Raw genomic sequence first — 115,343 nt, 5'->3', positions numbered from 1 at the left:
TCCTTGTTTAAGACGTTCTAAAGCTTCTTGAGCTGTTAGCATTCTTGATTTACCACCGATCTTTGAAGTTGCAATATTCTAAAGCCAGTCTTTATGAATGTCACTTGCAAAAAAATATACAGCCGCGCTTTTCTTTATTCATTTTTGTTATAAATTTTTTCACTTTTTATAGAGGTATGTCACATTTTCTACCAATTTCAAAGCTTTGGTCAAAAAGCAATGGATGACTTTCATTTTTAATCGCATACAATAGACAGATTACAGATGTGCAATTAGATCTAAGAGCTAATGCCGATCATTATTGGAGCCTGTTTTTGGTTCGTCAGGGGAAGACGTTTTGATGATGAAATGTATTCGATCACGTTATCTACATACGATTTTTTTGGCTTTGGGACTAAGTACATCTTGCCTTGTGCATAGTGCTGCGCCTAATCAATATACTTTCACAAAAAACAATAATATTAATAGCAACAACGCGACTGAACTTAAATTATTACAACATCACTTACAGCAACAGCGCAAACAGGCAGGACTCACCTCTAAAAGAATTCGTGTTGGAGATGTCGTTTGGAGCTATAATGAAGGTGGCTCACAAAGCAAACCCACAATTTTATTGATTCATGGTTTGGCAGGCACACGTGATAATTGGAACCGTGTCGCAGAATTTTTAACACCGCATTATCATGTGATTATTCCAGATTTACCCAATAGCGGTGACACCAAAACACCAAGCAATTTTGATAATTCAGTACCGAACGTAACTTCACAACTGCGTCAATTTATTGAAGCAATTGACTGTGAAGAAAACTTACATGTGGCAGGACATTCTTTAGGCGGCCCAATTGCAACATTGTATGCCTCGCAATACCCCTTTGATACGCAAAGTTTATTTTTACTCAATAGTGCAGGAATATATAAACTTGCCAATACGCCTTACACCAAAAACCCATTATCTTTAAATGACTTAATTGTGAGCAAACATGGTGATTTAGCCAACATTGCTAAACAAATCATGCAAAACCCGCCTGCTATCACCTCACAAATTCAACATGCGCAAGAAGAAGCCCTAATTTCACGCTCGGAACAAACCCGTAAAGCCATTGAGCAAATTGTCAAACTCAACCGCATTTATACTCCTGACTCATTTGCGCGTTTAGCAGGGTCAATTGAAGCACCAACCCTGATTTTGTGGGGTAAACAAGATCGCATTATAAATGTTGAAGTGGCGAATGAGTTACAGTCTTTACTCAAACGCGCCGAAAAACCCGTGATTCTCAATAATGTTGGACACATGCCTTTATTGGAAGCCGAAAAACAAGTCGCACAATATTATTTGCCGTTTCTGTCTAAAACACAGAACCTAAAAAATCCCCTTGCTGATAAACTGATTCCTCTAAATTAATTATTATATAAAACCTTTATGCAGAAACATCCCATCATTGAGCAACTGATTGACGCTCAGCTTGATTTTTTAGATCAAGAATTTAACCAAAGTGAAACGATACAAACTGAGTTTGTGCAGTTTTACCAATGGTTTCGCAAACAAACTTTACAAGATCTATGGACATCGGAAGCCATTCATCAACTGATTCAACAACAAATTTTAAATACACCTGCCAGTTCTTTTTTAGTGGAACAAATTGCCGAGCATATTCGTTTTGCACTGGTACACCCTGTTAATGACAGCAGTAAAATTGCCGACGTGATACCTGTGCTAACCATCGACAAAATTGCACAATATGTTGCAAGTAAAAGTGGACATCGTCAGCGTTTGATTAAAACCGTGGTGAATAATCCTGCCTTTGCCGCCATGATTACCCAACTCATTCAACATTCCATTCAAGATTATATGGATAATTCGGTGATCGCCAAAAGCGTGCCTGGTGTATCACGCTTTATGAAAATGGGTAAATCGGTTTTGGAAAGCGTTACCGATACCAATTTAGAGCAGGCCATTCAGCATTATTTGCAAAAAAATGTGCAGAAGCTGACTCAAATGAGCGAATCGGTGCTTAATCAACATTTTGATGATGAAAAACTGTATCACTTCCAAGCGAATTTATGGCACAAAATTAAAGACTTACCGCTTTCTGTTTTAAAAAATTATATTGAAGTGCAAGACCTATCTCAAACTGTCAATTTAGGACATGAAATTTGGGATCACTTGCGCCAAAGTGACTATTTGAAACAGCAAGTGCATGATGGGGTGCATGCGTGGTATGTACGCAATCAAGCGCGCCCTTTTGACTTGTTATTGCACGACTTAAATATTGATGAAGCGCTAGTCCAGCAACAATTACAACAATTATTAAATCCCGTCATTCAGAAAATGATTGCTGAAGGCTATTTAAAACAACGTGCACGTCATTATTTAGAGAAATTTTATTATTCTGAAAAAACACAACAAATTTTAAATCTACAAACGAATGAGTAGAGTCTACTGGCGATTTCAGTTAAATAATAACCTCCTAAAATTTAGGAGGTTATTTTTAGCCAGATTAAAACTTATTTAAAATAAGCACCTTCAGATTGGCTGTGGTCAGTCTGATCCACCACACGCATTAATTCAGGTACGTGTTGTTTCAAGGTCGTTTCTACACCTTGCTTTAAAGTCACATCAATCGCTGAACAGCCCTGACAACCGCCACCAAATTTCAATACTGCAGTTAAGCCATGTTCTTCATCTTCCACCACTTCAACCAAAGCACAGTTACCGCCATGCCCTGCTAAACCTGGGTTAATTTCAGACTGTAAAACATAAGTAATGCGTTCTTCTAACGAAGCATCTGGACCTACACGTGGCACTTTTGAGTTAGGTGCACGGAAAGTCAATTGACCACCAAAACGGTCTTTGTTGTAGTCAATTACAGCATCCAATAAATACGGAATTGACGGCGTATCAATAAACGCAGGAAAGTCTGGATATTCCTGTTTGTAGTCTGTAGGTACAACTTCATCGGGCGCACTATAAGCCATGCAACATTCAGCACGCGGTGTACCAGGATTTTCCACAAAAACACGCACACCAATACCTGGTGTATTTTGCTTTGCCAATAAATCCTTCAAATACTCTTGAGCAGTTGGCGTAATCAATAAGTTTGGAATTTCATCTACAACTGCTGTGCTGCTGTTCTCAGTCGACATAACAATAATTTCCTCAAGCTGAAGTGGCTATTTTAACTTAAGATGCGGGGCAATAAAAAAAAATCAACCAAAATTGTCGGATTTATTCCTAAAGTTCGACTCCAACTCAGTTTTGATGCATTATTAACGCAGAATTCAAGTAAAAGAATAGGCGTTTATGCTCGATTTACCTTTTAATCATACCGTGACCATTATCATTATTACGGTCATCGTGTCTATGTTGGCATTTTCTAAACAAGAATTAATGAATCGCCTGATCTTTTGGCCGCCTGCGATGCAACGCGGACAATATGACCGCTTCATTACCCATGGATTTGTGCATGCCGATGGTGCGCATTTGCTGTTCAATATGATTACCTTGTTTTTCTTTGGCAGCATTATTGAAAGCTTTTATCGCCAATACATCTATGATTTAGGTTTTGTTTTATTCTATTTGGGTGGTTTGATCGCTGCGATTATTCCAAGTTATTTAAAGCATAAAAATGACCATCGTTGGGCTAGCTTAGGCGCATCAGGCGCTGTATCTGCAGTGTTGTTTGCCTATATTTTGTTTGAGCCGTGGAAGCTGATTTTTGTGTTCTTTATTCCTGTGCCTGCCATTATTTTTGCGGTGCTGTATGTGGCGTATAGCATTTGGTCGGGTAAACGTGGTAATTCCAATATTAATCATAGTGCGCATTTATGGGGTGCGGCGTATGGTGTGATTGTGACTATTTTAATTGAACCGCGTATCTTACCTCACTTCCTGAATAAACTAGCGCAACTTCCGTTTTAACTTTTCAAACTATAACGACTTAGTAGATATACAACTAAGTCGTTGCTGCTTTTAAGTATCTTTAAATCCTTCAATAGACCGCTTTCATAAATCCTCTTAAAACCATCATTTATAGCTTCTTATCCAAACCTTACCTCATTGGGAAAAGCGACTTTCAATCACCATTTTATGAACTGCTGATACGTATTTTTTGATTGATGAAAGCATCTGAATGATTCAATACATCAACTTTGTGACACACGATAAAACACACAACAAATAAGATGCTGTTACTCAGCAAGCACTTATACTAAAAATATAAAGACTAAAACTATCAAGCAATCAGGAGTCAGCCATGAAAAAATTTGCACTTCTAAGCGCCCTGTTATTTAGTTTAGGATTAAGCGCCTGTGCCGTACATACCCCTGAAGGCAGTGTGGTGATTGATCCTGACCGCACAATTTATCCGAAAGGTTATTATCCACACCAACATCCGCATGGTGATGGTGATTTTTGTCCTCCAGGTCAGGCGAAAAAAGGACGCTGTTAAGCGGTTGATCTGAGTGAATAAAACATTACTGATACAGCATCAGACTCATTTATGATTCAAACATAGACATTAAAACACTGACCTTTAAACCCCTATAACATCTCATTCATATTAAAAACCTTTACGCTGCGTGAAGGTTTTTTTATTCAAATTTCACTCAATTTTGGTAGTTTTTGCTACCCCATATCGTAACTTGGCGTAGATAATGTATACATCTGTATATTAATTTCATTTTATTTTGCGAGTTTTTGCATGTCCACTTCTTACGATGGCTTACAGTTCCCAATTCATCCAAAAAAACATAAACCCAGCACCTCAAACACGGGCAAGCAAATTATTGCCGAAGCCTTAGCCACAGTCGATCATCAAAGCTCCGTTGATGCTTTGGCAGAAAAAAACTGGCGTAAGCACTATCCAAAACATTTTAAAGCCCTTGTGATCAACGGTATTCGTAAACAAGCTAACGCCATTCAAATTGCAGAAGATGGTTTAAGAAAAGCGCATCAAAGTTTTGAATTTTATCGTCATGAGCAAAAATATGTGCTGAAAGATGTCATGCACTTGCCTACTGAAACTTTATATACTTTTAAATTACAAGGCAGCAGCCAAGCAGCACCTGAATGGTATGTGCCGTATCGTGGGCAAAAATTACAAGGTCAAGCCCTACTAGATCAAATTGCAATTTGGCTCGCAGCAGGCATTATTGAACCTAGTCATGCCGAAGCGTTAAATGCAGCGGTGGCGCATCCCGAATGGTTTGATTTGTCTGACCGAAATATGGTGCTATTTGGTGCAGCATCAGAAGCAGGTCCACTCACATGGTTAGCCAAATGGAAAGCCAATATTATTGCAGTCGATTTACCAAACAGCCGTGTGTGGAATAAAATTCTAAACACTGTGCAACAAGGCAATGCTATCTTATACGCACCAAGTACAACACAACTCGCGGCAGATACTCCATTTGACGTTTTAACAGAACAATTGGGTGCAAATCTGCTCACGCAAACCCCAGAAATTGCACATTGGTTAGCCCAAAAATCTGAAACGCTAGATTTAGCAGCCATTGCCTATTTAGATGGTGAAAAACACGTGCGTGTTGCGATGGCGATGGATGCCATTATGCAATATGTCAGCGAACATAAAGCTGACAGCAGCCTTATGTTTATGTGTACCCCAACCGATGTTTATGCTGTTCCTAAAGAAGTGATTAGTGCATCAGCAGAGAAATTTCAGCAGCGTTCGCAAGGGCAAAAGCTACTCACCAAAAGTATTGAAACCCTTTCACGCAGCCATTTTTTTCAAAAGAATCTGCACCATTTGATTGCTTCAGACAATGGTCAACATTATGGTATTGCCGACTGTTTGGTAGTGGAACAAGGACCAAACTATGCTTTGGCAAAACGCATCCAGCAATGGCGTGCAATTTTAGCCCGTCATCAAGGACAGCATGTCAGCATCAATATTGCACCTTCGACCACCACACACTCTGTGACCAAAAATCCATTACTCAAAGCAGCATTTAGTGGCGCAAGTTTGTTTGATGTTGAAGCATTTAGCCCTGAAACCACCAATGCGATTATGGCGGCATTGTGGATTCATGACTTACGCAATCCAAACTCGGCAGCCAATCCTGAAGTGAAACTTGAGCATCCGCTCGAATTGATGATGGAAGGTGCGAACCATGGTGGATTGTGGCGCGTGGCGTATTTGGCACGAACGGCCCTACCTTTCGCTGCGCTCTATGGCTTTGCTGCAGATAAATTACCGCTGGACAAAGTCATCCAAAAATTTAAAAAGTAATGTAAACCGCTAATCTATCTATTCAAAAACTTGCCTGCAAATATTTCTCTAGACTGATCTGCAGGTATAAAAAAAGCGCTGTATCATCACAGCGCTTTTTTCAACCACTCAAAAAAGTTGAGAATGGATTAAAACACTTTTAAGAACAACCAGAACAAGCTACCCGATAAACAAATTGTCGCAGGTAAAGTGAAAATCCAAGCCGAAAGAATTGTACGCACCATTTGGAAATTCAGACCCGATTTATTTGCCACCATGGTACCTGCCACCGCACTGTTCAGTACGTGTGTAGTTGAAACTGGCATCCCCAAACCATCTGCAGCAGCAATCGTTGACATTGCCACAAGCTCGGCAGACATACCTTGACCATAAGTCATGTGCTGCTTACCGATACGTTCACCAACAGTCACCACAATACGTTTCCAGCCGACCATCGTACCCAAGCCTAGTGCTAAGGCAACGGCAACTTTGACCCAAGTTGGAATGTATTGTAAGAACGAATCTAAATGGCTACGGTAGCTTTTAACCACTTTCTTCTGTTCTTCCGACATTTCAGGCAAGGCATTGGCTTTGTCTAAACGCTTGAACGAGGTGGTGCTTAAATACATATCGTTACGCATTTCTGCCACGTCAGCTTCAGGGACGTCTTTTAAGTTGCCATATTGCCCCACACGCTCACCCAAATGGTCGGTTAGACTTGCCAAAGCAGGTACGACTTCAGGAGTAATTTCTTTGGTCTGAATATAACTAGTAATAATCTGACGCGCTTTTTCATCTGGCATATCGGCATGTTGTGGATAAATCACATCAGCCGTTTGCGTTGAAAGCTGCTGGAACGATTGAATGTGGTTTTGACCTAACTCTTTATTTAATGAGTACGCCAACGGCACAATCCCGATCAAAATCAACATGATTAAACCCATGCCTTTTTGACCATCATTTGAACCATGCGCAAAACTTACCCCAGTACAGGTAAAAATGAGAATGGCACGAATCAGGGGTGGTGGTGGTTTATTACCTTCAGGTGGCTGGAATAACTCCATTTGTTTCTTGAAGATTTTTTTCACCAAGAGGAACAAAATCGCAGCAAAGGCAAAACCAATTAATGGCGAGAACAATAAAGCCTTACCGACTTTCATGACTTGTTCCATGTCTACACCACTAGCGCCTGCACCTGAGTTAAGCAAGTAGTTCATAATCCCCACACCTAAAATCGAACCGATTAAAGTGTGTGAACTTGAAGCAGGAATACCAAAGAACCACGTTCCTAAATTCCAGACAATTGCGGCAATCAACATGGCAAACACCATGGCAAAACCTGCACCTGAACCGACATTCATAATCAGTTCGACTGGAAGCAAGGCAATAATACCGTAGGCAACTGCGCCACTGGCGACCATCACCCCAAGGAAGTTACAGAAACCCGCCCACATTACTGCCACAGGTGCAGACAAGGCATTGGTATAAATGACCGTTGCCACAGCGTTGGCTGTGTCATGGAAACCATTCACAAATTCAAAGCCTAAGGCAATGAATAAAGCAGTAGCCAATAAAATCACCGAGTACATGCTCAACGCAGGTACGTGGGATAAGTCCGCAGACAATTGGAAACCAATATAAATAAGGGTAGAAACGATGATCGTTAAAAACACCGGCATAAAAAATTTCGGTGTAGGCACATGAACATTGGTCGATTTAGTGGTCGACTTGTGCGCTGAATCTACAGGAGTTGGTTTAGAATTCATGCAAGCAGAAAAGAGGATTTAAAATCCCCTTATTGTTCAATTAAATTGTGACAATTATATGACAAAGAGCTGCTATATAAAGCAACTTTCATACTTTATTTTCATACTTTAAGCTGTGTTTTAGGTGCATAAAAATAAAATAAATATTTAAATTTAAACACTTAGAATAAATAAACCTACTTTCCTTACGCCATTCTCTCAAATTTAGATTTATTACACGGTTGTCATATTTGTCTAAAAGTTCAGACAAATTTCAGGTTGAGCCAATTTTGCCTGAGCAATATGACAAAGCGATGACGCATCAAAGAAAATTAAAATTAGAATACGTATCATCACTGCTTTTATTTGGGATCAAAACCTACAGTACACTCCCCCTTCAAAATTCTAAAAATACCGCTTTATGCACTATTTTTACGACTTCCACTCGCTCTGGTCGCTTCAAGTGCACGAAAGCCTTGCGAACTCTGCTAAAATAGCGCTCATTTCGGATTCAGTCATAAAGGGTTTTTTATGTCAACGCTTACCACCCTGAAAGCGCTTCTTGCCCAAAGAATTTTAATTATCGATGGTGCCATGGGTACTATGATTCAACGCCATCAATTGGAAGAAGCCGATTATCGTGGTGAACGTTTTGCAGATTGGGCACATGACCTCAAAGGCAACAACGATTTATTGGTACTAACTCAACCGAAAATTATTCAAGACATTCACGAAGCCTATTTAGATGCGGGCGCAGACATTATCGAAACCAATAGCTTTAACGGCACGCGCGTTTCCATGTCTGACTATCACATGGAAGATTTGGTTCCAGAAATTAACCGTGAAGCAGCCCGTTTAGCCAAAGCAGCCTGTGAAAAATATTCAACACCAGACAAACCACGTTTTGTGGCAGGTGTACTTGGGCCTACATCACGTACTTGTTCAATTTCACCCAATGTAAACGACCCTGCATTTCGTAACATTACATTTGATGCACTTAAAGAAAACTATATTGAAGCTGCGCATGCCTTAATTGAAGGTGGCGCAGATATCCTGCTTATTGAAACTGTATTTGACACCTTAAACTGTAAAGCCGCGATTTTTGCAGTGAAAGAGGTGTTTAAACAGCTCGGACGTGAATTGCCGTTAATGATTTCAGGTACCATTACAGATGCTTCGGGACGTACATTAACGGGACAAACTGCAGAAGCATTCTGGAACTCGGTACGTCATGGCGATTTACTTTCTATTGGTTTTAACTGTGCCTTGGGTGCAGATGCCATGCGTCCACATGTCAAAACCGTTTCAGACGTTGCCGATGTATTTGTTTCTGCGCACCCGAACGCAGGCTTACCCAACGCATTTGGTGGCTATGACGAAACGCCTGAAGAAACTGCAGCTTTCCTCAAAGAGTTTGCTGAAAGTGGCTTGATCAATATTACAGGCGGTTGCTGTGGTACAACGCCTGATCACATTCGTGCGATTTACAATGCAGTAAAAGACATTCCACCACGTAAAATTCCAGAGATTAAACCTGCTTGCCGTTTAAGTGGTTTAGAACCATTTAACATTTATGATGATTCTTTATTTGTAAACGTGGGCGAACGTACCAACGTTACAGGTTCTAAAAAATTCCTGCGTTTAATTCGTGAAGAAAACTTTGCCGAAGCCTTAGATGTTGCACGTCAACAGGTAGAAAGCGGTGCGCAAATCATCGACATCAACATGGATGAAGGCATGCTCGATTCAGAAGGTGCAATGGTGCACTTTTTGAACTTGGTAGCATCTGAGCCAGATATTTCTCGCGTACCCATCATGATTGACTCCTCTAAATGGGAAATCATTGAAGCAGGCTTGAAATGTGTACAAGGTAAAGCAGTTGTCAACTCTATTTCCCTAAAAGAAGGCTATGACGAGTTTGTCGAAAAAGCCCGCCTCTGCCGCCAATACGGCGCAGCAGTTATTGTTATGGCCTTTGACGAAGTCGGACAAGCCGACACTGCAGCACGTAAACGCGAAATTTGTAAACGCTCTTATGATGTCTTGGTCAATGATGTTGGCTTCCCTGCCGAAGACATTATTTTTGATCCGAACGTGTTTGCTGTTGCGACAGGTATTGAAGAACATAACAACTACGCCGTCGATTTTATTGAAGCTACGGGCTGGATTAAACAAAACCTGCCACATGCCATGATTTCTGGCGGTATTTCTAACGTGTCGTTCTCCTTCCGTGGTAATGAGCCAGTGCGTGAAGCGATTCATGCCGTGTTCCTGTACTATGCGATTAAACAAGGCCTGACGATGGGCATTGTGAACGCAGGTCAGTTGGCCATTTACGATGACATCCCGAAAGAACTAAAAGATGCGGTTGAAGCAGTTATTCTGAACCAGAACCAAGGCGAAAGCGGTCAGGATGCCACAGAAAAACTACTCGAAGTAGCAGAAAAATACCGTGGTCAGTCAGGTGCACAAAAAGCCGAAGAAAACTTGGAATGGCGAAACGAATCTGTTGAAAAGCGTCTTGAATACGCTTTAGTGAAAGGCATCACCACCTTTATTAATGAAGACACCGAAGAAGCACGCTTAAAAGCCAAACGTCCATTAGATGTGATTGAAGGCCCGTTAATGGATGGCATGAACGTGGTCGGTGATTTGTTTGGTGCAGGTAAAATGTTCCTGCCACAAGTGGTGAAATCTGCGCGTGTAATGAAACAAGCCGTTGCATGGCTCAACCCGTACATCGAAGCTGAAAAAACCGAAGGTCAGTCTAAAGGTAAAGTCTTGATGGCAACGGTGAAAGGTGATGTACACGACATTGGTAAAAACATTGTTGGCGTGGTCTTGGGCTGTAATGGTTATGATATTGTCGATTTAGGCGTGATGGTACCTGCAGAGAAAATCTTGCAAACGGCTATTGATGAAAAAGTCGATATTATTGGCTTGTCTGGCTTAATTACACCATCTTTAGACGAAATGGTTTTTGTTGCTAAAGAAATGCAGCGTAAAGGCTTTAACATTCCATTGTTGATTGGTGGTGCAACTACATCTAAAGCGCATACGGCAGTTAAAATTGATCCGCAGTTCTCAAACGATGCTGTCATTTACGTTGCCGACGCTTCGCGTGCCGTTGGTGTTGCGACGACCTTACTCTCTCCTGAAATGAAACCTGCTTTTGTTGCAGAGCACCGTGCGGAATACGCTAAAATTCGTGAACGTATTGCCAATAAACAACCTAAAGCCGCGAAATTGTCGTATGCGGAAGCCATCGACAATGGTTTGAAAATTGATTGGGACAACTATACGCCCGCAGTACCAAACTTAATTGGGACTCAAGTGCTGACTAATTATCCACTTGAAACCTTGTTGCCATACTTTGATTGGACACCATTCTTTATTTCTTGGAGTTTGGCGGGCAAATTCCCAAAAATTTTGGAAGATGAAGTGGTGGGTGAAGCTGCAACTGACTTATACAACCAAGCGCAAGCCATGCTCAAAGATATTATTGCAAATAATCGCTTTGATGCACGTGCAGTCTTTGGGATTTACCCTGCCAACCGTTCTGCGGCAGATTCAGTACAAGTATATGATGCAGCACGTAATCAAGTAACGCATACCTTCCATCATATTCGTCAACAGTCAGACAAAGTAACAGGTAAAGCAAACTTGTCTTTGGCAGACTTTGTCGCAACTGCAGAGCAAGGGCAAGATTACTTGGGCGGCTTTACCGTGTCGATTTTTGGTGCGGAGGAAATGGCCAATGAGTTTAAAGCCAAAGGGGATGATTATTCTGCCATTTTGGTGCAGTCTTTGGGTGACCGTTTTGCAGAAGCGTTTGCAGAGCATTTGCATGAGCGTATTCGTAAAGAATTCTGGGGCTATCAGCCAAATGAGCAGCTAAGTAATGAAGAGCTAATTAAAGAGAAATATGTGGGGATTCGTCCTGCACCAGGCTACCCTGCTTGCCCTGAACACTCTGAAAAAGCCACACTATTTAACTGGTTAGGTTCAACTGAAAAGATTGGCACACAGCTGACCAGCAGCTTTGCGATGTGGCCGCCTTCATCTGTCAGCGGCTTCTACTATGCTAACCCTGCTTCTGAGTACTTTAACGCAGGTAAAATCTCGTTAGATCAGCTTGAAGATTACGCACAGCGTAAAGGCTGGAGTTTAGATGAAGCGAAGCGTTGGTTAGCTCCAAACTTGGATGATTCGATTAATTAATTGCTTTATGCCGCATGGGTAGTTCATCGGCCCATGCGCTATACATAATGTCATTGCAAAAGCCAGTGAATTGTAAAATTCACTGGCTTTTTGTTTTATAGGGCAATTCGATACTTAGTCGAAATTTGTTGAGTGATTCGTAAGCGTCCGCTGAACACACCTTATGAATTCATCCTATAAGCCTTAATTTAGTCCCCACTTAAAAACAAGTGGGGACTAAAATTTATGACTACAAATCACCAGACATCCATCGCATCTCTTGCGAAAAAACGAAGAACATACAGTGCTGAATTTAAACAGCAGATCGTTCAGGCTTGTAAAGCACCGGACGTTTCAATTGCTTCAGTCGCTTTGCAACATGGATTGAATACAAATCTTGTATCCAAATGGATTCGCTTAATTGATGCTAAGCCAGGGAATGATCGCTCACCACTACCGAATAAACCTGCATTTATTGCCTTATCTTGCTCTGCACCATTAGATCCTACTCCTACTGACATGTTAACGGTTCAAATTACTTTACCCCACTCAAAAGCAGAAATTGGCTTGAAATGGCAAGTATCAGAAATATCTGCTTTAGCAGAATTGTAAGCATCCGGCTAACACAGCCTTACCAAGCGATCCTATAAGCCTTAATTTAGTCCCCACTTAGAAACAAGTGGGGACTTAAATTTATGACTACAAATCATCAGACATCCATCGCATCTCTTGCGAAAAAACGAAGAACATACAGTGCTGAATTTAAACAGCAGATCGTTCAGGCTTGTAAAGCACCGGACGTTTCAATTGCTTCAGTCGCTTTGCAACATGGATTGAATACAAATCTTGTATCCAAATGGATTCGCTTAATTGATGCTAAGCCAGGGAGTGATCGCTCACCACTACCGAATAAACCTGCATTTATTGCCTTATCTTGCTCTGCACCATTAGATCCTACTCCTACTGACATGTTAAAAGTTCAAATTACTTTACCCCACTCAAAAGCAGAAATTGGCTTGAAATGGCAAGTATCAGAAATACCTGCCTTGGCAGAATTACTCAAGGTGCTGGCAACATGATCCGTATCGATGAAATCTGGCTTTCTACCCAACCTCTGGATATGCGAGCAGGGATGGATACTGTCATGGCTCAGGTGGTGAGAGCCTTTGGCTACATTAAACCGCATTGTGCTTACCTGTTCTGTAATAAACGTGGCCATCGCATGAAAGTGCTGGTACATGATGGACTGGGCATCTGGCTGTGTGCCCGGCGGCTGGAACAGGGAAAATTCCACTGGGCTAAAGTTCACCAGGGTGAAAGCGTAGCTCTCAACCCGGAACAGTTACAGGCATTAATCCAGGGTTTGCCTTGGCAGCGCATTGGACGACAGCAGGTGGTCACGATGCTCTAAACCAAGCTCGGCTATTCTGCTATCCTCCAAACGTTCTATTTCATTCTTCTCATGACCTCAGGCATACTGCGGTCATGAATACGCTGCCAGATTTAAGCCAACTGACCCATGAACAACTGCTGGAATTCACCCGGCAGTTGGCGATGCAGCATCAACAACTCGCAGAAGATAAACAACAATTAGATGCTCAAGTTCAACATCTGGAAGTATCAAATCAACAATTAGGTACCAAAGTTCAACATCTTGAAGTCACCAATCAGCAATTAGATTCTAAAGTTCAGCATCTTTCTATTCTCAATCAAAAATACGAGCATGAACTGGCGCTGTTTAAACAGCATAAATTCGGCAGTAAAAACGAACATCTCACCGCAAAACAAATCCATCTGTGGGATGAGGCGGTCGAAGAAGATATCGCAGCCGTTGATCTGGAATTAGAACGATTAAATGCAGATAAAACCCATGCAGCGACACAGAAAGCCACAGTCAACAAACCTAAACGTCGACTGCTGCCAGATCATCTACACACCATCCGTATTGAGCATGAACCTGCATCAACCCAATGCAGTTGTGGCTGCCAGTTACGTCGTATCGGCGAAGATATCAGTGAAAAACTGCATTTCAGACCGGCACAGTTCTATAAGGAACAGCATGTACGTGGCAAATGGGTCTGTGATCAGTGCGACACCCTGACTCAGCAAGCGATGCCCGCCTATGTGATTGATAAAGGTATTGCCAGTCCTGAACTGCTCAGCCATGTGCTGGTATCGAAGTATGCCGATCATTTGCCGCTGTACCGTCAGCGCCTGATCTATCAGCGGGCTGGCATTGATCTGTCCAGATCCACGTTATCTGACTGGATTGGTCGCTGCGGTGTGGAACTGGAACCTCTGGCCAATGCCTTAAAACAGGTGGTGCTGCAACAGCGGGTGATCCATGCCGATGAAACGCCGGTCACCATCATGCGGATGGGTGATGATGAGAAAAAACCGAAGAAAGGTTATGTCTGGGCCTATGCCACCACACAGTATAATCCAGTTCAGGCGGTGATCTATGACTTTCAGGATAGTCGTTCAGGCCAGCATGCTGAAGAGTTCTTGAAAGGCTGGCAGGGCTATCTAGTCTGTGATGATTACAGTGGTTATAAAGCACGTTTTAAATCAGGCCAGGTGATTGAGGTAGGGTGCATGGCCCATGCACGTCGTAAATTCCATGAACTGCATGTAACTGGGAAAAGTCAGGTTGCTGAACAGGCCTTAGTGCTGATTCAGAAACTGTATGCGATAGAAGCAGAACTCAGGAAAAAGACCGATGGTACAGCGGAAGACCGCCGCGAATACCGACAACAGCATAGTCAACCAGTGATGCAACAACTATATGAATGGCTCAACCAACATCATCTGACAGTGCCATCGAGTTCTCCCACCGCCAAGGCTATCAATTACACTCTGAAGCGTTGGCCAGCCTTAAGCCGCTATCTGGATGATGGCAATCTACCGATATGCAACAATTGGGTAGAGAATCAGATGCGTCCCTGGGCGTTGGGACGCAAGAACTGGCTGTTTGCAGGTTCGCTGCGCAGTGGTCAGCGAGCGGCAAACATCATGACTTTAATCCAGTCAGCAAAGCTGAATGGCTTGGATCCGTATGCCTATTTAAGTGATGTGCTGAAAAGGCTGCCGACGCATAAAGCGACCCAAATTGAAGAATTGCTGCCACACTGCTGGAAACCTAAATCGAATTAAAATTGGTATGGGATTCAGCGGACGCTTACGCAGAATTACTCAAGGCACTTGCAACATGATCCGCATTGATGAAATCTGGCTTTCTACCCAACCTCTGGATATGCGAGCAGGGATGGATACGGTCATGGCGCAGATTATGAAAGCCTTTGGCTACATTAAACCGCATTGCGCCTACCTGTTCTGTAATAAACGTGGCCATCGCATGAAAGTGCTGGTACATGATGGACTGGGCATCTGGCTGTGTGCCCGGCGGTTGGAACAGGGCAAATTTCACTGGGCTAAAGTTCACCAGGGTGAAAGCGTAGCCCTCAGCCCGGAACAGTTACAGGCACTGATCCAGGGTTTGCCTTGGCAGCGCATTGGACGACAGCAAGTGGTCACAATGCTCTAAACTAGCTTGGTCCATTCTGCTATTCTCCAAATGTTGTATTTCATTCTTCTCATGACCTCAGGCATACTGCGGTCATGAATACGCTGCCTGATTTAAGCCAACTGACCCATGAACAACTGCTGGAATTTACCAGACAGTTGGCAATGCAGCATCAGTCTCTGGCACAATCAAATCAAGAATTAGAAAAATCAAACCAACAATTAGATACCAAAGTTCAGCATCTTGAAGTATCCAATCAGCAATTAGATGCTCAAGTTCAACATCTTTCCATTCTCAATCAAAAATACGAGCATGAACTTGCGCTGTTTAAAAAGCACAAATTCGGCAGTAAAAACGAACATCTCACTGCAAAACAAATCCACCTGTGGGATGAAGCGGTTGAAGAAGATATTGCCGCGGTTGATCTAGAACTGGAACGGCTGAATGCAGATAAAACCGATGCAGTGACACACAAAGCCAAAACCAATAAACCTAAACGTCGACCACTGCCAGATCATCTACACACCATCCGTATTGAGCATGAACCTGCATCAACCCAATGTGCTTGTGGCTGCCAACTTCGTCGTATCGGCGAAGATGTCAGTGAAAAACTGCATTTCAGACCGGCACAGTTCTATAAGGAACAGCATGTGCGTGGTAAATGGGTCTGTGATCAGTGTGACACCCTGACTCAGCAAGCGATGCCCGCCTATGTGATTGATAAAGGCATTGCTTCACCTGAACTGCTCAGCCATGTTTTGGTATCGAAATATGCCGATCATTTGCCGCTGTACCGTCAACGTCTGATCTATCAGCGGGCGGGAATCGAACTTTCTAGATCAACTTTATCTGACTGGATAGGTCGCTGCGGTGTAGAACTGGAACCTCTGGCCAATGCCTTAAAAGAGGTGGTACTACAACAGCAGGTGCTGCATGCAGATGAAACACCGGTCACCATCATGCGGATGGGTGAGAATGATAAAAAACCGAAGAAAGGTTATGTCTGGGCCTATGCCACTACACAGTACAATCCAGTTCAGGCGGTGATCTATGACTTTCAGGATAGTCGTTCAGGCCAGCATGCTGCAGAGTTCTTGAAAGGCTGGCAGGGCCATCTGGTCTGTGATGATTACAGTGGTTATAAAGCACGCTTTAAATCAGGCCAGGTCATAGAGGTGGGCTGCATGGCCCATGCACGTCGTAAATTCCATGAACTGCATGTGACCGGGAAAAGTCAGGTCGCTGAACAGGCCTTAGTGCTGATTCAGAAACTGTATGCGATAGAAGCAGAACTCAGGAAAAAGACCGATGGTACAGCGGAAGACCGCCGCGAATACCGACAACAGCATAGTCAACCGGTGATGCAACAACTGTATGAATGGCTTAACCAACATCAACTGACTGTGCCATCGAGTTCTCCAACCGCCAAGGCCATCAATTACACTCTGAAGCGTTGGCCAGCTTTAAGCCGCTATCTGGATGATGGCAATCTACCTATAGATAATAATTGGGTGGAAAACCAGATGCGACCTTGGGCGTTGGGACGTAAGAATTGGCTATTTGCAGGTTCGCTGCGCAGCGGTCAGCGAGCAGCCAATATCATGACATTAATCCAGTCAGCAAAGCTGAATGGGCTGGATCCGTATGCCTATTTAAGTGATGTTCTGAAAAGGTTGCCGACACATAAAGTGACCCAAATAGAAGAATTACTGCCACACCGCTGGAAATCCGACCAAAATTAAAAAATAGGTATGGGATTCAGCGGACGCTTACAGTGATTCGACTGTTAGAGGTGTTTTCTTAACTACGCTTGTGTAGCCAAATATCAGCTTCTTTAAACAAAAAAAACCCTTGAAAAATCAAGGGTCTTTTTAAATTTGGCGGAAGCGGTGAGATTCGAACTCACGGAGGACTCACACCCTCGTCGGTTTTCAAGACCGGTGCATTAAACCGCTCTGCCACGCTTCCAATGGCGGCTATCATATAAAGAAAAATTCAGCTTGGCAAATAGTTTCTAAAAATTATGATCCAAATGTTCAAAATAAAATCAAAAATCAGTCATTTTCTGCAATTTCAGGCTTTTCATAGCGTATCGAATTAATAAACCAGCTCTTTTTGCCCAGCGGTGTCTGCACTTCCACCTCATCATCCACCTGTTTAGACAACAAAGCCCGAGCCATTGGTGAATCAATCGAAATATGTTGTGGATGATGATCATAAATTTCATCCACGCCCACAATTCTCAAGGTCCTTTGCTCGCCTTGTTCATTTTCAATTTCGACCCATGCGCCAAAATATACTTTACCCTCTTGTTCAGGTGCAAAATCGACAATGCGCAACTCTTCTAAACGCTTGCCCAAATAACGCACCCGACGGTCAATTTTACGCAAAAGCTGTTTGTTATATTGGTAATCTGCGTTTTCCGAGCGATCGCCGAGACTTGCCGCCCAGTTTACTTTTTTGGTGATTTCAGGGCGTTCTTCATGCCACAAATGCTGTAACTCAGCCACGAGTTTATCGTGTCCAGAACGTGTAATTAAGTTAGATTTCATGGTGTTTTTGCAGCCAGTTTTTTACATTTGGTTAACATCAATCCTATATTTTATTGCATTTTTATACACAATAAAAATTTATAAAATTTATTCCCTAATGAAATTAATATCTTATGTTGTATTTTTTAAAAAACTTATGTACAAAATTTGACATCCAAAATTTTCATCTTTATTATTCGCACATCTTTTTATTTTGATCACTTTTTGACCTGTGTAGAAATTTTACACATTTTCCCTTTAATCCCAAGTCATTTTGAATGACGTCATGACTGCCCAACCCTTATTGAATTTATCAAACTTGAAAAAGTTCAAGGCATGTTGCCTTTGCTTTTTAGGGCATAAATTACTTGTAGCGGAGCCAACATGCACAGTAGTTCAACGTCTGGGTCTAGGCTTAGCCTTCACTCATTTTTTAATCACCTCCCATTCAAAGTCCTCGCTTTCAGTACTGCTCTTCTCCCATTTCACAGTATTAACGCAGGCAAAGCCGTTCATCAATTTGACAGCGTCGTCAATCAGAATAAATTGACCGTTGTGTCAGTGGTAAATCCAACCACAGTGTTTAAAGATGGACAACATTTACACGGCTTTGGTTATGACCTTGTGCGTAACTATGCCGACAGCATGAATGTGAAACTCGAATTTAAAACGGTAAGCGACAATGCGACCGCATTAAAATGGGTGTCTTCTGGTAAAGCGAACTTTGCCATGACCACGTCGAGTATCCAAAGTATTGAAAAGCAGCAACTCACGGCATTTTCAGCCAGTTGCGGTGATTTAAATACTTTAAAGCGCAATGGTTTAAATACTGAGCTGAACTGGGTGTTTAAACACGCAGATGATCCACTGAGTCAAACCGCAAGCAACTTTGTGTGTCGTGGCAAGCAAAACGGCGCCATTAGCCAATTGGCTTCATTTTATAATCGTAATGTGGTCAAACAAGAATCGTGGGATATCATCCAGCGTGATTTGCGTAATCGCTTACCTTTATATAAAGCCAACTTTAAAAAGACGGCCACGCAGTATGATTTAGATTGGCATCTTTTGGCGGCAATTGGTTATCAGGAATCTTACCTTAAGCCAAACTCAGTTTCGCCAACAGGTGTGCGCGGTATTATGATGCTGACCAATAACACAGCCAAAGCAATGGGCGTTAGCAACCGTACCGATCCTGCTCAAAGTATTCAGGGTGGTGCCAAGTATTATGACCAAATGCTGAGCCGTTATGAACATATTCCGTTTCCTGATCGTAACTGGTATGCCCTTGTCGCTTATAACATGGGTCCTGGTGCAGTCAGTCAAATTCAGAAGCGTATTCGCTCACAAGGAAAAAACCCGAACAATTGGGTGAACCTGTATGCGTATTTAGACAGTAACAAAGCCAGCAATGGTCGTTATCGTCAAGCAGTGCAATACGTGACTCGTATTCGCGCTTACCTTGAGCATATTAAGACCACACCGCAGTTGGTGAATATCTAAAACTTGCCTAGCGTAATTGAATTGCAGTGTTTATCAGCTGCAATTCAAACATGAATAATGCGCTGTTAAAGCTGCAGCGCATAAAAAAGCCTAGTTGATACATCAGCTAGGCTTTTTTTGTACTATAGCGGGAAATACGTCTGCTACAGTGCAAATCGCTTGAATTAAGTAGATTGCTCAAGAATCTTCTTAAATAAGTCCTTTTGTTCTTGGCTTGGTTTTGCAGTTTGTAATGCCATTAATTGTGACATATCGCCCTGAACTTTAATTTTACCAGTCATAAATGCTTGCATAGCCGCCGCCATGTCAAACTCTAGGAAAACTTTACGTAAAGTCTCCGCATCCATATTTAAAGTTGTTTTTGCGTTGTCCGCCAAACCTTTTTGGATTTTACCGCCCTCTAAAGACAACTCTGTGTTGCCTGCAGCATCAGTCACCACTAAGTTAATTGCCAGATTTGCAAGTGCTGGAGGTAGGTTTAAATCACCAGCTTGAGCCGTTAAATTTTCTACAGTTGCAAACCAATCATCAGTTAAAAAAGCAGGCATGATTTTTCCTCAATATATTTGTGCATGTGTGTTGTCTATCCAGACACCATCATTATTAAGCTTTTTGCTTGCTGATTGTTATAGCATGAACCTTTCGCGAAAGGCTAAGAAATTTTGTACGGGACGTTCAGTTTTTGTATTTTTAGTCGATATAACGACTTTCTCAAATAAATCAAATTCATAAAAAACACCAAGCACTGGCTTGGTGTTGATTACATTTTGCAGGGATTGACAAGCTGTTATCGCTTAGTCTGCAGCGTAGCCTAAATTGACCATATTGATGCGTTTGTTCTGCTCTGCTGCGTTTTGTTCGGCCTGATCGGCAAAATCAAATACGCGCTGACTGTCTAACGCTTCAAAGTCGAACAATTCACGGTCTGCCAACTGCGATGGCGATACATTCTGTATTGCACCAAAAATACTATGTAAACGCTTAGGATGTGCTTTATCCCACTCACGTAGCATGTCGTTAATAATCGCACGCTGTAAGTTTTCCTGTGAACCACACAAATTACACGGAATAATTGGGAATTTACGCATTTCTGCATATTTAATGATGTCTTTTTCTTCCACATAAGCCAATGGACGAATTAGCATATTTTTCTTGTCTGATGACAGCAACTTCGGTGGCATAGCTTTCAAGCTACCGCCATGGAACAAGTTTAAGAAAAAAGTCGCCAAAATATCATCACGGTGATGCCCAAGCGCCACTTTGGTTGCCCCTATTTCCTGAGCAAAACCATACAAAGAACCACGACGCAAACGCGAACACACTGCACAGTAAGTTTTACCTTCAGGCGTTAAACGCTTGGTGATGCTATAGGTATCTTTTTCTAAAATGTAATAAGGGATGTTATTTTCTTCTAAATAACGCGGCAATACATCTTCAGGGAAGCCCGGTTGTTTTTGGTCTAAGTTCACAGCCACCACATCAAAATTGATGGGTGCGATGCGCTTGAACTGCAACATAATGTCCAACAAGGTATAACTGTCTTTACCACCAGAAATACACACCATGACTTTATCGCCATCTTCAATCATGTTGAAGTCACGAATCGCATGCCCGACTTGGCGACGCAGCTTTTTCAACAAACGATAATACGCAGAGCTAGTTGGAAGTTCTGGTTTGAAATTAAAGCCTTGATCGGACTCAACTGGTGAGAACATAGACGCGATTAACCCATGAAAAAAATTACCGCGCAATTTTAGCCGATTCAGACCCATCCCGCATCAAAAGAATGTAATTTCATCGCAATCTTCCTTTTGGTCGAAAAACTTAATTTCTGACTGCGCGTTTCATTTTTGTCTGAGCAGATCTTTTTATAGCAAGTTTGAACCCGCAAGTTCACTTTTTCACCAAGATGTTTATCTTTTGGACTTTTCCACAGTTTTCCACAAAAGTTGTGGATAACTTTGTGGATTTAAAACAACTTGACAACCCCTCTTCTCGATATTCTAAGGCTTCTCTTTAAGTTGGTTGTTTTTTGATCGATTTTATTTTTATTTAAAAATCATGTATTTAAGCATGTCAAGCTGAACCAATTAAAAAAAAATAAATATTTTTTTTTGATTACTCTGTCAGCAATTGAGCTTGATTTTTTTCAACACTACTGGAAATGAATTTGTACAAAGCCTTTTCATCTGTGAGATTTTTGTTAAACTCCTTATAACTGTTTAGGGACAGCTTTTAATGTATTCACAGCATGAACAATAAAATTAATGCCTTTTTACTGTATATTTTGGGGACTGCCAGCATCATGCCTTTGGCAACCACTACGCACGCAGGTCAAATTTATATGTATAAAGACAGCAATGGGAGTACCTTGCTGACCAACCGTAAAAGTGCAGATCGTTCACTGACTAAAGTAAAAGTCACCTATTATCCAGACAGTAATATTCACAGTTATCGCAACTGGGGCAATTCCGAAGCATCAGTATTGCCAAGTTATAGCCGCAATAAAAATGCCTTTGACCACATTATTCAGCAAGCAGCACAGCAACACGGTGTTTCAGAAGGTCTAATTAAAGCCGTGATGCATACTGAATCAGGTTTTAATGTCAACGCCCGCTCGCCAGTGGGTGCGCAAGGTTTAATGCAGCTCATGCCTGCGACAGCACGGCGTTTTAATGTCAGCAATGCTTATGACCCGCAAGAAAACATTATGGCAGGGGCAAAATATTTATCTTGGTTACTCAAACGCTTTAACGGCAACACCACTTTAGCTTTGGCGGGTTATAATGCAGGCGAAGGGAATGTGGCAAAATATGGCGGCGTACCACCTTTTCGTGAAACACAGGACTATGTACGTCGTGTGACCAGTCGTTATAGCAACCTGTATGCCAGCGGCATTAGTGCAAGTGCTAACAACAATGCGATCACGGCAAATAACACTAGCAATACTCAGAGTCAAAATGCCCAAGTGATTGCGCAGTCAGACAATTACACTGCCAGTAATCATCAAGTCGCAGCAAACAAACGCCCACAACGTCAAATTATTATGGCCGCCGATGGTCGCTTTACCGATGCACCTGCAGGTTCATACGCGACAGGGAATGCCACAGCTTCGGCACGTATTTTTATTTCAGAATAAAAGCTAAAGCGCTTCATTTGTGCTTGCGGCAACGCAAGCTATTTTGAAATGCCAACTGCAATATCAGCCAAAATATTTTTAGTACAGTTTTATTATTTTTTCTTGAATTTTTAATACATACACCGCATATTTACGGCATGGTTTATTAATAAATCAGATTACATTTTTAATATAAGAGGATTTACTCAATGATGCGGATTGGTTTGTTCTTGCTAACCAACCTCGCGGTACTGGTGGTAGCTGGCATAATTTTGTCACTCTTCGGTGTCGGTAGTTACCATGGCGCGGGTGGCTTAAACCTAGGCAACCTGTTGGTCATCTGTTTTGTCTTTGGTATGGTTGGCTCTTTAATTTCACTATTCATGTCTAAATGGATGGCGAAAAAAACAACTGGGACTGAATTAATTGACCCGAATGCCCCTCGTAACCAAGCTGAAGCGTGGTTATTAAATGAAGTTGCACAATTGTCGCAACGTGCTGGTATCAAAATGCCAGAAGTGGGTATTTTCCCTTCTTACCAATCGAATGCTTTTGCAACAGGTTGGAATAAAAACGATGCTTTAGTGGCTGTATCTACAGGGCTACTTGAGCGTATGAACAAAGATGAATTACGTGCAGTTTTAGCACACGAAATTGGTCACGTTGCCAATGGCGACATGGTCACCTTGGCACTAATTCAAGGTGTGGTCAACGCATTCGTCATGTTCTTTGCCCGTGTTGCAGGTGACTTCATTGACCGTAACGTATTTGGTCGTGAAGATGGCGAAGCACCAGGCTTGGCTTATTTTGCAATTACCATTGTACTGGATATCGTATTTGGTATTTTGGCCTCTTCAATCGTGATGTGGTTCTCGCGTCAACGTGAATACCGTGCCGATGAAGCTGGTGCACGTTTGGCAGGTAAACAAGCCATGATTTCTGCATTATTACGTTTACAGGCAGAATCTGAAATGCCAGATGCAATGCCAAAAGAAATGAAAGCTTTTGCGATTTCTGCAGGTAAAGAAGAAGGTTTTAGCTTGGCAGCGTTATTCCAAACTCACCCAAGCATTGAACAACGTGTTGCAGCCTTACAGCAATTAAATTTACCTTAATGCGCATAGCAACATATTAGCAGTTACACAAAAAAGCTTCCTCAGGGAAGCTTTTTTCATGTCTGTAAATGAGATCTGCTGCGTAGTTTTGGACTTTAAACAGGTTCTTTTAAACAGCAAAACTTTGTGACCAGTGCCACAACCAACTTGCACCGAGCCAGACTGCCCAAATAAAGAAAATAAGAAAAATCACGCCAAGCAAATCAGGCAAATGTAACCACAGCCATGCCACCACTGGATTACGCCAAAATGCCGACTGCTGCTGTTTGCGCTCCAATCGCTCATGTAAAAACGGATGCACCACATGATGTTCGCTGTGAATCTGATATTCTTCGCGGATATGCGTATGCACTACATCTAAAGCTTTACGGCTTGGGCGAATAAATACATCAAATACTGTACCGACAATGGGTACAAAACCAACTACTGCATCTACCACAGCAAGTTTAATCACTGGGGTGAGTTTAGTTTGCGGTACACCAATTTGTTTGGCTTTATAAATCGCATAACAGGTCAGTGCAAAACCTGCGACATCCCCCGCGACAGGTACAGTGCCTAATGCGGCATCGGCTCCTACACCCTGCTTGGTAAATGGAATACGCACCACAGAATCCATCATATTGGCAAACTTGGCTAAATCGCGTTCTAGGCGAACCACCTCTTGCTGGCTGAGTTTTTTTGTAGATGCAGACTCTGGCATAGAAAAATTATCATTAGGCAAATGCAATCTCATTGAGAATAAAGCTGTTTTTTGCTCAGGTCTATATTATTTTGATAAATAGAGTTTTGATCATTGGAAAAAGTTTTAAGATAAGCGGGCAATAAGTCACCTCATCACCGACAGCATTTAAAGTAACAACTGAGAGGCGATAAATAAGTACACTACCACGCCAGTTGCATCACAAATCGACGTTACCAAAGGCGCAGAGGCACTAGCAGGGTCTAGTTTCATGCGATACAAAATAAAAGGTAGACTCATGCCAATTAAACAGCCCATCAGCACAATGCCCAACATACTGAGTGCTAAAACCACAGACACCATCATATCGCCACGGTAATAGCCTAAAATTGAGACGGCAAAAGCCATCGTACCACCCAAACACAGCGCTACCAAACTTTCGCGGCAGAGTAAATGCAACCAATCTTTGACTTGCACATCACCTGTAGCCAGTGCCCGCACCATTAAAGTTGCAGACTGAGAGCCCGCATTACCCCCACTCCCGACTAAAAGTGGCAAGAAAAACACCAGCACAATATGTGCTGCAATAATTTCTTCATAATGGGCAATGCCGATTCCTGACAATAAACTACCAAATACCAAAATCACCAACCACGACACACGTTTACGATATAAAAATAAAATTGGCGCAGTTTTTATGCTCATACCTGGTGAAGACGCGACCGCACTAGATTTTAAAAAGTCTTCCGTGGTTTCTGCCTGTACCACGTCCATCGCATCATCATAAGTCACAATGCCAAGTAAATGCTGTGCGTTATCTACAATCGGCAAGGCCAAAAAATCATAATGGCTGAGTTTTTGCGCAATACTTTCCTGATCTTCTGTCACTAAACCAGTAACTAAATCGGTGCGCATCACATTTTTAATTTTCTGTTCAGGTGAGTTTTGAATTATTTCTCTTAAAGAAATCACCCCCAATAGTTTCATCAGTTCATCGACAATATAAATCAGGTATAAAGTTTCCCGATCTGCGGTCATTCTGCGCAATTCATCTATGGCTTGTTGCATGTTCAGTTCTGGTGAGAGCACCACGAAATCCGAACTCATAATCGCGCCCGCAGATTCTTCAGGATAACCCGCCAAAGACTGAATCTGTGCGCGCTTTTCTTCCGTAATATGTAAGCTGACAAAGTGCTGTAAATGCGGTGACAGTAATTTAAATAAGTCGGTGCGGTCATCTGAATGCATGGCTGAAATCAGTTTGACCAATTGCTGAGGTGCAATCGCTTCGGCAATTTGAAGTTGCGAATGCAGTGGTAAAAATTCCATCACCAAGGCAGCACTGTCAATTTGTTCAATTAAACTCAGCTGTGCTTTCAGACTCAAGTGCTGCATTAAGTCGGCTAAATCGGCAGGATTAATACTGTCTATCAAGCTGCGCACTGTACTTGGCTGATGTAATTGCAAGGCATGTTCTAACTGTTCAGCGTGCAGATTGGTCATTAATCTCACCCACTCCATCATTCCAAAACGTAAAATGAAGAATGGGCAAAGTTTCTCAGCCCAAACCAACCCTTTAAAAACCCGAAAATCTGTAGATTTATACAAGATTTTTAGCGTTTCATATCATAGCCTATAATTTTACTAAGTACTTAATAAAAAACATCTTTAGTTTGTGGGTGATGAACGACTCACTTGAAATACATAACGAATCAACACATACATAAACGGAATAAAAATAAGCACTAAAATTGTGCCAAAAACGACACCGCCCAAAACACTTACCCCAATTTCCTGACGGCTTGCTGCGCCTGCACCAAATGCAAATACTAGCGGCAAAATACCTGCACCAAATGCCAATGAGGTCATTAAGATTGGTCTGAGCCGCAAACTTGCACCTTCTAAAGCAGCTTGAATCACCTGTTTGCCTTGTTGCTGCGCAGCCGAAGCAAATTCCACAATTAAGATGGCATTTTTACATGACAAACCAATGGTGGTCAGCAAGGCAATTTGGAAATAAATATCGTTCGGGAAACCTGCCAAATAGCTGAAAATAATATTTCCACCAATTCCTAAAGGAATGGCACTCATGACCGCTGTTGGAATACTCCAACTTTCATACAAGGCCGCAAGGCACAAGAAAATAAACCCGATGGAAACCAAATACAGTAACAAAGCCTGATTGCTAGACTGATTTTCTTCAAAAGACAACCCACTCCATGCCAAGTCAATGCCCTGCTGCTGTGCCACCATCTGTTCTAAATCACGCATCGCTTGCCCCGAGCTATATCCTTCAGCAGTATCGGCTTCCATTTGCAAAGCGCTATAACCCATAAAACGATTGACGACTTCTGGCCCACCACTCCAGCTGAGTTGAGCAAACTGGCTAAAAGGTACCATTTGATTTTGCTGACTGCGTACCGACCATTGGTTCAAATCTTCAGGTTTGCCACGAAACTCGGCATCACCCTGCATAATCACGCGTTTAATTCGACCACGGTCAATAAAATCGTTGATATAACTGCCGCCCCAAGCTGCAGCTAAAGTGCTATTAATCGCCGTTTGATTTAAACCTGCTGCCATCGCCTGTTTCTGATCAATCGTGACGTTTAGCTCTGCTTTTTCAGGATTAGCGCGTTGATCTAAATTTTTAAAGCTTTGATATTGAGTGGCTTGCTGCTGCAAATTTTGAAATTGCTGGGTTAAAAAATCACGTCCTGTACCATTCACATCGCGCATCCAAAACTCTAAGCCATCGGTTTGCCCCAAACCACGGACTGCTGCGGGCATGCCAATGGTAATTTGTGCATTGGGATGCTGTCGAAAATGCTGCATGGCACGTTCACGAATGGCTTGTGCAGTATGTTGCTGCCCTTGACGTTCATTCCAATGTTTTAGCGCAATAAAACCCTGCCCTAAATTCTGCCCTGTTCCTGAAAAATTACGTCCATAACGAATCATCACCAAATCGACATTATGGGCTTCATGCTGCATAAAGTATTCGCGTATGCTTTCGCCCACTTCACGACTTTTAGACAATGGCGCACCTTCCTGTAATTTAAATTGCACCGACAACATACCCTGATCTTCATTAGGAATAAAACTGGTAGGTAAGGCACGGTAAAACAAAGCAAAAACCGTCAATAAGCCTGCAAAAATAACCAGACAAACCGCTTTATGCTGAATCGTCCAGCCTGATAATTTGAGATAGTGTTGTTTTAAGCTTTCCAGTTTTTGATTAAACCAGATCGCCCATTGGGCAGGTTGTGGATTGGGTTTTAAAATCAAGGCACACAAAGCAGGCGTTAAAATTAAGGCCACACCTAAAGACAGCACCATCGCAGTGACCAAGGTGATGGAAAACTGGCGATAAATTACCCCAGTCGAACCACCAAAAAATGCCATAGGGATAAATACTGCGGTCAAAACCAAGGTAATGCCGACCAAAGCACCGCTAATTTCCTGCATCGATGCGATGGATGCCTGTTTAGCCGAGAGCTGCTGTTCGTGCATTAAACGCTCGACGTTTTCGACCACGACAATCGCATCATCCACTAACAAACCAATCGCTAAAACCAAAGCAAATAAGGTCAGCGTGTTAATACTCATGCCAAAGAGTTGCAACACGGCCATGGTGCCTAAAATCACCACAGGCACGGTTACGGTAGGAATGAGCGTCGCGCGCCAGTTTTGTAAAAACATGAACATCACGATGACGACTAAAATCACCGCTTCAATTAAAGTTTTCACCACTTCTTTAATCGATTCCTGCACGAAAGGTGTGTTATCGCGTGGATAGACAATTTGGTAACCTTCGGGTAATTGTTGTTTTAAATGCTCAATTTGTTTTTGAATTAAGGCTGAAGTTTGTAACGCATTGGCACCAGACGATAATGAAATCCCCATCCCTGCCGATGGAAAACCATTAATGGTATTAAAGCTTTGATAATTTTCTGCACCAAGTTCAATACGTGCCACATCTTTTAAATAAACAAAGCCACCTGCCTGATCTGCTTTTAAAATAATATTTTCAAATTCTTCTACCGTTTTTAAGCGTGAACCTGAGGTGACTTTGGCATTGAGATATTGTTCTTGTGCTGTGGGTAATTCACCAATTGCGCCTGCTGCGACTTGGGTATTTTGTGCCAATACTGCAGCACGTACATCACTTGGCATCAGCGCATATTGTTTTAACTTTATCGGATTCAGCCAAATCCGCATTGCATATTGTGCACCAAAAACATCGACCTCACCCACGCCTTCAATGCGTGCCAGCTCTTGCTCTAAATGACTCATCATATAGTCAGACAAGGCTATATTGCTGCTTTTGCCTGTGGCATCGTACAGCCCAATGACCATGTGGGTATCACCCAATGATTTAAAGACATTTACCCCCTGACGCTGCACATCTTCAGGTAAGCGGTTAATTGCGCCATTAATCGCATTTTGTACCTGGACTTGTGCGGTATCGGGGTTGGTACCATTTTCAAAACTAATGCTGATGCGACTTCGTCCTGAAGAATCACTGCTAGAACTGAAATACAGTAAGTGATCTAAGCCTTTAATTTGCTGTTCTAAAACCTGTGTGACGCTTTCTTCAACGGTTTCTGCCGAAGCTCCCGTATAGGTTGCGCTGACAGTGATACGAGGTGGTGCAATGTCTGGATAGCGTTCTACTGGTAAATTTAATACTGAAAAAATCCCGAGTGCCATCACCATAATGGCGAGCACACCTGCAAAAATTGGACGTTCAATAAAAAATTTAGACAGCATAAAACTGGATCACTTATAGATAACAATAATGAGATTTATATGAAATGAATCAAGTGGATGAAGATCATCAAAAAAAACTTGAAACCGTATTTCAAATTAACACAGCTAAATAGAACTTCGATGACTGCACATCAAAAAATCTAGTTTTGTCACAAAAATGTTGATTGGTCTTCATTTTTTCTCACAGATTTTTGTGTACACCCTCCCAATTTTGGGATAGCACCTAAACTCATCTAATTTCTATACTGCAGACATGACAATTTGAATAACAAGGAATTCGTGATGAAAAAAACTTTATTATGCTTAACTTTAGCAGGCTTACTGAGTGCATGTGGCGGTTCAGACAATGATTCTGATAGCAATCCGAATCCACCGCCGAGTTCAACAACACAAATTGGTGTACTAACCGATGGACCTGTAGTTGGGGTTAAATATCTCAGAGCTTCGAATTCAGGTGAAAGTATTGAAGGTACAACCAATGATAAAGGTGAGTTTGAATATAAGGAGGGCGATACTGTTCGCTTCTTGATTGGTGATGTGCAACTGGGCGAAGTCATTGAAGCTAAAGCACGTATTACCCCACTAGATTTAGCTGAAAGTGAAAATGCCCGTACCAACTTAATGGTATTGCTACAATCTTTAGATGCCAATGGCGAGCATAGCGATGGAATTCAGATTAGTGCGGAGACTCAAGCAGCCTTCAAAGCTGTAAATCTAGATTTTGAACAAAGCAGCACAGACTTCGCAACTGAAGTGCTTAGCAAAACACCCCTCACAGAAGATCAACTCGTGACACCAGAAAAAGCTGCAGAAAACTTCCAAGCCACCTTTTATAAAGATATTGCTGGAACTTGGGAAATTGGACGCACCAATACATCTGCTGTTGTATTACATATTTTACCAGACGGACGTTACGTGCTAGGTGAAGCAGATGAAGCTGATGTAACGGGGCAACCTGGTATTGAAATAGGACGACTAAATTGGAATGCTTTAACTTCAGCGCTGAGTCCTGATATCTCAGTCGATACAAACGGTGACTATGGGCTTTCACATCCTGACAATGATGGTCATTACCGCTTAAGTTATAATGGCACAGATCTAGTGCTGACTGATGTAGGAAGTAATAGCACCTATACTTTAACTAAAGTAAAACAATCATCAAGTTTAGTCGGCACATGGAAGTTCTCAGACACTCAACTCTTTGCCTTCTTTGACAATAACTACTACTTCTTCCTTGATGGTATAGGTGGTGACGATTGCGGTTGGGCTGGAATTGAATATGGTAAGTTATCCATTACTGCGAATACACTCACACCTACCGAAGTTTTTTATGACACCAACGAATGTGCTGGATTCCATGATAGCTATGACAATTCTAAATCAATTGTAAACTATACTATTTCAGGCACAAGTCTGACCATAGGCACACAAGGCGAACCCTCTGTTACCCTTCAACGTAGTAACTAAAATACTCAGAAGCAGCTTAAGCCAGATTTAGGCTGCTTTAACCAATATGCTCAAAATGAATGGTACAGCCCATTAATAAATGCATGAGCTCAATTTGCGAGTTGCATTGGGTTTTTTCATAAATATTTTTAAAATAAGTGCGCACCGAACTGAGCGTAACTCCACAATGTTCCGCAATTTCTTCTAAATTACAACCATTCAACAACAACTCACACAGCTCAAACTCACGTTTAGACAATTGATAAGCTTGCTGCAAATAGGCTTTTGACAAGGCATAGTGCTGATGCTTATCGGTCAGAAATACCGCAATTTGATGTTGTCCTGCATCTTGATGCTGTATATTTTTTAATTTAGAAAAAGGTACGATAGTCAGCATTAATTGTTGTCCTTTCGCATCTGACAAAGACAATACACCGCCTACATCTGCGTTTAAAACCGACTGTCCCAACAACGCTGAATGTAATAATTGATCTAAACGACTTTGATCATAAGCATGGGTTTTTAAACGATTACACAAGTCCAAATCTAAACATGAATCGTGTTCCAGCATGCTTTGAGCTAAAGGGTTTGAATAAGTCAAACTCAGCTGATGATCAAGCAAAATCACACCTGTTTTTAAATGATCGAGCACGCTATACAAACTTAAATTTTCTTGTTTAACCAAACTAAACTGACGATGGATTTGTAAAGCACGGCGCAAATGCACACCCAAATGCTTTAAAAAATCCAACTCTTTTTGTTGATACGGCGCTACATCTGGCGCACGGTGTAGTCCCAAAACCGCCCAACGATGTGAACCCTGATCGAGCAAAACAGCCGAGATATAACTAATTCCCGTCGGATTTAAACAGCGTTCATAAAAGATATATTCATCACTTTCAGGGTTTTCCCCATAATGCGATAAATCCGAGCTCGCTACTTGCCCCACACCTAAATTTTCCCACAATACTCGGTGTAACTGCATGTCAATCACGCGAATCCGCTCATCACGATAGGCATGCAAAGCTTCATCTGGAATATTGTGACTAAATAAAAAATCGTAACTTGGACTAAATTGATCTAAGGCAGTAAAAATGGCAGTTTTACTGTCTGTATATTGAACAATTTTTTCAATTACTTGCGGCCATAAACTCACATCTACAGCGGCATCATAAATACTGCCTATAATTTCGTGTTCTCGGTTATCCATTTTTATCCCCTTTATGCCTACTCCAATCTGCATTACATTTATTTAATCATTTGTTTTTATTATTGTTATAAACAAGAATAATGAGTTTTATTCACAAAAAAAAGTAGTTTAGATATATATCACACATTTAATGTGTAAATAAAAAATAGCTAGGTGATTTTGTCTTTTCATGTGCGCAATCTCTACATTACAAAAACCTGCGCCATAAAAAAACCCCGTATCTGACGATACGAGGTTTTTGAAGTTTGGGTACGCTGAGGTTTACATCATACCACCCATGCCACCCATGCCACCCATATCTGGCATTGCTGGCTTGTCTTCTGGAATTTCAGTAATCATACATTCTGTTGTTAACATCAGGCCAGCAACAGACGCTGCATGCTCAAGTGCAGAACGAGTTACTTTTGCAGGGTCAAGAATACCCATTTCCAACATGTCGCCATATTCACCAGTCGCAGCGTTATAACCATAGTTACCTTCACCGTTCTTCACAGCATTGATTACTACAGATGGCTCATCACCAGCATTGGCTACGATTTGACGAAGCGGAGCTTCGATTGCACGACGAAGAATGTTGATACCTACGTTTTGGTCATCGTTAGCACCAGTCAGACCATCAAGTGCAGATGCAGCACGTACCAGTGCAACACCACCACCCGCAACAACACCTTCTTCAACCGCAGCACGAGTTGCGTGAAGCGCATCATCCACACGGTCTTTCTTCTCTTTCATTTCAACTTCAGTTGCAGCACCAATTTTGATGACTGCTACACCGCCTGCTAATTTAGCAACACGTTCTTGAAGTTTTTCTTTGTCATATTCAGAAGTAGATTCTTCGATTTGCGCACGGATTTGCTGAACACGCTCAGAAATCTGATTTGCATCACCAGCACCATCCACAATCACGGTGTTTTCTTTAGAGACTGTAACTTTGTGCGCGCTACCCAAATGCTCTAGTGATGTTTGCTCCAAAGACATACCAATTTCTTCAGAAATAACCGTACCGCCTGTCAAGATTGCAATATCTTGAAGCATTGCTTTACGACGATCACCAAAACCAGGCGCTTTCACCGCACATACTTTGATGATGCCACGCATGTTGTTCACAACAAGCGTTGCCAGCGCTTCGCCCTCAACATCTTCAGCGATGATTAATAATGGCTTGCCTGTTTTTGCAACCGCTTCTAGGACAGTAATCAGTTCACGAATGTTGCTGATTTTTTTATCAACAAGAAGAATGAACGGGTTTTCAAGTTCTGCAGTCAAAGTATCTTGTTTGTTCGCGAAGTATGGCGAGATATAACCGCGGTCAAACTGCATACCTTCTACAACGTCAAGCGCGTCTTCAAAGCCTGAACCTTCTTCAACAGTGATTACGCCTTCTTTACCAACGCGTTCCATTGCTTGTGCAATAAGTTTACCTACTGTTTCATCAGAGTTTGCAGAGATCGAACCCACTTGCTCAATCGCTTTAGTATCAGATGCTGGTTTAGCCGTTGCTTTAATGTCTGCAACGACTGCCTTAACAGCAAGGTCGATACCACGTTTCAAATCCATTGGGTTCATACCCGCAGTTACAGATTTGATGCCTTCATTTAAAATGGCTTGTGCAAGTACTGTTGCAGTGGTCGTACCGTCACCTGCGATATCATTGGTTTTGCTAGACACTTCTCGTACAAGCTGAGCACCCATGTTTTCAAACTTGTCTTTTAACGTGATTTCTTTCGCAACAGATACACCATCTTTAGTGATGTGTGGCGCACCGAAAGAACGGTCAATCACTACGTTACGACCTTTAGGGCCTAAAGTTACTTTAACTGCGTCTGCAAGTACGTTTACACCTGCGATCATTTTTGTGCGAGCTGAATCACCAAATTTTACGTCTTTAGCTGACATGTTTAACTCCAAATATTTTTAAATAATGTTCAAATTTGCTTTGAATATGAGTTCTGAACTTAGCCTTCAAGTACCGCTAAAATATCAGACTCTTTCATAATTAGAAGTTCTTCACCGTCTACTTTAACTGTGGTGCCTGCATAAGTACCAAACAAGACTTTGTCGCCCACTTTTACGTCTAAAGCGCGTACGCCATTGTCTGTGATTTGACCATTCCCTACTGCAATCACTTCACCTTGGGCTGGTTTTTCTGCAGCAGAACCTGGAAGCAAGATACCGCCAGCTGTTTTTGTTTCTTCTTCAACACGACGAATAACTACACGGTCATGTAATGGACGAATGTTGCTCATAAATAACTCCATTAGACTAGGTCAATGTATAGATTCCTGATGACGACTTAATTATTCCTTTGGTCATCATCAAAATAAATTTTAGATGACACTGTTGTGGGGATGGAAATAAACGCTTCAAGGGGGAAAGATAAAAATATTTCAGTTTTTGTTGTTTTTTTAAACAAGCTAGCTAGATTGGTGTTTTATTCTGCACTTTGTTGCCATAATACAAATTGCTTTTGTGCGGCATCAAAAATGTAATGCTGCACATCACCATCGTGACACAATACATTCAAGCTATTCGGCATACCCTGATGCAAACGATACGAAATTGCAGTACCCGCATGAATATCCAGCACAGGATGCGCTGCACCTAATGCATAAATTTGATTTAAATCATACACAGCTGGTTGATGCAAATGCCCATGCAGCAAGGCATATAAACCATTTTTGCTCCACTGTTCTAATGCAATTCGCCCTAACACTGGACAATCTTTAATTCCGTGACGATCATCTGGTGGTGTATAAAATGGTTGATGCGCCACTAGAATTTTTAACTTATTTCTTGGCGCAGTTTGTAGAAAAGCATCTACCGCCTGAATTTGATTCAAAGAAATATGTCCACGGGTATGAAAACGTCGCCTAATACTGTTTATTCCAATCACATAAAAGTGGTCGGTTTCCATAATTGTTTCCATACGCCCAAAAAACAGTTGATACCGTGCAAATGGGCTAAAAAAACGATTCCAAAGATGATATAGCGGTATATCGTGATTACCTGGCACAACCAAATACGGTAAATTCAAACTGTCTAAAAAATGCTTACAGGCATAAAACTGTGTATAGCGTGCACGTTGGGTTAAATCACCACTTACCACTACGGCTTCGGGCTGCAACAAAGCACACAACTGTTGAATCGCCTGCATACAAGCTACATTTTCAGTGCCAAAGTGCAAATCAGACAGATGCAGCAGCATGCGGCACCTTAATGTTTAATGCGTTTTTCAATACAGTAATACGTAGTGGCGGGCGCATTTTAACAATTTCTCCATCTAGCGCCACGGTCAGTTGTGGAGATTCACTATGAATGACCACCTGCTCTGCTGCAAAACTGTAAATATCATTGGCTTGCTCAGCCTTACCCTGAATGAATTGCCACAGAATTTTAAACAAAGTCAATTTATCAGACTTTGCCACTGCGACACCTGCAACTTTGCCCGCTGCAGCCGCTTTGGCAATCCGTAAATTCATTTCAGACAGTTGCAATTGATTATTCCCAAAGAAAATGAGCGGAGTTTTCAGTGGATAGCGCTTTGTATCGATCTCTAGTTCTAGTTTTAGTTCTTTACGGTCACGCAGTAGTACATCTAAAGCCGAGGTGTAAGCATGTAAAGGCAAACGACCTAAATATTGGTTATAACGCTCACGTTTTTGAATAAATAAAGGGTATAAACCCAAACTGGCATTGTTTAAATAAATATGTTGATTGATTTGTGCCACATGCACGGCGCGCGTCGTGCCTGTGGCAATAACCTGTGCAGCTTCAATTAAATCTAGCGGGATATTCAATACACGCGCCACGAAATTAAACGTCCCTAAAGGTAAAATTCCCATCGGAATGTGAGTGCCAATCAGTTTACCCGCCACAGCATTTAAAGTACCATCACCACCTGCCGCAACCACAACACCGCTTAAATGCGCTGCTTGATGCCGTGCTAATACCTGTTGCATGAGCTGATCAAAGTTCCCGATTTCACCCATTTCAAACAATTGGATTTCAAAACCATGCTGTGACAAAACATGCAACAGTTCTTCATATACACCTTCTTGCTGTGTGGCATGAAATCCAGATTGTTGATTATAAATAAGAGATAATGGCTGCAAAGTTGTCGACATTTTCTTCAATCATTTTAAAGCTTTTGCTCTAATTTCAACCAATTGATGCAGAATGAAAAGCAGCTTTATGTAAAAATCGAATGATGACCATTCATTTAATCAATAATCACTCCATACTGAAATACACACATAAACCACTGTTTTAATTTAAAATAACTTAGCTAAATAACGCCCATAATTTTTTTAAATAATAATAAGTAACGCAAAAAAAATGTAAGCCTATGTTTCATATATATTATTCATAATTTATACGGATGATTTCACATTGAGCTAATTCAAGCCTATGTCTTATTTTTTTTAAGTTTTTGTGCTTTAATACAGCCACTTTTTTTCATATTTCATCTGAACCATGTACCCCATTGTTCGGATTGTACTTTGTACATAACTTGTACACATTTAAGATAGGCCTCACCATGACCCAAGTGAACGCACCAGAATTCGTTCGTCACCCAAAGCTTATTGCATGGGTTGAAGAAATTGCAAAGTTAACAAAACCAGCAAAAATTGAATGGTGTGACGGTAGCGCAGAAGAATATCAACGTCTAATCGACTTGATGATCGCTAACGGCACCATGCAAGCATTAAACCAAGAAAAACACCCTGGTTCGTACCTTGCAAATTCTGATCCTTCTGACGTTGCTCGTGTTGAAGACCGTACTTACATCTGCTCTGAAAACAAAGAAGATGCTGGTGCGACGAACAACTGGGAAGCGCCAGCTGAAATGCGCGCTAAATTAAACGGTTTATTCGACGGTTCAATGGCTGGTCGTACCATGTATGTGGTTCCATTCTCTATGGGCCCATTAGGTAGCCACATTGCGCACATCGGTATTGAATTAACTGACTCTCCTTATGTTGCTGTCAGCATGTCTAAAATGGCTCGTATGGGTAAAGCTGTTTATGACGTATTGGGCACAGATGGCGAATTTATTCCTTGCGTACACACTGTGGGCGCACCTTTGGCTGAAGGCGAGAAAGACGTAGCTTGGCCATGTAACAAAGAAAAATATATCGTACATTATCCAGAAACTCGTGAAATTTGGTCGTATGGTTCTGGTTACGGCGGTAACGCATTATTGGGTAAAAAATGCTTAGCGCTTCGTATTGCTTCTGCAATGGGCCGTGAACAAGGCTGGTTAGCAGAACACATGCTTATTTTAGGCGTGACCAACCCACAAGGCGAAAAACACTACATCGCAGCAGCATTCCCGTCTGCATGTGGTAAAACCAACTTTGCAATGTTAATTCCACCTGCAGGTTATGAAGGCTGGAAAATTGAAACTGTAGGTGACGATATTGCTTGGATCAAACCAGGTGAAGACGGTCGCTTATATGCAATCAACCCTGAAGCTGGTTTCTTCGGTGTAGCACCTGGTACCAACACCAAGACCAACCCGAACTGTATGGCAACCATGCACAAAGACGTGATTTATACAAACGTTGCTGTGACTGACAACGGCGAAGTATGGTGGGAAGGTCTATCTAAAGAAGCGCCTGCTAACTTGACTAACTGGAAAGGCCAACCACACACTGGCGCAGAAAAAGCAGCTCATCCAAATGCGCGCTTCACTGTTGCAGCAGGTCAATGTCCTTCTATTGATGCTGACTGGGAAAATCCAGCAGGTGTTCCAATTTCAGCATTCATCTTCGGTGGTCGTCGTGCAGACACTGTGCCTCTAATTTCAGAAGCATTTGACTGGGTCGATGGCGTATATAAAGCAGCAACTATGGGTTCTGAAACCACTGCTGCTGCGGTTGGTCAACAAGGTGTCGTTCGTCGTGACCCATTTGCAATGCTGCCATTTGCGGGCTACAACATGGCAGACTACTTCTCTCACTGGTTAGAAATGGGTGAGAAAGTTGGTGAAAAAGCAAAAGCTGCAGGTAACAAATTACCAGGCATCTACAACGTAAACTGGTTCCGTCGTGACGCAGAAGGCAACTTCGTATGGCCTGGTTTTGGTCAGAACATGCGCGTACTTGAGTGGATCATCGATCGTTGCGAAGGTCGTGCAGAAGCTGTTGAAACTCCAATTGGTTTCGTTCCAACGTATGAGCAATTGAACTGGTCTGGTTTAGATTTCTCTAAAGAGCAATTTGAAACTGTAACAGCGCAAGATAAAGAACAATGGATCAAAGAGTTAGAAAGCCACACTGAGTTATTTAACAAGCTTGGTGAGCGCTTACCTGCTGCATTGAAAGCACGTCAAGCTGCCTTACTTGAAGCGGTTAAATCTGCATAATTCAACGCAGATTGCTAAGAAAAGGTCACTTCGGTGACCTTTTTATTGCCCTGATATTTTAGTGACTAAAAACTCGAAATCCGAGCTTTAATCACACTCTCACACGAAGCGTCAATACTGAATAATGTGAAGATTCATGGTAAAAAAACGACCTCACGAGCACACGCTCATCAGCCCCAAATATAGACAGCCTGCCACACCACCAACAAAGCCCTGCTTTGTCCTCTGAGCTATGGCATACTTAAAACAACAATCAAATGACATCAAAACCAGGGACATGATCATGAATAAATCCATGAAGAATACAATGATTATTTTGGCTATGACGGGACTTGGGTTAGGTTTATCCGCTTGTCAAACTTTGCCAGAGCAAAATGAGAATAGTTTTGTCGGCTATAAAGTTGAAAGTAAAACCGATCACACCGCAGTATTGGCTTATACGCTTGCAGGACGTCAAAACCAACAGCGCGACGAAAGTAAATTACAGCGTGCTTGCCAAAAAGAACTTGGTACGCATAAAACTTATCAATTGCGTATTTTAAATATTAATGAAGTGGTGAATCCTGCAGCGAACCAGCAAGACCCTTATGGTCGCCAACTTGGACAAAGCCGCACCTCTATTGGCTTATCGAACACACCTGAACTACATAGCAGTGAAAACTATGCTACACGTCAGGCCCTAGATGCACGCCCGAGCACATTGCGTATTGTGCGTTATAGCTGTTCTTAATTTTATATAACGACAATATCTAAAATATAAGACGTGATGATTTATCGCGTCTTATAAAAACTCACATTACGAAACTCTTTGGCTTCATCTAAATCAGGCCATGTGGTCGCACTGCGTTCATCTATTTTTATATATTGTGGATGGCTAAAATTTTTCACACGACTGTCTGCCACCCACACTTCGGGTGCAAACTTTAAAAATTCATCTAAAAAGAAACGATTGCATTGGTCATACAACACATCTGCTGCAAACAATACATCCACTTGCTCGGATTGATACAGGTCATCTAAATACTCAAGCGCGACATCATTTAATTCTGCGTTGGCACGACAAGCCGCCAGACTCACTGGGTCAATATCACAGCAAATCACTCGTTTTGCACCTGCCATTTTAGCCGCAATAGCCACCACACCAGAACCTGAGCCAAAGTCCAAAACCACCTTATCTTTGACATGCTGCGGCTCTGCCAGCAACCATTGCGCCATAGCGAGTCCAGAAGCCCAACAGAAAATCCAGTACGGCGTATCATTCCAAATACGACGAATGACTTCATCATCTAGCTTGTCGGTCGGAAATATAGGCGGAATAAGCCACAGGGAAATAGGCGTTTCAGGCAATTGCTGTGCCAGTAATTCACAATTTGGAATCACATCATGCAAAGCATCTAGGAGATGTTCAGGGGCTTGAGGAAATTGAAAGGTACAGCTCATTGGATTTTTATTCGTTTTAATTTAAAAAAGTACCCTCTGCTTTTTTAAAGAAGAGAGATAGTGGGAGGATTTTACTCCCTCATACCAAGCTTCTCTTAAAGCGAGAAGGAGCATCCATTAATTTCGCAATGAATTCTCCCTCTTTTGCGCTTCATTTTAAAAGCAGTGCTTTAAATTTTGCTCAGGAGAGGGAGAATAAGCTTAACCTAACGCTTTCTCAGCCGCTTCAACCGTTTGACGAATCAACGTTGTAATCGTCATGGGACCAACCCCACCTGGTACAGGCGTATATGCAGAAGCAATCTCTTCAATGCCTTGCAATTGAATATCACCAACACCACCGCCATCACGTGGATGGAAGCCTGCGTCAATAACTACAGCACCTTGTTTAATCCAATCTTTTTGAATTAATTCTGCTTTACCTACCGCTCCTACAATAATGTCTGCTTGTTTCACAAAACTTGCAAGATCTTGGGTACGTGAATGGCAAATGGTTACTGTTGCATTTGCTTCAAGAAGCATCGCAGCCATTGGTTTACCTAAAATTGCAGAACGCCCCACAACAACAGCATGTTTGCCTGCAATTTCAATGTTGTTTTCTTTTAAAATGGTCATAATGCCTGCTGGCGTTGCAGAACCATAAGCAGCCTCACCCATCGCCATGCGCCCATAACCAAGGCAAGTCACACCGTCTACATCTTTTTCAAGCGAAATTGCATCAAAGCAAGCACGCTCATCAATTTGCGCAGGAACTGGATGTTGCAACAAAATACCGTGCACATCCGGATTCGCATTCAATTTTTCAATTTCTGCCAAAAGTTGTTCTGTGGTGGTTTCTGTAGGTAATTCCACCTTTAAAGAATCCATGCCCACACGGCGGCAAGCATTGCCTTTCATGCGCACATAAGTTGCAGATGCACCGTCATCACCGACCAAAATAGTCGCTAGAATTGGGGTACGACCTGATTTTGCTTTTAACGCTTCTACACGTGTTAACAGATCAGCTTCAATTTGTTTTGCCAATGCACGACCGTCTAAAATTAATGCCACGGCACATCTCCAAATGTTGATATGAATCAATTTTGCAAATAATACATGATTATTTAGACTATTTTATTCTATATGCCGAATTAATGTGCATCTGCTCATTTAATAGTATTGTTTTTTTTTCAGAGCTTGCTAATATACGCATCAACAAGACGTGGCGGGGTGGCAGAGTGGTCATGCAGCGGACTGCAACTCCGTGGACGCCGGTTCGATTCCGACCTCCGCCTCCAATCTTGTAAAACTATGCCCGAGTGGTGAAATCGGTAGACACAGGGGATTTAAAATCCCCCGCCCACAAAGCGTGCCAGTTCGAGTCTGGCCTCGGGCACCATTTTAAACACATTAAAATGGTGCAAGTAAAGAACCCAGCATTTAGCTGGTTTTTTTATGCCTGCGATTTAGCCCTCTCCTATCCATATTCATTTCTCTGTATGACCTGCCTATGAAGCCCCAACAAGCACTGCTTTATGTGCAGCAATTACAGCAACAATACCCTGCTGCCTTTAAACGAAATATTTTGTTTTACGGTTTTATTCAGAGCAAAGGCATGCTGGATGAATGGAAAGAGTTTATTCCATGGCTCTTGGCCTGTATGATTTTTATTCCTATTTCTATCAGTTTAGCTTTGGGGATTCAAAACACCACAGCACAGTATGATGCTTTTCAAGCCAATGCCTTGTCTATTTTAGCGATTATGCTCGGCTTTATGCTGCTATTACCTTATGTGTTGTATCAGATCAAACACAGCTCTGCATCGTGGTATCAGTTTCAGCAACACGCCCCACTCAAAATTGCAGTCCTGATTATTTTACAAGCGCTAAATTTTGCCTATTTTCAAAGTACGATTCTGCAAGGAGTCCTTTTCTTTTTTTGCATAAGTTTTAGCTTTGTTCGCTTGTATAAAGAAAATATGTTTCGTGACCACGCCAGTCTGGAACAAAAATATTGTTTAACCCAGATTCGTCGTGCTGCTTACTGGTCGTATCGTCAGGCTGCTAAAATTCAATTCCGCTTATATTTCACTAATAAAAATAGCCCCCGCTTTACACAACTCACTCAGCAATATCAGCACGCACTTGAGTTACATCAACAGATTATGCAGGCTGAGCAAGCCTTATGTAAAAGCATTAAACACATAGATTTAGACAGTTATATTCAAGAGAAACTCGAATAAAAATTTCACGCCTTACATTAAAAAAAACCGAGCAACTTAAGCTCGGTTTTCTGTAAGCATCACACCAATTTTTAGGCGGTTTTAGCAACTTCAATGATTGGTTTTAAGTGTACATCGTAGGTCATTTGATGACTACGTGTTGAATCTATTTTGTATTCACGTGCCTTCACCGTATCCACAAACTTCCAATCGGCAACCACTTGATCATGATTAAAAGTCACTGTTAAATAACCGCGCTGATTGAGGTTGCAATAATCCAGCTCATCAATCAGTTCTTGAAAGGCATATTCCAACGCTGCCATTTCGTCTGCAGGCACATTTAAGTAATACTCAATTCCTGGCGATGATACCGAACTGGTCGCGAACTCCACCCCAACCTCATGATTGGTTTCATGGGTATGCAAGCTTGCAGCCCAAGCATTATGAGTATCACCTGCTAACACCACTGCTTTTTTCCCAAGCTGTTGCAATGTCCCATACACAACTTCACGATCGTAAGCATAACCATCCCAAGCATCGAGATTATAAGGTGCAACCGCCCTCAAACGCGCTTTATCCATTGCTGTCAAAGTTGGATCATTCGCTTTTAAGCGCATTTTTAGCGTGAGCAACTCAGTAATTTTTTGCTTCATTTGTGCAAGGGTTTCAGGTCGCTGATCACCATTGGTAATTTGCCCTAAAAGCAATAACAATTCTTGTGGAATCAGCATTTTTGCCATCAAGACTTGTTGACCCAAAACATTCCAAGGGGCTGTAGACTGGATCAACTGCCCTTGCAACCACTGACGTTGCGCCACACCCATCAATGTACGTTGTGGATTTAATAAATCTGTCTGGAATTTAACCGCATCAATACCTGTTGCAGTCATATAGTCGTTATAATTTAATTGCTTATGACGCGCTAAAATACGGGTATCTAGCATCATCAAATTGACTAGACCACCAAAGTCAAATTGGCGATAAATATTCAAATGATCATTTTCAGCGACTGGACGAATTGGCATCCATTCAAAATAAGCCTGTAATGCCGCAAGCTTACGTTCTATAAAACTGCCTTCATCTTCTTGATGATTATCTGCGCCCGCTTCCCAAGTATCATTACTGAGCTCATGGTCATCCCAAATCACAATAAATGGATGGCGTTGATGTGCGGCTTGCAAATCGGCATCGGTACGATATAAAGCATAGCGTTTACGATAATCATCCAAATTGATTATTTCTTTATCATTGTCTGTTGCAAAGGTACGTCCTAACTGTTGTGCATCATCAGTTGCGTATCCACCTTGTCCATATTCATAAATATAATCCCCCAAGTGAATAATCACATCCAGATTGCTTTCCTGTGCCATTTCTTTATAGACATGGAAATATCCTGCAGGGTAGTTTGAGCAAGAGCAAACTGCAAATTTTACCTGATCGCTGCGTTGTGACAAGGTTTTGGTCTGTCCTACAGCTGAAACTATATTGCCAAAACGGAAACGGTAATAATATTCAGTCCCTGCCCGCAAACGATCTGCGTCCACTTTCACTGTAAAATCTTGCGCTGCATTGGTTTGTACTTTGCCAGTATTCACCAATTGCTTAAACGCCTCATCACTCGCAATTTCCCACACCACCTCAAGACGCGCTGCATTGTCATTAGGTGTTAAGCGTGTCCATAAAATCACACGATCATGCAGCGGATCACCACTGGCGACACCATGCAAAAACTGCACTTTTAATGCATTTCCTGCTGTAGATTCATTATCATCTCCACATGCAGTTAATGCGACTGGCAATGACAATACCCCAAAACCAGCCAAACTTTTTTGAATCAACTCGCGGCGAGTTAAGCGAATGTTCATGAATATTCCTTTTATTTTTCTTGAGCGCTCAACATAGAAATTTATGATTTCGCTTTGATCTCAAATTCATGAAATATTGATGACAAACAACAGAAATATGCTTCAAACCGAACTTTTTTCAAGCTAATAATTTGAATTGATTGAAAAGAACGCAATTGTAAATAAATTTACTTGCCAAGTTTTATTTCGTCCTCTATTATTGCGCACATGCCCGAGTGGTGAAATCGGTAGACACAGGGGATTTAAAATCCCCCGCCCTCAAAGCGTGCCAGTTCGAGTCTGGCCTCGGGCACCATTTTAAATGGATTTAAATCATTGAAATAGTGCAAATAAAGAACTCCAGCATTACGCTGGTTTTTTTATGCCTAAAAAATATAATATTGAAAACAATAACATTTATGTATTGATGATTTGAAATGTTTCTACAACGCTTTATCTTCTCTTTCAAGTGGATGACCTGTTTATGCTGCTTGCTCAGTTTTGCAAGCCATGTACAAAGTTCCAGCCTTGAGTCCGCAACCGAGTCCGTAAGCCCAATTGAAACTGATGCAGAATTTTATGATATTTTTGCGGGAACAGTGCAATATAAAAACCAAGAGTTACAACTACGTCGTTGCAGCTTAGGCAACGATTTATATTTATTAGATTTCCAAAATCCTGAAGAAGCAAACCAACTCAAAACTTTGCTGCAACAAAATACAAAGTTTTGGGTGAATTTAATTGCACAGCCAAGTGAACATAATGGTCAATACACGCTAAATGTTCGGGAAATTGCAGAACTACATACACAACAAAGTTGCCATTTGAATGATGTTTTGAATGATTTGTTAAATCATCTATAAGTGAAAGCTGAAAGAGAGTGTCTATCACCACTCTCGTGTTGCAATCAACTCTTCCATTTCAATCTCAAAATAGCCTTGCTCTTGCAGCACCATCATCATCGCCTCAGCAATATAATCTGCTGCGGTATCATCCAAATCTGAATCTAGATCTTCAAATTGTGGTTTCATTTTATTGATGGCTTGCACGGTCTGGTCAGCAAAATGATAAATATCCGTTTCAGATAAATTGGATTTAGACACATGTTTTGCAAACTGTTGAATCAGTTGTTTTAACTCAGCAACCAAAATATCAGGATAAAACTCATCATCAAACATGGGGAGAAGTAAATCTGCAAACATACAGGCACTCAAAAATACAGAGATTCAAGCGTGCCTATATAGCATAAGCAGGGCTTTAATTCTAGCTTCACCCAAATCTACAAACAGCGATTAATTTGCCAACTGCATTGCTTGCCAAACTTTAATGGCATCAGACATGGCTTTCACATCATGCGCACGCACCATACAAGCACCTTGCTGAATACTGAGTAAATGAGCCGCTACTGAACCGACTGCACGCTGTGTTGGCTCTGCCCCACCTAAAGCTTCACCAATAAAGCTTTTTCGAGACAATGCCGATAAAATCGGATACCCCATACCATTGAGTTGATGCAACTCATTTAACAATTTCAAGTTTTGCTGTGCATTTTTTGGCAAACCAAAACCCGGATCAATCATGATATTTTCAGGTTTAACCCCTACCGCCAAAGCATCGGCGACACGTTGCTGCAACTCTGCAATTACATCTATAGTGACATCATCATATTGATCTAAATTGTTCATGGTGGTCGGTTCACCACGCATGTGCATAATAATCACGGGGATATTTAACTCAGCAGCTGTTTGCAACGCATTTGGACGGGTCAACGCACGTACATCATTCCAGATATGCGCCCCTGCAGCTACTGATGCACGAATTACTTCAGGCTGAGATGTATCAATCGAAAGCACCACATCATAAGCAGATAAGGCTTCTACCACAGGCACGACACGACGAATTTCTTCTTCCACACTCACAGGACTGGCTCCCGGACGTGTAGACTCACCACCAATATCAATCACGGTTGCACCTTCGGCCATCATTTCCAAAGCACGTGCTACAGCAGCATTTTTTTCATTATGTTGCCCACCATCACTAAACGAGTCTGGCGTCACATTTAGAATTCCCATCACATGCGGTTGAGATAAATCTAAACTCAAACGTCCGCATTGCAATACGCGCTTGGGTAATGGCATGAGCTGCATGCTGGTCTTCCTTTTAATTTGAAAAGCTTATTTTAACAAGGCTAATTTTGAAGATGTTGAATTCTTTTCACCCTCAAACCATTTTATAGCCTATAATTACAAGATTGCGCACATGCTATAGCGATAAAAAAAGAGCCTTATTTAAAGGCTCTTTTTTAAATTCACAGCATTACTTAGCGTGTTGGTATTAGCTCGCTGGTAATGGCGGCGGTGTGCTAGGACCATCAGTTGGTGTTACATCAATCACAGGATTGTCTGCAATATATACCTTCGGTGGCTTTGGCTCACGACCCTCCATAATGTCACGGATTTGGTCACGATCAATGGTTTCCCATTCCAACAATGCTTTTACCATTGCGTGGGCAATGTCTTGGTTATTTTCCAAAATATCGCGGGCAACTTTATATTGCTCATCAATAATACGACGAACTTCAGCATCCACTTGTTGTTGAGTTGCTTCAGAAATCGTACGACTGCCTAAACTGCCCATGAATGATTGCTGTGTATCATCTTCGTAGACCATTACGCCTAACTTGTCAGACATACCATATTTGGTCACCATCGCGCGCGCCAATTTAGTCGCACGCTCAAAGTCATTCGATGCACCTGTCGACATTTGATTAATGAAGACTTCTTCTGCAATACGACCACCAAACAAGATAGACAAGTCGTTCAGCATTTTGTCTTTATAATGGCTAGTTTGGTCATGTTCAGGCAATTGCCATGTCACACCCAATGCCCAACCACGCGGCATAATCGTCACTTTATGCACAGGGTCTGTACCCGGTAGCATTTCAGCAACAATCGCATGGCCTGCTTCATGATAAGCCGTCGCACGACGTTCTTCTTCACGCAGCACCATCGACTTACGTTCAGGACCCATATACAACTTGTCTTTGGCATCTTCAAAGTCGTGCATATCCACCGTGTTTTTATTACGGCGGGCAGCAAACAATGCAGCTTCATTCACAAGGTTTGCCAACTGCGCACCTGAGAAGCCCGGTGTACCACGTGCCAAGACTTTGACATCTACACCTGTAACTGAAGGCAACTTTTTCAAGTGAACATTCAGAATTTGCTCACGACCTTTAATGTCTGGCAAGCCAACCATTACTTGACGGTCAAAACGACCTGGGCGCAATAAAGCTTTATCCAGTACATCGGCACGGTTCGTCGCAGCGATGACAATAATGCCTTCATTGCCTTCAAAACCGTCCATTTCTACCAGCATCTGGTTCAATGTTTGCTCACGCTCATCGTGACCACCACCTGTACCAGAACCACGGTGACGACCAACTGCATCAATCTCATCAATAAAGATAATACATGGCGCATGGCGTTTGGCTTGCTCGAACATATCACGAACACGAGATGCACCCACACCTACAAACATTTCAACAAAGTCAGAACCTGAAATGCTAAAGAATGGAACTTTCGCTTCGCCTGCAATGGCTTTAGCAAGTAAGGTTTTACCTGTACCTGGTGGGCCAACCATCAACACGCCTTTAGGAATTGTTGCACCTAGACGTTTGAATTTTGCAGGGTCTTTTAAGAAATCTACAATTTCAACTACTTCTTGTTTTGCTTCATCACAACCCGCAACATCTGCAAATGTGACTTTAATTTGGTCTTCAGACAACATTTTAGCTTTAGATTTACCAAAGCTCATCGGGCCGTTTTTACCACCTGCACCGCCACCCATGTTGCGCATAAAGAACATGAATAACAAAATGATTAAAAGTACAGGGAAACTTGCGATCAATAGTTGCATTAACAAACCTTGACGTTGAGGTGCAGTACCTTCAACAACAACGTTGTTTTTAATCAGATTCGGCATCAGTTCAGGATCTTGAACTGCTGGACGAATACTTTCAAAGGACGAGCCATTGACTTTTTCGCCACTAATTCTTTCGCCATCAATTGTGACTTGCTTAATTTGACCAGCATTCACCGCTGCAACAAACTCTGAATAGTTCATTGCAGTTGGCTTTTCACTGTTATTGATGTTGCTGAAAATTAGAATCAGCACACCAAGTATAATCAGCCACAATACGGCATTCTTGAAGAGATCGCTCAAAGCTTTATTCCCATATCAATCTAATTTGATCATGCCCGTTACTGGGTGACCTTTCATTCAAAAAAGCTGAAGATCAGCTAGACAATTTATTAAAAACGTACAAAATGCACAATTTTTAACGGCTTGGCAAGTAAACTTTATTTAGACGCTTTTTTACGTCCTTGTCCAATAAGGAATACTTCTTTGGAACGTGCGCGTGAAGCAGCGGGTTTTGCTGTCTTTAACACATCAAAACTGTCCACGACCTGTTTACGAAATTCGTCAAACCCCGAACCTTGGAACACTTTGACCACAAACTGACCACTCGGTCCCAATACGCGATTGGCAAAATCAAGAGCCAACTCACATAAGTAAATTTGACGCGGTTGATCTACAGCTTTATTACCTGATGTATTGGGGGCCATATCAGAAATTACAACGTCTACCGTGCGTCCGTTTAAAATATTTAACAATTTTTCGAACACTTCTTCTTCGCGGAAGTCACCTTGTAAAAAGGTCACATCTGGTAGTGCGTCCATTTCTAAAATATCGGAAGCGATCACCAAACCTTTATCGCCTACAAGTTTCCCTGCAATTTGCGACCAACTGCCTGGTGCTGCACCTAAGTCCACCACAGTCATACCCGGTTTGATCAGTTTATATTTTTCTTGAATTTCAAGTAGTTTGTATGCAGCACGTGCACGATACCCTTCTTTTTGCGCTCTTTTCACAAAGGGATCATCTAGGTGCTCTCTCATCCACGCACGACTACTTTTGGATAATTTTTGGTTGGTAATGCGTGTTGCCATAACTCTCTTAGTAACGAATAGCCATCTAAATTGCGATTGTACGTGAAAATTAGCAAGCTTGCAGTAGACATCTGTATCTAAATGCCAATAACTGACAAGTTTTTTCTATTAAATCCATCGCTTATTTCTGTACTGTGGCATAAAAAACCACACTCATCACAGATAGATAAAGCTAAGCAAATGTTCAATTTTTGATATTTTGCACTGCTGCACCTTCGCGGATTATTTGCATAGAATTTACAGCGTTTCAAATTGGCTTTTGTTATACTAGGCCGTTTTTAAAATTAGGTTATCTTTATGGCGGCTCTCTCTATTCAGGAACGCAAGCGTTTACGTCAAATTGGTCATGCACTTAACCCCGTAGTGATGGTTGGCGGTCAAGGTTTGACTGAAAATGTAATTGAAGAAACCAACCGTGCTTTAAATGATCACGAATTAATTAAAGTCAAAATTGGTGGTGAAGACCGTGAAGTACGTGCAGCTGTAATTACTGAAATTGCTGCAGCAACAGGTTCTGAAGTGGTACAAACCATTGGTAAAATTGCTTTGCTTTATAAAAAAGCAGCAAAACAAAATGCTAAGTTGTCAAATTTAGTTCGTCACGCGCATTTGTCTAACTAAGCTGAAATGGCAAGTTACGAACTCAGCGCCTTTGATCGTCAGTTTCAAGCGATTTCTTTGGTCGGTGCAATTGAACAACAAAGTCCGTTTAGCTTAAATGTAGGTTATTGGCTGCGTGATCCGAATCAGTGGGTCGAATGGCCTGCATTGGTAGCTTCACATCCACGTCAGGACTTTTTGTGGGAACAGACCTGCTTTGAAATTTTCATTGGCGTTCAGGGCGAAGATTTTTATCGTGAAATCAATCTCTCCCCTTCTCAAGCTTGGCAAGCCTATGCCTTTGAAGAATATCGTTATCCTGAGCAAATGCCACCTGTAGCCGCTTATGATATTGAGTTGAATCAGCTAAAACGTACGCATTACGGTTTAAATGTCAGTCTGGATTTAACCGAATTTATGCTGAAACATAAACTGAAATGGACAGATTTGTTTATTGGGCTGACGGCTGTGCTCAAAACCAGTCAGGGCGAGCAATTTTATGCCATGCAACACAGCAGTCCTGCCGCCGATTTTCACAATAAGCGGGATTGGCTACATCAGTTCTAACTGTGATTAATGATAGTTTAGATTGAAACAACTAGTTTTTGGTCTGAGCGAAAAGTTTAAATAAAAAAAAGTGAGGCGTATGACCTCACTTTTTTTATGGCTGAATCTGCAACAGTTTAAACGGGATTATGCTTGATCAGCTTCATCATTCGTTTCAGTTTTTGATGGATTTACTTTTTTCCACGCTTCCAATGTGTGCTCTTTAGAACGCTTAAAAGTTTCAGCCAATTGGTCTTTGTGTTTCACTGAAATGCTGCTGACATCTTCTTTCAACTCTTTACCAAGTTTAGAAAGATCTTCAATGATTGCGCTAAATTCAGTTTTTACAAAATCTTTTAATTCACCCAAATCTTTAGGTGAACTGCCAAATTGTGCTTTTAAAGCTTCAATTTTTTGCAACACATCTTGCTTTAACTGACCCAATTGCTCTTGCACGCTGGCATTGAGTTGTTTGGCTTCGGCTTGAACTTTTTCTTGCGTTTCCGCAACTACATCAAGCACCTGCTCTTTGGCATCATGCGTTACTTTCTCAAGCTTTTCAGCACTCTCATGCACCGTATCTTTAATGGCTTTGTTATCAGCTACTGATTTTTGTTGTTCAGTCATTTTGCTTCACCTAAGGTCGTTGTTGTTTATAAATTAAGCATAAGGCAATTTAGACTAAAATGGGTTTTGAATTGTCTAACAATCGTATATTGCTTACATTTAGACTACAAGCCACAACATAAACCTAGCAAAAAAAGCAAGCCTTTTATCTTACATATTCGTCAGATTCACAATGGACTTTTGGCGAGTTCATGCGTATAATGCAATGTTAAGTTCAAGCGAGCAGACATAGGAGGGTAGGTTTAAATATTGACCTTCCTTTTTTTTCGTCTACTCGCTTTTTTACAGCCCTATTTTTGTGGTTTTAGTTCAGGAGCTTTGGTTTGAGCACCCCCGCCATTTTAGCCCTCGCCGACGGTACAATCTTTAAAGGTACGTCTATCGGTGCGACGGGAAGTACGACTGGTGAAGTCGTTTTTAACACTGCCATGACTGGCTATCAAGAAATTTTGACCGACCCGAGTTATGCACAACAACTTGTGACTTTAACTTACCCACATATTGGGAACACTGGTTGCAATGATGAAGATGTTGAGTCAGGTCGAATTCATAAAGTATGGGCAAACGGTTTAATTATCCGTGATTTGCCTTTATTACACAGTAACTTCCGTTCTGCTCAATCTTTAGGCGAATACTTACAACAACACAATGTTGTTGCAATTGCCGATATTGACACCCGTAAATTGACCCGTATTTTACGCTCCAAAGGTGCGCAAAATGGTTGTATTCTTGCTGGTGAAAATATCACTGAAGAAGAAGCAATTGCGAAAGCACGTGCATTTGGCGGGTTAAACGGCTTAGATCTTGCAAAAGTATGCTGCGACCCTGAAGGTTTTGAATGGACTGAAGGTTCATGGGAACTTGGCAAAGGCTTTACTCAACCTGAACTTAAATATCATGTGGTTGCATACGATTACGGTGTCAAAACCAACATCCTGCGTATGCTGGCAGACCGCGGTTGTCAATTAACCGTTGTTCCTGCACAAACCCCTGCTGAACAAGTCCTTGCGTTAAACCCAGATGGCATTTTCTTGTCAAATGGCCCTGGCGACCCTGCTGCATGTGACTACGCAATTGAAGCTGTAAAAACAATTGTAGAAACCACGAATACTCCTGTATTTGGTATCTGTTTAGGTCACCAAATTCTTGCACTTGCATCAGGTGCAAAAACAATGAAAATGCCGAACGGACACCACGGCGCAAACCATCCTGTACAGAACTTAGAAACTGGTACAGTGATGATTACTTCTCAGAACCACGGCTTCGCGGTAGATGAAAGTACCTTACCAAACAATGTACGTTCAACGCATCGTTCATTGTTCGATGGCACAAACCAAGGTATTCATCGTACAGACAAGCCTGCATTTAGCTTCCAAGGTCACCCAGAAGCAAGTCCAGGTCCACATGACTGCGCACCATTGTTCGATCATTTCATCGAACTTATTGAAGCCGCTAAGAAGTAATTAAGGAGCGAAATAATGCCTAAACGTACGGATATTAAAAGCATCTTAATTATTGGTGCTGGTCCTATTGTTATTGGTCAGGCCTGTGAGTTTGACTATTCTGGTGCTCAAGCATGTAAAGCGCTGCGCGAAGAAGGTTACCGCGTTATTTTGGTAAACTCGAACCCTGCGACCATCATGACTGACCCTGCAATGGCAGATGCAACTTATATCGAGCCAATCACTTGGCAGACTGTTGCAGCAATCATTGAAAAAGAACGTCCAGATGCAGTACTTCCGACCATGGGCGGTCAAACTGCGTTGAACTGTGCGCTTGCATTAGATGCCAACGGTATTTTAGCCAAATACAATGTTGAATTAATTGGCGCAACCAAAGACGCGATTGAAAAAGCTGAAGACCGTAAATTGTTTGATGAAGCAATGCGCAAAATTGGTCTTGAGTGTCCAAAAGCTGCGATTGCTGAATCTATGGAAGAAGCCCTTGAGATTCAATCTCGCTTTGGCTTCCCTGTGATTATTCGTCCATCATTCACGATGGGTGGTTCTGGTGGCGGTATCGCATACAACAAAGAAGAATTCCTTGAAATCTGTGAACGCGGTTTCGATCTTTCTCCAACTAAACAGTTATTGATTGATGAATCACTCATTGGTTGGAAAGAATACGAGATGGAAGTTGTACGTGACAAAAACGACAACTGTATCATTGTATGTTCAATTGAAAACTTTGACCCAATGGGCGTGCACACAGGTGACTCAATTACCGTTGCTCCTGCGCAAACCTTAACGGATAAAGAATACCAATTGATGCGTAATGCATCTTTAGCGGTACTTCGTGAAATTGGTGTAGAAACAGGTGGTTCTAACGTTCAGTTCGGTATTTGCCCGAATACTGGCCGTATGGTTGTGATTGAGATGAACCCACGTGTATCTCGTTCATCTGCACTTGCATCCAAAGCTACTGGTTTCCCTATTGCAAAAGTTGCAGCAAAACTGGCTGTAGGCTACACCCTTGATGAATTGAAAAATGACATCACAGGCGGCACAACACCTGCATCATTTGAACCATCAATTGACTACGTTGTCACTAAAGTTCCACGTTTCAACTTTGAAAAGTTCCCGCAAGCAGACGCGACTTTAACCACACAGATGAAATCTGTAGGTGAAGTCATGGCGATTGGTCGTAACTTCCAAGAGTCTGTAAATAAAGCCCTTCGCGGTTTAGAAACTGGTGCTTGTGGTTTTGACGAAAAAATTGAAGTGGGTGCTGAAGGCGCACGCGACAAGATTTTAGTTGAATTAAAAGTTCCAGGCCCTGAGCGTATTTGGTACGTGGCTGACGCATTCCGTCACGGCTTTAGCTTGGACGAAGTTTTTGAAGCGACCAAAATTGACCGTTGGTTCTTAATTCAAATTCAAGACATCGTTAATACTGAAAATGAAATCAAAACTTTAGGTTTTGGTGATCTAAACGCTGACAACATCCGTTCGTTCAAACGTAAAGGTTTATCTGACTTGCGTATTGCGAACTTGATGGGAATTTCACAAAAGCAATTCCGTAAACACCGTTGGAACTTGGGCGTAACCCCAGTTTACAAACGTGTGGATACCTGTGCTGCAGAGTTTGAATCTGACACAGCATATATGTATTCAACTTACGATGAAGAGTGTGAATCAAATCCTTCAGCGAAAGACAAGATCATGGTAATTGGCGGTGGTCCAAACCGTATTGGTCAAGGTATCGAATTCGATTACTGCTGTGTACACGCTGCGCTTGCAATGCGTGAAGATGGTTATGAAACCATCATGGTGAACTGTAACCCTGAAACAGTATCTACCGATTATGACACTTCAGACCGTTTGTACTTTGAACCAATTACTTTGGAAGATGTGCTTGAAATCGTTCGTACGGAAAAGCCAAAAGGCATTATTGTGCAGTACGGTGGTCAAACTCCACTTAAATTGGCACGTGCTTTAGAAGAAGCAGGTGCGCCAATTATTGGTACATCACCAGATGCAATTGACCGCGCAGAAGACCGTGAGCGTTTCCAGCAAATGATTCAACGTCTGCAATTGCGTCAGCCAAACAACAGCATTGTTAAATCTGCTGAAGAAGGTATCGCAGAAGCAGCGAAAGTGGGTTATCCGCTGGTTGTTCGTCCATCTTATGTATTGGGTGGTCGTGCAATGGAAATTGTGTATAACGAAGAAGAATTGAAACGTTACCTGCGTGATGCAGTTCAAGCTTCTAACGATGCACCTGTACTGTTAGACCGTTTCTTGGATGATGCGATTGAAGTTGACGTAGACTGCGTATCTGACGGTAAAGATGTGGTGATTGGCGGTATTATGCAGCACATCGAACAAGCTGGTATTCACTCTGGTGACTCAGCATGTTCAATTCCACCTTACTCATTGTCAGATGAAGTACAGGACGAAATGCGTCGTCAAACTGTTGCCATGGCAAAAGAGTTGGGCGTTATTGGTCTAATGAACGTACAGTTTGCAGTGAAAGGCAATGACGTTTATATCTTAGAAGTGAACCCACGTGCATCACGTACTGTTCCGTTCGTTTCTAAGTGTATTGGCGAATCATTGGCTAAAGTTGCAGCACGTTGTATGGCGGGTCAATCTTTAGAAGCTCAAGGCTTTACTAAAGAAATTATTCCGCAACACTTCTCTGTGAAAGAAGCTGTGTTTCCATTCAACAAGTTCCCTGGTGTAGACCCAGTGCTTGGGCCTGAGATGAAATCTACAGGTGAAGTCATGGGCGTGGGCAAAACTTTTGGTGAAGCATTCTATAAAGCTGTGCTAGGCTCGAATGATCGCTTACCAGGAATCCCAACTGAAGGCGAAGTGAAACATGCATTCTTGTCTGTACGTGAGTCAGATAAACCGCATGTAGCGCGTATTGCAAAACAATTGGCTGATTTTGGCTTCAAACTTGTTGCAACAGGTGGTACGCACAAAGTCATCACCGATGCAGGTATTGAGTGTGAACGTGTGAATAAAGTGACTGAAGGTCGCCCACACATTGTAGACCGCTTGAAAAATGGTGAGATTCACCTCATCATCAATACTTCTGAAGGCAAACAAGCGCAGCAGGATTCATTCTCAATCCGTCGTTCTGCATTGCAAGGTAAAGTGTATTACACCACGACCTTGAATGGTGCAGATGCTGTATGCCAAGCCTTAGCGATTAAATTACCAATGGATGTATATCGCCTACAAGATCTTACTGTAGGTTAATATATTTCAATAGAGTCCCGTCACCTTTCGGGTGGCGGGCTTTTTTTCATTTATAGACTTCAATTTTTTAAAGAGGGACAACTATGCAACGTTATCCTATGACTCCCGAAGGCAAACTTGCCCTAGAGAAAGAATTACACCAACTGAAAACTGTGGATCGTCCACGTATTACTGCAGCGATTGCAGAAGCACGTGAACATGGCGATTTAAAAGAAAATGCTGAATACCATGCCGCACGTGAACAGCAAGGTTTCTGCGAAGGCCGCATTCAGGACATCGAAGGTAAACTGGGTGCTTGCCAGGTGATTGATGTTAAAGAACTGGAGCAAAACGGTCGTGTAGTTTTTGGCGTCACTGTGACTATTGAAAATCTGGACACTGAAGAACGCAAAACTTACAAAATCGTGGGTGATGACGAAGCTGATTTTAAAATCAATAAAATTTCAGTGAACTCACCAATTGCACGCGGTTTGTTGGGTAAAAATGAAGGCGATGAAGCCAAGATAGTTACTCCGCAAGGCGAAGTGGAATACGAAATTGTGAATGTAGAATATCTTTAAGAATTAAAGATAACTGCACGTGATGCCCCTCTTTGAGGGGTTTTTTATTGCCTATAAATCATACAGCCGATCTTATAGATTATACTGCGATAAAAATAGAGGAAAATAAGATGGAAAATCGCATTATTCATGCATTTGTTTATGCGCTTTCTGGGGCTGTGTTAGGACTGATTTTAATTCCAGTCTGGGGACTCTTCATCAATATACAAACCAGTCCTGTCAGTATCGTATTGGCATCATCACTCTTTTTTGCCATTTGGGGATTCTTATTTCCAAACAGTGCTAAAAATGTTTTTATGTATTTGTGGAATTTTTTAAGATAAATACTTTAAGCTTCAAATCACTAAAGCAATCTCTTTTGAGGAATTATTATTTATCAATTAAAGTTGCCTTTTGGTGGTTGAACTATCCAGACTGGCTAAACGTTAGTCAATTGATTTTACGGTGTTTATTTAAAAACAGAAGATATGGAATTAAAAATACAAAGATTAATGCAGGTATAATAGTAAAAAAGATCAGATACCACACATAGCGTTGATTGGTTTTATATAAATGAACATGATAATCAATCCCTCGATAAAAGTCGGGTGATTTGATGTTGAAGATCAAATATCTATATTTCAATGGATATTTCAAATCATCAATATATTGAATATCAAAACCTTGATCCATCATATAACCATATTGGCATTTATCTTTTAAGATTAGATCACAAACAGGGGTTGCCTCTATATCAGCATTATTAACATCCATTACCGGGAAAACACCAGTTCCTGAAAACCTATTTAAATTAGCTTTTACCCCCCCTCATAATCACTTTTGCTTGTTTGAGTTCACTGACATAACCCTCTATATCCAAAACAAGAATAGCGACCTTTTTATTTAAACCTGTTGCCATAGCGACTACCACGACAGTCATCACACCAACTTTGATATGCTCCCATAGCAGCTTTTTCTTTTGTACTTTAAGCTCTTCAATCGGGGTCGTCGCATAAAAATGACCTAACCAAAAACCAAAAAATAAAGTACTGCTAAAGAACCAAATGGTTAACCATTTCATGCCATCAAAATTGGCATCGGCAAAAACCCAGTACAGCATCCCACAGGCGTAAAAAATAATAGCCGTAAGCGCTAGTGTGTAACGGTTAATGTTAAAAGCACTCATAAATTACGATTATCCTTAAAATTTATTTGAGCAATTTTTTTGGTCGCACTTTCTCAACTTCATTAAATAAACTAAATGTTTGATTCACATAATTCACAACACCTGAGATTTGATCCATGTAACTCAGTAATTCAGGTGTTTTCATGCAGAATCGCCAGCTTGTATCTTAAGGGAAAATTCTACTTTTAAATCCTATTATTTTTTTAGGGGGGATTACCAAAGTAAAGGTATGAATGATTCTTTTTATTTCATCTGCTCTTTTTTCTTCAAACTCATTTTCGACGAACATTAACTTCTCCGCCCACCTAGCTTCTGTCAGGATGAATATTATAAGAAATCAAAAGTAACTCATATATAATTCTATTTCATTAATTTTTTATACATACACCATGTCCGGAACGCTGATTAATTCCCCTGTCAAACACTGGTGCGAATTTGAGTTTATCTCCAAAACTGTAAAAAACCCCAATATCCATATTAAAGGCAATTATTCTTATTATTCAGCTTATTGGGATCAGGGCTTCGAGCGTTGTGTCGTGCGCTATTTGCACGACAAACCCGCCACAGCAGAAAAGCCTATTGATCAGCTCTTTATAGGCAATTTTGTCTGCTTTGGTGCGGAATGTGTGATTATGATGGGGGGCAATCAATTGCATCGCAGTGATTGGATTTCTGCTTTTCCATTTGACACCCGTAGTTTTGTAGCTGAAGGTGATACCAAAATTGGGGATGGATGCTGGATTGGTAGTCGTGCCATGATTATGCAAGGCGTTGAACTAGGTGAAGGTGCAATTGTGGCGACAGGTGCAGTGGTCACACAAGATGTACCGCCTTATGCCATCGTGGCAGGAGTACCTGCTAAAGTCATCAAATACCGTTTTAGTGAAGTAGAGATTGCTCAACTTTTGGCACTAAAACTGTATGATTTAGATGAAAAATATTTACTGAAAATCCGCGAACAATTACAGAGTGATGATGTTCATCAACTAATCAATTTTTTGAAAAACACGCAAACAAAAATTGATTAAAACTTTAGTTGAATTGAAAGCACAGCTTCACAATTTCATGCTAAATTATGGTGAAATAAGGACTTACAGCACTCAATTATCTTTATGAAATTACTGGGTTTTATTCTATATAAATTCAGCGTAAGATAAGACAGCACTCAGAGCGAATATTTTATTAAAGTATTGAAATTACAATAAGGAGAAACACTCATGGCTTACCAAAACATCCTCGTACCAGTGGACGGTTCTGAAACTTCTTTTGCTGCTGTTGCAAAGGCTGCTGAACTTGCAAAAGCATTTGGTAGTAAAATCACTGTGGTACAAGTACTTACACTTGACCCGTATATTGCTGCAGAATACATCACTGCAAACCAAACCAATGACTTGATTGAACGCGCGCGTGCTTCTATCGTGAAAACTTTAGAAGAAGCAAAGCAAAAATTCACTGAACAAGGTGTTGAAGCTGAAACTAAACTACTTGAAGGTCAAGTGATTGCACGCGAAATTACCAACGCTGCGAAAGAGTTAAATGCTGACCTTATTGTGATTGGTTCACATGGTCGTACTGGCTTGAAAAAATTATTCTTAGGTAGTGTTGCGCAAAGCATCCTAAGCGAAGGCACTACACCTGTACTTGTGGTACGTCAATAAGATTGCGTGTTCCTCATTTCTACGGAAGCGAGGAACTTCCCCCTCTCATTTATTAGTTTTTTTGTTTATTCCGAAACTTTTATTGCTTCTTTTCACTCAGCAAACTTGCTTCAGTATCATCACATCTCAATATTAAACACTCAATTTAACAGTAAAGTTTAATTCTGCCATTGGTATTGTTTTAAATTCACCTTCCCTGCAATGACCAGAACCCCTTCCTTTTGCAATTTTACCGTTTGTATATTTTCTCCTTGGGCGTTGAACTTGCTTAGGCTAATTTTTCCTTGCGCATTAATCACCCGATGCCACGGCACTGTATGTTCTGCCGATAAATGCTTAAGGACATAACCGACCAAACGTGCATGTTTGGGCAGCCCCGCTAGACGTGCCACTTGCCCATAGGTCGCAACCTGACCTGCTGGAATTAAACACACCACGTTCAAAATCATGTGAGCTAATTCATCACTCGGTTTATGGCTTAAAGTTTTTTGCACCCATCCACTCGCGTTGATTTAGCCGATAAAAAAGGAGCGACTGACTACACTCCTTTTGTTTGTAAAACTTGAATTTGAGTCTTTAAATTGCGGCATTGAATGTATCACAATCATTAATCAAGCCTGATTTTAAGCCAGTCTGGAACCATTGTACGCGCTGAACACTGGTGCCATGGGTAAAGCTATCAGGTACGACTTGTCCACGTGCACGTTTTTGCAAATAATCATCGCCAATTTTATGTGCTGCATCCATGGCTTCTTCGATATCGCCTTGTTCAAGGAATTGAGTACGTTGATGGTTATGATGCGCCCACACCCCCGATAAACAGTCCGCTTGCAGTTCCTGACGCACCGAAAGCTGATTGCCCTGCACTTCACTGACTTGCTGACGTGCTTTATGCACTTGCTCTGAAATTCCTAAAATGGTCTGAATATGATGCCCAACTTCATGTGCCACAACGTAGGCTTGGGCAAAATCACCTGCCTGATCATCTCGGCTTAATTCAGTCTGATTTTGTTCACCACCAATACCCATTTGCTGACGCATGGCTTGGAAGAATGAAGTATCAATATATACTTTTTGATCGGCTGGGCAATAAAACGGCCCCATTGCCGATTGTGCCGTACCACAGCCAGAATTAACCACACCTGTAAATAACACCAGTTTAGGCGGCACATATTGGCTATCTAGCTGCTGCTGAAACACTTGTGACCATGTATCTTCGGTATCCGCCAAAACAGTACCCACAAACTCAATTGCCTCTTGTTGTTCAGGACTTGGATTATCTAGACCTTTGGTTTCAGCACTTTGTGCATGCGAGGTGACTTGCTTGGTCGCTTGATAAGCTGATTGAGGATCGACCCCAAAAAACTTCCACGCAACAAAGGCCACCACTAAGCCCAAAATACTGATTCCACCCGCTTTAGCTCCGCCTCCACCACGGCGGTCTTCTACATTCGTACTAACTCGACGACCTTTCCAACGCATTATTCTTATCCTTTCTCAATTTTTTGAATGATAGTTCATTCTAAATATAGTCTAAGTCTTGAAGCAGGGCTTATTGACTCTGTTTAGACTTTGGCCATACTTTTTGAATCAGTGTAACCACAATCACAACCAATACACCCGCTAAAATACCCACCGCAAAATTCATTAAGGTTGGCGTTACAGCCCCTACAATGCTGCCCATAGTTGGGATGTCTTGAACATACTCTACTGTATCTTCTGTGAAATGGTGCACAAATGGAATAGCATGATTGATAATACCACCACCCACTAAAAACATGGCAGCAGTCCCAACAACCGACAAAGTTTTCATTAATATCGGGGCGAATGCCAATAAGCCACGACCAATACGTTGTTTAAAATTAGATGCTTGTTCAGTCAGATGTAAACCAATGTCATCAATTTTGACAATAAATGCAACTAAGCCATAGACCCCAACGGTCATGGCAATGGCAATTACGCTTAATACGGTCACTTTGGTTAAGAAACTGGCGGCTGCGACTGTACCTAATGAAATCACCACAATTTCAGCCGATAGAATAAAGTCAGTACGCACTGCACCTTTAATTTTTTCATTTTCAAAACGAGCAAGGTCTTGCTCAGTCTGAATCAATTCTAATTGCGCTTCTGCGGCAGTTTTTGCTTTTTTGTGCTGTAGGGTGTGCATGATCTTTTCAACACCCTCATAGCTTAAGAACAACCCACCAATGACCAATAATGGATTAATCAACCATGCGGCAACCACGCTAATGAGCAGTGCCAACGGTACTAAAATCAATTTATTAACAAAAGAGCCCTTAGCTACCCGCCACACTACAGGTAACTCACGATCTGCACGCACACCACTGACCTGCTGCGCATTCAATGCCAGATCATCACCCAATACCCCTGCTGTTTTTTTAGCAGCCATTTTACTCATGACGGCTACATCATCTAAAACGGTTGCAATGTCATCTAATAAAAGTAATAAGCTGCTCGCCATTGCTTTGTTATCCTTATGCGATTTTCTATCTATTTTAAAACTGTACGCAAATAAACTCTGTATTTACTTCATTAATTTTTTAAACGAATTCAATTCAATCTGTTTAAGGAAGTGACATTGAAAAATGTTATGCCTTACAATGTAGCAATTCATCGGTACATAGATGTCGTAGATACGACTTGGAATAAAAAATGAGTAATCAAGATAATCGTCCTGTGATTTTGACGGGCGATCGTCCGACTGGACAGCTACATTTAGGTCACTTTGTGGGTTCTTTACGTTCACGTGTAGGTTTACAAGACTCGCATCATCAACATCTGTTACTTGCCGATGCTCAAGCCTTAACTGACAATGCCGACAACTTTGAAAAAGTACGTCGCAATATTATTGAGGTAGCAACCGATTATTTAGCGGTGGGGATTGATCCAACAAAAACCACCATTTGCGTGCAATCTTGCCTGCCAGCGCTAAACGAACTTACCATGTTGTATTTAAACTTCGTGACTGTGGCACGTTTGGAGCGTAACCCAACCATTAAATCTGAAATTCAGATGCGTGGTTTTGAGCGTGATATTCCTGCAGGTTTCCTGTGCTACCCTGTAGCTCAAGCAGCCGATATTACTGCATTTAAAGCAACGGTCGTTCCTGTAGGTGAAGACCAAATTCCAATGATTGAACAGACCAATGAAATTGTGCGTCGGGTGAATCGTCAAATTGGTCATGACTTGCTACCTGAATGTCAGGCATTGTTGTCAAATATCGGACGTTTACCTGGTTTTGATGGTAAAGCGAAAATGTCAAAATCACTGGGCAATACCATTGTGTTAGATGCCACAGACAAAGACATTAAAAAAGCTGTCAATGCAATGTACACCGACCCAAATCACCTGCGTATCGAAGACCCAGGTCAGGTTGAAGGCAACGTAGTATTTACTTATTTAGATGCCTTCGATACCAACAAAGAAGAACTTGAAGAACTGAAAGCGCATTATCGTCGTGGTGGTTTGGGCGATGGTACGGTGAAAAAGCGTTTGGAAGGCATTCTAAAAGAATTGATTGGGCCTATCCGTGAACGTCGTATCGAGTTGGCAAAAGACCCAGATTACATTATGGACATTTTGAAATCGGGTACAGATAAATGTCGTGATATTACTCAGCAAACTTTAGACGAAGTGAAAGCTGGATTAGGCGTTTTCCGTTTCTAAACCATTTTTTCTAAACACCTGTTTTATCACGTATTGCTTAAAACCAAAGCCTCTAATTTACTAAAATTAGAGGCTTTTTTATTTCTGCAAAACCTTCAAAATCTCGTGATTTTACTCACACAAAACACTTATTAGTTACGTTACTTAACATCACGTAACTCGAATACTGAGGAAGAGTATTCAGGTTTTGCTTATGATAATCACATGCTTTAGGAGCAATCCTAATTTCATAACATTTCTCCTTTACCGAAACTGTGTATGCAGATTCGTAGTTCCTACGCAATGATCACCCCAATCATTGCGTATTTTTTTGTCTGAATTATCGCCTTGATACCTGCATATACCTAAACTTTTAGCAAATTGTATACATCACAACTGACTCTTTATTAGAGGTAATACAGGACTCAACAGCATCATTGCAAAATTCTACTTGAAGCCAACGGTATTCCAATTAAAGTAACTCTATTCTGTTGTACAGCTTTAAATGTGATGCCCTTATTTATGTCTGGACTCATCCGAACTATTCAGCGTATCAGTCAAATTGGACTCTTGATGACGATTTCCACTTACGCACAAATACACGCCTTGGTGGTGATACCAGACCACCCTATTCAGCATGTTTTGCATGAGCCACTAAAACTGCCTAACGCAAATTCACCCAAACCTAATCTACACAAGCATCACATTGCAAAAATGCGCATCATGCACATTGATTTAGATTATATGTTTGACACCGACAAAGCCCAACAAAAGCGAAATATACAAGCCTTAATTCAACGTATTAATGCCATTCAGCCCAATACCATTTTTTTGCAGGCTTTTGCCGACCCAGATGCCAATGGTTCAGCCGATCAGGTTTATTTTGAGAACCGCCATGTACCAGTGCGGGACAATTTGTTTCAACAGGTGCATCAACTCATTCGTGATAAAACTCAGGTTCAACAAGTCTATGCTTGGCTACCAGTGCTGGCTTGGGAATTACCCAAAGCTCAAGATTTAAACTATGTAGAACATCGTCAAGGCGGTCAAAAAGGCTATATTCGCCTTTCTCCTTTTGAAGAGAAAAACTTGGCAATTATTGTCGATATTTTCCGTGATTTTATTCAGCACAACCCTGTAGATGGTGTGCTGTACCATGATGATATTACCTTGTCAGATTATGAAGACTCTTCGGCTTCGGCACGTAAGTACTATCAAGAATGGGGCTTTTCAAAACGAATTTTCAACAATATTCGACACCCTTTGCAGGGACGTTTAGCCAAACACAAAACTGCGTACTTGGATCAATTGGCTGCGGGCATCACCCAAGTTTTAAAGCAATACCAACCGAATTTATTGGTTGCTCGGAACATGTATGCACCTGTGGTGCTTCAACCACAAAGCGAATAGTGGTTTTCACAATCCATGCCAAGTACCTACCGTTATTATGATTACAACGCAATTATGGCCATGCCCTATATGGAACAAGCTAAAGATCACAAAAAATTCTATTTAGATTTAATTCGACATGCAAAAAAATACGACCCAAATTTGGATCGTACTATTTTTGAGGCTCTAGACTAGCAGAATAGATATGTTAGTCTAGAGCCTTATAAAATATTACTTATTACATAATTTTTACTTAATTAATTGATTAAAAAAACTTTATATTTCAATTATTGCACGCTTTCACACATAAAAAATCCCCTTTTACGGGGATTAAATCGATCATTATGTTCTGCTTAATAGGCAATCTAATGATTGAATGATCTGTTAATTAGATTGCCGAAATTTAGCTTAAGCCAAACCTTTTTCCTTAAGTACTTGCAGCATGGTAGAACCTAATTCTGCAGGACTACGTGTATATGCCATTCCCGCTCGCTCAAAGGCAGCAAACTTTTCTTCTGCTGTGCCTTTACCGCCTGAAATAATTGCACCCGCATGCCCCATACGCTTGCCTTTTGGTGCAGTCACACCTGCAATATAACCCACTACAGGTTTGCTGACATTGGACTGAATATATTCAGCAGCCTCTTCTTCTGCCGTTCCGCCAATCTCACCAATCATAATAATGGCATCAGTATCTGGGTCATCTTGGAATAATTTTAAAGCATCAATCTGATTCATTCCTGGAATTGGATCCCCTCCAATACCAATACAAGTCGATTGTCCAAGTCCAAGTTTTGTAGTTTGAGCTACCGCTTCATACGTCAGCGTACCTGAACGTGAAATAATTCCAATACGGCCTGGTTGATGAATATGTCCTGGCATAATGCCAATTTTACATTCGCCTGGTGTAATCACGCCTGGACAATTCGGCCCAACTAAACGTGTTCCATTGCTATTGGTTTCCAAATAGCGCTTAGCCTTGAGCATGTCGATGGTTGGCACGCCTTCTGTAATCACGACAATTAAACCTACGCCTGAATCTACAGCTTCCACAATCGAATCTAGAACAAATGGTGCTGGTACATAAATCACGGATGCATCTGCAGCTGTTTCACGTACCGCTTCTTTCATAGTGTTAAACACGGGTAATTCTAAATGTGTTTGACCACCTTTACCTGGCGTGACCCCACCCACCACTTTCGTGCCATAGTCGAGTGCTTGTGCTGAGTGAAAAGTCCCGTTCTTACCCGTAAAACCCTGAACCAATACTTTGGTGTTTTTATCAATTAATACGCTCATGCCTGATTCTCCTTAAGCTTTCACTGCAGCAACAATTTTTTCTGCAGCATCGGACAAGCCATTTGCAGAAATAAGTTTTAATCCTGATTCATCTAGTAATTTAGCACCTAGCTCTGAGTTGTTTCCTTCTAAACGAACCACCACAGGCACAGTAACATTTACCTCTTGAACCGCTGCAATAATTGCTTCTGCAATCATGTCACAACGTACAATTCCACCAAAAATATTGATTAACACGCCTTTGACTGAGTGATCTGCCAAAATAATTTTAAAGGCTTCAATCACACGCTCTTTGGTTGCACCACCACCTACATCTAAGAAGTTCGCAGGCTGGCCACCATACAACTTAATAATATCCATCGTTGCCATTGCCAAGCCCGCACCATTGACCATACAGCCAATGTTGCCTTCCAAAGCTACATAGTTCAGGTCAAATTCTGAAGCACGCAATTCACGCTCATTTTCTTGTGACTTATCTCGCAGCGCCAATACCTCAGGTAAACGGTACAACGCATTAGAGTCGATTCCGACTTTAGCATCGACACATAAAATCTCACCATTTTCGCGCACTGAAAGTGGATTAATTTCAAACAATGCAAAATCATTATCAATAAATGCCTGATAAGCCGCAGTCATAATTTTTACAAACTGAGTGATTTGGCTATCTTTTAGTTTTAAGGCGAAAGCAACTTCTCGCGCCTGAAATGGCAATAACCCCACCAATGGATCGACTTCTACTTTAATAATTTTTTCAGGGGTTTCTTCTGCGACTTTTTCAATTTCAACCCCACCTTCGGTAGATGCCATAAAGGTGACACGACGGCTTGAACGATCTACCACAGCACCTAAGTACAATTCGCGCTCTACAGGATAAACATCTTCAGCCACTAAAATACTATTTACAGGCTGACCATAGGCGTCGGTTTGATAGGTGACCAAACGTGTTCCAAGAATTTGGTTGGCATAGTCTGCTGCTTCTTGTGCAGATTTTACGACCTTCACGCCGCCCGCTTTACCGCGACCACCTGCATGCACCTGAGCTTTCATCACCGCAAATTTACCGCCCAGTTGCTCGAAAGCTTGCACGGCTTCTACGGCTGTAGTTGCCAAAATGCCTTCTTGTACTGGCATACCATATTTTTTTAATAGCGCTTTTGCTTGATACTCATGTAGATTCATTGACTAACCTTTTACTACTTCTTTTATTCAGTTATCACCACCAATATCAAACCAGAGTTTTAATATTGCTTTCCTTGTGTGGTGTTTTTCCTATGCTCTTTACTTTTAGATGATTATTCCCATAAATACAACCATCAAATGCAAAAAGAGCGGCCTAAGCCGCTCTTTTTAGTTTTATTTGCGTTTACGCTGAATCGCGTGAATCGCACGCCCATCTACAGCTAAAGCGGCTTCATGCACCACTTCAGAGAAGGTTGGGTGACCAAATGTCATTAATTGTAAATCTTCAACTGAAGATACAAATTCAAGTGCAATCATACCTTGGTGAACGATGTCAGACGCAGCAGGGCCAATCACGTGCATACCCAATAAACGATCTGTTTTTGCATCTGCAACAAACTTCACGAAACCAGCACCTTCGCCTGCAGCTAAAGCACGACCATTTACCGCGAAACCGAATTGACCAGTTTTCACTTCGTGGCCTTTTTCTTTCGCTTGCTCTTCAGTTAAACCAACCCACGCCGCTTCAGGGTGTGTGTAAATCACTGAAATGATTGTGTCGTAGTTGACTTGTGCAGCATGACCGTGAATACGCTCAACTGCCATTACGCCTTCTTCCATTGCTTTGTGTGCAAGCATTGGACCACGTACCAAGTCACCAATTGCATATACACCTTCAACAGAAGTTGCACACCAATCGTTCACTTCAACCAAACCACGTTCAGTCAGTTTAATACCGCAGTCATCTGCCAATAAACCTTCAGCATAAGCACGACGACCTACACAAACGATCAATTTATCGAAAGTTTGTTCTTTGTCTTCGCCGCCTTGGGTATATTTAACAGTCACTTCACGACCATTAACTTCAGTACCTGAAACTTTCGCACCGATACGGATATCCATACCTTGCTTGGTCAATAGTTTTTGGTAGTCTTTTGCCAAAGCTTTGTCAGCCATTGGTAAGAATGCATCCATTGCTTCAAATACAACAACTTCTGCACCTAGACGACGCCATACTGAACCAAGTTCAAGACCAATTACGCCTGCACCAATCACACCTAAACGCTTAGGCACTTCTGGGAATTCTAATGCACCAGTAGAATCAACAATAATGTCTTGATCTACAGGAGCAACAGGAATATTTACAGGAACTGAACCAGTCGCAAGAATCACATACTTAGGCTCTAAAACTTGAGTTTCGCCTTCATGAGAAACGAACTCAACTTTTTTACCTGCAAGCAATTTACCCGTACCTTTTAACCACTCAACACCGTTACCTTTTAATAACTGATCAATACCGCCAGTTAATTGGTCAACGATTTTGTCTTTACGTGCTAATAGCTTCGCAAGGTCAAACTGTACTTCACCTGTAGTGATACCATGATCAGCCAAGTGATGAACCGTATCTTCATAACGATGTGAAGAATCAAGTAATGCTTTAGATGGGATACAGCCCACGTTTAAGCATGTACCACCCAAAGATGGTTTACCTTTGTGAATACGTTTTTCGATACACGCAACTTTAAAGCCAAGTTGAGCCGCACGAATTGCCGCTTCATAACCACCTGGGCCACCGCCAATAACAACAAGATCAAATTGTTGAGACATTTTTATCTCCAAAAATGGGCTTAGAGGATCGCTCCAAGCCCACTGATTTATTCTTTAGAATTAAAGGTCAAGGATGAGTTTAGCTGGCTCTTCTAACAATTCTTTGATTGTTACAAGGAAACCTACAGCTTCTTTACCATCGATTAAACGATGGTCATAAGAAAGCGCTAAGTACATCATTGGCAAGATTTCAACTTGACCATTTACCGCCATAGGACGCTCTTGGATTTTGTGCATTCCCAAAATAGCAGTTTGTGGCGTGTTTAGAATTGGTGTAGATAACAATGAACCGAAAGTACCACCGTTAGTAATAGTGAATGTACCGCCAGTCATGTCTTCAATACCAAGCTTACCGTCACGTGCTTTATAAGCATAGTCACGAATACCGTTTTCTACTTCAGCGTAGTTCATGCGGTCTGTATCACGTAATACAGGAACCACTAAACCACGGTCAGAAGAAACCGCAACACCGATGTCGTAGTAACCGTGATATACGATGTCATCGCCATCAATAGAAGCATTTACTGCTGGGTAGCGTTTTAATGCTTCAGTTGCTGCTTTTACGAAGAAAGACATAAAGCCTAAACGTGCACCATGGCGTTTTTCAAATGCGTCTTTGTATTGTGCACGCATTTCCATGATTGGCTTCATGTTCACTTCGTTGAATGTGGTTAACATTGCAGTTTCTTGAGTCGCTGCAAGTAAACGCTCTGCCACGCGTTTACGTAAACGTGTCATAGGAACACGTTTCTCGATACGCTCACCTACCGCAACGCTTAATGGCGCAGCTGCAGCAGCAGGTTTAGCTTGATGATTTGCAACATCTTCTTTAGTGATACGACCACCGCGACCTGTACCAGACACGTCTGCAGCATTGATACCTGTTTCAGTCAATGCTTTACGTACTGCTGGTGCTTGGTCAGCAACAGGTTGTGCACGCTCAACAACTGGCGCAGCGCCCGCTTCAGTTTTCGCTGCAGCTTGCTCTACTTGATCTTCAGACTGAACAGCTTGAGTTTGAGCCGCGCCAGATCCAGCACCCGCTTCAAATTGAGCAATTACTTCGTCTGAAAGAACAGTGTCGCCTTCATTTTTGATGATTGCAACGATTGTGCCATCCGCAGGAGCGACTACTTCCAAAACAACTTTATCGGTTTCAATATCACAGATCACTTCATCACGTGAAACTGCTTCACCAGGTTGTTTGTGCCAAGTTGCAATCGTACCGTCTGCAACTGACTCTGGAAATACCGGTGCTTTAATTTCGGTTGCCATTATTTCGAATCTCCTGTTATTCAGCTACGATCGCAAGCGCGTCATTGATGAGCTGAGCTTGTTGTTTTGCATGCAAATATGGTGAACCACACGCTGGTGCTGCAGATGCTTCACGGCCCGCATAACTAATGCGAATCTGTTTACCAGTTTTCATTACGTCATCATATAATCGTGGCGCGATGAATAACCAAGCACCTTGGTTCTTCGGTTCTTCTTGAGTCCAAACCAGTTCTTTTACGTTTGGATAAGAAGCAAGAACTTCAGCAAGACGTTGTTCTGGATATGGGTACAACTGTTCAATACGAACAATTGCAGTATTGTTCAATTCTAATTCACGACGTTTTTCAAGCAAGTCGTAATACACTTTACCGCCACACAATACTAGACGAGTCACATCTGCTTTGTTGATGTTGTCAATTTCATCAATCACAGTCTGGAATGTACCAGTTGCAAGCTCATCAAGGTTAGACACGGCTAACTTGTGACGAAGTAAAGACTTCGGCGACATGATGATCATTGGCTTACGGATTGGACGAATTGCTTGACGACGTAAAGCGTGGAAAATCTGTGCAGGTGTGGTTGGTGTCATCACTTGCATGTTCTCTTCCGCACAAAGCTGCAAGAAACGCTCTAAACGTGCAGATGAGTGCTCAGGACCTTGACCTTCAAAGCCGTGTGGAAGAAGCATTGTTAAACCACACACACGCTCCCACTTGGTTTCGCCAGATGAAATGAACTGGTCGATTACCACTTGAGCACAGTTTGCGAAGTCACCGAATTGCGCTTCCCAAATAATCAGGCTCTTTGGAAGAGTCGTCGCATAACCATATTCAAATGCCAATACTGCCATTTCAGACAATAATGAGTCATAGATTGCAACACGCGGTTGGTTCTCTTTGATGTGGCAAAGTGGAATATAAGTTTTACCATCGACTTGGTTATGCAGTTTTGCATGACGATGTGAGAAAGTACCACGACCAACGTCTTCACCAGTCAAACGAACAAGGTAACCATCATCCAACAAAGTTGCGTAAGCTAAAGTTTCAGCTGCACCCCAGTTCAGTGGCATTTCACCTGTTTGCATTTTCAAGCGATCATCAATCACTTTAGCAACTTGGCGCTGCATCACGAAACCTTCTGGAAGTTTACGCATGGTTTGACCAAGTTCTTTCAAACGCTCGATTGGGAAAGTTGTATCCCAATCGTCTGTATAGTCGTGACCTAAGTATGGCGACCAATCTACAAACATTTTGGTATTTGGCTCAAGTACCAATGCGTTCGCAACGTGATTACCCGCTTCTAAATCTGCACGGTAATCTTCAATCATTTGATCTGCTGCTGCGCGATCCAACACACCTTCTTGTACCAATTGGTCAGCATACAAAGTACGTGTAGTGGCCTTTTTGTTAATCACTTGATACATCATTGGCTGAGTTGCTGCAGGCTCATCCGCTTCGTTGTGACCACGACGACGGTAGCAGAACAAATCAATCACAACGTCTTTACGGAATGTATGACGGAAATCGTGTGCCAATTGAGATACAAAAATCACTGCTTCAGGATCATCGCCATTCACGTGGAAAATTGGCGCCTGAATCATTTTTGCAATGTCAGTACAGTATTCAGTAGAACGTGCGTCACGTGGGTCAGATGTTGTGAAACCAACTTGGTTGTTAATCACAATGTGAACTGTACCACCTACGGTATAACCGCGAGTTTGTGACATTTGGAAGGTTTCTTGGTTAACACCTTGACCTGCAAATGCTGCATCACCGTGAACGATTAATGGCAATACATCATCACCACCAATGTCTTTACGACGTACTTGACGCGCACGTACAGAACCTTCAACCACAGGTCCAACAATTTCTAAGTGCGATGGGTTAAATGCAAGCGCCAAGTGCACTTCACCACCTGGAGTCATCACGTTCGATGAGAAACCTTGGTGATATTTTACGTCACCTGAACCTTTTTTGTGCAAGCTCTTACCTTCGAACTCACCAAACAAGTCTGCTGGGTTTTTACCCATAATGTTCACAAGCAGGTTTAAACGACCACGGTGTGGCATACCAATCACGACTTCTTTACATCCAACAGTACCTGCACGTTGAATGATTTCATTGACCATCGGGATAAATGATTCACCACCCTCTACACCAAAGCGTTTCGCACCAACGTATTTATTACCTAGAAATTTTTCTAGGCCTTCAGCGGCAGTTAAACGTTCAAGAACGTGTTTCTTTTGATCTGCAGTAAATGTGAACTTACCACGCGCACGTTCTAAGCGTTGTTGAATCCAGCGTTTTTCTTTGGTATCAACAATGTGCATGTATTCTGCACCGATTGAACCGCAGTAGATGGCGTCCATGGCTTCAACCATTTCGCCCAATGTGGCTTGAGATTTGCCAATTTCTAAATTACCTGTATGGAAAACAGTATCTAAATCGGACTTAGTTAAGCCATGCGCAGCAAGATCAAGATCAGGCACGTCTTCACGTTTTGCCAAACCTAGTGGATCTAATTTTGCTTTTTGGTGACCACGGTTACGATAAGCAGCAATCAGTTGCAACACGCCAATTTGACGTTGTTCATGTTCAGAACTCACTGAACCCTGAACAATCGCTTGAACGCGATTAGAATTACGACCTAATAAAAGGAATTGCTCACGTACATTACTGTGTGGTTGATCACCCTTCGGGAATTTATCGAAATATTCGCGCCAATCAGCACCGACTGATTCCGGTGACGTTAAATAATGCTCGTAAAGTTCTTCAATATACGCTGCACTATCAGCGGAAAGTTCAGTGTCAAGACGCAGTGCGTCAGCAACTTCTTGCATTTGTGGACCCATTTCCTATTGCAAAAACATTTTCCAGGATGCTTTTTAAGCAAACCCATGATTGATAATGTCAAATTGGTAACATGACATTAGCCCCCAATCGACATAAGTCATGAGGCGTTATCACTACATTAGGAAAACCCAATGTCATTTATGAATCATAACGCCCTCACTGGCATCATCACTCACTTATATACTCGACCTAAGCCGAGCAATTTTTTGCAAAATCGTTTTAGAAAAAATAAGTGCTCAGTCTTAGCTTTTCTAATACGACTTTTCTGCAATAGTCCTGATTTAATAACACATCATTTGCACTTAAAATGTTGATAAAATGTATAAAAATTCAACATTTTTCAAATGTAGTTATTTATTAATCGTAACATGATCTCGGAAATACAATTGATTTTTTTGACACATACCTCCTATAAATTGGCGAAATACATTGATTCTATTTTCATCTAACATATGGTGCTTTATTTAAAAAACAGATGCAATTTAGACCAAAGTCCAACACCGCTATTTCAGATAAAATAAAAGAGAGCACATCTCTCAATCTGCCCTCTCACTTACACGTTATATGATAACATCTATAAATAAATATTGCAGCTAAACTTAGCATTTACCCATGCATTACAAAAAAATAGCAGCACTGGATTACAATTCTGTGCAACTTTAGTCGGCTAAAAGCCATTTTTGTCTATTAACCCACCAATTATTCTTAAAAATATCGAATTTTCATTTCGAATCACACTTTTTACTCTTTTTTATTTACGCACTCATCAAAAACAAGCAACTTATCACACGACTTTTACAGTAATTTTGCAAAAAAAAGCACACCCTTAGGTGTGCTTTTCTCAACTGATCACGCAGTCAATTATCCAGCCATATCTAGAAGCATGTTACGGATGTGACCGATTGCTTTAGTTGGATTCAAGCCTTTAGGACATACAGATACACAGTTCATGATGCCTTTACAACGGAACAAAGAGAATGGGTCGTCAAGACGAGCCAAACGCTCTTGAGTTGCGGTATCACGCGAATCGATAATAAAACGATATGCATTTAACAAAGCTGAAGGACCCAAGAACTTGTCAGGGTTCCACCAGAATGATGGGCATGAAGTTGAACAACATGCACAAAGAATACATTCATACAAACCATCAAGATGTTCACGATCTTCTTGAGATTGTAAACGCTCTTTTGGAGGCGCAGGTTGGTTGTTGATCAAGAACGGATGAATCTTGTTGTACTGATCGTAGAACTGATTCATGTCTACAACCAAGTCTTTAATTACAGGAAGACCTGGAAGCGGACGAATTGTGATCACTTCTGGTAAATCGTTTAGGTTCCAAAGACATGCTAAACCGTTTTTACCATTGATGTTTACACCATCAGAACCACAAATACCTTCACGACATGAACGACGGAATGTCAAAGATTCGTCTTGTACTTTCAATTCAAGAAGTGCATCAAGCAACATACGGTGCTTATCAGTCAATTCAAGCTTAAAAGTTTGCATGTACGGTGCTTTATCCTTATCAGGATCGTAGCGGTAGATATTAAATGTACGAGTACCTCTACTCATCTTACTTCTCCCAATTAGAATGTACGCGGTTTAGGTGGAATAGCAGCTACAGTAAGCGGCTTGTAACGTACTGGTTTGTACTCAAGACGGTTATCTGTAGAGAACCATAAAGTATGCTTCATCCACTCATCATCACGACGACCATAAGAATAAGTTGGGTGATCTGGTGGTAACTCAAAGTCTACAACCGTATGCGCACCACGACATTCTTTACGTGCAGCAGCTGAGATCAGTGTCGCTTTAGCAACTTCATACAAGTTTTCAACTTCTAATGCTTCTACACGTGCAGTGTTGAATACTTTAGATTTGTCTTTCAAATGAATGTTGCGAACACGTGGCTCAAGCGCAAGAATTTGTTTCACACCTTCATCAAGCAATGCTGAAGTACGGAATACACCTGCGTGGTCTTGAACGATGTTACGAATTGCATCAGCAACTTCTTGAGCGTTTTCACCTGAAGTCGATTCGTCAAGTTTACGAATACGGTTCACAGTATTTTCAAGTACAGTTGTTGGAAGTGGTTCGTACTCACCATCATGTTGCTTAGTCACATACTCAATGATGTGTTGACCAGCAGCCTTACCAAATACAACCAAGTCAAGCAATGAGTTTGTACCTAAACGGTTTGCACCGTGTACAGATACACATGAACACTCACCAATTGCATAGAAACCTTTTACTGGTTTAGCAAAGTCACGGTCACCCGCGTTGGTTGTATATGTATCAGTTTCTGCATTGTAGTTCGCAACCAGCTCTTGAGTTTCACGGCTTTCTGGAACAACCACTTGACCATGAATATTGGTTGGAATACCACCCATTTGGTAATGGATTGTAGGCACAACAGGAATTGGCTCTTTAGTACAGTCAACGTTCGCGAATTTCTTACCTATCTCAAATACAGATGGAAGACGCTTCATGATTGTGTCTGCACCTAAGTGCGTCATATCAAGCAAGATGTAGTCTTTGTTTGGACCACAACCACGACCTTCTTTAATTTCTTGGTCCATAGAACGTGATACGAAGTCACGTGGCGCCAAGTCTTTCAAAGTTGGTGCATAACGCTCCATGAACGGCTCGCCAGAATCGTTACGAAGGATACCACCCTCACCACGACAGCCTTCCGTTAACAATACGCCCGCGCCCGCAACACCTGTTGGGTGGAACTGCCAGAATTCCATATCTTGTAATGGAATACCTGCACGCGCAGCCATACCAAGACCGTCACCAGTGTTGATATATGCGTTTGTAGATGCACGGTACACACGACCTGCACCACCTGTAGCAAACAATGTCGCTTTCGCTTGGAATACTGCGATTTTACCTGTTTCTTGGTCAATTGCAGTCACACCTAGTACATCGCCAGCTTCGTTACGGATCAAATCAAGAGCGATCCATTCTACGAAGAATTGAGTGCCCATTTTCACGTTGCTTTGATAAAGCGTGTGAAGAAGTGCGTGACCTGTACGGTCAGCTGCAGCACATGCACGTGGAACTGCTTTTTCACCGTAGTTTGCAGAGTGACCACCGAATGGACGTTGGTAAATTGTACCGTCTGCGTTACGGTCAAATGGCATACCCAAGTGTTCTAATTCATAAACCACTTGCGGCGCTTCACGCGTCATGAATTCAATCGCGTCTTGGTCGCCCAACCAGTCAGAACCTTTTACCGTGTCGTAAAAGTGGTAGTGCCAGTTATCTTCTTGCATGTTACCAAGAGATGCACCAATACCACCCTGCGCTGCAACAGTGTGTGAACGTGTAGGGAATACTTTGGTCAATACCGCAACTTTCAAACCTGCTTGAGCAAGTTGGTAAGATGCACGCATACCTGAACCACCACCACCAACGATGACTGCGTCAAAGAATTGGTGTGGAATATTTGTATAATCTTCTTTAGGGTTAATCGCGCCCATGATATTTTCCTATCAATTCGCCCAGAAAATCTGGATTGCCCAGATTGCGTATGCAAAAACAGCAATAATCACTGCTGAAGTCAGCACTAGGCGTAAACCTGAAGCTGAAGGACCCATTTGGCGAGTAGTCACATAGTCAGTGAATACTTGCCACATACCGATCCAAGCATGTGCAACAAGAGATAAGACTGCCAATAAAGACATAATCTTCATTGGTAATGTCATCATAAAGCCGTACCACTGTTCAAAGTTGAATCCACCGTTAAGAAGAATCCAACCAAATACCACAACGGTATAAACAGCAAGAACAACAGCACTAATACGTTGGACAAACCAATCGCGAGAACCTGACCCCGTTAAACCTGTAGCACTTTTCATTAGATTACAATCCATACAAATGCTGCAACGATACCGATAGCAGACAAGATCAATGAAATAGTAGCTGCAATGCGACCACTTTGCAGTTCTTCTGCAAAACCAAGGTCAGCAAGTAAATGCTTAACACCAGCAATGAAGTGATAGATTAAGCCGGCTACAAATACCCATACGATAAAGCGCACAAAGAAACCGTTAAAAATTTCTTGAACTTGAGCAAAACCTTCAGGTGAAGACAAAGACTTGTCTAACAACCATAAAAGTACCGGTACGAGTAAAAATACGATGACACCAGAAAGACGGTGTAGAATTGATGCAATAGCCACGGGTGATTTTAAGTTTACTTCTAAAACTTGACCCATGGACAAATTGACAGGTCTGTTGCTTTTCACAGCGGGCATCCTGTAAGTAAAAACTCCATCCGGAGTTTGTTGGAATAAATTCGAAGGAAAGCTGGCATAGTCAGGCAAATACATGCCCAACCTTAAAACGACACTGAATTATAAAACGTCAACTGTCAAAATACAAACAACTCAACTCGGCTTTTTGGCTAAAAAAATCTTTAAATAAGAATCATTAACAATTATATAGGAGAGCTACCTGCAACTTATAACAATATAAAAACATAAACCCATGTTTTTTAAGTCAATTATTAAAGTACAAATTATATGTAGAGCATTAAGCACTTTTAAAATATTTAGACTAAAGTTAAATTTACTCTTTGTTTTTATAATATGCTTTGAGGTTTTACTATCCTATAAATACTTAGATAATATTAAGTAGCAGTATATATGTATACAGTCCTATTCTTGCTGCCATTTACAACGACAACAAATACGTTCATCTAGCCCCAGACATCCATCTATTATTCATTTTATCTTTACTCAAAACACCTTAGCTAAATAAATTTTTAAATAATAATCACCATGTGAATGAATAACTTATCCAGTATTTTTTATAAGTTGACAAAAATAACTAATCATGCGAAAAAGTTTTTTTAGTTAACAGATGTTCACACATGCCTCGAATTGTTTCTGTACCACTTAGTTTAGAACAGCGAGAACGACTCATTTTTCTGGCCAAGCATGCAAAACATTGGCGTGAAAGACAACGTGCCCAAACTATTCTCTGGCTTTCTGAAGGTAAAAGTGTTGCGGAAGTTGCCACTCTACAAGAACGCATCCCAGAAACCATAAGGCTACAACGCCGACGTTGGGAATTGTATGAGTTTGAATCGATTAAAGAAGGTCATCGCTCAGGTCGGCCCAATACATTGATCTCAGACTATCAGGCGAAAATCCTAGATTGGGTCAATACAAGTCCACTCAATGCAGAACAAATCCGAGTCAAACTACATGAAGAATACGAAGTGTCCGTGTCTGTTGAAACCATTCGTAAGTTTTTACGAGATTCAGGTATGGTCTTCAAGCGTACCCGTCATAGCTTGAAAAAAAAGAGATCCGATTGCATTTGAACAAGCAACACAGCAGATTGAAAAATTACGAGAGCAAGCGGCACGTGGTGAAATTATATTAGGTTATGTTGATGAAACAGGGTTTTCATCTACACCTGATAACCGCTATGCGTGGACAAAGATAGGTGATGTTCATGCGGTTGATGCAATAAGATTAAAACGAGTTAATGTCATGGGGTGTTTGCTTTCAACGGGGAAACTGGTGACAAGTTGTTTACAAGAGTCAGTTACAAGCACTTGGTTTTATGCCTATTTAACTGGAATAGCTCAACAAGTAAAACAGACTTATAACCTTCCATTGGTTCTTATTGTTGATAATGCCTCGATTCATAGAAGTAAAAAGATGGCTGATTACAGAGAGCTACTTAAAAGTAACTTTTCGACGAATTTGTATTTTATTCCAGCTTATAGCCCTGAGTTAAATCGAATCGAGATGGTATGGAAGCAGATGAAATATTATTGGCGAGATTTTCAAGTCATGACAGCTGATAAAATAGAGCAATGGGTGGAGAGAGTATCAAACCAATTCGGAAAAGAATACATGTTTACTTTTTAATGACAGCTTATCTTTTTAGACAAAAAACGCGCTTTACTCACAAAGATTTCATCATTTCCTACTCAAAATATAATGTGTTATGACTATTTTATGGAGTTCAATCAGTCATTTTTTGATCAATCAATATCGAATTTAAATACCAGACTCACTGCCTATTCCAACCAATCTGACAATCCTACCGTGTATATAACAACATGTAAGTTATGAGAATTAGATAATTTTAAGTAATGAACTGAATCCTGCCAAAGAAATAGCATATCAAAACCCGCATTTAAAATTGCTTACAATAAATCCTTATTGTTGATTTTTTTATGCACATCTGACAAATTTTGACTTATGATACGGCGGCTGTGCTGTGATTTTATTGATTTTTTACTGGAATTTTTTCGACTGTCTCTAAAACAGTCGTCTGCTTAATCCATAAGTATAATTGACAAAATTTCAGTACTCTCTAATCTTAGAGCTAATTTTTAATCCGTCTGACTTGCGCATTAAAAGATTGATACTTCGAGTCAGATCAACATTCACCAGGACAGGAGATCTATTGAATGTCTGAAGCAACTGGCAAAAAAGCCGTATTACAGCTTGATGGAAAAGAAATTGAATTACCAATTTACAGCGGCACATTAGGCCCAGATGTAATTGACGTTAAGGATGTGTTGGCGGCAGGTCACTTTACTTTTGATCCTGGTTTTATGGCAACAGCGTCTTGCGAGTCTAAAATTACGTTCATTGATGGTAACAAAGGTATTCTTTTACACCGTGGTTACCCAATTGACCAATTAGCGACTAAAGCTGACTACTTAGAAACTTGCTACTTATTATTAAATGGCGAGCTTCCAACCGCAGAACAAAAAGCTGATTTTGACGCTAAAGTTCGCAACCACACTATGGTTCATGACCAAGTAAAACGTTTCTATAACGGTTTCCGTCGTGATGCTCACCCTATGGCAATCATGGTAGGTGTCGTTGGTGCGTTATCTGCGTTCTATCACAACAACTTAGATATCGAAGATGTTAACCATCGTGAAATCACAGCGATTCGTTTAATCGCGAAGATTCCTACTTTAGCGGCTTGGAGCTACAAATACACTGTTGGTCAACCTTTCGTTTACCCACGTAACGATTTGACTTACGCTGAAAACTTCCTGTACATGATGTTTGCAACTCCAGCAGACCGTGACTACAAAGTAGATCCAATCCTTGCGAAAGCAATGGACCGTATCTTTACACTTCACGCTGACCACGAACAAAATGCTTCTACGTCTACAGTACGTTTAGCTGGCTCTACTGGCGCTAACCCATATGCATGTATCGCTGCTGGTATCTCTGCACTTTGGGGTCCTGCTCACGGCGGTGCGAACGAAGCTGTTCTTAAGATGCTGGATGAAATCGGCACTGTAGAAAACGTTGCTGGCTTCATGGAAAAAGTGAAAACTAAAGAAGTTAAACTCATGGGCTTCGGTCACCGTGTATATAAAAACTTCGATCCACGTGCGAAAGTAATGAAAGAAACTTGCGACGAAGTTCTTGGTGCGCTTGGCATCAACGATCCACAGCTTGCTCTTGCTATGGAACTTGAACGTATCGCGCTTTCTGATGAATACTTCATCAAACGTAACCTTTACCCTAACGTAGACTTCTACTCAGGTATCATCCTTAAAGCGATTGGTATCCCAACAGAAATGTTTACTGTGATCTTCGCGCTTGCACGTACAGTTGGTTGGATCAGCCACTGGTTAGAAATGCACAGCGGTCCTTACAAGATCGGTCGTCCTCGTCAGCTTTACACTGGCGAAGTTCAACGCGACATCAACCGTTAATTCGGTCTGCGTTGTAGCGTGTAAAACGACACGACAAAAAACCACCTTCGGGTGGTTTTTTATTACTTTTGTTTAGCTGATAAACTCGTTACTGCTTAACTTATTCCAAACAACCAGCAAGCCACAAAATAAAATTTAGATCATTGCAAAATTACGCTATATTTTATGATGTCAGCCACTTACAACTCATTTCTATGCTACAACTTCATTTATTCATTCTCAGCTTATTTATGCGACTGCTGAAACTCGATCAGTTTAGATGTCGTAGCTTAACTGCAATGGAAAGACAGTTGTGCCAATCTGTATTTGGCAATCTGATTGACTACAGCCAAGTCAAAGTCATGAACCATCCTTATTTGCCTTGGCAGCCACAGCATATTTTTATGGCGCCATGTGGCTACATTCATGTGCGGAATCGGCATTATCTAGCCGACTACAGCCAAGCACAGCGTGGCTATCAGGCGATCTTTATTCATGAGATGACGCATATTTTACAGCATCAACAAAATATTAACGTCTTACTGCGTGGCGCAGTATTACAAACGGCGTATTTTTTGAGTTTTAAGCGCTACAATCCCTATCAATATCGTTTAATTGCAGCAAAACCCTTTTCTGCGTACAACATTGAGCAACAAGGTGAAATTGCCAAAGATATTTTTCTTAAAAAAATAGACAATATCATTTTAAACAGCCCGCACCACTTAATTTAGCCTGCTCATCTTGATACACACTTTTTTCACGACAAATACCAGCAACAAGCAGCATAAAAATATAATGCTTTTCAAACAAATAGCATAAAAATGCTGACACATTTCCATGATATTCTCATAGACAAGACAATAAAGTGTATTCGATGCTAGCATCTATTCTAAATTAAGATAAAATAGCAAAAGTCTCCATTTTTGCACTGCAAAATAAGATCTTTATCTGTTAGATAATAAATGGTTTTTATTTGTGCCTTTCGGCAGTCGTTTAATCCACAATACACTGCGCTGAAATTTTTATAACAATAATCATCAGCCACTTACGTGTATTTTACACCTATAGGAATAGGACTTAATTTAAATGAAATCTTTTAAAATTGCCCTTGCACAGTTCTCTCCACACATTGGCAATCTCGAAGCAAACGCGCAAAAAATGCTTGAACAAGCAAATGAAGCGAAAAAACAACATGCAGATTTGATTATTTTTCCTGAACTTTCAACTTTGGGCTACCCTGCAGAAGATTTATTACTTCGCCCAAGCTTGAATCAACGCACGCAACAAGCATTTGAACAATTACGCGAAATTAAAGATATTGTTTTAGTTTTCGGCTTTGTTAATGAAACTGAAGATGGTCAGCGCTTTAACTCAGCAGCCGTCATGAAAGATGGCAACATCTTAGGCATTTACAATAAACAAAATTTACCAAATTACGCAGTTTTCGATGAAAAACGCTATTTTGACGAAGGTCATCAACATTTGGTATTTGAATATCTTGGTCATAAGTTTGGCGTTTTGATTTGTGAAGATTTATGGTCTTTGCCAACGGTACAACAATTAGCACAGTTGAATGTTGAAACTGCACTGGTCTTAAACGCTTCGCCGTATGAAGTGGGTAAACCGCAGCATCGTGTACAGACCATGACCGAGTTAGCGAAGCAATTACATCTCAATGTGGTTTATGTCAACCAAGTTGGCGGTCAAGATGATTTAATCTTCGATGGTACGAGCTTTGTGATTAACCAAGCAGGCAATGTTGCGCTACAAGCCCCAACCTACCAAGAAGGTTTGTTCTACGCTGAATATGACGCTGCGCTGAAGCACTTTAGAAGCGCCGAAATTAGCCCCGCTTTAGACACCCTTGCTGAAATCTATCAAGGTTTGGTACTCGCAACCCGAGACTATGTGCAACGCTCTGGCTTTCCAGGTGTGATTCTAGGCTTGTCAGGCGGAATTGATTCAGCGCTCACCCTTGCTATAGCGGTTGATGCAATTGGTGCAGACAAAGTACAAGCAGTGATGATGCCGTACACCTATACCGCGCAAATTAGCGTTGAAGATGCTGCAGAGCAAGCCAAAACCTTAGGCGTGACTTTTGGTATTGCCGAAATTCACCCTATCGTCAATAGCTTTATGCAAACGCTTTATCCTTTCTTTGGCAACAGCCCAAGCGACACTACAGAAGAAAATCTACAAGCCCGTGCCCGTGGTACGATTTTAATGGGACTATCGAATAAGTTTGGCAACCTCGTGCTTTCTACAGGTAACAAATCTGAGCTAGCAGTTGGTTACTGCACGCTTTATGGCGATATGGTCGGTGGTTTTGCTGTATTGAAAGATGTGTACAAAACCATAGTGTTTGAATTGGCAAAATACCGTAACAGCATTGCCGATATCCCTGTAATTCCTGAACGTGTCATTACTCGTCCACCTTCAGCCGAATTGCGTCCTGACCAAAAAGACCAGGATTCTTTACCACCATACGAAGTGCTCGATGCAATTTTGTATGCGTATATTGAAGAAGATCAAAGCCAAGAAGACATCATTAGCAAAGGCTTTGAACGTGCAATGGTTGAGAAAGTCATTCAATTGGTTGATCGGAATGAATACAAACGTCGTCAAGGTGCATTAGGTCCACGTATAAGCTCGCGTGCTTTTGGTCGTGAACGTCGCTATCCGCTAGTCAATGGTTGGAAAGCAGGAATTTAAAGCTTAAAGCATAGCTTAACTAGATTCATAAAAAACCAAGCTGTGGCTTGGTTTTTTATAACTGCTATAAAACCAATGCTGCACCAAAAGCAACTTAAAAATTTGGCAAAAAAAAGACCAAGCTGTGAGCTTGGTCTATTAAAATGGTGGCTATGACGGGACTTGAACCTGTGACCCCCGCATTATGAGTGCGGTGCTCTAACCAACTGAGCTACATAGCCGTAAACTGTGTGCGCATTATCTAAACTTAGCTCTGCATCGTCAAGCATTTTAATTTACAAACGCTCACAGTTTAAGCAAAAACAGGTAGATTTGTTTAATTTTAATCAAATTAGTATTTTCTTACGGAAATCGTTAAATATTTTCAGCAAAATTTATATTAAGTCACCAAAAAAAAGACCACGTTAGTGAACGTGGTCTGAAAATGGTGGCTATGACGGGACTTGAACCTGTGACCCCCGCATTATGAGTGCGGTGCTCTAACCAACTGAGCTACATAGCCAAAAACTGTGCGCGCATTATCTGCTGTAATCTAAGCAACGTCAAGCCTTATCACATTTCAATTGCTTAAAATTTGGCGAAGTGAACCGATAAGCCGGGTTCTGTCGAGAACGATCATTCCTCTAGGCGTACAATCACTTATACGCTCAAGCGACCTACCCGAATCCAGTACGGGCCGTACCTCAGGATTCCTATTTGGTCTTGCTTCTGGTGGGGTTTACCATGCCATGAACTGTTACCAGCCATGCGGTGCGCTCTTACCGCACCCTTTCACCCTTACCTTCAATTTCTTCCGAAAAAGAAACGACACGAAGGCGGTCTACTCTCTGCTGCACTTTCCGTCGGCTCACGCCGCCCAGGCGTTACCTGGCACCCTGCCCTTTGAAGCCCGGACTTTCCTCCCCTGCTTCAGTCACGGAGAGATCCACAGCAGCGATCGTCTGGTTCACTTCGAGGGCGCATTTTAACAAATAAATGCACTAATTGCTCGTGCTTTTTTGATCAATCAGTTTTTGATATTTTGCTAGCAATTGCTCCTGTGTTTCGACATGGTTAGGATCATGCGGAATACAGTCCACCGGGCAGAATAACTGGCACTGCGGTTTATCATGATGCCCGACACATTCGGTACACAGCGCCGGATTGATTTCATAAATCAGCTCATCCATGAAAATGGCCTCATTCGGGCACACAGGTTCACAGACATCGCAGTTAATGCATTCATCGGTAATATATAAAGACACGCTACCAACCTTGTTGATGTTTGCGTTCAAAGGCTTCGACGACGATTTGCGGTACAAACTTGGTCACATCTCCTTTTAAACGCGCAATTTCACGCACCAGCGTGGATGAAATAAACGAATATTGCTCTGACGGGGTTAAAAATACAGCTTCAAAATTGCTATCTAGCTGACGGTTCATATTTGCCAACTGAAATTCATACTCAAAATCTGAAACAGCGCGCAAACCACGCAAAACTGCAGTCGCATTTTGCTCACGAAAAAAATTAACCAACAAACCATCAAAGCCGACAAATTCAACATTAGGCAAATGCTTTAAAGATGCCTGTGCCAATTCTACACGCTCTTCCAGAGTAAAAATTGGATTTTTATGATGTCCTATAGCAATTGCGACCACAACCTCTTCAAACATTTTTGCGGCACGTGTCACCAAGTCAATATGACCATTAGTAATTGGGTCAAAGGTGCCCGGATAAATTACGCGAGATTTAGACATCCATTATGCTCTAGTTGGTTTTGTCAAAGTTAGTTTAACAAATTCAAAAAAATTTAGTGAGCAAAGTCTACCAAATTATGAAATATCAGAGCAGTTTCGCCAGCAGTTGTGATGATTTTGATTTGTCAGCAAGCCTTGGTTTGAGGCACAATAGTCATAAGTTTGGAAGTAATTGATTATGGCGAAGCTAACTGTAGTTAAAAAAAATACGGGCGGAACAATTGCACAGAATAAACGTGCACGCCACGATTATTTTATTGAAGAAAAATTTGAAGCAGGACTTTCTTTGCAAGGTTGGGAAGTCAAATCTTTGCGCGCTGGACGTATGACTATTACTGAAAGTTATATCCTGCTTCGTGATAATGAAGCTTTTTTATTTGGCGCACAAATTCAACCTCTTTTGTCGGCTTCAACACATGTAGTGCCTGAAGCAACCCGCACCCGCAAACTATTACTGTCACGACGTGAAATTGAAAAGTTGATGGGTGCAGTCAATCAAAAAGGTTATTCTTGTGTACCTTTAGCTTGTTATTGGAAAGGTCCTTTAGCGAAGCTTGAAATTGCTTTGGTGAAAGGTAAACAATTGCACGATAAACGCGCTTCTGAAAAAGACCGTGATTGGCAGCGTGATAAAGCACGTTTGATGCACAAATAATTCTGCACATTCCGCCCATAAAAAATGCTCGATGTTGATTTCGAGCATTTTTTTATTTTTATGGAAGTTAAAAGTAGAACAATTCTTAGGCTTTAAGTTTTAATTCCACCAAGTATTTACCAAATTTGACTGCAGTTTCCAAATCACCTTCGGGTGGCGTAACTTCAACACTGGCATTGTCAGACTGCGTCATTAAACCTAAAAAGCTCGACATGCGGTTAATATCATGTGGACTACGCCCTGTAGGCATAAACGGTAAACCTGACCACAACATGCCATGCTGCATCGCAAATAAGTTAATTTGTTGCAGCACTGCCAGTTTATCGCCGCTTAAACCACCGCCATTGGTAAAACCTGCCGCCAGTTTGCCCTGCCAAGTTCTAGCCAACCAACGCTTAGACGATTGCTCCATAAACTGTTTTAAAGCCGAAGTAATGCTACCCATATAAGTTGGACAGCCCATAATGATAATATCGGCTTGGTCTAGACTGTCCCATTCAATTTCACCCACATCCATCAAAGTCACCTGAGCATCCATTTGCGCAGCACCTTGTGCAATATGCTGTGCCACCTTTGCAGTATGACCATAAGGACTGTGATAAACCACCGCCACACGAATAGCAGCGCAAGAAGATGTTGAATGAGTCACTGACATGAGAATGTTTAAAACCAAATAATTAAGTCAAGTTTAACACTAAGCCTGCATAAACACGAATGTTGCCATACGTCCTGTACGTGCTTGACGGCGGTAAGAATAGTAATCATCGGCTTGTTGATAGGAGCACTGATCACCACCCAAAACCGTTGTAACGCCATGCTGCTGCAAAATAAAACGCGCAATTGCATACAAGTCGGCAAGATATTTAGCATGCTGCTGCCCAGCAATAAAGGCCGAGTCTAATTCAGGATATTTATCGCAAAACGCCTGTTTCACCTCTACGCCAACTTCAAAGCACGGCTGACTAATCGCTGCACCCAACCACGCCCATGCTGGGACGCTTTGCATTTCGGCAATGGTGTTTTCGATAATACCGTTGGCAAGGCCACGCCAGCCCGCATGCAGATTCGCAACTTCAGTGCCTTCAGCATTACCCAAAACCACTGGTAAACAGTCTGCAGTCATCATCATTAAAGCATGCGCTTTACGCTGAGTGACCAAACCATCACCTTCTAAGGCTTCACAAGTGATTTGCTCATTAATGGTCTGACACAACACACTATGTGTTTGCGTCATCCACGTCATCTTATCGACCCCATATTCCGCAAACTCTGCCAGCAAACTCATACGATGCTGCTGCACACGCCACGCATCGTCCTGCACATGCAGTGCCAGATTAAAACCAGATACATCGGCACAGTCTGTTGCTAAAGCCTGTGCATGTTGTATACGGGTTTGCCCGACATACACACCTTTAGGTAATCCTTGAACGAATTGCATACATCTATCCTTAATCGTTTTCTGGCGTTGCTGTATCTGGGTTAATCTTGTTGATGCTATCCTTACAACAATTAATAGGCAGCATTTTCACTGCGTAACACGTCTACCAATTGTTTAAAGTCTTCCGGCCACGGCGCTTCAAACATCATTTCTTCTTGAGTTCGTGGATGCACCAAACCAAGTTTGACGGCATGTAAGGCCTGACGTTTAAATTTACGCAACGTATCGTTTAATAATGCAGATGCACCTGCGGGCACACGTACACGTGGCGTATAAACAGAATCACCGACCAAACCATAACCAATATAACTTAGATGCACACGAATTTGATGTGTTCGCCCAGTTTCCAAACGCGCCTGAACACGAGTGAAGTGCTGAAAGCGTTCTTTAACATTGTAATGTGTGACGGCATCTTTGCCGCCTGGCAAGACCGCCATTTTCACCCGATCTACAGGATGGCGTTTAATCGGCTCATCAACTGTACCGCCCGCAATCATGTTGCCGTACACCACCAAGTCATATAAACGATAGACTGACTTTTTTGACAGTTGCTTGGTCAAGGCAAACTGTGCTTCCAGATTTTTGGCAACCACCAATAAACCCGACGTATCTTTATCAATACGATGCACCAAACCTGCACGAGTCAACTCAGCCGATTTTGGATAATGATGTAGCAAGGCATTCACTAAAGTCCCTGAGCTATTGCCTGCCCCCGGATGCACCACCATACCCACAGGTTTATTAATCACAATGATGTCATCATCTTCATAAATAATATCCAATGGAATATCTTCAGGCAGGCTACGGGTTTGCGCTTCAAGCTCGACTTCTAGGGTGAGAAGCTCATCACCTTCACACTTATATTTGGGTTTGACCGTGTTACCATTTACCAACAAATGACCGTCTTTGAGCCACTGTTTTAGCTTTTCACGTGAAAATTCACTCCAAATGATGGCTGCAACTTGGTCGATGCGTAGTCCTAAATGGCTGTCATCCAATTGAAATTGCAACGATAAACGTGTTGCAGTTGAGCCTGAAGTATGGTTATCTGCATCCTCAGCATCTTCAAGTAAATTGAACTCAGTTTCAGGTAAATTGGAATGGGTAGATTGTGCTTGACTCATTTGCTCATTCAGACAAAAGTGGTTTAATAGCGCAATTGTAGCTCATTGCCCGTATTAACAGAGGAATTTTTATGTCGCTACCACGTTATAAAATAACAATGCTTGCTTTTTCACTCGGCGTTGCGTCTGCAATTGTGGGCTGTAGCAGCAATCCAAAAAAAGAAGTGGTCGATACTGGTCCGCAATCTAGCGAACAGGTTTATATTGAAAAAGCAGAAAAAGCACTGGATCGTGGTCAATACACCGATGCCGTTAAGCATCTCGAAGCTTTAGAAACCTATTACCCAACGGGTGATTATGCGCAGCAGGCGCAGCTTGAATTGTTGTATGCAAAATTCCAGCAAAAGGATTATGAAGGTGCAATTGCTGTTGCAGATCGTTTTATCCGCATGAACCCGCAGCACCCTAAAGCCGATTATGCCTACTATGTACGTGGCGTGGCGAATATGGAACAAAACTATGATGGCTTGTTGCGTTATACCTCGCTCAAGCAATCGCACCGTGATGTTAGCTATTTAAAATTGGCCTATCAAAACTTTGTCGATTTTATCCGTCGCTATCCATCAAGCACTTATGCGGTAGATGCGGCACAGCGTATGCAGTTTATTGGTCAGGAACTGGCTGAAGCCGAAATGAATGCAGCACGTTATAACATTAAACGTAAAGCATGGGTGGCTGCAGTTGAGCGCTCATTGTGGGTGATTGAACACTATCCGCAAACACCGCAAATTCCTGAAGCATTGGCAACGGTGGCTTACGGTTATGGTAAATTGGGCGATCAAGCCACGGCTCAGCAATATATTGATGTGTTGAAGCTGAATTATCCAAACTTGGTCAAAGCGGATGGTAGCGTGAATTTACGTGCTGCGCGCCATGATGCCAGCTGGCTTAATCGTGCAACTTTGGGTATTTTCGGACGTGAAGCGCAAAGCAGCACCGAAGCACAGCAGTCAGATGCTAAAGCGCAAGCAGAGCCGTCACGCAGCCTCACCAACCGTTTGAGTTTTGGTTTGCTCGATCGTCCAAAATCTGAAAACGACAGTGCTGAATAAAACCTTTACGACTGTTTTTCAGTTTTGAAAAATGCAAAGGGCAAGTTATGATACTTGCCCTTTGGTCTTTTATGGGCTTGTTTCCTGCCCTAGAAAAAGATAAAAAGAGAATACTCAATGAGTCAATCAGCACAGTCTGATGTATTCGACCTGTTCGGCGAACCTTTCACTACCAAGAGATAACAGAAAAAACCGTATGGCCATTCCACAGCACACGATTGATCAAATTTTAGATCGCACCGATATTGTCGATCTGATTGGTCAGCGCGTGAAATTAAAAAAAACTGGTCGTACCTATTCGGGCTGCTGCCCGTTCCATCAGGAAAAAAGCCCGTCTTTTCACGTCTATCGTGACAAGCAGTATTATCATTGCTTTGGTTGTCAAGCAAATGGTAACGCCATCCGTTTTTTAATGGATATTGATAACCGTAATTTTATAGATGTCATGAAAGACTTGGCCAGTCAAACAGGCATCGAACTCCCGAAAGATCAGCACGACAATAAAAAACTTTCTTATAAACGCGAAGCCAAAAAGCCAACACCGATAGCTCAACCCAAGCCAACAGCAAAAGAACAAAACGAAATTTCTGCGACTCAAGCTGCAACAAACGAGCAGGCTTTGGTTGCTACAGGCATCGACTTTGATCCTTTTGCCGAATTTCAAAGTGCTGAATACGCAAATTCGGAATTTCAGAACTCGGAATTTCAAAACAGTGCCGACCCGTTTGCAAGCTTTGAGCAATGGGACAGCACGCAGGAAACTCCTGCACAGGAAGGCAACTTATACGACTTGCTAGAAAATGTAGCGCAATATTATGAGCAGCAATTGCCGCACAGCCCTGCCGCGCAGCAGTATTTTCAAAAACGTGGTTTAACCGCACAAACCTTGCAGTTTTGGCGTTTGGGTTATGCACCTGAAGATTGGCAGCATTTAGAAAAAGCCTTTCCGCAAGATATTGCAGGTTTAAAACTTCTAGGCTTGATTCGTACCAGTGACAAAGGACGTGACTTCGATTTACTGCGTGATCGGGTGATTTTCCCAATCCGTGACAGCAAAGGTCGTGTGGTCGGCTTTGGTGGCCGTGCACTGAATGATGAAATCAAACCCAAATACATCAACTCGCCCGACTCGGAAGTGTTTCATAAAAACCAATTGCTCTATGGTTTATATGAAGGACGCAAACTGAAAGCCCAAGACTATTTAATGGTTGAAGGCTATATGGATGTGATTGCCTTACAGCAATACGGCGTTTATGGTGCTGTAGCAACACTTGGTACAGCAAGCAATACCGATCATTTAAATATTCTGTTCCGTCAAAATAACCGCATTACCATCGCTTTTGATGGAGATGCCGCAGGTCAAAAAGCCGCACGTCGCACATTGGAAATTGCGCTGCCTTTGTTAAATGATGGGCGTGAACTGAAATTCTTTGTTTTACCGAATGAGCACGACCCAGACTCACTTATTCGTCGTGAGGGCATCGAAAATTTCCGACGTTTATTAGATCAGGCGCCTTTACTGTCAGATTTTGTTTTTGCACATCTCACCCAAGGCCATAATATCAGTACCCCTGAAGGCAAAAGTCAGGTCATGGGCGAACTCCGGCAATTGACCGAACTTTTGCCCAAAACGGGTTCTTATCGTTATTTGCTGCAACAGTTTTTTCGTGAAAAGTTAGGCTTTAACCGTAAATGGCAGGCACAGACCAATAACGATGCATCTTTGAGTTTTAGCACCAAAGTTGATGCTGAAGAATATGTGATTGCGATTCTAATCAATCATCCGTATTTGTATATTCACTTTGAACCGTTACGTGCACTGATTCCAAGTGATCACCTGCTGCATCAAATCTTAAATATTTTAAATACTATTTTTGATGATCTACCCGATGATCCTGAACAAGCCAAATATTATATTTTGGGTGCATGTTCGGCGTATCACTATGAATTACAGCGTATTTTACAACAAGCCAATGTCAGTGATTACACAACCTCTCCCGAGCATGTTGATAAATTGGCTCAAGATTTTTCAACTAAATTGCAATACGACTGTTTACAGCAAAAAATTCGCTCTAAAAAATTCAGCAGCATTGAAGAAATGAAGCGTTTGAAACATCAAATTTATGAAATTGATAAAAAAAGATCGCTAACTTTGCTAGAGGAATAAACAATCTGGTCTTATAGAGTGAGTTTTATATCGACCAAACTCAATCATTTTTTGTGAATCACGATGATCCAGCTTATTTACGACGACTTTTGATTGTCGCTGCCAAATTTTCCTGCATAAACTCAAAACATTCAGGCTCATCGCCTTTGGCTGCTTCACGTAATAAAATAGAAGTTGGATGGAGTAATTTTTGAGTTAAACGATAAGAAAATTCTTGCATAACCCGTGCAGCATCTTCACCTTTGGCAATACGCGCCATCGCCAAGTTTAATTCTTCCTGACGTAAGCTTTCGCCATGTTCACGGTAAGCATGAATGGTTGCACCCGCTTGCTGAACTTTTTGATGGGTTACCAACTCAGTCACAAGCTGATTAACCATGACTTCTGCTTCCACAGCAGCTTGACGACGCTGTGCCAAGTTTTCATCGATCACGCTTTGCAAGTCATCGACCCCGTACAAATACACGCCATCCAAGTTTTCTATTTTAGGATCTATATCACGTGGTACGGCCAAATCGACTAACAACATTTGCTGATATCGGCGCTTTTTTAAAGCTGCTTTCACCTCATGATAAGCAATCACCTGATGCAAGCTTCCCGAACAACTTGAAATCACATCGGCACGATGTAAATTAGCCGCAAGCTGATCAAACTCAATAATTTCAACTTCTACCTGATGCGCAATTTCCTGCGCCAATGTTTCGGCACGGGCACGGGTACGGTTACAAATTAATATTTTAGCGACGCCCATTTCTGCTAAATGCTTTGCCACAAGGCTATTCATTTCGCCTGCAGCCACCACCATCACCGTCAGTTTTGCAGGGTGACTAAAAACTTGTAACGCCAGTTGCGCAACCGCATAACCCATCGACACAGCATGGCTACCTACGGCAGTTTCTGAACGTACCCGTTTGGCAGCATAAAAAGCATATTCAAAAATTCGGTTGAGTTGTTGCGAAACCGTATGCGCGTCTTTAGCTAAAGACAGGGCAGTTTTGACCTGACCTAAAATTTGCGGCTCACCCAACATGAGAGAATCTAGCCCACTGGCTACACGCATTAAATGCGACACCGCCTGTGCATTCTCATAACGATAAACATGACGACTCAATTGCTGTGCATCGATACCATTCACTTGTGCAAGCCAATCCAACACCTGTTCTGGATGTTCAGACATGGCGTAGACTTCGGTACGGTTGCAGGTAGACACCACCACCAAATCATTCAGTTCGGGATGTTGGCTTTGCTCAGCAAGTAAGGCACTTAATTTTTCTGGGTTAAATGCAATTTGCTCACGCAACTCTACAGAGGCGGTTTGATGGTTGACACCCAATGCAAAGAAAGACATATCAGATCATCATTTCGCTAAATTTATGCTATTGTGCAATAACGGTGTCATAAAAAGCATTACTTGGATAAAGAAAAAATTGCGTCAAACAAATAGCCGACCATACGGCGCTACAATTAAGCAATATTCTACCACATTCTTACTGGTCGGTAGCATGGCTTCAGTTGCTCATCTTAGAGCATCTGAAGAAATTTATCATGCAAATTCAAATTATAATGCGGTAAAACAAACCATGGTCGCAGAGTTTGCCTTGGCTTATGGTGATATTCCAACGGCATTACACAACTATACTGTCTTGGCAATTAAGAATAACTCGACCTCTATTAAGCAACGCGCCCTAAATGTTGCGATTGAACAAAACGACCTAAGCGCCGCACTAGACATTGCAACACATTGGGTAGTACAAGAACCATCCGATGTGCCTGCGCTGTTTTATTTGGCGCACATTGCGCTAAAAGCACATGAGTACGACTTAGCCGCAGAAACCTTAGACAAAATTCTAAATATTGATGCAACGGCTGACTTAGAACAAATTTTGGCAGGCATTTCTCCTGAATCTGTGGAAGACCGTGAGTTTTTGATTCAAGCTCTGCGCACCAGCAAAGCCAAATTCAATCCATCGATTTTGGTATTAATTGCAGGTTTAAAAGCGCAAAATGGACAATATCAAGCTGCCCTCGATACCATTAACCAAGCGTTGCGTAAACGCCCGAAAGTCACTGGCTATATTTTAATGAAAGCCAATTTATTGAGCGCGCTCGGCAATGAAGAAGAAACAGCAGCTTGGTATGCCAAATCTAGCCGTAAACACAAAAATAATTTTGAAGTCCGTTTAGCCGAAGCCAAATATCTGGTCAAAAAAAATGAAGCAACTTTGGCGCTAACAAAGCTGGAAGCCATTTTAAAAAAATGGCCTACGGAAGATGAAGCCTTATTTATTGCAGGTTTGACCAGTATTGACTTACAACAATACGAAAAAGCTGAAAAGTATTTGGTAGAGCTGCGCTATTCGGCACAATATCAAAACGAAGCCTATTTCTATTTGGCGGTCAATGCCGAACGTAAACAGCATTTTGAAACAGCCAAAGCCTATTATCGTTTGGTCGATGGTAGCCTCTATACCGTTTCACGTCGCAACATGATCAGTATTTTTGCCCAGCAAGATAAACTAAACGATGCACTGCGCTTTTTAACGCAGGAACGGGTCAATTATCCACAGCATGCCAGTTTTTTATATCAGGCACAGGCCGATATTTTAAAACGTATGGACAATAAAAAAGCGGCTCTGCGTTTGCTGGATGAAGCCATCAAAAACCTACCCGATGATCCTGATCTGATCTATTCAGAAGTCTTACTACTCGATGCACATCAGGAAAAAGACAAACTGGATCAACTGCTCACCAAGTTACTGGAAATTGAGCCGAACAGCCCAACCTATTTAAATGCGTACGCCTATACCCTTGCGCTTCAAAATCGCCGTTTAGACGAAGCGCGTCGCTATGTTGAGCAAGCACTTGAGTTTGCTCCTGAACAGGCCTCTATTTTAGATACCTTAGGTTATGTCAGCTATTTACAAAATGACTATACCGCTTCGGCTCAAGCGTTGGAAAAAGCCTACGCACTGAGTCATAGTGCCGCGATTGGCTCACGTTATGCAAAATCGTTGTATATGCAAGGTAATATTCAAAAATTCAGCCAAGTGTTACAACAATTACAACAAAATCATCCGAATGATCCGCAATTGCAACAATTAAATTCGCTATTGTTACCGCAGCCAGTTAAAAAGAGTTAAATGATTCATGCGTTTATTTTCAAAATTAGGATTAACCCTTTTTGCCACCAGTAGCCTTGTGCTGACAGGTTGTCAGCCTTTCGTACAAAAACCAGCCAATGTTTCACAGCAAGTTGAAGCTGAAAATCAATTTAACTTGCAAGGCAAAATTGGCGTGCGCACTCCACAGCAATCTGGCAGTGCCTTTTTTACTTGGGTACAGCAGCAACAGCAGTTTGACATTGAACTGAGCGGCATTTTAGGCGTTGGGAAAACACAAATTAACGGAAAACCTGGACAAGTCACCCTCAATAGTGCCAAAACAGGGTTAATTTATGCAGAAAGTCCTGAAGAACTGTTAGAACAAGCCACGGGCTGGCAAGCGCCTATCACCCACTTGGTCGATTGGGTACAAGCCCGACCTGCAACGGTCAATGCCCAAATTCAAAAAGATCCCCAACAGCGCCCAACTCAATTTATTGAAGATGGTTGGACAGTCGATTTGAGCTATAACGACAGTGCCAGTTTGCCAAACCGCCTGATTTTGAAACAGGGACTTGAATCAGGGCAAGAAAACCGTATTACAATGCTCATCCAAAATCGTTAATCACTTGCCAAGTTTAGTCATGATTCGTGTACCCTCACCTGCCAAATTAAATCTGTTTTTGCACATTACTGGGCGTCGTGACAACGGCTACCATGAATTGCAGACTATTTTTCAACTGATTGATTTATATGACTGGCTAGAATTTGAAATCAATGATACTCAAAGCATTCACATTCAGGGTTTAAACAGCGTCGATTTAGAACAAAATCTGATTTACAAAGCCACGCAAATTTTAATGCCTTACGCGAAACAAACCACAGGTTTAAATATAGCAATTGAGAAGCACATCCCTATGGGTGCAGGGCTTGGCGGCGGTTCATCCAATGCCGCAACCACTTTAATTGTGGTCAATCAACTTTGGCAATGTGGCCTCGATACTCAAAAACTGGCAGAACTGGGTTTACAGCTCGGAGCAGATGTACCGATCTTTGTGTATGGTCGCAATGCATGGGCAGAAGGCATTGGTGAACAGTTAACATTCATAGACTTAGCCCCAAAACAATATATTGTGTTAAAACCTGACTGTTTTATCAGCACTCAACTACTTTTTTCACAAAAAACATTGACAAGAAACACGAAGCCCACTAAATTCTGCGGCTATCAGATAAAGCCATCTGACTTTGGAAATAATTTTGAGCCTGTGGCGCGAAATTTATACTCCGAAGTAGATGAAGCAATGCGTTATTTAGACCAGTTTGGTCAAGCAAAGCTTACAGGTACAGGTGCTTGTGTCTTTACTGAAGTGACTACAGAAATGAATGTAGACCACATTTTGGCGAACTCACCATGTACTGCGTACTTAGTGTATAGCTTAAATGAATCTCCATTACGACATTTCACAGTACAATAGGGGTATCGCCAAGTGGTAAGGCACCGGTTTTTGATATCGGCATCCGTTGGTTCGAATCCAGCTACCCCTGCCATCTCATTCACCTGTAGATTACTGTATTAGGGGTATCGCCAAGTGGTAAGGCACCGGTTTTTGATATCGGCATCCGTTGGTTCGAATCCAGCTACCCCTGCCATCTTACAGTGATCAAATCTAGGGGTATCGCCAAGTGGTAAGGCACCGGTTTTTGATATCGGCATCCGTTGGTTCGAATCCAGCTACCCCTGCCATTTTCTCGCATTAGACAGAACACCCTTTATTCGCGTTATCCTGTTAACTCACCTTGACAGAGTGCCGTAAAAATATTAAAGTTCTGCCGCATTAGGGGTATCGCCAAGTGGTAAGGCACCGGTTTTTGATATCGGCATCCGTTGGTTCGAATCCAGCTACCCCTGCCATCTATTCCTACATACACCAACCGCCAAGGGTGCTTCATGCCCAATCTTGTCGTTTTTAGTGGAACCGCGCATCCACAATTCGCTCAAAAAGTCGTAAGCCACTTGCACATTCCTTTAGGTGCTGCATCAGTTTCTACCTTCTCTGATGGTGAGATTGCTGTAGAGATTACCGAGAATGTCCGTGGTAAAGACGTATTTATCGTACAACCTACTTGTGCGCCAACCAATGACAACCTCATGGAAATCTTGGTGATGGCTGACGCGTTGCGTCGTGCAAGTGCAGGTCGTATTACCGCCGTGATTCCTTACTTCGGTTATGCCCGCCAAGACCGTCGTCCTCGTTCTACGCGTGTTCCAATTACCGCTAAAGTGGTTGCAGATATGCTCACCACTGTAGGTATTGACCGTGTGGTGATGATTGACTTGCACGCAGACCAAATTCAAGGTTTCTTCGACATCCCTGTAGACAACATTTATGGTACGCCTGCGCTATTGGCTGACCTGCGTCAACAGTCACACGACAACCTCATGGTAGTTTCACCAGACGTTGGTGGTGTGGTTCGTGCACGCGCTGTTGCAAAACAAATGGGTGATATCGATCTTGCAATTATCGATAAACGTCGTCAAAAAGCGAATGAATCACAAGTGATGCATTTGATTGGTGATGTAAAAGATCGTGACTGTGTCATTGTAGATGACATGGTAGATACTGCAGGTACATTATGCAAAGCTGCCGATGCGCTCAAAACTTTTGGTGCTCGCCGCGTAGTTGCTTATGCGACCCACCCTGTACTTTCAGGCAAAGCGATTGAAAACCTGAAAAATTCTGTGATTGATGAACTGGTTGTTACCGACACCATTCCTCTTTCAGAAGAAGCACAAGCACTTGGTAAAATTCGCCAAGTATCTGTAGCAAGCATGGTTGCAGAAACAATTCGTCGCATTAACAACGAAGAATCTATTAGCGCAATGTTCGATTCTTATCTATAATAATGCGCTGAATTTTCAAAGCCCTGCCACTTTGGCAGGGTTTTCTATCACTAGATTGGTCGCAGATCTAGTTTATTTAAACTCAAAATAAGGATGTCTATCATGGCAAACTTCGTATTAAACGCTCAAGCGCGAGAAGCAGCTAACCAAGGGAAAGGTGCGAGCCGCCGCCTTCGTCACGCTGCATTAGTTCCAGCTATCATTTATGGTGGCGACGCTGAACCAGTATCAATCACTTTAGAACTTCGTGAGCTTGTAAAAGTTTTAGAAAGCAATGCTTTCTTTGAAGAAGTTGTAGAAATCAAAGTCGGTGACAAAGTTGAAAACGTGAAAATTCAAGCGTTACAACGTCACCCTGCTAAAAACACACCTATGCACGCTGACTTCAAACGCGCATAAGTGTTTATGGTGTAATTAGTGGCTAATATTTCACTGATTGTTGGTTTGGGCAACCCTGGTAAAGAGTATGCCCAAACCCGCCATAATGCAGGCTTCTGGTTTGTAGAACGCCTTGCAGATCAATATGGCATCGCATTAAAAGTCGATCCTAAATTTCATGGGATCAGCGGACGTGGTAATATCGAAGGTCAAGACGTTCGTCTGTTATTACCCACAACCTTTATGAACCGTTCTGGTCAAAGTGTTGTTCCCTTCGCCAAATTCTATCAAATTGCACCTGAGGCAATGCTGATTGCTCATGATGAACTGGATATGAGCCCAGGGATCATTCGCCTAAAAACGGGTGGTGGTCATGGTGGACATAATGGTTTACGTGACATCGTGCCGCACACAGGTCCAAACTTCCATCGTTTACGCATTGGTATTGGGCATCCGGGTTCAAAAGAACGCGTGTCTGGTCATGTACTGAGCAAAGCACCGAGTAGCGAGCAAACTTTAATGGATGATGCACTTGCACATGCATTAGGTCGTATCAAGTTACTGGTCAATGGCGAAGTACAACAAGCCATGAATCAAATCAATGCCTATAAACCGAACTGATGAATCCACAATTGTTGAACAATCACACTTGCCATGTCGCAATTTTCAGAGCAAAATGCGCTTTCTGCTCGGAACTGACATCCAGCAAGCAGTGTTTGAATTCAACCATAAGATAAAATCTTAGGTCCACTAAGGAGACGCTCACCATGCTATCTCGTTTATTAAAATGCAAAATCCACCGTGCTTTTGTAACTCATGCAGAACTTCACTACGAAGGTTCATGTGCAATTGACGGAACACTCATGGATTTGGCTGGCATTCGTGAATATGAAGAAATCCACGTATGGAACGTGACCAATGGTAAGCGCTTCACAACTTATGCAATTCGTGGTGAAGACAACTCAGGCATCATTTCAGTCAATGGTGGTGCTGCACACCAAGCCGATGTAGGCGATATTATTATTATTGCAACCTTTGGTGACTTCACTGAAGCAGAAGCCAATGCGCACGAACCACGTTTGGTCTATGCAAACCCAGACAATACCGTGAGCCACACTGCAAACTGTATTCCTGTACAAGTGGCTTAAGCCATTCCTGTACAAAATAAAAAAACTCGCAAATTTTGCGAGTTTTTTTTATGGCTCAATAAAAGTCTGTCTACTCTTTGCAGACCTCATAGCAAGACTTACAAATTAGTCATCTTGCAAGCTATGCAATAAGCTATGACTGATGCCATCGGCACGTAAGAATGCAAAATCATAACTTGCGGTTGCAAGCGCCAACACACGACGTTCAAACTCTTGCCACAAAGGTCGCACTTCTTTGTCGTGAATGCCCAAGCCGCTTTCATCGGTAAAATGTCGATTTTTTTCACAAATTTTCAATGCATGATACAGCTTACGCCCTTTTGAAGCATCATCACGTAAACGCACACGCTTAGAGCGGATAAACTCTTCGACATGACACAGGTCGGCAAAAGGCAGCATAGGCACTAAAATCTGATCAAGCTGTGCATCTAAGCGACGCCAAACGGCAGTGTGTTGTTCAGGCGTATAACTATTCCATTGAATCACTTCATGGTTAAAACGACGGCAACCTCGACAGACAGCATCACCAAACACCGTAGAACAACGACCTGCACACGGGGTTAAAGTGGCAATTTGACGATCCTTACTCAACACAACACTCCAATATTTAACAACACCTGTTGACGCATCAATATGAACACAACATTCTTCTTTGAAACGAGTGGCATCATACTCCGTTCTGCTCCATTTTTAAAATGTTGTGTCGTGCTTTACAAACCATGTACCGCGCTCGGTTTTCTCGCATATTCACACAAAGCAGGTTAGAATATGCGCCTTAAATTTTTGTCTTTCATCTATTGGAGTACTCCATGAACGCTACTGTAGAACAGCTTGCACCTGTAGAACAGCCAGCGACCACGACTTGGGTTGTTGCCGCACTTTATCAATTCAAAGAAGTTTCAGATCCTGCCGATCTTCAACAACGCTTATTAGATTTGGTAAATTCAATCAACCTTTGCGGTACTCTTATTGTGGCAGGTGAAGGCATTAATGGAACTGTGGCGGGTGATCGTGCCGCCATTGATCAAGTTCATCAATTTCTGTGGGATGAAGGTTTTACATCAATGGAATACAAAGAGTCACATAGCTCTGAAAAGCCATTCCGTAAAATGAAAATCAAGCTCAAAAAAGAAATTGTGACTTTGGGTGTAGAAGTAAAACCACGTGATTTAGTCGGTCACTACCTAGACCCGAAAGAATGGAATGAACTGATTGCCCGTGACGATGTTATTCTGATTGATACCCGTAATGACTATGAATACAAAGCAGGAACGTTTAAGGGCGCAATTGACCCAAAAACTGAAACGTTCCGTGAATTTCCAGAATATGTGAAAAAAAACCTAGAACAGCATAAAGACAAAAAAATTGCGATGTTCTGCACAGGCGGGATTCGTTGTGAAAAATCGACCTCTTTATTGTTACAAGAAGGTTTTACCGAGGTCTATCACTTAAAAGGTGGCGTACTCAAATACTTAGAAGAAACACCAGCCGATGAAAGCTTATGGGAAGGCGAATGTTTCGTATTTGATGGTCGTACAGCGGTAACACATGGCATGCAAGAAGGTCAAAACACCAAATGTCATGCTTGCGGTTGGCCATTACTGCCTAAAGAAGTTGAATTACCAAGCTATGAACACGGCGTATCTTGCGTGTACTGTATTGATAAAACCAGCGAGAAACAAAAAGAAGGTTTCCGTATGCGCCAATCACAAATTGCCGCAGCTAAACGTAAACGTCTGTAATCAATACAGGCTCATACACATCAATAAGGCTAATTAAAGCCATGTTAATGTTGTATCGACCATCGATCATGAAAAGTCCTCATCCTGTATGGGGATTTTTTTATGTCCATCTATACGCTTCATGCAAGATTACATAGAACATAAAATTACAACGCATGTTTACCAAGCATTGCGCAATATCCCCTGATTAGGTGATAGCATTCAATCAAAATAAGCCACAAAATTTGTGGCTCTATTCGTGCGGATGTTCAGCACAAACTCAACATATTCCGTGACCCAAAATTCAAGGATCGTTATGTATTCCTAAATTTATATGCCGCAATCAGGAGTGACGCTATGCCTAAAACAACAATTTCAAATTCAATGCACACACTACGTTTTACGCCTGTAAAAGCGGTGACTGCTGCGCATAGTGCAACAATGCAAGATTGTTTGGAACATAAATCACATACTTTTATTGTAGCTTTAGGTGCAATTTTAGGCGGTATTATTGCGGCATTTGTAGGCTACCATCTGCAAGCGCATTTCTTGAATTACGCCCTGCTCTGTGCCATCCCTATCCTCGTGGCGTATAGCTTAAGACGTGTATATATCTATACCCTGACCCATGCAGAGCTTGATTAAGTCCAGATTGCGCAAGACTTTACTGTTTGACCAATACTGCTTAGGATAGAAGCACTTTTCTAAAGCACGACTTGCATGAACTTAACTGAATGGATTATTTCCATTATGGAACAACTGGGCTACCTAGGTATTGCCCTGTTGATGTTTCTGGATAATGTCTTTCCACCTGTTCCCTCTGAAATTATTATGCCCTCTGCAGGCTACTCTGCATCGCAAGGGCAATTATTGCTATTGGGTGTCATTATTGCGGGCTGTATCGGCTCATTGGTCGCGGCGGCAGTGTTGTATTGGGTGGGTTATCGCTGTAAACACGAAAGTATTTACCACTGGGTGAATCGCTACGGTAAATATCTATGGATTAAAGAACAAGATGTCCGAAACTCCCTACATTGGTTTGAACAATATGGACATCGGATTGTATTTTTTGGGCGCATGATTCCCGCCATTCGTTCTCTGATTAGTATTCCTGCAGGCATGAGTCACATGCCATTTTGGAAATTTATGTTTTATAGTGGTTTAGGCACAATCATCTGGACCACTTTTTTAGCCTGCCTGGGTTATTATTTTGGTGAAAACCAACAATTGATGCAGCAAATTTTCAGTCAGGTCAGTCATGTCATTATCGGCTTGGTGCTCTTAGTCATCGCCATGCTTTTATACCGTAGGCATAAACGTAAAATGCGTGACTAATGCGCTCGTTGCTGCGTAATTGAATCAATTTTTTGGGGAAAATCAGACATGAAACCATATTTATTATTTTTTGCTGCGGTTTACAGTATTGCGCTGGTCTTACTCATTAGCGTATTGATTTTTGGTCTGAACTTAGGTGGCTTAACCTTACTCCCTGCATTAATTGCCGCAGCATTCATTAGCGCAGGACATTTTGTCAAAAAAGAACAACGCTTACCGAGCAGTGATGAAAAAATTCAACTGGTCTGGGGCTCAAGTGCAGTCGCGATTATTATTGGCAGCTTCTTTGTGTTTTTCTTAGTGCTCATGAACCCGAATGCTGAGGCCATTTTACAAGCTGCAGATAAAGCAGGACTGGCTTTGTCTGCGGTGGTGATGCTGTGTTTGATTGCAATTCATGGCGCAATTTTTCATGTTGCTTATGGTTGGTATGCGAATCGTTATTATCACAAAACGTTTTTATAAGCTTACCTAAAGCGCGTATTTTACATTGAACCATAACAGTAAACACTTAAAATTAACATCAGGCTGATATATGACACATAAATTTACGTCGGACATGCGCTGTAACTGAAACACATTCTGAATAGAGTACAAATCTACATTGTAGCAGCGTAAATTAAACCTATTCATAGCGGTTTATGAATATAAAAACGCAATAACGCATACAAAGAGAAAAAGGTGATTCGGATGTCAGATTTTGAACGCAATGATAAGATTGACCGTGATGTGGTTAAAAACTTACCCAAAGAAGAGCGTGATCGTTTAAATGCCGACCCAATTACAGGAGAACCTGGTGCACACCCTGTTGGTACAGGTCTTGGCGCAGTTGGGGGTGCGGCAACAGGTGCAACCGTTGGCGCATTAGGTGGTCCAGTAGGTGCTGTGGTGGGTGGTGCTGTAGGTGCCGTTGTTGGTGGCTTGGCTGGTAAAGGCGCTGCAGAAGCAGTAAACCCTACAGAAGAAGAAACGTACTGGCGTGCCAATAGTCTCAATACAGACTATTATGCTCAAACACGTAGTCATTACCCCGATTTAGAATATGAACGTGACTATCAAAATGCCTACCGTGTTGGTTATGAAAACCGCCCACACTATGATGCACATACCCGCTTTGAAGATGTGGAACACGATTTAAAAGGGAAATGGGAACATATTAAAGGGAGTTCTCGCTTAACGTGGGAACAAGCCAAATTTGCGGTAAAAGATGCTTGGGATCGCGCTACACGCTAGTGGGCAAAGTTCCGCTACATATATAGCACAAATCTATTCATCTTAGAGCCACAAAAAAGCACTGCATTTAGCAGTGCTTTTTGCGGATAAACCCTTCATATATGCAAAAAACTGAATCTCTCAAATAAATTTTGCAGCTTAATCAGGCGTGTGATACATTAAATACAACTCATTCAGATTCTCAGGAATTTCTTCTGCTATTTCGTCCATTAACTGACCGTTTCGACGGAAAGCTTCCATCTGTGGATCTTCTTCATCAATGCCACTGAACACCATCATTGGCAAAGTTAAATCAACCAATTGTTCTTCAAATTCAGGTCTAAACCACGCTTCTTCGTTTAAGAACATCGCATCGACAAAGCCAACGCTCCAATCACCTAAACTTGAATCAACTTCTGCTTCTTCAATTTCAAATGGAAACTCAATGCCTTCTTCATTGGCTAAACTTTGGCGAATGCTTTCTAACCAAGCCTCAATTTGCGCAATAATTTCGGCAGGGACTTTCTTTTGATTGCCTTCAAACAATTCATTTAACCATGGGTCAAATTGAGGTCCAACTGCAATGGCGCACAAGAAACCATGCGTTGCAGCGAAGTCTAGACCATGCTCGTTTTGGTCGCCATCTAGATATTCACTTAACAGGTCTAAATCTAAAGCAGTCATTTCAAATCCATCGGTGTCAATTTAGGGGTGTAGCATAACATTTTCAATGCCCGATACAGTACCTGATTTTAGTCATCTTCGTCGTCATCATCGTCAAAATCGTAATCAAAATCTTTGAGCTCACGCTCCAAACGACGTTGTGCGAGTAAATCATCAATCAAACGGCGCTTTTCTAAAGATTCTTTCGCGCTTATTTTGTTTGATGCCTCATCGAAATTAACATCATCATCACCGTAGTTATCATCTAGTTCAAAATCTGTAGAAGACACTAAAACTACCTCAGAATGAAAAAATGTGAAGGGTCAAGCCGCTATTTATCTGCCTTTTTCACCATTGTCAAGTTTTATTTATTTTTTTCAAATAACTGCAACATAAACCGCTTGCAGCCTTGGGGGAAATTTGTGTATTTATGGACAAGTTAGTATCATTATTTGAGATTCGCCCCAATCATAAAAATATTTTGTGGGCAAAAAGGAAATTGACTTGAAAAACAGTATTAAAGCCCCATATTCCTATCAAATTCTTCATTCAAACATCATTTTAAAATCATGCTTGATTGATCAATTCCCCCCTTATTTAAAGCGAATTGTGCTATCATGCACGGTTTTTCACTGCCACAGATTCAACGAAGAGTAAGCAAAGATGAGCGATATGAATTCCCCTACTTCGCAAGTAGCGGCTCTGATTAGCCGAGGCAAAGAGCAAGGTTACCTAACTTACGCTGAGGTTAACGATCATCTCCCGGACTCAATCACAGAAAGCGAGCAGATTGAAGACATTATTCAAATGCTTCAAGACGTCGGTATTCCTGTGCATGAACGTGCGCCTGAATCTGATGATGCAATGTTTGAGGGTAATGCGGAAGCTGCCGACGAAGTTGCTGAAGAAGAAGCTGCCGCCGTACTTGCCTCTGTAGAAAATGAGCCTGGTCGCACCACAGACCCTGTGCGCATGTATATGCGTGAAATGGGTACGGTTGAGCTGTTAACGCGTGAAGGTGAAATTAGCATCGCGAAACGTATTGAAGAAGGGATTCGCGATGTACTTCACTCGATTGCCTACTGGCCAAACGCTGTGCAAGTGGTACTGCAAGAATATAAAGATTATGAAGCAGGTGAACGTCGCCTTGCTGATATTTTATCAGGTTATTTAGACCCTGAAACCGATGAAGAAATTCCAGAAGTTTTAGAGGACGAAGCCGATTTAGACAAAGAAGAAGATACCAGCAACAAACCGACCAAAGACGTTAAACTTGATGATGACGATGAGGAAGAAGAGGCTGAAGCCGAAGAAGAATCAGAAGCAGATTCAGGTCCAGACCCAGAAATTGCAAGAATGCGTTTTGGTGAATTGGAACAGGCTTATCTTGCAAAAATTGCAGCTATTGAAAAACATGGTCGTGAAAGTGCCGAAGCACAAGAAGCTTTAGAAGCTTTAGCGACGGTATTCATGATGTTTAAATTTACGCCACGTTTATTCGATATTATTTCGGAAATGATTCGTGGTACACATGAACAAATTCGTACTGCTGAACGTGAAGTGATGCGTTATGCGGTACGTCGTGGTCGTATGGATCGTACTGTATTCCGTACCTCATTCCCAGGTCAGGAATCTAACTTTGCTTGGTTAGATGAGCACATTGCCAAAGCACCTGCCGACCAAAAAGGTTATTTGGAAAAAGTACGTCCAGATATTTTGGCATTCCAACAAAAAATTGCCGACATTGAAAAAGAGTTAGGCTTAGATGTGAAAGGCATCAAAGACATTTCTAAACGTATGGCAGTAGGTGAAGCTAAAGCCCGTCGTGCGAAGAAAGAAATGGTTGAAGCCAACTTACGCTTGGTGATTTCGATTGCGAAAAAATACACCAACCGTGGTTTACAATTCCTAGACTTGATTCAAGAAGGTAACATCGGCTTGATGAAAGCGGTAGACAAGTTTGAATACCGTCGTGGTTATAAGTTCTCGACTTATGCAACATGGTGGATTCGTCAGGCGATTACCCGTTCTATTGCCGACCAAGCGCGTACCATTCGTATTCCAGTACACATGATCGAAACTATTAACAAGATCAACCGTGTATCGCGTCAATTGCTTCAAGAAATGGGTCGTGAACCGACTCCAGAAGAATTAGGCGAACGTTTGGAAATGGACGAAGTTAAAGTTCGTAAAGTGCTGAAAATTGCCAAAGAGCCGATTTCTATGGAAACGCCAATTGGTGATGATGAAGATTCTCATTTGGGTGACTTCATTGAGGACAGCAACATCACCTCACCTGTTGATGCGGCAACCTCTGAAGGCTTAAAAGAAGCGACCCGTGAAGTGCTTGAAAATTTGACTGAACGTGAAGCCAAAGTTCTGAAAATGCGTTTTGGTATTGATATGCCAACCGATCATACTTTGGAAGAAGTGGGTAAGCAGTTTGATGTGACCCGTGAACGTATCCGTCAGATTGAAGCCAAAGCCTTACGTAAACTTCGTCATCCTTCTCGTTCTGAACACTTACGTTCATTCTTAGAAAATGACTAAAATTGCTGCATAAATGAGCTATTGAAATTTTAAAATTCAGCCTCATTTATTCAACAAGACCAAAAAACGCCTGCCCTAAGCAGGCGTTTGATATAGAGATAGAGACACACGCTTATGACGTTATTCAACCGTACCCCATCTCGTGAACTGCAAGAGCATCTTTGGGTGTTTCCAATGGATTACCCAATTAAACTCATTGGTGACGCGGGTGATGAACTGCGTATTGCTGTGGTTGAAATTTTAGTGAAACACTTCCCTGAGTTTGATGCACAAAGCATCAGCATTACCCCATCACGCACAGGCAAGTATCATTCAATTACAGCACAATTGCGTTTTGAAGAATTGGAACAAGTGCATGCCATTTATGCAGATTTGGCAGCCTGCCCTTTGATTAAAACTGCATTGTAATTTTGTAGATTGATTTTCAAATAACACGCTTTCGGGCGTGTTTTTTTGTTTCTGTGCTGCTAAAATCTTATTCCATCCACAAATCCCCTACACCCACGACATTTTCGTATAATAAAATCAATTTCTTGCTTTTATGGATAGGACTGCATCTCTGTGGATACTGCACAACGGCCAAACCTGATTATTCGTCAATATCATGACCTGACTGACTATGAAGCACGTTTTCAGGAAATGAAATACTGGACTGAACAACGTGATGCTGACAGCCCTGACCAACTCTGGATTTTGCAACATCCTAATGTACTCACCCAAGGGCAAGCAGGTAAAGCCGAACATATCTTAATGGCAACGGATATTCCTGTAGTACAGACGGATCGCGGTGGTCAAGTTACATGGCATGGCCCAGGTCAATTGGTTGCCTATTTCATGTTTGACCTGAACCGTTTAGGCTGGAATGTCCGTACGTTGGTGTCTTATGCCGAAAATTTGATGATTGAACTGCTAAAAAAATACGGCGTTGATGCCTATGCCAAAGCCGATGCACCAGGAGTATATGTCAATGAACGAAAAATTGGCTCGCTCGGTTTTAAAATTCGCAAAGGTCGTAGTTATCACGGTTTAGCTCTTAATATTGATTGTGATTTAACAGGTTTTCAAAGTATAAACCCTTGCGGCTATGCAGGTTTGGAAATGGTACGTGTGATGGATTTAGTCAATGACTATCCACATTTTGAAAACTTCTGCGCAGATATCATTGCAACTTTACAAAACAGCGGTTACTTTAATGACGTACAAGTCATTCACGTATAAATGGCTTTCTTTTCAATAAGAAATAAAATAGAGTATTTACTCTAAATAATGATTTATAACACAGGGATTCAGCGCGTGATTTCAACTAAATCTGTGAAACCCGCTTTGCAACTGGCCTATGTCAAACTCATGATGGATGTGATTGGCAGAGGTTTAGTCATGGCAAGTCAGGTCGATGAAGAAATTAAACAAGAAGTTGCCAAATTTCCCAGCAACTTTGTGTTGTCTATGAAAGTTTTTCCGAATGGTCCAGCCTTTGTTGCCAAAGTCACTGCGGATCATCAATTAGAACTGTTACAGAATACGGCACAAAAACCCGATTTAACCATTACCTTCAAACACTTAAATCATGCATTTTTAGTGTTTTCATTTCAGGAAAGTACCGCACAGGCTTTTGCGCATGACCGCATGATTGCCGATGGTGATGTATCTTATGCAATTCGCTTGGTACGTTGCCTGAATAAAATGGAAGCGCTCATCTTGCCTAAATTACTGGCAGAACTGGCGGTAAAACAATATCCGACTGAACTCAGCTTAAAAGAAAAACTATCAGGTGCAGCCAATATCTATTTAAAAGTTGCCCAATCTTATTTCAAACGGAGTGCATAACATGGCGAAGCCTTATTACGAATTTTTTTGCCCAGTCAAAGTCATTGCAGGTCATGCTGCGTTAGAACATATTCCGTTTGAATTGGCGACACTCGGTTCACAACGCCCAATGATCATTACTGACAAAGGCGTGCGTTCCAACAATTTGCTTGCCCCGATTGAAGCAGCTTTTGAATCTACCGATGCCGTGATTGGCTATGTTTTTGATGATGTCCCGCAAGATTCAAGTGTGGCAACAGTTCGTCGTGCTGCGCAGTTGTACCGTGAAAACAACTGTGATGCCATTATTGCGGTGGGTGGCGGTTCAGTCATTGACACCTCTAAAGCTACCAATATTTTAGTCAGCGAAGGCGGTGATGACTTGTTGCAATATTCAGGTGCACATAACTTACCGCGCCCACTGAAACCATTTTTTGTGATTCCTACTACATCAGGCACGGGTTCAGAAGTCACGATGGTTGCGGTGGTATCCGACACCGAAAAGAACGTCAAAATGCCGTTTGCATCGTATTACTTAATGCCACATGCAGCCATTTTAGACCCGCGTATGACGCAAACTTTGCCACCACATTTAACAGCAATGACGGCTATGGATGCCATGACGCACGCCATTGAAGCTTATAGTTGCATGGCAGCCAACCCAATTTCTGATGCTTATGCTACGGCAGCAATTAAAAAAATCAGCAATAACCTGTTCAATGTATTAGACAACCCAAGCGATGAACAAGGCCGTTTGGAACTGGCACAAGCATCAACCATGGCGGGGATTGCGTTTTCAAATTCTATGGTGGGTTTGGTCCATTCCTTAGGTCATGCCTTGGGTGCTGTGGCGCATTTACCACATGGACTCTGCATGAATTTATTTTTGCCATACGTGTTGGAATACAACAAAGACGTCAATGCTGATAAAATTGCCGAACTGCTATTACCATTGGCTGGCGCAGATGTTTACGCACAAACCCCTGCACATTTACGTGCCGATAAAACCATTTCGACACTCTTAGCCATTCGTGACCGCTTATACGCACTGACCAAATTACCACGAACTTTACAAGAAACGGGTAAAGTCAGCGAAGCGCAATTAGATGAAGTGGCTGAAAAAGCCCTGAACGATGGTTCGATTATTTATAACCCGAAAGAGGCCAATTTAGAAGAACTCAAAGCTATCTTAAAAAAGGCTTGGTAATTCCTACAAAATAGGCCAATATAACCGAAAATCTAGCCTGATGTTTTTCTAAACATCGGGCTTTTCATTGGTAGACTGCTGCGTCTGATATTTTTTCATCAATGTGGCATATTTTCTGCTAAAAAAGAAAACAAAGATACTGACAAAGCGCATCATTATGGAGTAGATTGGCGCGTTTTTACTTTTTATGTAGGGGGGATTGTTCGTCTCAAACAATCCTGAACAAACATGACTGATCCTTGATCAACGATTAAGAGGATAACGCCGTTGACAAATATCTCTGGGACTCAATCGGCAGCTAAACTGCAAAAAACGCTAGGGCTCTGGCACATCATTATTATTGGTTTAGCCTATATTCAACCGATGACGTTATTCGACACTTTCGGTTTAGTATCGGAAGAAAGTCATTTTCACGTACCCACATCTTATATTTTTGCACTAGTTGCCATTTTGCTCACGTCTTTGAGTTATGGTCACATGATTCGTCGTTACCCATCTTCAGGGTCGGCCTATACCTATGCACAAAAATCCATTCACCCCAACGTCGGCTTTATGGTGGGTTGGTCATCCTGGCTGGATTACCTGCTCTCGCCAATGGTCAATATTATTTTGGCGGTGATTTATTTAGAAGCGTTATTCCCTGAAGTGAATCACTGGATTTGGGTGGTGGTACTCACCGCATTCATGACAGGTGTTAACTTGCGTGGTGCGCGCTTTGTGGCGAACTTCAACAGCTTGATTGTGTTAATCCAGTTGGTGGTGATTGGTGTCTTTACTTGGATGATGTTCACCAAATTACAAGCTGGTTTTAATGCCGATGGCCCTATTACCGCAGAACAACGCTATCAGTTATGGAGCTTAGAGCCTTTCTGGAATGAACTTACCTCGGTAGGTGCATTAATTACGGGTGCAACCCTACTCTGCTTCTCATTTACAGGCTTTGACTCACTCAGCTCACTTGCAGAAGAAACCAAAGATACAGAGAAAACCTTACCAAAAGCGATTTTCTTAACTGCACTAATTGCAGGCGTAATCTTCATTGTTAGCACCTATTTCATGCAAATTTATTTCCCGAATGAACCGGGTAGCTACTTTAAAAATATCGCAGAAACTCAGCCAGAAATTTTACTGTTGGTGGGTGGCTCGCTGTTCCAATCTTATGTACTGACCTTTGCAATTGTAACGGTCATGGCATCTGGTATTTCAGCGCATGCAGGTGTATCACGCTTAATGTATGTGATGGGTCGTGATGGCGTGATCAACAAAAAACTCTTTGGTCATATCAGCCCACGTAACTACACGCCTTCATACAACATTCTAATTGTGGGTGCTGTAGCCTTAACTGCTGGTTTTATGGATCTAGATTTTGTGATTTCATTGATCAGTTTTGGCGCTCTCACCGCATTTAGTTTTGTGAATTTATCGGTGATTTCACGTTATGCGCTGCGTGATGGTCGCACCAAAGGCTTTAAGGACATTCTCAATTTTGTGATCGTACCGTTATGTGGCTTTATTGCAGTGTTTGCTTTATGGCTCGAAGTCGATGAAACTTCATTGAAGTATGGCTTATGGTGGGCGATGTTTGGGGTTTTATACCTCGGTTATAAAACCAAAGGCTTTAAACACCCTGCTCCGCAGCACAATGAGTTTGATGATCGCTAAAACAAATAGCTTCTCAATCTTCAGATCAGGCGCTTTATGCGCCTTTTCTTATGTCTAAAATGTCCCGTCCTGAAATAAGTTTACACCTTAAGAGACTTATTTTATGGAACATGCACGAGAACAACGAGTTAAGCGCACACAACGTGATTATAGCTTCGCCTTTAAAATGATGGTGGTACATGAAGTAGAAAAAGTGCAAATTACTTATAAACAAGCTCAGGCAAAATATGGTATTCAAGGAAGATCAACTGTGCTGGTATGGTTACGCAAGCACGGACAACAGGATTGGACTTCGAATATGCCTACTTCTTCTAAACGCCAATTGACACCCCAACAACGAATCCGCCAATTAGAAAAGCAGTTAGCCGCAGAAAAGCTTAAAACTGAATTTATTCAGGATGTGATTTATCACATTGATAAAGAATGTGGGACTGATCTTGGAAAAAAGTATACCGAGCACGTTTCAAAGATTGGCAAAGCCAAAGAAGACTAAGCGTTTCACGTTATTGTCAGTGGTTGGGAATCACCCGACAAGCTTATTATCAAGCAGAAAAACGTGCTCAAATGACTGCACAAGCAACTGAACAAATACTTGAGTTGGTTATGGAATATCGCTGTCTCATGCCAAGTATCGGAACACGTAAGCTGTATTGGCTTATTAAAGGCAAATTGTTGCAACGTGGTTTAAAGTGTGGACGGGATCAGTTATTTAAAATATTGAAAGAAAATAACTTATTGATTCGCCCTAAGCGTCGCTATACAAAAACTACGGATAGCAAGCATTGGATGAAGAAGCATCCAAATTTATTAAAGGATTATTCAGCAGTGCAAGCCAATGAAGTCTTTGTTAGTGATATTACCTATGTTGAGAGTGCTGAAGGTGTGCATTATTTATCCTTGGTGACAGATGCTTATACCCGACAGATTAAAGGTTATAAGTTATCGAATGATATGCGTGCGGAGAATGTTGTGCAGGCTCTACATATGGCGATGCAGCAAGCGACAGATCGAGCGACTAGGATGATTCATCATTCAGATAGAGGTGCTCAATATTGCTCTGAGCTATATCAATCGGCATTGCGCCATTATGGGATATGTCCTTCCATGACAGATGGAGGCCTTGCGAAACAGTGTTTCTCATACCAGAATGCATTAGCAGAGCGGATTAATGGAATATTAAAGCAGGAGTTTTTAACTACACGATGTCAAACTATGAAGGAGTTAGATCACTTAATTGCGGAATCTATCATGATTTATAATTGCTATAGACCACATTTAAGTTTAAATATGAACACCCCGAATCAGACGTATGAGCAAACTAAAACCGAGCTAATTGCTTAACTCGGTTTGAAGTGGAATACTGTCAATCTATTTCAGGACAAGACAAAATGGGTTATAAGTTTTTATCAGTAAAATAACCAAAAATAAAAAAGCTGAGTACAATTTTATCTCAGCTTTTTGTTCATCAACGCAGATCATTGATACTCAAGATCGCACTAAATTTGAAATAAATTAATGGTCAAATTAGAGCAATACTTTAAAACCTTGCTGACGCCATGCTTCATACACAATCACAGCCGTTGCATTAGACAAATTTAAACTGCGTGAGTTTTCTGCCATTGGTAAACGAATCCAGTGCTGCTGCGGAAACAACATGCGTACAGCTTCAGGCAAACCGCGAGTTTCAGGCCCCATCAACAAGGCAACAGGTCGGTTTAAATCTGAAGTATGTGGTGTTTCTGTACCTTTGGTGGTCAATGGATAAATCGCATCCAAGCCCACACCTTTACGATCTAAATCAGCCAAACATTGCTCAAGATTGTCCCAAATTTGCATACGTGCCCATTCGTGATAATCCAAACCTGCACGTTTCAGCTTTTTATCATCCAATTCAAAACCTAATGGCTTAATCAAATGTAATTGCGCACCTGTATTGGCACATAAACGAATGATATTGCCTGTGTTAGCTGGAATTTCAGGCTCATATAAAACAACGTGGATCACAAATTTTCTCTACTTTTCACAATCTCTCCTAAGCTCCCTTAAAAATGTAGCAACTCTCCTCTTTTAAAAGAGGGATGGCGAGAGATTCATTACCATTTTAACTGTTCACGTAAATTGACCACCTCACCAATAATGGTCAAGGTAGGCGCCTGAATTTGGTGCTGTTCGACTTTGCTGACAATATTCGCCAACGTCCCCACTACCACTTTTTGTTCAGGTGTCGTGCCTTTAGAAATTAAAGCGACAGGCATATCCGCCCGTTGTCCATGCGCAATCAGTTTTGCACAAATGCTTTCCAAGCCAACCAAGCCCATGTACAGCACCAAGGTTTGATTTTCATACACCAATTCTGACCACGGCAATTCAGGCGAACCTTCTTTTAAATGCCCGGTCAAGAAACGTACACTTTGTGCATAATCTCGGTGGGTCAGTGGAATACCCGCATAAGCCGCACAGCCCGACGCTGCAGTAATGCCTGGTACGACCTGAAATGACACACCTGCTTCATACAACTCTTGAATTTCTTCACCGCCACGCCCAAAAATAAAAGGATCACCACCTTTTAAACGGCAAACTCGCTTACCTGCTTGTGCATATTTAACCAATAACGCATTAATACCTTCTTGCGGCACAGCATGGTTAGAGCGCGCCTTTCCAACATAAACTTTTTCAGCATCACGGCGGCACAATTCCAAAATGGGTGCAGACACCAAACGGTCATAAATCACCACATCGGCTTGCTGCATTAAACGCAAGGCTTTTAAGGTCAGTAACTCAGGATCACCTGGCCCTGCACCAACCAAATACACCTCGCCTTTTGGCGTTTGCCATTCCGCTAAAGCCTGTTGGATACTTTGGTTTGCAGCGTCAAGATTGTCATTGAACACCTGTTCTTTAAGAGGACTGGCATATAGCTCCTCCCAAAAAATACGGCGCTCTTCTGGATTTACAATTTTCTGTTTTACCGCTGCACGCCACTGACCTGAAAACTCAGCCAGTTTGCCCATACCATGCGGAATACTGCTTTCCAGTTGAGTACGAATTTGACGTGATAACACGGGAGATGTGCCATTACTTGCAACTGAAATCACTAAAGGCGAACGGTCAATGATCGCAGGCACCATAAAACGACAATGTGGCGGATCATCAACACTATTGACCAGCACATTTTCGGCTTCGCAAGCTGCAAAAACTTGCTGATTGACCAGGTTGTTATCTGTTGCAGCAATCACCAAACGATAGTGACGCAGCGCAGTAGATGAACTAAAAACATCTTGCACATACTGCCCCTGACTCTGCTGCACCAGTTGCAGTAAATTGTCATCAATTTCAGGAGCAAGTACATCAATTTTTGCGCCCGCTTTAGCCAGTAACAGTGCTTTACGATAAGCAATATGTCCACCACCCACAATCAGGCAACGTTGCTGCTGCAACTTTAAAGAGATTGGGAAAATTTCCACGATACGCCTCTATATTTTTTAGATCTGATTGAGCTAAAGCAAAAACCATGCACAAATTCGATGCATTTTAGTCTATATGACTAATACCGCCCATATATGGACGTAACACTTCAGGAATTTCGATTGAACCATCAGCACGTTGATAGTTTTCCATCACTGCAAGTAAAGTACGACCTACAGCTAAACCTGAACCATTCAACGTATGCACCAATTCGATCTTCTTCTGATCTACGCGGTAGCGTGCTTTCATACGTCGTGCTTGGAAATCTCCCATGTTTGAGCAACTTGAGATTTCACGATAGGTATTTTGGCTTGGCACCCATACTTCTAAGTCATAAGTTTTGGTTGCACCAAAACCCATATCACCACCACAGAGCAAAATTTTACGATATGGTAAGCCTAATGCCTGCAAAATGCCCTCTGCATGTGCAGTTAGTTCTTCAAGCGCCTGCATTGAGTGCTCTGGTTTTGAAATTTGCACCATTTCGACCTTATCGAACTGATGTTGACGAATCAAACCACGAGTATCGCGACCATAAGAACCTGCTTCGCTGCGGAAACAAGGTGTATGCGCGGCATATTTTAATGGCAAGCGTTCAGGGTCAATGATTTCATCTCGAACAAAGTTGGTGACAGGAACTTCGGCAGTTGGAATCAAATAATATTCTTTTTCACCTTGTAATTTGAACAAATCTTCTTCAAATTTAGGCAGTTGACCTGTACCACGCAATGAATCTGCATTAACCAAATACGGTACATACGCTTCGGTATAACCATTCTGAACAGTATGCGTATCTAACATGAACTGTGTAATCGCACGTTGTAAACGCGCCAATGGTCCTTTCAGAACACTAAAACGAGAACCTGTTAATTTGGTTGCAGTTTCAAATTCCAAACCACCCATCATTTCGCCAAGATCGGTATGATCTTTAATTTCAAAATCAAACTGGCGTGGTGTACCCCATTTCAATACTTCTACATTATCAGCTTCATCTTTACCTTCTGGCACGGACTCATCGGGCAAGTTTGGAATAGACAGCAATTTAGCTTCTAACTCATCTTGCAATTCTGCCAAAGCCACTTCAGCAGTTTTAATTTCATCTCCAATGGCAGCCATACGTGCCATAATTTCAGAAGCATCGCCACCTGCTTTTTTAATCTGACCGACTTGTTTGGCACCCGAATTACGTTCTGCCTGTAAGGCTTCGGTTTTAGATTGCAATTCTTTACGACGTGCTTCAAGTGCTGCCCACTCTGCCACATCTAACTGCACACCACGTTTTGCCAAGGCTAAATTTACAGCCTCAATATTATTTCTGAGTAATTTCGGGTCAATCATAGCCAATCTTGGAATAAGAAAAAAACTGGCTATAGTGTAAGCGCTTCGAGTTAAAAAATACAGTAACCCGATTCACAGCTGCACCTTATTACAGCAATCTCTGCGTATTTTTGTGCAATTTTATTGGCTCGGATACTGTGGCAAACTTGGCAAATATTCAGGCTTAATTAATTTCTCCGTCGCATAATAAGGCAGAATCAATTCAGGCATACCTT

104 protein-coding genes, 10 tRNA genes, 1 other RNA gene and 1 pseudogene (2 of these 116 running past the window's edge) are annotated in these 115,343 nt (G+C 41.8%); 64 read left to right on the top strand and 52 right to left on the bottom strand.

Annotation, left to right across the window (positions count from 1 at the left end; genetic code table 11):
- A protein-coding gene (locus K1T76_RS03505; RefSeq protein WP_019837464.1) for a carbonic anhydrase crosses the window boundary here: on the bottom strand, positions 1 to 42 show its beginning. It extends 573 nt beyond the left edge of the window; only the first 42 of its 615 coding nucleotides appear in the window; it begins with the start codon at positions 40 to 42; its stop codon lies off the left edge, out of view.
- A gap of 298 nt (positions 43 to 340) precedes the next feature.
- Here K1T76_RS03505 and K1T76_RS03500 point away from each other — a divergent pair, with 298 nt between their 5' ends.
- The gene (locus K1T76_RS03500) at positions 341 to 1,402 is read left to right on the top strand and encodes an alpha/beta fold hydrolase (RefSeq protein ID WP_230244078.1); all 1,062 of its coding nucleotides are present in this window, start codon (positions 341 to 343) and stop codon (positions 1,400 to 1,402) included.
- An 18-nt stretch (positions 1,403 to 1,420) separates the two neighbouring features.
- Positions 1,421 to 2,434, top strand: coding sequence for a hypothetical protein (locus K1T76_RS03495; protein ID WP_230244077.1), 1,014 nt, complete (start codon positions 1,421 to 1,423; stop codon positions 2,432 to 2,434).
- A 71-nt stretch (positions 2,435 to 2,505) separates the two neighbouring features.
- Here K1T76_RS03495 and nfuA read toward each other — a convergent pair whose 3' ends face one another.
- Positions 2,506 to 3,144 carry a Fe-S biogenesis protein NfuA gene (gene nfuA / locus K1T76_RS03490; RefSeq protein WP_019837467.1) on the bottom strand — a complete coding sequence of 213 codons (639 nt, stop codon included), beginning with the start codon at positions 3,142 to 3,144 and terminating at the stop codon, positions 2,506 to 2,508.
- A gap of 157 nt (positions 3,145 to 3,301) precedes the next feature.
- On the opposite strand from nfuA, the gene K1T76_RS03485 reads away from it, so the two are divergent.
- From K1T76_RS03485 to K1T76_RS03475, 3 genes are all read left to right on the top strand, one after another.
- Positions 3,302 to 3,919 (top strand): rhomboid family intramembrane serine protease, encoded by a 618-nt coding sequence (locus K1T76_RS03485; RefSeq protein WP_230244076.1) that lies wholly within the window; start codon positions 3,302 to 3,304, stop codon positions 3,917 to 3,919.
- 334 nt (positions 3,920 to 4,253) lie between these two features.
- Positions 4,254 to 4,448, top strand: a complete 195-nt coding sequence (locus tag K1T76_RS03480) for a hypothetical protein (RefSeq protein WP_230244075.1) — start codon at positions 4,254 to 4,256, stop codon at positions 4,446 to 4,448.
- 252 nt (positions 4,449 to 4,700) lie between these two features.
- The gene (locus tag K1T76_RS03475) at positions 4,701 to 6,248 is read left to right on the top strand and encodes a hypothetical protein (protein ID WP_230244074.1); all 1,548 of its coding nucleotides are present in this window, start codon (positions 4,701 to 4,703) and stop codon (positions 6,246 to 6,248) included.
- 128 nt (positions 6,249 to 6,376) lie between these two features.
- Here K1T76_RS03475 and K1T76_RS03470 read toward each other — a convergent pair whose 3' ends face one another.
- A complete protein-coding gene (locus K1T76_RS03470) occupies positions 6,377 to 7,993 on the bottom strand; it encodes an inorganic phosphate transporter (protein WP_230244073.1) in 1,617 nt (538 codons plus the stop codon).
- 510 nt (positions 7,994 to 8,503) lie between these two features.
- Here K1T76_RS03470 and metH point away from each other — a divergent pair.
- The 7 genes from metH (at position 8,504) to tnpC (K1T76_RS03435) (ending at position 17,437) form a co-directional block, all read left to right on the top strand.
- Positions 8,504 to 12,193 carry a methionine synthase gene (gene metH, locus K1T76_RS03465; RefSeq protein ID WP_230244072.1) on the top strand — a complete coding sequence of 1,230 codons (3,690 nt, stop codon included), beginning with the start codon at positions 8,504 to 8,506 and terminating at the stop codon, positions 12,191 to 12,193.
- 225 nt (positions 12,194 to 12,418) lie between these two features.
- Positions 12,419 to 12,784 (top strand): IS66-like element accessory protein TnpA, encoded by a 366-nt coding sequence (gene tnpA, locus K1T76_RS03460; RefSeq protein WP_230244071.1) that lies wholly within the window; start codon positions 12,419 to 12,421, stop codon positions 12,782 to 12,784.
- An 83-nt stretch (positions 12,785 to 12,867) separates the two neighbouring features.
- Positions 12,868 to 13,251, top strand: coding sequence for an IS66-like element accessory protein TnpA (gene tnpA / locus K1T76_RS03455; RefSeq protein ID WP_004828545.1), 384 nt, complete (start codon positions 12,868 to 12,870; stop codon positions 13,249 to 13,251).
- Positions 13,248 to 13,583 (top strand): IS66 family insertion sequence element accessory protein TnpB, encoded by a 336-nt coding sequence (tnpB, locus tag K1T76_RS03450; RefSeq protein WP_004828548.1) that lies wholly within the window; start codon positions 13,248 to 13,250, stop codon positions 13,581 to 13,583. Before tnpA (K1T76_RS03455) ends, tnpB (K1T76_RS03450) begins: the two co-directional genes overlap by 4 nt.
- Positions 13,584 to 13,657: 74 nt before the next feature.
- Positions 13,658 to 15,325 carry an IS66 family transposase gene (tnpC, locus tag K1T76_RS03445; RefSeq protein ID WP_230243967.1) on the top strand — a complete coding sequence of 556 codons (1,668 nt, stop codon included), beginning with the start codon at positions 13,658 to 13,660 and terminating at the stop codon, positions 15,323 to 15,325.
- A 55-nt stretch (positions 15,326 to 15,380) separates the two neighbouring features.
- Positions 15,381 to 15,716 (top strand): IS66 family insertion sequence element accessory protein TnpB, encoded by a 336-nt coding sequence (gene tnpB, locus K1T76_RS03440; RefSeq protein ID WP_171489061.1) that lies wholly within the window; start codon positions 15,381 to 15,383, stop codon positions 15,714 to 15,716.
- 74 nt (positions 15,717 to 15,790) lie between these two features.
- Positions 15,791 to 17,437, top strand: coding sequence for an IS66 family transposase (gene tnpC, locus K1T76_RS03435; RefSeq protein WP_230243708.1), 1,647 nt, complete (start codon positions 15,791 to 15,793; stop codon positions 17,435 to 17,437).
- A 136-nt stretch (positions 17,438 to 17,573) separates the two neighbouring features.
- Here tnpC (K1T76_RS03435) and K1T76_RS03430 read toward each other — a convergent pair.
- Positions 17,574 to 17,663: transfer RNA gene (locus K1T76_RS03430), tRNA-Ser, on the bottom strand.
- A gap of 86 nt (positions 17,664 to 17,749) precedes the next feature.
- Positions 17,750 to 18,247 (bottom strand): transcription elongation factor GreB, encoded by a 498-nt coding sequence (gene greB, locus K1T76_RS03425; protein ID WP_230244070.1) that lies wholly within the window; start codon positions 18,245 to 18,247, stop codon positions 17,750 to 17,752.
- A 363-nt stretch (positions 18,248 to 18,610) separates the two neighbouring features.
- On the opposite strand from greB, the gene K1T76_RS03420 reads away from it, so the two are divergent.
- Positions 18,611 to 19,726 (top strand): transglycosylase SLT domain-containing protein, encoded by a 1,116-nt coding sequence (locus K1T76_RS03420; protein WP_230244069.1) that lies wholly within the window; start codon positions 18,611 to 18,613, stop codon positions 19,724 to 19,726.
- Between the two features lie 164 nt (positions 19,727 to 19,890).
- Here the strand turns inward: K1T76_RS03420 and K1T76_RS03415 are convergent, their stop codons facing one another.
- Entirely contained in the window at positions 19,891 to 20,274 is a 384-nt protein-coding gene (locus tag K1T76_RS03415) for an SCP2 sterol-binding domain-containing protein (protein WP_230244068.1), read from the bottom strand.
- Positions 20,275 to 20,520: 246 nt separating this feature from the next.
- Positions 20,521 to 21,441, bottom strand: a complete 921-nt coding sequence (ttcA, locus tag K1T76_RS03410; RefSeq protein ID WP_230244067.1) for a tRNA 2-thiocytidine(32) synthetase TtcA — start codon at positions 21,439 to 21,441, stop codon at positions 20,521 to 20,523.
- A 590-nt stretch (positions 21,442 to 22,031) separates the two neighbouring features.
- Between ttcA and K1T76_RS03405 the strand changes: the two genes are divergently transcribed.
- Positions 22,032 to 22,865 (top strand): lytic transglycosylase domain-containing protein, encoded by an 834-nt coding sequence (locus tag K1T76_RS03405; RefSeq protein ID WP_230245611.1) that lies wholly within the window; start codon positions 22,032 to 22,034, stop codon positions 22,863 to 22,865.
- 188 nt (positions 22,866 to 23,053) lie between these two features.
- Positions 23,054 to 23,959, top strand: a complete 906-nt coding sequence (htpX, locus tag K1T76_RS03400) for a protease HtpX (RefSeq protein WP_004972117.1) — start codon at positions 23,054 to 23,056, stop codon at positions 23,957 to 23,959.
- A gap of 109 nt (positions 23,960 to 24,068) precedes the next feature.
- Here htpX and K1T76_RS03395 read toward each other — a convergent pair whose 3' ends face one another.
- From K1T76_RS03395 to K1T76_RS03385, 3 genes are all read right to left on the bottom strand, one after another.
- Complete coding sequence (locus tag K1T76_RS03395; RefSeq protein WP_230244066.1) at positions 24,069 to 24,659, bottom strand: DUF4112 domain-containing protein; 591 nt, start codon at positions 24,657 to 24,659, stop codon at positions 24,069 to 24,071.
- A gap of 147 nt (positions 24,660 to 24,806) precedes the next feature.
- Complete coding sequence (gene mgtE / locus K1T76_RS03390; protein WP_230244065.1) at positions 24,807 to 26,141, bottom strand: magnesium transporter; 1,335 nt, start codon at positions 26,139 to 26,141, stop codon at positions 24,807 to 24,809.
- A gap of 165 nt (positions 26,142 to 26,306) precedes the next feature.
- The gene (locus tag K1T76_RS03385) at positions 26,307 to 29,411 is read right to left on the bottom strand and encodes a multidrug efflux RND transporter permease subunit (protein WP_230244064.1); all 3,105 of its coding nucleotides are present in this window, start codon (positions 29,409 to 29,411) and stop codon (positions 26,307 to 26,309) included.
- Positions 29,412 to 29,693: 282 nt separating this feature from the next.
- On the opposite strand from K1T76_RS03385, the gene K1T76_RS03380 reads away from it, so the two are divergent.
- A complete protein-coding gene (locus tag K1T76_RS03380; protein WP_230244063.1) occupies positions 29,694 to 30,878 on the top strand; it encodes a hypothetical protein in 1,185 nt (394 codons plus the stop codon).
- A gap of 37 nt (positions 30,879 to 30,915) precedes the next feature.
- On the opposite strand, the gene K1T76_RS03375 is transcribed toward K1T76_RS03380, so the two are convergent.
- The 5 genes from K1T76_RS03375 to K1T76_RS03355 form a co-directional block, all read right to left on the bottom strand.
- The gene (locus K1T76_RS03375; protein ID WP_230244062.1) at positions 30,916 to 32,067 is read right to left on the bottom strand and encodes a LuxR C-terminal-related transcriptional regulator; all 1,152 of its coding nucleotides are present in this window, start codon (positions 32,065 to 32,067) and stop codon (positions 30,916 to 30,918) included.
- A 261-nt stretch (positions 32,068 to 32,328) separates the two neighbouring features.
- Complete coding sequence (gene groL / locus K1T76_RS03370) at positions 32,329 to 33,963, bottom strand: chaperonin GroEL (protein WP_180052218.1); 1,635 nt, start codon at positions 33,961 to 33,963, stop codon at positions 32,329 to 32,331.
- Positions 33,964 to 34,022: 59 nt separating this feature from the next.
- Positions 34,023 to 34,313 (bottom strand): co-chaperone GroES, encoded by a 291-nt coding sequence (locus K1T76_RS03365; RefSeq protein WP_004972131.1) that lies wholly within the window; start codon positions 34,311 to 34,313, stop codon positions 34,023 to 34,025.
- Positions 34,314 to 34,498: 185 nt separating this feature from the next.
- Positions 34,499 to 35,272: a metallophosphoesterase family protein gene (locus tag K1T76_RS03360; protein WP_230244061.1), complete on the bottom strand. Its 774-nt coding sequence runs from the start codon at positions 35,270 to 35,272 to the stop codon at positions 34,499 to 34,501.
- A complete protein-coding gene (locus K1T76_RS03355; RefSeq protein ID WP_230244060.1) occupies positions 35,253 to 36,191 on the bottom strand; it encodes a diacylglycerol/lipid kinase family protein in 939 nt (312 codons plus the stop codon). The genes K1T76_RS03360 and K1T76_RS03355 overlap by 20 nt, the downstream gene beginning before the upstream one ends.
- Before the next feature lie 413 nt (positions 36,192 to 36,604).
- Here K1T76_RS03355 and K1T76_RS03350 point away from each other — a divergent pair, with 413 nt between their 5' ends.
- The gene (locus tag K1T76_RS03350; RefSeq protein ID WP_019836751.1) at positions 36,605 to 38,434 is read left to right on the top strand and encodes a phosphoenolpyruvate carboxykinase (GTP); all 1,830 of its coding nucleotides are present in this window, start codon (positions 36,605 to 36,607) and stop codon (positions 38,432 to 38,434) included.
- A gap of 295 nt (positions 38,435 to 38,729) precedes the next feature.
- The gene (locus K1T76_RS03345) at positions 38,730 to 39,164 is read left to right on the top strand and encodes a hypothetical protein (RefSeq protein ID WP_070153924.1); all 435 of its coding nucleotides are present in this window, start codon (positions 38,730 to 38,732) and stop codon (positions 39,162 to 39,164) included.
- Between the two features lie 41 nt (positions 39,165 to 39,205).
- Here the strand turns inward: K1T76_RS03345 and K1T76_RS03340 are convergent, their stop codons facing one another.
- Together K1T76_RS03340 and folD are read right to left on the bottom strand one after the other, a co-directional pair.
- Complete coding sequence (locus K1T76_RS03340; RefSeq protein WP_019836753.1) at positions 39,206 to 39,874, bottom strand: class I SAM-dependent methyltransferase; 669 nt, start codon at positions 39,872 to 39,874, stop codon at positions 39,206 to 39,208.
- 201 nt (positions 39,875 to 40,075) lie between these two features.
- Positions 40,076 to 40,924, bottom strand: coding sequence for a bifunctional methylenetetrahydrofolate dehydrogenase/methenyltetrahydrofolate cyclohydrolase FolD (folD, locus tag K1T76_RS03335; protein ID WP_019836754.1), 849 nt, complete (start codon positions 40,922 to 40,924; stop codon positions 40,076 to 40,078).
- A 153-nt stretch (positions 40,925 to 41,077) separates the two neighbouring features.
- Between folD and K1T76_RS03330 the strand changes: the two genes are divergently transcribed.
- The 3 genes from K1T76_RS03330 (at position 41,078) to K1T76_RS03320 (ending at position 42,095) form a co-directional block, all read left to right on the top strand.
- A tRNA-Cys gene (locus K1T76_RS03330) sits at positions 41,078 to 41,151 on the top strand.
- Between the two features lie 15 nt (positions 41,152 to 41,166).
- A tRNA-Leu gene (locus tag K1T76_RS03325) sits at positions 41,167 to 41,252 on the top strand.
- 111 nt (positions 41,253 to 41,363) lie between these two features.
- The gene (locus K1T76_RS03320; RefSeq protein WP_019836755.1) at positions 41,364 to 42,095 is read left to right on the top strand and encodes a hypothetical protein; all 732 of its coding nucleotides are present in this window, start codon (positions 41,364 to 41,366) and stop codon (positions 42,093 to 42,095) included.
- Between the two features lie 71 nt (positions 42,096 to 42,166).
- Here K1T76_RS03320 and K1T76_RS03315 read toward each other — a convergent pair whose 3' ends face one another.
- A complete protein-coding gene (locus tag K1T76_RS03315; protein WP_230244059.1) occupies positions 42,167 to 43,939 on the bottom strand; it encodes an alkaline phosphatase D family protein in 1,773 nt (590 codons plus the stop codon).
- Between the two features lie 209 nt (positions 43,940 to 44,148).
- On the opposite strand from K1T76_RS03315, the gene K1T76_RS03310 reads away from it, so the two are divergent.
- Together K1T76_RS03310 and K1T76_RS03305 are read left to right on the top strand one after the other, a co-directional pair.
- A tRNA-Leu gene (locus K1T76_RS03310) sits at positions 44,149 to 44,234 on the top strand.
- Between the two features lie 121 nt (positions 44,235 to 44,355).
- Complete coding sequence (locus tag K1T76_RS03305; RefSeq protein ID WP_019836757.1) at positions 44,356 to 44,781, top strand: hypothetical protein; 426 nt, start codon at positions 44,356 to 44,358, stop codon at positions 44,779 to 44,781.
- Positions 44,782 to 44,805: 24 nt separating this feature from the next.
- Here K1T76_RS03305 and K1T76_RS03300 read toward each other — a convergent pair whose 3' ends face one another.
- The 4 genes from K1T76_RS03300 to rlmE form a co-directional block, all read right to left on the bottom strand.
- The gene (locus tag K1T76_RS03300; RefSeq protein WP_019836758.1) at positions 44,806 to 45,120 is read right to left on the bottom strand and encodes a DUF5713 family protein; all 315 of its coding nucleotides are present in this window, start codon (positions 45,118 to 45,120) and stop codon (positions 44,806 to 44,808) included.
- Positions 45,121 to 45,210: 90 nt separating this feature from the next.
- Positions 45,211 to 46,065 (bottom strand): dihydropteroate synthase, encoded by an 855-nt coding sequence (gene folP, locus K1T76_RS03295; protein WP_019836759.1) that lies wholly within the window; start codon positions 46,063 to 46,065, stop codon positions 45,211 to 45,213.
- A gap of 187 nt (positions 46,066 to 46,252) precedes the next feature.
- Positions 46,253 to 48,142 (bottom strand): ATP-dependent zinc metalloprotease FtsH, encoded by a 1,890-nt coding sequence (gene ftsH, locus K1T76_RS03290; RefSeq protein ID WP_019836760.1) that lies wholly within the window; start codon positions 48,140 to 48,142, stop codon positions 46,253 to 46,255.
- Between the two features lie 137 nt (positions 48,143 to 48,279).
- On the bottom strand, positions 48,280 to 48,930 hold the full coding sequence (gene rlmE, locus K1T76_RS03285; protein ID WP_019836761.1) for a 23S rRNA (uridine(2552)-2'-O)-methyltransferase RlmE: 651 nt from the start codon (positions 48,928 to 48,930) through the stop codon (positions 48,280 to 48,282).
- A gap of 297 nt (positions 48,931 to 49,227) precedes the next feature.
- Between rlmE and yhbY the strand changes: the two genes are divergently transcribed.
- A complete protein-coding gene (gene yhbY / locus K1T76_RS03280; protein ID WP_004972158.1) occupies positions 49,228 to 49,551 on the top strand; it encodes a ribosome assembly RNA-binding protein YhbY in 324 nt (107 codons plus the stop codon).
- A gap of 6 nt (positions 49,552 to 49,557) precedes the next feature.
- Positions 49,558 to 50,097 carry a DOMON-like domain-containing protein gene (locus tag K1T76_RS03275; protein ID WP_019836762.1) on the top strand — a complete coding sequence of 180 codons (540 nt, stop codon included), beginning with the start codon at positions 49,558 to 49,560 and terminating at the stop codon, positions 50,095 to 50,097.
- A gap of 126 nt (positions 50,098 to 50,223) precedes the next feature.
- On the opposite strand, the gene K1T76_RS03270 is transcribed toward K1T76_RS03275, so the two are convergent.
- The gene (locus K1T76_RS03270) at positions 50,224 to 50,703 is read right to left on the bottom strand and encodes a hypothetical protein (protein ID WP_019836763.1); all 480 of its coding nucleotides are present in this window, start codon (positions 50,701 to 50,703) and stop codon (positions 50,224 to 50,226) included.
- Between the two features lie 323 nt (positions 50,704 to 51,026).
- Between K1T76_RS03270 and carA the strand changes: the two genes are divergently transcribed.
- The 4 genes from carA to K1T76_RS03250 all read left to right on the top strand — a co-directional run bounded on the left by carA (position 51,027) and on the right by K1T76_RS03250 (position 56,295).
- The gene (gene carA / locus K1T76_RS03265; protein WP_019836764.1) at positions 51,027 to 52,166 is read left to right on the top strand and encodes a glutamine-hydrolyzing carbamoyl-phosphate synthase small subunit; all 1,140 of its coding nucleotides are present in this window, start codon (positions 51,027 to 51,029) and stop codon (positions 52,164 to 52,166) included.
- 15 nt (positions 52,167 to 52,181) lie between these two features.
- On the top strand, positions 52,182 to 55,412 hold the full coding sequence (carB, locus tag K1T76_RS03260) for a carbamoyl-phosphate synthase large subunit (protein WP_019836765.1): 3,231 nt from the start codon (positions 52,182 to 52,184) through the stop codon (positions 55,410 to 55,412).
- Between the two features lie 83 nt (positions 55,413 to 55,495).
- On the top strand, positions 55,496 to 55,972 hold the full coding sequence (gene greA, locus K1T76_RS03255; RefSeq protein WP_230244058.1) for a transcription elongation factor GreA: 477 nt from the start codon (positions 55,496 to 55,498) through the stop codon (positions 55,970 to 55,972).
- A 110-nt stretch (positions 55,973 to 56,082) separates the two neighbouring features.
- The gene (locus tag K1T76_RS03250) at positions 56,083 to 56,295 is read left to right on the top strand and encodes a hypothetical protein (protein WP_019836767.1); all 213 of its coding nucleotides are present in this window, start codon (positions 56,083 to 56,085) and stop codon (positions 56,293 to 56,295) included.
- A gap of 467 nt (positions 56,296 to 56,762) precedes the next feature.
- Here K1T76_RS03250 and K1T76_RS03245 read toward each other — a convergent pair whose 3' ends face one another.
- On the bottom strand, positions 56,763 to 57,137 hold the full coding sequence (locus K1T76_RS03245) for a hypothetical protein (RefSeq protein WP_019836769.1): 375 nt from the start codon (positions 57,135 to 57,137) through the stop codon (positions 56,763 to 56,765).
- Positions 57,138 to 57,526: 389 nt separating this feature from the next.
- On the opposite strand from K1T76_RS03245, the gene K1T76_RS03240 reads away from it, so the two are divergent.
- Both K1T76_RS03240 and K1T76_RS03235 read left to right on the top strand, forming a co-directional pair.
- A complete protein-coding gene (locus K1T76_RS03240; RefSeq protein WP_019836771.1) occupies positions 57,527 to 58,165 on the top strand; it encodes a CatB-related O-acetyltransferase in 639 nt (212 codons plus the stop codon).
- 189 nt (positions 58,166 to 58,354) lie between these two features.
- On the top strand, positions 58,355 to 58,795 hold the full coding sequence (locus tag K1T76_RS03235) for a universal stress protein (protein WP_019836772.1): 441 nt from the start codon (positions 58,355 to 58,357) through the stop codon (positions 58,793 to 58,795).
- Positions 58,796 to 58,953: 158 nt separating this feature from the next.
- On the opposite strand, the gene K1T76_RS03230 is transcribed toward K1T76_RS03235, so the two are convergent.
- The 3 genes from K1T76_RS03230 to K1T76_RS03220 all read right to left on the bottom strand — a co-directional run bounded on the left by K1T76_RS03230 (position 58,954) and on the right by K1T76_RS03220 (position 61,277).
- Positions 58,954 to 59,244: an MGMT family protein gene (locus K1T76_RS03230; RefSeq protein ID WP_051092510.1), complete on the bottom strand. Its 291-nt coding sequence runs from the start codon at positions 59,242 to 59,244 to the stop codon at positions 58,954 to 58,956.
- A gap of 127 nt (positions 59,245 to 59,371) precedes the next feature.
- Positions 59,372 to 60,277 carry a KPN_02809 family neutral zinc metallopeptidase gene (gene ypfJ, locus K1T76_RS03225; RefSeq protein ID WP_019836774.1) on the bottom strand — a complete coding sequence of 302 codons (906 nt, stop codon included), beginning with the start codon at positions 60,275 to 60,277 and terminating at the stop codon, positions 59,372 to 59,374.
- Positions 60,278 to 60,347: 70 nt separating this feature from the next.
- The gene (locus K1T76_RS03220; protein WP_230244057.1) at positions 60,348 to 61,277 is read right to left on the bottom strand and encodes a DUF808 domain-containing protein; all 930 of its coding nucleotides are present in this window, start codon (positions 61,275 to 61,277) and stop codon (positions 60,348 to 60,350) included.
- A 191-nt stretch (positions 61,278 to 61,468) separates the two neighbouring features.
- Here K1T76_RS03220 and trpS point away from each other — a divergent pair, with 191 nt between their 5' ends.
- On the top strand, positions 61,469 to 62,482 hold the full coding sequence (trpS, locus tag K1T76_RS03215) for a tryptophan--tRNA ligase (RefSeq protein ID WP_019836775.1): 1,014 nt from the start codon (positions 61,469 to 61,471) through the stop codon (positions 62,480 to 62,482).
- Between the two features lie 489 nt (positions 62,483 to 62,971).
- Positions 62,972 to 64,045 (top strand): annotated as a pseudogene (locus K1T76_RS03210) (poly-beta-1,6-N-acetyl-D-glucosamine N-deacetylase PgaB).
- A 213-nt stretch (positions 64,046 to 64,258) separates the two neighbouring features.
- Here the strand turns inward: K1T76_RS03210 and sucD are convergent.
- From sucD to sdhC, 9 genes are all read right to left on the bottom strand, one after another.
- Positions 64,259 to 65,149 (bottom strand): succinate--CoA ligase subunit alpha, encoded by an 891-nt coding sequence (gene sucD, locus K1T76_RS03205; protein WP_019836778.1) that lies wholly within the window; start codon positions 65,147 to 65,149, stop codon positions 64,259 to 64,261.
- A gap of 12 nt (positions 65,150 to 65,161) precedes the next feature.
- Positions 65,162 to 66,328 carry an ADP-forming succinate--CoA ligase subunit beta gene (gene sucC / locus K1T76_RS03200; protein ID WP_019836779.1) on the bottom strand — a complete coding sequence of 389 codons (1,167 nt, stop codon included), beginning with the start codon at positions 66,326 to 66,328 and terminating at the stop codon, positions 65,162 to 65,164.
- Positions 66,329 to 66,502: 174 nt separating this feature from the next.
- Positions 66,503 to 67,936: a dihydrolipoyl dehydrogenase gene (gene lpdA, locus K1T76_RS03195; protein WP_004972188.1), complete on the bottom strand. Its 1,434-nt coding sequence runs from the start codon at positions 67,934 to 67,936 to the stop codon at positions 66,503 to 66,505.
- Between the two features lie 60 nt (positions 67,937 to 67,996).
- Positions 67,997 to 69,211 carry a 2-oxoglutarate dehydrogenase complex dihydrolipoyllysine-residue succinyltransferase gene (odhB, locus tag K1T76_RS03190; protein WP_019836782.1) on the bottom strand — a complete coding sequence of 405 codons (1,215 nt, stop codon included), beginning with the start codon at positions 69,209 to 69,211 and terminating at the stop codon, positions 67,997 to 67,999.
- A 16-nt stretch (positions 69,212 to 69,227) separates the two neighbouring features.
- Complete coding sequence (locus K1T76_RS03185) at positions 69,228 to 72,050, bottom strand: 2-oxoglutarate dehydrogenase E1 component (RefSeq protein ID WP_070153974.1); 2,823 nt, start codon at positions 72,048 to 72,050, stop codon at positions 69,228 to 69,230.
- Between the two features lie 874 nt (positions 72,051 to 72,924).
- Positions 72,925 to 73,635 carry a succinate dehydrogenase iron-sulfur subunit gene (locus K1T76_RS03180; RefSeq protein ID WP_026438061.1) on the bottom strand — a complete coding sequence of 237 codons (711 nt, stop codon included), beginning with the start codon at positions 73,633 to 73,635 and terminating at the stop codon, positions 72,925 to 72,927.
- A 14-nt stretch (positions 73,636 to 73,649) separates the two neighbouring features.
- Positions 73,650 to 75,548: an FAD-binding protein gene (locus K1T76_RS03175; protein WP_004972199.1), complete on the bottom strand. Its 1,899-nt coding sequence runs from the start codon at positions 75,546 to 75,548 to the stop codon at positions 73,650 to 73,652.
- 12 nt (positions 75,549 to 75,560) lie between these two features.
- Positions 75,561 to 75,926 (bottom strand): succinate dehydrogenase, hydrophobic membrane anchor protein, encoded by a 366-nt coding sequence (gene sdhD, locus K1T76_RS03170; protein WP_230244056.1) that lies wholly within the window; start codon positions 75,924 to 75,926, stop codon positions 75,561 to 75,563.
- Entirely contained in the window at positions 75,926 to 76,324 is a 399-nt protein-coding gene (gene sdhC, locus K1T76_RS03165; RefSeq protein ID WP_026438062.1) for a succinate dehydrogenase, cytochrome b556 subunit, read from the bottom strand. Before sdhC ends, sdhD begins: the two co-directional genes overlap by 1 nt.
- 617 nt (positions 76,325 to 76,941) lie before the next feature.
- On the opposite strand from sdhC, the gene K1T76_RS03160 reads away from it, so the two are divergent.
- The 5 genes from K1T76_RS03160 (at position 76,942) to K1T76_RS03140 (ending at position 82,467) form a co-directional block, all read left to right on the top strand.
- Positions 76,942 to 77,397, top strand: coding sequence for a helix-turn-helix domain-containing protein (locus K1T76_RS03160; protein ID WP_004973749.1), 456 nt, complete (start codon positions 76,942 to 76,944; stop codon positions 77,395 to 77,397).
- Positions 77,387 to 77,953 (top strand): IS630 family transposase, encoded by a 567-nt coding sequence (locus tag K1T76_RS03155; RefSeq protein WP_121533679.1) that lies wholly within the window; start codon positions 77,387 to 77,389, stop codon positions 77,951 to 77,953. Before K1T76_RS03160 ends, K1T76_RS03155 begins: the two co-directional genes overlap by 11 nt.
- 548 nt (positions 77,954 to 78,501) lie before the next feature.
- Entirely contained in the window at positions 78,502 to 79,776 is a 1,275-nt protein-coding gene (gltA, locus tag K1T76_RS03150) for a citrate synthase (protein ID WP_019836788.1), read from the top strand.
- A 194-nt stretch (positions 79,777 to 79,970) separates the two neighbouring features.
- Positions 79,971 to 80,486 (top strand): hypothetical protein, encoded by a 516-nt coding sequence (locus tag K1T76_RS03145; RefSeq protein ID WP_070153941.1) that lies wholly within the window; start codon positions 79,971 to 79,973, stop codon positions 80,484 to 80,486.
- Between the two features lie 355 nt (positions 80,487 to 80,841).
- Complete coding sequence (locus tag K1T76_RS03140) at positions 80,842 to 82,467, top strand: NAD+ synthase (RefSeq protein ID WP_230244055.1); 1,626 nt, start codon at positions 80,842 to 80,844, stop codon at positions 82,465 to 82,467.
- 144 nt (positions 82,468 to 82,611) lie between these two features.
- On the opposite strand, the gene K1T76_RS03135 is transcribed toward K1T76_RS03140, so the two are convergent.
- From K1T76_RS03135 to coaD, 5 genes are all read right to left on the bottom strand, one after another.
- Positions 82,612 to 82,688: transfer RNA gene (locus K1T76_RS03135), tRNA-Met, on the bottom strand.
- A gap of 204 nt (positions 82,689 to 82,892) precedes the next feature.
- Positions 82,893 to 82,969, bottom strand: a tRNA-Met gene (locus K1T76_RS03130).
- Between the two features lie 73 nt (positions 82,970 to 83,042).
- Positions 83,043 to 83,420: RNase P RNA component class A (rnpB, locus tag K1T76_RS03125), an RNA gene on the bottom strand.
- A gap of 27 nt (positions 83,421 to 83,447) precedes the next feature.
- Positions 83,448 to 83,711, bottom strand: coding sequence for a YfhL family 4Fe-4S dicluster ferredoxin (locus K1T76_RS03120; RefSeq protein ID WP_230244054.1), 264 nt, complete (start codon positions 83,709 to 83,711; stop codon positions 83,448 to 83,450).
- Position 83,712: 1 nt separating this feature from the next.
- Positions 83,713 to 84,204, bottom strand: a complete 492-nt coding sequence (coaD, locus tag K1T76_RS03115; RefSeq protein ID WP_019836792.1) for a pantetheine-phosphate adenylyltransferase — start codon at positions 84,202 to 84,204, stop codon at positions 83,713 to 83,715.
- A 178-nt stretch (positions 84,205 to 84,382) separates the two neighbouring features.
- Here coaD and smpB point away from each other — a divergent pair, with 178 nt between their 5' ends.
- Positions 84,383 to 84,859, top strand: coding sequence for an SsrA-binding protein SmpB (gene smpB / locus K1T76_RS03110; RefSeq protein ID WP_230244053.1), 477 nt, complete (start codon positions 84,383 to 84,385; stop codon positions 84,857 to 84,859).
- 85 nt (positions 84,860 to 84,944) lie between these two features.
- On the opposite strand, the gene K1T76_RS03105 is transcribed toward smpB, so the two are convergent.
- The 3 genes from K1T76_RS03105 to rluD form a co-directional block, all read right to left on the bottom strand.
- Entirely contained in the window at positions 84,945 to 85,514 is a 570-nt protein-coding gene (locus tag K1T76_RS03105; protein WP_070153943.1) for a flavodoxin family protein, read from the bottom strand.
- 39 nt (positions 85,515 to 85,553) lie between these two features.
- Positions 85,554 to 86,297 (bottom strand): peptidoglycan editing factor PgeF, encoded by a 744-nt coding sequence (gene pgeF / locus K1T76_RS03100; protein ID WP_070153944.1) that lies wholly within the window; start codon positions 86,295 to 86,297, stop codon positions 85,554 to 85,556.
- A gap of 71 nt (positions 86,298 to 86,368) precedes the next feature.
- Positions 86,369 to 87,421: a 23S rRNA pseudouridine(1911/1915/1917) synthase RluD gene (gene rluD / locus K1T76_RS03095; protein WP_070153945.1), complete on the bottom strand. Its 1,053-nt coding sequence runs from the start codon at positions 87,419 to 87,421 to the stop codon at positions 86,369 to 86,371.
- A gap of 71 nt (positions 87,422 to 87,492) precedes the next feature.
- Here rluD and K1T76_RS03090 point away from each other — a divergent pair, with 71 nt between their 5' ends.
- Both K1T76_RS03090 and K1T76_RS03085 read left to right on the top strand, forming a co-directional pair.
- Positions 87,493 to 88,473 (top strand): outer membrane protein assembly factor BamD, encoded by a 981-nt coding sequence (locus K1T76_RS03090; RefSeq protein ID WP_019836796.1) that lies wholly within the window; start codon positions 87,493 to 87,495, stop codon positions 88,471 to 88,473.
- A 196-nt stretch (positions 88,474 to 88,669) separates the two neighbouring features.
- Positions 88,670 to 90,640 carry a DNA primase gene (locus tag K1T76_RS03085; RefSeq protein WP_230244052.1) on the top strand — a complete coding sequence of 657 codons (1,971 nt, stop codon included), beginning with the start codon at positions 88,670 to 88,672 and terminating at the stop codon, positions 90,638 to 90,640.
- Between the two features lie 73 nt (positions 90,641 to 90,713).
- Here K1T76_RS03085 and hemA read toward each other — a convergent pair whose 3' ends face one another.
- On the bottom strand, positions 90,714 to 91,988 hold the full coding sequence (hemA, locus tag K1T76_RS03080) for a glutamyl-tRNA reductase (protein ID WP_019836799.1): 1,275 nt from the start codon (positions 91,986 to 91,988) through the stop codon (positions 90,714 to 90,716).
- A gap of 79 nt (positions 91,989 to 92,067) precedes the next feature.
- On the opposite strand from hemA, the gene K1T76_RS03075 reads away from it, so the two are divergent.
- From K1T76_RS03075 to panD, 11 genes are all read left to right on the top strand, one after another.
- Positions 92,068 to 93,780 carry a tetratricopeptide repeat protein gene (locus K1T76_RS03075; protein ID WP_201787567.1) on the top strand — a complete coding sequence of 571 codons (1,713 nt, stop codon included), beginning with the start codon at positions 92,068 to 92,070 and terminating at the stop codon, positions 93,778 to 93,780.
- A 7-nt stretch (positions 93,781 to 93,787) separates the two neighbouring features.
- On the top strand, positions 93,788 to 94,366 hold the full coding sequence (lolB, locus tag K1T76_RS03070; RefSeq protein WP_070153948.1) for a lipoprotein insertase outer membrane protein LolB: 579 nt from the start codon (positions 93,788 to 93,790) through the stop codon (positions 94,364 to 94,366).
- Between the two features lie 19 nt (positions 94,367 to 94,385).
- A complete protein-coding gene (gene ispE / locus K1T76_RS03065; protein ID WP_026438066.1) occupies positions 94,386 to 95,216 on the top strand; it encodes a 4-(cytidine 5'-diphospho)-2-C-methyl-D-erythritol kinase in 831 nt (276 codons plus the stop codon).
- Positions 95,215 to 95,289, top strand: a tRNA-Gln gene (locus tag K1T76_RS03060). Before ispE ends, K1T76_RS03060 begins: the two co-directional genes overlap by 2 nt.
- Before the next feature lie 27 nt (positions 95,290 to 95,316).
- Positions 95,317 to 95,391 (top strand) — tRNA-Gln (locus tag K1T76_RS03055).
- Positions 95,392 to 95,410: 19 nt separating this feature from the next.
- A tRNA-Gln gene (locus K1T76_RS03050) sits at positions 95,411 to 95,485 on the top strand.
- A gap of 93 nt (positions 95,486 to 95,578) precedes the next feature.
- Positions 95,579 to 95,653, top strand: a tRNA-Gln gene (locus tag K1T76_RS03045).
- 36 nt (positions 95,654 to 95,689) lie between these two features.
- Positions 95,690 to 96,643, top strand: a complete 954-nt coding sequence (locus K1T76_RS03040; protein WP_004972226.1) for a ribose-phosphate pyrophosphokinase — start codon at positions 95,690 to 95,692, stop codon at positions 96,641 to 96,643.
- 102 nt (positions 96,644 to 96,745) lie between these two features.
- A complete protein-coding gene (gene rplY / locus K1T76_RS03035) occupies positions 96,746 to 97,042 on the top strand; it encodes a 50S ribosomal protein L25 (protein WP_070153949.1) in 297 nt (98 codons plus the stop codon).
- Between the two features lie 18 nt (positions 97,043 to 97,060).
- A complete protein-coding gene (gene pth / locus K1T76_RS03030; RefSeq protein WP_230244051.1) occupies positions 97,061 to 97,642 on the top strand; it encodes an aminoacyl-tRNA hydrolase in 582 nt (193 codons plus the stop codon).
- Positions 97,643 to 97,788: 146 nt separating this feature from the next.
- Positions 97,789 to 98,169: an aspartate 1-decarboxylase gene (gene panD, locus K1T76_RS03025; protein WP_004972232.1), complete on the top strand. Its 381-nt coding sequence runs from the start codon at positions 97,789 to 97,791 to the stop codon at positions 98,167 to 98,169.
- A gap of 105 nt (positions 98,170 to 98,274) precedes the next feature.
- On the opposite strand, the gene K1T76_RS03020 is transcribed toward panD, so the two are convergent.
- Positions 98,275 to 98,760 carry a DUF1289 domain-containing protein gene (locus K1T76_RS03020; RefSeq protein ID WP_230244050.1) on the bottom strand — a complete coding sequence of 162 codons (486 nt, stop codon included), beginning with the start codon at positions 98,758 to 98,760 and terminating at the stop codon, positions 98,275 to 98,277.
- A 218-nt stretch (positions 98,761 to 98,978) separates the two neighbouring features.
- Between K1T76_RS03020 and trhO the strand changes: the two genes are divergently transcribed.
- The 5 genes from trhO (at position 98,979) to K1T76_RS02995 (ending at position 102,458) form a co-directional block, all read left to right on the top strand.
- The gene (gene trhO / locus K1T76_RS03015) at positions 98,979 to 99,911 is read left to right on the top strand and encodes an oxygen-dependent tRNA uridine(34) hydroxylase TrhO (RefSeq protein WP_070153953.1); all 933 of its coding nucleotides are present in this window, start codon (positions 98,979 to 98,981) and stop codon (positions 99,909 to 99,911) included.
- 336 nt (positions 99,912 to 100,247) lie between these two features.
- Positions 100,248 to 100,535: a hypothetical protein gene (locus tag K1T76_RS03010; RefSeq protein WP_070153954.1), complete on the top strand. Its 288-nt coding sequence runs from the start codon at positions 100,248 to 100,250 to the stop codon at positions 100,533 to 100,535.
- Positions 100,536 to 100,610: 75 nt separating this feature from the next.
- Positions 100,611 to 101,225, top strand: a complete 615-nt coding sequence (locus tag K1T76_RS03005) for a DedA family protein (RefSeq protein ID WP_019837067.1) — start codon at positions 100,611 to 100,613, stop codon at positions 101,223 to 101,225.
- A 48-nt stretch (positions 101,226 to 101,273) separates the two neighbouring features.
- A complete protein-coding gene (locus tag K1T76_RS03000) occupies positions 101,274 to 101,690 on the top strand; it encodes an ABZJ_00895 family protein (protein ID WP_070153955.1) in 417 nt (138 codons plus the stop codon).
- Between the two features lie 225 nt (positions 101,691 to 101,915).
- On the top strand, positions 101,916 to 102,458 hold the full coding sequence (locus tag K1T76_RS02995; protein ID WP_019837065.1) for a hypothetical protein: 543 nt from the start codon (positions 101,916 to 101,918) through the stop codon (positions 102,456 to 102,458).
- A 138-nt stretch (positions 102,459 to 102,596) separates the two neighbouring features.
- On the opposite strand, the gene K1T76_RS02990 is transcribed toward K1T76_RS02995, so the two are convergent.
- Both K1T76_RS02990 and K1T76_RS02985 read right to left on the bottom strand, forming a co-directional pair.
- On the bottom strand, positions 102,597 to 103,121 hold the full coding sequence (locus K1T76_RS02990) for a YecA/YgfB family protein (RefSeq protein ID WP_070153956.1): 525 nt from the start codon (positions 103,119 to 103,121) through the stop codon (positions 102,597 to 102,599).
- A gap of 68 nt (positions 103,122 to 103,189) precedes the next feature.
- The gene (locus K1T76_RS02985) at positions 103,190 to 103,390 is read right to left on the bottom strand and encodes a PA3496 family putative envelope integrity protein (protein WP_019837063.1); all 201 of its coding nucleotides are present in this window, start codon (positions 103,388 to 103,390) and stop codon (positions 103,190 to 103,192) included.
- 373 nt (positions 103,391 to 103,763) lie between these two features.
- On the opposite strand from K1T76_RS02985, the gene rpoD reads away from it, so the two are divergent.
- The 7 genes from rpoD to K1T76_RS02950 all read left to right on the top strand — a co-directional run bounded on the left by rpoD (position 103,764) and on the right by K1T76_RS02950 (position 111,666).
- A complete protein-coding gene (gene rpoD, locus K1T76_RS02980) occupies positions 103,764 to 105,650 on the top strand; it encodes an RNA polymerase sigma factor RpoD (protein WP_019837062.1) in 1,887 nt (628 codons plus the stop codon).
- A gap of 114 nt (positions 105,651 to 105,764) precedes the next feature.
- Positions 105,765 to 106,058 carry a YbeD family protein gene (locus K1T76_RS02975; protein WP_019837061.1) on the top strand — a complete coding sequence of 98 codons (294 nt, stop codon included), beginning with the start codon at positions 105,765 to 105,767 and terminating at the stop codon, positions 106,056 to 106,058.
- Positions 106,059 to 106,211: 153 nt separating this feature from the next.
- A complete protein-coding gene (gene lipB, locus K1T76_RS02970; protein WP_070153958.1) occupies positions 106,212 to 106,868 on the top strand; it encodes a lipoyl(octanoyl) transferase LipB in 657 nt (218 codons plus the stop codon).
- A gap of 75 nt (positions 106,869 to 106,943) precedes the next feature.
- Positions 106,944 to 107,477 carry a hypothetical protein gene (locus tag K1T76_RS02965; protein ID WP_026438100.1) on the top strand — a complete coding sequence of 178 codons (534 nt, stop codon included), beginning with the start codon at positions 106,944 to 106,946 and terminating at the stop codon, positions 107,475 to 107,477.
- A gap of 1 nt (position 107,478) precedes the next feature.
- Positions 107,479 to 108,663, top strand: a complete 1,185-nt coding sequence (locus tag K1T76_RS02960) for an iron-containing alcohol dehydrogenase (RefSeq protein ID WP_019837059.1) — start codon at positions 107,479 to 107,481, stop codon at positions 108,661 to 108,663.
- Between the two features lie 267 nt (positions 108,664 to 108,930).
- Positions 108,931 to 110,325, top strand: coding sequence for an APC family permease (locus tag K1T76_RS02955; protein ID WP_019837058.1), 1,395 nt, complete (start codon positions 108,931 to 108,933; stop codon positions 110,323 to 110,325).
- A 103-nt stretch (positions 110,326 to 110,428) separates the two neighbouring features.
- Positions 110,429 to 111,666, top strand: a protein-coding gene (locus K1T76_RS02950) for an IS3 family transposase (protein WP_230244049.1) whose coding sequence is annotated in 2 segments (ribosomal slippage) — positions 110,429 to 110,765 and positions 110,765 to 111,666 — 1,239 coding nt in all. Because the reading frame shifts where the segments join, the coding sequence is not laid out codon by codon here.
- 183 nt (positions 111,667 to 111,849) lie between these two features.
- Here the strand turns inward: K1T76_RS02950 and K1T76_RS02945 are convergent.
- From K1T76_RS02945 to K1T76_RS02930, 4 genes are all read right to left on the bottom strand, one after another.
- Positions 111,850 to 112,329: a tRNA (cytidine(34)-2'-O)-methyltransferase gene (locus K1T76_RS02945; protein WP_019837057.1), complete on the bottom strand. Its 480-nt coding sequence runs from the start codon at positions 112,327 to 112,329 to the stop codon at positions 111,850 to 111,852.
- 89 nt (positions 112,330 to 112,418) lie between these two features.
- Complete coding sequence (cysG, locus tag K1T76_RS02940) at positions 112,419 to 113,789, bottom strand: siroheme synthase CysG (protein ID WP_019837056.1); 1,371 nt, start codon at positions 113,787 to 113,789, stop codon at positions 112,419 to 112,421.
- 67 nt (positions 113,790 to 113,856) lie between these two features.
- A complete protein-coding gene (gene serS, locus K1T76_RS02935; RefSeq protein ID WP_019837055.1) occupies positions 113,857 to 115,128 on the bottom strand; it encodes a serine--tRNA ligase in 1,272 nt (423 codons plus the stop codon).
- A 120-nt stretch (positions 115,129 to 115,248) separates the two neighbouring features.
- Positions 115,249 to 115,343, bottom strand: the end of a protein-coding gene (locus K1T76_RS02930) for an RsiV family protein (RefSeq protein WP_230244048.1). Its footprint extends 703 nt past the window's final position; only the last 95 of its 798 coding nucleotides appear in the window; its start codon lies off the right edge, out of view; its stop codon occupies positions 115,249 to 115,251.

The sequence above is a fragment of the Acinetobacter sp. PW68 genome (genome assembly GCF_020982655.1).
Classification (GTDB): Bacteria; Pseudomonadota; Gammaproteobacteria; order Pseudomonadales; family Moraxellaceae; genus Acinetobacter; species Acinetobacter towneri_A.
Note: the sequence above shows the minus strand (reverse complement) of the source record. Positions and strands in the feature narration are given on the sequence as shown.

Excerpts from the sequence above, each read along its gene's own strand:
- groL (WP_180052218.1), bottom strand. The coding sequence starts at position 33,963 with ATGTCAGCTAAAGACGTAAAATTTGGTGATTCAGCTCGCACAAAAATG.
- hemA (WP_019836799.1), bottom strand. The coding sequence starts at position 91,988 with ATGTCTTTCTTTGCATTGGGTGTCAACCATCAAACCGCCTCTGTAGAG.
- K1T76_RS03230 (WP_051092510.1), bottom strand. The coding sequence starts at position 59,244 with ATGATTTTGAACGTGGTGTGTTTAATTCCAGCAGGTCAGGTTGCGACC.
- rluD (WP_070153945.1), bottom strand. The coding sequence starts at position 87,421 with ATGAGTCAAGCACAATCTACCCATTCCAATTTACCTGAAACTGAGTTC.
- lolB (WP_070153948.1), top strand. The coding sequence starts at position 93,788 with ATGCGTTTATTTTCAAAATTAGGATTAACCCTTTTTGCCACCAGTAGC.
- K1T76_RS03495 (WP_230244077.1), top strand. The coding sequence starts at position 1,421 with ATGCAGAAACATCCCATCATTGAGCAACTGATTGACGCTCAGCTTGAT.
- K1T76_RS02960 (WP_019837059.1), top strand. The coding sequence starts at position 107,479 with ATGGCGAAGCCTTATTACGAATTTTTTTGCCCAGTCAAAGTCATTGCA.
- K1T76_RS03145 (WP_070153941.1), top strand. The coding sequence starts at position 79,971 with ATGCTACAACTTCATTTATTCATTCTCAGCTTATTTATGCGACTGCTG.
- K1T76_RS03360 (WP_230244061.1), bottom strand. The coding sequence starts at position 35,272 with ATGCTGCTGCATCTGTCTGATTTGCACTTTGGCACTGAAAATGTAGCT.
- K1T76_RS03235 (WP_019836772.1), top strand. The coding sequence starts at position 58,355 with ATGGCTTACCAAAACATCCTCGTACCAGTGGACGGTTCTGAAACTTCT.
- K1T76_RS03500 (WP_230244078.1), top strand. The coding sequence starts at position 341 with ATGATGAAATGTATTCGATCACGTTATCTACATACGATTTTTTTGGCT.
- rpoD (WP_019837062.1), top strand. The coding sequence starts at position 103,764 with ATGAGCGATATGAATTCCCCTACTTCGCAAGTAGCGGCTCTGATTAGC.
- K1T76_RS03300 (WP_019836758.1), bottom strand. The coding sequence starts at position 45,120 with ATGTTTGCAGATTTACTTCTCCCCATGTTTGATGATGAGTTTTATCCT.
- sdhC (WP_026438062.1), bottom strand. The coding sequence starts at position 76,324 with ATGCCCGCTGTGAAAAGCAACAGACCTGTCAATTTGTCCATGGGTCAA.
- tnpA (WP_004828545.1), top strand. The coding sequence starts at position 12,868 with ATGACTACAAATCATCAGACATCCATCGCATCTCTTGCGAAAAAACGA.
- nfuA (WP_019837467.1), bottom strand. The coding sequence starts at position 3,144 with ATGTCGACTGAGAACAGCAGCACAGCAGTTGTAGATGAAATTCCAAAC.
- K1T76_RS03480 (WP_230244075.1), top strand. The coding sequence starts at position 4,254 with ATGAAAAAATTTGCACTTCTAAGCGCCCTGTTATTTAGTTTAGGATTA.
- serS (WP_019837055.1), bottom strand. The coding sequence starts at position 115,128 with ATGATTGACCCGAAATTACTCAGAAATAATATTGAGGCTGTAAATTTA.
- tnpC (WP_230243708.1), top strand. The coding sequence starts at position 15,791 with ATGAATACGCTGCCTGATTTAAGCCAACTGACCCATGAACAACTGCTG.
- folP (WP_019836759.1), bottom strand. The coding sequence starts at position 46,065 with ATGCAGCTCATGCCATTACCCAAGCGCGTATTGCAATGCGGACGTTTG.
- K1T76_RS03040 (WP_004972226.1), top strand. The coding sequence starts at position 95,690 with ATGCCCAATCTTGTCGTTTTTAGTGGAACCGCGCATCCACAATTCGCT.
- K1T76_RS03175 (WP_004972199.1), bottom strand. The coding sequence starts at position 75,548 with ATGGGCGCGATTAACCCTAAAGAAGATTATACAAATATTCCACACCAA.
- K1T76_RS03380 (WP_230244063.1), top strand. The coding sequence starts at position 29,694 with ATGAAAAAAACTTTATTATGCTTAACTTTAGCAGGCTTACTGAGTGCA.
- K1T76_RS03395 (WP_230244066.1), bottom strand. The coding sequence starts at position 24,659 with ATGCCAGAGTCTGCATCTACAAAAAAACTCAGCCAGCAAGAGGTGGTT.
- K1T76_RS03185 (WP_070153974.1), bottom strand. The coding sequence starts at position 72,050 with ATGCAAGAAGTTGCTGACGCACTGCGTCTTGACACTGAACTTTCCGCT.
- K1T76_RS03375 (WP_230244062.1), bottom strand. The coding sequence starts at position 32,067 with ATGGATAACCGAGAACACGAAATTATAGGCAGTATTTATGATGCCGCT.
- sucC (WP_019836779.1), bottom strand. The coding sequence starts at position 66,328 with ATGAATCTACATGAGTATCAAGCAAAAGCGCTATTAAAAAAATATGGT.
- K1T76_RS03245 (WP_019836769.1), bottom strand. The coding sequence starts at position 57,137 with ATGAGTGCTTTTAACATTAACCGTTACACACTAGCGCTTACGGCTATT.
- K1T76_RS03250 (WP_019836767.1), top strand. The coding sequence starts at position 56,083 with ATGGAAAATCGCATTATTCATGCATTTGTTTATGCGCTTTCTGGGGCT.
- K1T76_RS02975 (WP_019837061.1), top strand. The coding sequence starts at position 105,765 with ATGACGTTATTCAACCGTACCCCATCTCGTGAACTGCAAGAGCATCTT.
- K1T76_RS03275 (WP_019836762.1), top strand. The coding sequence starts at position 49,558 with ATGGCAAGTTACGAACTCAGCGCCTTTGATCGTCAGTTTCAAGCGATT.
- K1T76_RS03405 (WP_230245611.1), top strand. The coding sequence starts at position 22,032 with ATGCCTTTGGCAACCACTACGCACGCAGGTCAAATTTATATGTATAAA.
- K1T76_RS03365 (WP_004972131.1), bottom strand. The coding sequence starts at position 34,313 with ATGAGCAACATTCGTCCATTACATGACCGTGTAGTTATTCGTCGTGTT.
- K1T76_RS03355 (WP_230244060.1), bottom strand. The coding sequence starts at position 36,191 with ATGTCGACAACTTTGCAGCCATTATCTCTTATTTATAATCAACAATCT.
- trhO (WP_070153953.1), top strand. The coding sequence starts at position 98,979 with ATGAACGCTACTGTAGAACAGCTTGCACCTGTAGAACAGCCAGCGACC.
- K1T76_RS03340 (WP_019836753.1), bottom strand. The coding sequence starts at position 39,874 with ATGAGCTGTACCTTTCAATTTCCTCAAGCCCCTGAACATCTCCTAGAT.
- odhB (WP_019836782.1), bottom strand. The coding sequence starts at position 69,211 with ATGGCAACCGAAATTAAAGCACCGGTATTTCCAGAGTCAGTTGCAGAC.
- rplY (WP_070153949.1), top strand. The coding sequence starts at position 96,746 with ATGGCAAACTTCGTATTAAACGCTCAAGCGCGAGAAGCAGCTAACCAA.
- K1T76_RS03005 (WP_019837067.1), top strand. The coding sequence starts at position 100,611 with ATGAACTTAACTGAATGGATTATTTCCATTATGGAACAACTGGGCTAC.
- K1T76_RS03385 (WP_230244064.1), bottom strand. The coding sequence starts at position 29,411 with ATGCTGTCTAAATTTTTTATTGAACGTCCAATTTTTGCAGGTGTGCTC.
- K1T76_RS03320 (WP_019836755.1), top strand. The coding sequence starts at position 41,364 with ATGAAGCCCCAACAAGCACTGCTTTATGTGCAGCAATTACAGCAACAA.
- K1T76_RS02990 (WP_070153956.1), bottom strand. The coding sequence starts at position 103,121 with ATGACTGCTTTAGATTTAGACCTGTTAAGTGAATATCTAGATGGCGAC.
- K1T76_RS03000 (WP_070153955.1), top strand. The coding sequence starts at position 101,274 with ATGAAACCATATTTATTATTTTTTGCTGCGGTTTACAGTATTGCGCTG.
- ypfJ (WP_019836774.1), bottom strand. The coding sequence starts at position 60,277 with ATGCGTTGGAAAGGTCGTCGAGTTAGTACGAATGTAGAAGACCGCCGT.
- metH (WP_230244072.1), top strand. The coding sequence starts at position 8,504 with ATGTCAACGCTTACCACCCTGAAAGCGCTTCTTGCCCAAAGAATTTTA.
- gltA (WP_019836788.1), top strand. The coding sequence starts at position 78,502 with ATGTCTGAAGCAACTGGCAAAAAAGCCGTATTACAGCTTGATGGAAAA.
- K1T76_RS03270 (WP_019836763.1), bottom strand. The coding sequence starts at position 50,703 with ATGACTGAACAACAAAAATCAGTAGCTGATAACAAAGCCATTAAAGAT.
- K1T76_RS03140 (WP_230244055.1), top strand. The coding sequence starts at position 80,842 with ATGAAATCTTTTAAAATTGCCCTTGCACAGTTCTCTCCACACATTGGC.
- K1T76_RS03470 (WP_230244073.1), bottom strand. The coding sequence starts at position 7,993 with ATGAATTCTAAACCAACTCCTGTAGATTCAGCGCACAAGTCGACCACT.
- tnpB (WP_171489061.1), top strand. The coding sequence starts at position 15,381 with ATGATCCGCATTGATGAAATCTGGCTTTCTACCCAACCTCTGGATATG.
- htpX (WP_004972117.1), top strand. The coding sequence starts at position 23,054 with ATGATGCGGATTGGTTTGTTCTTGCTAACCAACCTCGCGGTACTGGTG.
- tnpC (WP_230243967.1), top strand. The coding sequence starts at position 13,658 with ATGAATACGCTGCCAGATTTAAGCCAACTGACCCATGAACAACTGCTG.
- pgeF (WP_070153944.1), bottom strand. The coding sequence starts at position 86,297 with ATGCAATTCGTTCAAGGATTACCTAAAGGTGTGTATGTCGGGCAAACC.
- K1T76_RS03350 (WP_019836751.1), top strand. The coding sequence starts at position 36,605 with ATGACCCAAGTGAACGCACCAGAATTCGTTCGTCACCCAAAGCTTATT.
- greA (WP_230244058.1), top strand. The coding sequence starts at position 55,496 with ATGCAACGTTATCCTATGACTCCCGAAGGCAAACTTGCCCTAGAGAAA.
- K1T76_RS03090 (WP_019836796.1), top strand. The coding sequence starts at position 87,493 with ATGTCGCTACCACGTTATAAAATAACAATGCTTGCTTTTTCACTCGGC.
- smpB (WP_230244053.1), top strand. The coding sequence starts at position 84,383 with ATGGCGAAGCTAACTGTAGTTAAAAAAAATACGGGCGGAACAATTGCA.
- K1T76_RS02995 (WP_019837065.1), top strand. The coding sequence starts at position 101,916 with ATGTCAGATTTTGAACGCAATGATAAGATTGACCGTGATGTGGTTAAA.
- K1T76_RS03485 (WP_230244076.1), top strand. The coding sequence starts at position 3,302 with ATGCTCGATTTACCTTTTAATCATACCGTGACCATTATCATTATTACG.
- lpdA (WP_004972188.1), bottom strand. The coding sequence starts at position 67,936 with ATGTCTCAACAATTTGATCTTGTTGTTATTGGCGGTGGCCCAGGTGGT.
- greB (WP_230244070.1), bottom strand. The coding sequence starts at position 18,247 with ATGAAATCTAACTTAATTACACGTTCTGGACACGATAAACTCGTGGCT.
- carB (WP_019836765.1), top strand. The coding sequence starts at position 52,182 with ATGCCTAAACGTACGGATATTAAAAGCATCTTAATTATTGGTGCTGGT.
- panD (WP_004972232.1), top strand. The coding sequence starts at position 97,789 with ATGCTATCTCGTTTATTAAAATGCAAAATCCACCGTGCTTTTGTAACT.
- K1T76_RS03315 (WP_230244059.1), bottom strand. The coding sequence starts at position 43,939 with ATGAACATTCGCTTAACTCGCCGCGAGTTGATTCAAAAAAGTTTGGCT.
- K1T76_RS03415 (WP_230244068.1), bottom strand. The coding sequence starts at position 20,274 with ATGCCTGCTTTTTTAACTGATGATTGGTTTGCAACTGTAGAAAATTTA.
- K1T76_RS03085 (WP_230244052.1), top strand. The coding sequence starts at position 88,670 with ATGGCCATTCCACAGCACACGATTGATCAAATTTTAGATCGCACCGAT.
- ispE (WP_026438066.1), top strand. The coding sequence starts at position 94,386 with ATGATTCGTGTACCCTCACCTGCCAAATTAAATCTGTTTTTGCACATT.
- K1T76_RS03220 (WP_230244057.1), bottom strand. The coding sequence starts at position 61,277 with ATGGCGAGCAGCTTATTACTTTTATTAGATGACATTGCAACCGTTTTA.
- K1T76_RS03345 (WP_070153924.1), top strand. The coding sequence starts at position 38,730 with ATGAAGAATACAATGATTATTTTGGCTATGACGGGACTTGGGTTAGGT.
- coaD (WP_019836792.1), bottom strand. The coding sequence starts at position 84,204 with ATGTCTAAATCTCGCGTAATTTATCCGGGCACCTTTGACCCAATTACT.
- K1T76_RS03475 (WP_230244074.1), top strand. The coding sequence starts at position 4,701 with ATGTCCACTTCTTACGATGGCTTACAGTTCCCAATTCATCCAAAAAAA.
- sdhD (WP_230244056.1), bottom strand. The coding sequence starts at position 75,926 with ATGAAAAGTGCTACAGGTTTAACGGGGTCAGGTTCTCGCGATTGGTTT.
- K1T76_RS03160 (WP_004973749.1), top strand. The coding sequence starts at position 76,942 with ATGCCTCGAATTGTTTCTGTACCACTTAGTTTAGAACAGCGAGAACGA.
- ttcA (WP_230244067.1), bottom strand. The coding sequence starts at position 21,441 with ATGTTCTCACCAGTTGAGTCCGATCAAGGCTTTAATTTCAAACCAGAA.
- K1T76_RS03010 (WP_070153954.1), top strand. The coding sequence starts at position 100,248 with ATGCCTAAAACAACAATTTCAAATTCAATGCACACACTACGTTTTACG.
- K1T76_RS03240 (WP_019836771.1), top strand. The coding sequence starts at position 57,527 with ATGTCCGGAACGCTGATTAATTCCCCTGTCAAACACTGGTGCGAATTT.
- trpS (WP_019836775.1), top strand. The coding sequence starts at position 61,469 with ATGAGTAATCAAGATAATCGTCCTGTGATTTTGACGGGCGATCGTCCG.
- rlmE (WP_019836761.1), bottom strand. The coding sequence starts at position 48,930 with ATGGCAACACGCATTACCAACCAAAAATTATCCAAAAGTAGTCGTGCG.
- sucD (WP_019836778.1), bottom strand. The coding sequence starts at position 65,149 with ATGAGCGTATTAATTGATAAAAACACCAAAGTATTGGTTCAGGGTTTT.
- yhbY (WP_004972158.1), top strand. The coding sequence starts at position 49,228 with ATGGCGGCTCTCTCTATTCAGGAACGCAAGCGTTTACGTCAAATTGGT.
- tnpB (WP_004828548.1), top strand. The coding sequence starts at position 13,248 with ATGATCCGTATCGATGAAATCTGGCTTTCTACCCAACCTCTGGATATG.
- tnpA (WP_230244071.1), top strand. The coding sequence starts at position 12,419 with ATGACTACAAATCACCAGACATCCATCGCATCTCTTGCGAAAAAACGA.
- K1T76_RS03420 (WP_230244069.1), top strand. The coding sequence starts at position 18,611 with ATGCACAGTAGTTCAACGTCTGGGTCTAGGCTTAGCCTTCACTCATTT.
- K1T76_RS03105 (WP_070153943.1), bottom strand. The coding sequence starts at position 85,514 with ATGTCAGTGACTCATTCAACATCTTCTTGCGCTGCTATTCGTGTGGCG.
- K1T76_RS03180 (WP_026438061.1), bottom strand. The coding sequence starts at position 73,635 with ATGAGTAGAGGTACTCGTACATTTAATATCTACCGCTACGATCCTGAT.
- mgtE (WP_230244065.1), bottom strand. The coding sequence starts at position 26,141 with ATGACCAATCTGCACGCTGAACAGTTAGAACATGCCTTGCAATTACAT.
- K1T76_RS03305 (WP_019836757.1), top strand. The coding sequence starts at position 44,356 with ATGTTTCTACAACGCTTTATCTTCTCTTTCAAGTGGATGACCTGTTTA.